Here is a 114,766-nt window from a genome sequence, read left to right as displayed (position 1 = left end):
AGGGCTCAGGCCCGAAGACATGGCTCAGGGCCGAAGGCATGGATCCGGGCCGAAGGCATGACTCAGGGGCGAGGCTCGGCTTCCCGTTCGGCCAGCATGTCCCGCATCAGCCCCAGCTCGGACTGCTGACCCTCGACCATGCCCCGGGCGAGCCGCTGCTCGGCCGGAACCGAGCACAGGGACGCACAGGCCTCGGCCATCGCGACGCCGCCCTTGTGGTGGTCCGTCATCAACTGGAGGAAGAACACCTCGGCCCGCTCACCGTCGAGGCGGTTGAGTCGCGCCAGCTCGGAGCGGCTCGCCATGCCCGCCATGAGCACCCCGTCCGCACCGGAACCCGCCTCCGAGCCGCCCGAGCCGTGCCCACCGTGCCCGGTCCCGCCCGTATCGGTCCCACCGTGCTCGTGCCCGCCCGTATCGGCCATCCACGCCATGGGCTGCTCCCCGCCCGGGGCGACCTTCGGCAGCTCCCACAGGCCGAGCCAGCCCAGCAGCATGCCGCGCTGGTTGGCCTGGGTGTTGGCGATGTCGTAGGCGAGACGGCGTACGTCCTCGTCGTCCGTGCGGTCGCGGACGATGAACGACATCTCGACGGCCTGCTGATGGTGGACGGCCATGTCCCGGGCGAACCCGGCGTCGGCGGACGAGGCCCCCGGAACACGGGCGTCCCCCGCTCCCGCCCCGTCCCCGTCGCCCCGCGCGGAGGCGACGGTGGCCGCCCCCGCGAAGAGCAGGGCGAGGGCCACGGCGGCACCGGCAGCCCGGCGGACACGCCGGGTCTTCCGCCGCTCCACGAGCGCGTGAGGATCCTCGTCCCCGACCGTGCGCCCACCGGCCGTGCGCTCCCCGGCCGTCACTGCGGCACCGTCGCCAGCCCGCCGGTGCAGGGCGCGCCGGGCTCGGGGGTCTGCGTGCCCTGGACGTACTGGGCGAAGAACTGGTCCACCCGCTTGTCGTCGGCCGAGTCGACGGCGACCTGCTTGCCCCAGGCGCTGAGCATGATCGCGCCCTCCTGACCGGTGTACGGGCTCATCAGCGTGAACGGGGTCTTCTCGACCCGTGCGGCCAGCTCGGCGACATCGGCGTCGGCGGCCTTTCCGTTGTAGGTGACCCAGACCGCGCCGTGCTCCAGGGAGTGCACGGCGTTCACGTCCGGGAGGGCCTTTTCGTATACGTCGCCGTCGCAGTTCATCCAGGACTGGTTGTGGTCGCCGCCGACCGGAGGCTTCATCGGATAGTCCACCGAGCCCGCGACGTGGTTGCGGCCGAGCTTCGCCGCGTCCCAGGACTTCAGCCCCTCGATGGCCCCGCCCGAGGCGTCGCCATGGGAGTCGCCGTGCCCGCCCGGGTGCTTGCCGTCCTGGGCCGCCGAGGCCTCGTCGGACTTCTCGTTCGCCTCGGAGTTCTCCAGCAGCAGGTAGGAGCCGAAGGCGACGAGACCGGCCACGACGGCAGCGCTCAGCCCTATGGCGATGGCCCGGTTACGGGTGGCGTGGGCGCGCGGGTCGGGGGCCTGCGGCTGGGGGTACCGGGGGTCGAAGCTCATGTCGTCGAGTCCTTCTGCGAAGGGGCCGGGAGGAGGGAGGACGGTCCGTGAACCGATGCGCGCGGACGGGCGGAAAGCCGGTCGGGAGGCCGGGCGGAAAGCCGGCCACCGCTCGGCCGCTGCCCCCGTGCGCCACGGTCGCCGATCGTAGTGGGTGGCCGAGTGCTCTCTCTCACACCGTGTGCGTAATCTGGGGGAAATCCCGGGTCGCGATACTGAAGTGTCCCCCTACCCCGGGCGGTGGTGCACGGACCGTCTGAACTGCAAGGATGTGGCAATGGACAAGCAGCAGGAATTCGTCCTCAGGACCCTTGAGGAGCGCGACATCCGCTTCGTGCGGCTGTGGTTCACCGACGTCCTCGGGTTCCTCAAGTCCGTCGCCGTGGCTCCGGCCGAGCTGGAGCAGGCCTTCGACGAGGGCATCGGCTTCGACGGCTCGGCGATCGAGGGCTTCGCCCGAGTGTACGAATCGGACATGATCGCCAAGCCGGACCCGGGCACCTTCCAGATCCTGCCCTGGCGCGCGGAGGCCCCCGGCACCGCGCGGATGTTCTGCGACATCCTGATGCCGGACGGCTCCCCGTCCTTCGCCGACCCCCGCTACGTACTGAAGCGGATCCTCGCGAAGACGTCCGACCTCGGCTTCACCTTCTACACCCACCCCGAGATCGAGTTCTTCCTGCTGAAGAACAAGCCGGTCGACGGCACGCGCCCGACCCCGGCGGACAGCTCGGGCTACTTCGACCACACGCCGCAGAACGTCGGCATGGACTTCCGCCGCCAGGCGATCACCATGCTCGAATCGATGGGCATCTCGGTCGAGTTCAGCCACCACGAGGGCGCCCCCGGCCAGCAGGAGATCGACCTGCGGTACGCGGACGCGCTCTCCACGGCGGACAACATCATGACGTTCCGTCTGGTGATGAAGCAGGTGGCGCTGGAGCAGGGCGTGCAGGCCACGTTCATGCCGAAGCCGTTCTCGGAGTACCCGGGTTCGGGCATGCACACCCACCTCTCCCTCTTCGAGGGCGACCGCAACGCCTTCTACGAGTCGGGCGCGGAGTACCAGCTCTCCAAGGTCGGCCGCTCCTTCATCGCGGGCCTGCTGACGCACGCGGCGGAGATCTCCGCCGTCACCAACCAGTGGGTCAACTCCTACAAGCGCATCTGGGGCGGCTCCTCCCGCGCGGCCGGCGCGGGCGGCGAGGCCCCCTCGTACATCTGCTGGGGCCACAACAACCGCTCCGCCCTCATCCGCGTCCCGATGTACAAGCCCGGCAAGACCGGCTCGGCCCGCGTCGAGGTCCGCTCCATCGACTCCGGCGCCAACCCCTACCTCACCTACGCGGTCCTGCTCGCCGCGGGCCTCAAGGGCATCGAGGAGGGCTACGAACTCCCGGCCGGCGCGGACGACGACGTCTGGGCCCTCTCCGACGCCGAACGCCGCGCGATGGGCATCGAGCCGCTCCCGCAGAACCTGGGCGAGGCGATCTCGCTGATGGAGAAGAGCGAACTGGTCGCCGAGACGCTGGGCGAGCACGTCTTCGACTTCTTCCTCCGCAACAAGAAGCAGGAGTGGGAGGAGTACCGCAGCGAGGTCACGGCCTTCGAGCTGAAGAACCTGCTGCCGGTGCTGTAACCGCAGACGGGCGGTTCAGGAAACGCACTGCGGGCGGGTCGTCCCGGTTCAACCGGGCGGCCCGCCCGCAGCCATGACCAACGCTGGGCCCTCCAGGGGCCGTGAGGCCCCGACGGGCGGCCCCCGTACATGGAGGATGAGGGGGGCGGGGATCCACGGCTTGCGACATAGTCCCGAGGTGGCTCCCGGGGACCTTTATGCCCGCCCCCCTTGACCGCGGACCTCGAAGGTTCTCTGACCGGTCTCTATCCACCGCGCAACTTATCAAGTGGCACTGACAACGGTCCTTGGTCCAGGAGGAGCGACGGTATCCCTGTAAGGTCTGGGGCCGCGTCCGCAGGACGTGCGGAGAAGCGGGTTCGCTGAGTGGACGGGGTGGGCGCATAGAGCGCATCGGTGGATTGTTGACGGGCTGCGGGCCCTCGGTGCTGGAAGCGCTCGGGGCTGCGGGGTGGAGTGCGGGACGGCGGGTCGACACCGGGACCTGGACGCGGAAACTCGTGGCGGCGGGGTTCGAGTTCAACGACGTGGCGACAGCGGCCTGGGCGGAGTTCGGCGAGCTGACGATCAAGAGTTCTCCGGCTCGTGTCCCTTCCTCGTCGCTGCGTCTGGATCCCGTTGACGCCTGTATCGACGCGTCCGAGGAGGCTCGGAAGCTGATGTGCCGATACGGGGAGAACTACAGCCCTCTGGGCATGTGGTCGATCCAGTACAGGTCATACGTGGCGGCGAGCGGGCGTGTCATCGCCGTGGGAGCGGGCTTCATGTGGCAGCTGGGCACCAGCTTCGCAGAAGCACTGACCTACGTGGTGGAGGGCGATGGCGGTGCCGACCGTACCGAGCGGGCGGCCTGGCTGTGACTCCTTCACCTGCCCTCGCGGGATCTTGCGAGGGCAGGTGTGATCACGGTGCCGGAGTCCCGGCGCCATCAGGGTGTTGCGGCCCAGACGTAGAGGGGACCGCTGACCGAGACGTCGTCCACCGCGTCGCCTGAGATGTGCTCGATCACCGCCATGGCCACGGTGCCCTTGTCCGTGACGGAGCACAGCGCGGCGCCCTCGACGAATCCGCGGTCCTCGCGGTCATTGCGCTCCGACAGCGCCAGCGCGCCGAAGCCGGTGCCCGCTGCGGCCCGGCAGGAATCGAACGACTTCGGGGCGTCGACCCGGAGGAGTCCGACCCGGGTGTTGGGCAGCGCACGCAGTTGGTAGTCGCCCAGGCCGGTGCAGGTATCGGGCCAGTACAACAGCTCAGCCCCGCCGGGCTCCTGGACCGCGCCGTTGTTCTCGTCCTCGGTCCGGCTGGTGCCGTCGTCGAGGTCGATGAGCTGCTGTTCGTGCTGCGTGCACGGGACAGGTGCGAGGCCCCACATCGTGCTGAGGGCCTTCGCGTATCCGTCCGGCGCGGTGAGATCGGCTGCCGGCGAAGCGGATGCGGATGCGGATGCGGACGGTGCCTCGTCCGACGGGGCGGGCGGTTCCGGCTCCGGTTCCTTGGACGAAGGCATGCCGGACGGGCTGGGGGAGGCGGGCTGCGTGGCGCTGTCGACGGTGCCCGGGGCGGGCGCGGCGACAGGTCCGGAGTCCTTGCCCCCGAAAGCGACGGTCACCAGGATTCCGACCAGAGGGATGGCGATGCCTCCGACCCACCAGGCCCAGCGCGGAGGGTCGGTGCGCGGGGGCGAGGGAGGGTACGGCGGTGGTGGAGGTGGCGTCCCCGGACCTGCTGGTGTACTCATGTCCCCCTCCGATGAACCGACTTCGCGCTGCGTTTCAGCCTATCGATCACGCGGGTCGCCGCACTCGGGTTTTGTACCGTCGCCGGCCTCGAACGTTCGGAGGCGGAGGCCGGTTCAGTAGCGGTGGCCCGGCCAGTGCGGGTCCTCCCAGCGGGCCGGGCCGGTGAGGCCGATCAGGCGTACGCGGTGCAGCAGTGTCGCGGAGCCCTTCCGGAGGTGCAGCCGCCTCGGCACGTGGCGGACCAGCCAGGCGGTCAGCTCGCCGCGCATGCCGCTCTCGTCGTCGTAGTCCTGGGCGTCCCAGGGGAGTTGGTCGCCCAGGAGGTCGTACTCCCACGCGGCGGCCGCTTCGGCCAGGTGACGGTCGGACATCTCGTGGTCGAGGGCCTCCCAGACGGTGAGCCACGGGCCGAGCGTGGTGGAGGCCTCGCCGCAGAGGGCCAGGATCTCGTGGACGGGCACGGCGGGGGCCGGGTCCACGAGGCTCCGGGCCCACCAGGCGTGCAGGAACTCCCACACCGCCGAGCTCTGGTGCGCGGGCCACTGCTGCCAGTGCCCGCGGGCGAACGAGCGCCCGACCTCGTACATCCCGAACATGGGCTCCACGCGGCCACCCACCAGCGCCCGGGCGAACTGGGGCAGGATCCGGCGCAACACCGCGCCGTGGTCGGCCCAGTCGGGGGCGTCCCAGGTCCGCCGGAGGAGGTCCGGGGAGAGGCCGACGTCCGGGGTCTTCAGCAGCGCCAGCTCCTCCGGGCTGCCCCAGTGGCAGTCGCACTGGACCTCGTCGGCGCGCGCGGTCATACCGCGGAAGGTGTCGTCCAGGCCGTCCAGGGCGCGGTCGAGCCGGAGCCGGGCGGGGGTGGTGGGATTCATCGTGATCGGCACAGCCTCAGGGACTCCAGCAGATCTCCGCCTGCCGAAGATCGCCACCTTACGCAGTGGGGCCGGCCGTGTCGCCAGGATTGTCACGAGCGGCCCGCGACCCGGCCCCACCCGTACGCCTCGTACGGCTCCGTACGCGAGCGACGGGCAGGGGCCAGGCCGTGACCGGACACGGGCTGGCTACACCGGCGGCGTCCCCGGCGGTGACGGTGCGGGGGGCGGGTTGGGCAGCGGAGGGCCCGGGTCGGGCGGGGATTTCGGGGGGCCGCTGCCGTGTCTGCCGTCGTTCCGGACCTTGCGGGTCGTCAGGCCGTAGACGCCGAACGGCGGGAAGAGGTCGACGCGGCGCGGGTAGTCGCCCTCCGTGCACTCCTCGCAGAGCAGGTCACGGCCGGCGGGGGTATGGCGGGCGGCGGTGACCGGGGCGTTCCAGCACGCCTCGCAGACGCGGACGTCCGTCGCGGAGAGGGCGATCATCCGGGCCTCCCCGGTGGTGCCGGCAAGGCGCGGTGGGTGCTGCGCATCAGGTGCCTCCGTCGCTGGTTGGTGGGTGGCGACCCGGCCCGGCCGCTGTCCTGCCGAGGAATCGGCGGCCGGGGCGGGAGTTCAGGGGGCGTCAGGCCGTACGCCGTCGGGTCGCCGCGGCCGCCGCCTCCAGGAGTGCGGACACCCCGCACCGCGCCTCATCGGCGGGTCTCCCGCCAGACGCGGACGAGCTTCGTGGCGTCGGGGCAGATCGCGCCGGTCCGGCAGGCGGTGCACGTCATCGTGTGGCCGAGCAGGGCGCGGTACGCCGCGTCGGGGGAGTCGGTCGTGGTCACGTTCGCCTCTCTGCTGATCTCGGCCCAGACGAATTCGGAGGTGCGGTTGAGCGTGTGTCCGTAGAGGTCCGCCGTGGCCAGGGCGGCGAGGACGGCCGAGTGCGCGGTGGCGCTCAGCCCGGCGGGGAGATCGGCCTCGACGCGGAAGACGTCCGGGCCGGTGGTCATACGCGGTTCGGTGCCTGTGGCGGCGGCGAGCATGCCGGTCAGCGCCGCGACCCGCGCTTGTGCAGAGCGCACACTTCTCCCCTGGTCACCAAATGTCACTCCAAGTAATGCTGAGTACTCAGCTTCAACCTGATGGGTTAGCTTTGTCAACAGCGACGCCCATATCGACGCCGAACACACGGAGCTGCTCAAATGCCACGCGATACGCCGTACTTGCAGGTGGCGGATGCGCTGCGGGCTCGCGTGCGGGCCGGTGAATGGGCGGTCGGGGACAAGCTGCCGTCCCGGGCGCGGTTTGCCGAGGAGTACGGCGTCGGCCAGTCCGTGGCGCAGCGGGCCATGGAGCGCCTGATCATCGAGGGCATCCTCGAAGGCCGGGCCGGCTCCGGCACCTACGTCCGCCGGGCCCGCGAGCGTCGGCGCATGGTCCGCTCACGCCACCGGGAGCAGCGCAACAACAGCCCGTTCGCCTCGGACATGAGCGAGCTGGACCACGAGGCCGACTGGGAATGCACCAGCACGGCGCGGGTCCCCGCGCCGGAGGGCATCGCCGAACGGCTGGCGATCGAGCCCGGCGACCTCTGCGTCGTGACGGACTACGAGTTCCTCGCCGACGGCTTGCCCGTACAGCTCGCCAAGAGCTGGGAGCCGATGGCCATCACCGACGGGACGCCGGTCCTCCTTCCGGAGATGGGCCCGCACGGCAGGATCGGCGTCGTCGAGCGCATGCGGTCCATCGGCGTGCACATCGCCACCGGCCTCGAACTGCCCCGCCCGGCCCGCGCGACGCGGGAGCAGGCGAATCTGCTCGGGATCTCCGTCGGTGACCTGGTCATCGAAGTGGAGCGCACGTACTTCGACCGTGACGGCCGCCCCGTGGAGACGGCCGACATCGTCGTGCCGGACATCCGCTGGGAGATCGCCTACGAGATCCGCGTCGACCAGCCGGATTCCTGAGCGGAGGGGTCGGGGCTGGGGGTGGTGGGTCGGGGCTGAGGTCCGGGCGCCCGGGTGGCTTCCTGCGCGAGGCGTCGGTGAGCCGCTGAGCCCCCGTTGAGCTGTGGGGGAGGGGCGAGGCCCTCGTTCACGCGAACCCGCGCCCCATCTCGTCCAGGATCTCGTCGATCACCGCCGCAGGCTCGCGGGTCAGGTCCTCCTCGATCCACATGCGCATCGCGATCCGGAGCGAGGAGAGGAAGCCCGCCGCCAGGACGATCGGGCGGACCGGGGCCGAGGCCGGGCCGGGGCGGGCGGCCACCGCTTCGGCCAGGTCGCGTTCCAGGGTGGCGTGGTTGGCCAACTGGCGTGCCAGCAGCGACGGGTGACGCATCGCCAGGCGGGTGCGAACCGCCCACTCGCGCTCCGGTGGCGCCACCCGTTCCGCGAACTGGGCCACCGCCGCGCGCAGGGCCGGCCAGGCGGGTTCGTCGGCGGGGCGGTCCCTCACTGTCCGGACCAGGGCCCTGATCTGCTGCTCCTCGCCGTAGAGGAGGGCGTCCTCCTTGTTGGTGAAGTAGTTGGAGAACGTCCTGCGGGAGATTCCGGCCGCGTCCGCCACCGCCTCGACCGTCACCTGGTCGAAGCCGTGCTCCACCGTCAGGCGCAGGGTCGCCTCGTGCACGGCCTGCCGGGTGGCTTCCTTCTTGCGTTCCCGGAGTCCCGGTCCCGCGGTGCTGCTTTCCATGGGGGCATTATCCCCCGGGCGCGAGATTGTTGCGCAGTGGGCAAAATTGCCCAGTGTGCATGTATGGTGAAGTCTTCTCCCTCCCGTACCCGGCGCGCGCGGAAACCGTGACGACCGCCCCGTACGGGCTCTCGTACGAACTTTCCGGAGGTTGCGCGTGAGCGCAGCAGACACCGCCACCGCCCCGGCCGGGGCCCCCGCCGCCGCACCCATGGACCACCGGCACGTCCTGCGGGCCCTGAGCGGACTGCTCATCGTGCTGTTCGTGGCGATGATCAGCAGCACCGTGGTCTCGGTCGCGCTCCCGCAGATCATCGGGTCCCTCGACGGCACGCAGTCGCAGTACACCTGGGTCGTCACCGCGACCCTGCTCGCCTCCACGGCCTCCACCCCGATCTGGGGCAAGCTCGCCGATCTGTTCAGCAAGAAGCTGCTGCTCCAGATAGCCATCGGGCTCTTCGTCGTCTCGTCGATCGCCTGCGGATTCGCCCAGTCCACCGAGCAGTTGATCGCCTTCCGCGCCGTCCAGGGGCTCGGCATGGGCGCGCTCCAGGTGCTCGTCCAGGTGATCATCGCCGCGATGATCAGCCCGAAGGAGCGCGGCCGCTACAACGGCTACCTCGGCGGCGTCATGGCCGTCGCCACCGTCGGCGGGCCGCTGCTCGGCGGGTTCATCACCGACGCCTCCTGGCTCGGCTGGCGCTGGTGCTTCTTCATCGCCGTGCCCTTCACGCTGCTCGCCTCCGTGATCCTCGCCCGCACCCTGCACCTCGCCGAGGTCCGCAGGCCCGACACCAAGGTCGACTACCTCGGGGCCTCGCTGATCGCCGCCGGGGTCAGCCTTCTGCTCCTCTGGGTCACCTTCGTCGGCACCGACTTTGACTGGATCTCCTGGCAGAGCGGCCTCATGGTCGGCGGAAGCGTGCTCATCCTCGGCGCTGCCGTTCTCGTCGAGACCCGGGTCAAGGAGCCCGTCGTCCCGATGCACGTCGTCCGCCGCCGGGACCCCGCCCTCGCCATCGTCGCCAGCCTCGCGGTCGGCATGGCCATGTTCGGCGGCGCGGTCTTCCTCGGCCAGTACTTCCAGATCGGCCGGGGCTACTCGCCCACCGAGGCCGGACTGCTCACCATCCCGCTGATGGCGGGCGTACTCGTCTCCTCGACCGTCGCCGGACGCCTCGTGTCGAAGACCGGCAAGGTCAAGCCGTTCATCGTCGCGGGCGTGATCGTTCTCGCCCTCGGCTTCCTCGGACTGTCCTTCATCGACCACCGGACCTCGCTCGTCCTGGTGTCGCTGGGGATGCTGGGCGTGGGCGTCGGGGTCGGCATGTCGATGCAGAACCTGGTGCTCGTCCTCCAGAACACCGTCCCGCTCAGCGAGATCGGCGCGGCCAGCGGGGCGATCACCTTCTTCCGCTCCCTCGGCGGCACCATGGGCGTCTCGGTGCTCGGCGCGGTCCTCGCCCACCAGGTCGCCACCAGGATCACCGACGGGCTGACGAAGCTCGGCATCGACCCGGCCGCGTCCGGCTCCAGCGGCTCCACCCTCAACGTCGCCGCCATGCCGCCCCAGGTCCAGGACATCGTCCGGGGCGCGTACGGGGAGGCGACCGGCCACATCTTCCTCATCTCGGCCGGTATCGCCGTGATCGGTGTGATCGCCTCCCTGTTCCTGACGCCCACCAAGCTGCGGGACAGCGTCGATCTGTAGGCGGCCGTTGCCTGATGCGGCTGAGTGGGCGAGTGGTGCCCGTTCCGGTCGAGTGGGCGAGCGACGCCCGATGCAGTAGAAAGCAGCCCGTTTCCACGCCCCGCACGGGCGCGGGAACGGGCTGTTGTAGGGTTACGACCCCCGTACGCCACGGGACCGACGAGATCGACCGAGGAGGTGAGACCCATTACCGCTGGATCAGGCTGGGTGCTCACCCCGCGCGATCGCGTCGTACGACCGGCAGTAGCCGACCGGACGGCATAGGACGATCGCGGAGCGCCCATCGGTTTTCCCGAAAGGCTTCGCTCGTATGCCGGTTCACCCCTTCAGTTCCTTCTCCACCTCCTCCGGGTCGCTCTCCTCCACCGTCGTCGCCCTCCGCCGCGCCGGCTGTGTCTTCGCCGAGGACGAGGCCCGTCTCCTCCACGAGGCCGCCGCCTCCGCCGACGAACTGTCCCTTCTCGTTGAGCGCCGCGCCGCCGGACTGCCGCTCGAACACGTCCTGGGCTGGGCGGACTTCCACGGTCGCCGCTTCGCCGTGGACGCGGGCGTCTTCGTGCCCCGCCGCCGTACGGAGTTCCTGGTCGCGCAAGCCGCGGCCCTCGCACCCCGCCGGGCCGTCGTCGTCGACCTCTGCTGCGGCTCCGGCGCGCTCGGCGTCGCCCTCGCCGCCGCGTCGGACGCGGCCGAACTGCACGCCTGCGACGTCGAACCCGCCGCCGTGCGCTGCGCCCGGCGCAACGTCGGCGACCTGGGGCAGGTCTACGAGGGCGACCTGTTCGCCCCGCTGCCCGCCGCCCTGCGCGGCCGGGTCGACGTGCTGCTCGCCAACGTCCCCTACGTCCCCACCGGCGACGTCGAACTGCTGCCCGCCGAGGCCCGCATCCACGAACCCCGCGTCGCCCTGGACGGGGGCGGCGACGGGCTCGACGTCATGCGCCGGGTCGCCGCCGAAGCGCCCCAGTGGCTCGCGCCCGGCGGCAGCCTGCTCGTGGAGGCGAGCGAGCGGCAGCGGGACGCGGCGGTCGAGGTCCTGCGCGCCGCCGGGCTGAGCCCCCGGGTCCTGGTCTCCGAGGAGTTGTACGCCACCGTCCTCGTCGGGACGGCCCCCGCCGGAGCAGCGCAACACCTGGGGTTCTCTCTGTGGGGGGACCCGGTCACCGCCCCGGATCCGGCTCCACGCGACTAGGCTCGAAGGGTCCCGGGGCGGCGACGGAGCCGCACCGGGGCGACGCACGGGGACACGGTTCGGTTCGGCTGGCGGGAGAGCACGGAATGACGACGGTGCCGGGGCGCAGAAGCAGTACGTTCACCAGGCTGCTGCGGCACGGATTCATCGACCCGTCCGCCGCGGAGCAGCTCCTCGACCTGAACGCTCTCGCCTCCGTACGGTCCGATCCCGTCCTCCTGGAGGCGCTCGGGGCCACCGCCGACCCGGATCTGGCCCTGCGCGGCCTGGTCCGGATCGTCGAGGCCGAGGCGGAGGGCGAGCGCCAGGTGCTGCTCGACACCCTCGTCACCGCCAAACCCCTGCGCGACCGGCTCCTCGGGGTCCTCGGCGCCTCGGAGGCGCTCGGGGACCACCTGGCCCGGCACCCGCGCGACTGGCAGGCGCTCGTCACGTACGAGGCGGTCGACCTGCACCCCGGGGTCGCCGAGTTCGAGCGCGGGCTCGCCGAGGCCGTCGACCCGGACTCGCTGCGGGTCGCCTACCGCAGGTGTCTGCTCACCCTCGCGGCCCGGGACGTGTGCGGGACGACCGACCTCGCGCAGACCGCCGCCGAACTGGCTGACCTCGCCACCGCCACCCTGCGCGCCGCTCTCGCCATCGCCCGGACGGCCGCACCCGAGGACGCGGCGCAGTGCCGGCTCGCCGTCGTCGCGATGGGCAAGTGCGGCGGGCGGGAGCTGAACTACGTCTCCGACGTCGACGTGATCTTCGTCGGGGAGGCGCGCGACGGGGTCGACGAGACCAAGGCCATGCAGGCCGCCACCCGGCTGGCCGCACACATGATGAGGATCTGCTCCGAGAACACCGTCGAGGGCACCATCTGGGAGGTCGACGCCAACCTCCGCCCCGAGGGCCGCAACGGGCCGCTGGTGCGCACCCTCAGCTCCCACCTCGCCTACTACCAGCGCTGGGCCAAGACCTGGGAGTTCCAGGCCCTGCTGAAGGCCCGCGCGGTGGCCGGCGACCCCGAGCTGGGCGCGGAGTACGTCGAGGCGGTGTCGCCGCTCGTCTGGGGGGCCGCCGACCGGGAGAACTTCGTCCCCGACGTGCAGAAGATGCGCCGCCGGGTCGTCGACAACATCCCCGCCGACCGGATCGAGCGGGAGCTGAAACTCGGCCCCGGCGGACTGCGGGACGTCGAATTCGCGGTGCAGCTCCTCCAGTTGGTGCACGGACGCAGCGACGCCTCCCTGCACAGCGGCTCCACCCTCAAGGCACTGCGGGCGCTCGCCGAGGGCGGGTACGTGGGGCGCGCGGACGCCGCCCAGCTCGACGAGGCGTACCGCTTCCTGCGCTCCATGGAGCACCGCATCCAGCTGTACCGGCTGCGCCGCACCCACCTCGTCCCCGAGGACGAGGCGGACCTGCGGCGGCTCGGCCGGTCGCTCGGGATGCGCACCGATCCGGTGACCGAGCTGAACAAGGCCTGGAAGCGGCACGCCTCCGTCGTACGGCGGCTGCACGAGAAGATCTTCTACCGGCCGCTGCTGGACGCCGTCGCCCAGCTGGCCCCCGCCGAGTCCCGGCTCAGCGCGAAGGCCGCCGCGATCCGCCTGGAGGCCCTCGGGTACGCCGACCCGGCGGCCGCCCTGCGGCACCTGGAGGCCCTCTCCTCCGGGGTGACCCGCAAGGCCGCCATCCAGCGCACCCTGCTGCCGGTGCTGCTCGGCTGGTTCGCGGACTCCGCCGACCCGGACGCCGGGCTCCTCGGCTTCCGCAAGGTGTCCGACGCGCTCGGCAAGACCCCGTGGTACCTGCGGCTCCTGCGCGACGAGGGCGCCGCCGCGGAGAACCTCGCCCGGGTCCTCTCCGCCGGCCGCCTCGCCCCGGACCTGCTGATGAGGGCCCCGGAGGCGGTGACGATCCTCGGCGATCCGGAGGGGCTCACGCCCCGCACCCGGGCCCACCTGGAGCAGGAGATACTGGCCGCGGTGGGGCGTGCCGGGGACGCGGAGTCGGCCGTCGCGGTGGTGCGCGGGGTGCGCCGCCGCGAGCTGTTCCGCACGACGGCCGCCGACCTCATCGACTCGTACGGCACCGAGGACAACCCCGCCGAACAGGATCACGGGGCCCTCGTCGACCGTGTGGGCTCGGCCGTCAGCGACCTCAACGCCGCCACCGTCGCGGGCGCGCTGCGGGCCGCCGTCCGCGCGCGGTGGGGCGACACCCTGCCGACCCGGTTCGCCGTCATCGGCATGGGCCGGTTCGGTGGGCACGAGCTGGGCTACGGCTCCGACGCCGACGTCCTCTTCGTCCACCGGCCGCGCGAGGGCGTGAGCGACGAGGAGGCGGCCAGGGCCGCCGGCACGGTCGTCGGAGAGATGCGGCGGCTGCTTCAGCTGCCGACCGCCGATCCGCCGCTGCTGATCGACGCCGACCTGCGCCCGGAGGGCAAGAGCGGGCCGCTGGTCCGCACGCTGAGGTCGTACGAGGCCTACTACCGGCGCTGGTCGCTGGTCTGGGAGAGCCAGGCGCTGCTGCGGGCCGAACCGGTCGCCGGCGACGAGGATCTGGGGCGCGACTTCATCGAGCTGATCGATCCGCTGCGGTATCCGATGGAAGGGCTCGGCGAGGACGCCGTACGGGAGATCCGCCGGCTCAAGGCGCGGATGGAGTCCGAGCGGATGCCGCGCGGCGCGGACCCCACGCTCCACACGAAGCTGGGGCGGGGCGGGCTGAGCGATGTCGAGTGGACCGTGCAGCTGATGCAGATGCAGCACGGGTGGGCGGAGCCGGGGCTGCGTACGACGCGTACGCGCGAGGCGCTGGCCGCCGCGTGTGCGGCGGGGCTGATTCCGGCGGAGGACGCGCAGACGCTGGACGAGGCGTGGGTCCTGGCGACGCGGGTCCGCAACGCGGTGATGCTGGTTCGGGGGCGGCCTGGCGACACGTTTCCGTCCGACCCGCGCGAGGTGGCGGCGGTCGGGCGGTATCTGGGGTACGAGCCGGGGCATGTCGGGGACATGCTGGACGACTACCGGCGGATCACGCGGCGGGCGCGGGCGGTGGTGGAGGAGCGGTTCTACGGGGCGGCGTCCTAGAGACGTGCTCCCGGGGCCCGGCCCCGGGCCCCCTCGGGGCTCCGCCCCGGACCCCGCTCCTCAAGCGCCGGAGGGGCTGGATTCGGGGCTCTGCCCCGGCCCCGCTCCTCAAGCGCCGGAGGGGCTGGAAAGACGTCCTCAAGCGCCGGACGGGCTGGGTTCGGCGAGGGAAAGCTGGAAAGACGTCCTCAAGCGCCGGACGGGCTAGGTTCGGGGAGGGGCTGGGAAGACGTCCTCATAGCGCCGGACGGGATGGGTTCGGGGACGGGCTGGAAGTGGTGCGGTGGTGCTACGGCCTCCGTGACCCCGCGGACTCGGGGTCCGGGTCCCGCTGCGGGTCCGGCTCCGGTGCCGGGCGTGGCAGCCGGGTGGCTCGTAGGCCGGTCAGTCGTCCTCGGCGGTCCGGTACCCACTTCGGCAGCCGGTGCGGGAGCGAGCCGTACCAGACGCGGGAGACCGCGTAGCCGAACGCGAGGCAGGCCATGCCGCCCACCGCGTCCAGCCAGAAGTGGTTGGCGGTGGCCACGATGACGACCAGGGTGAGCGTCGGGTAGAGCAGACCCAGGATGCGGGCCCAGGGCGCCGAGGCCAGGGCGAAGATCGTCAGGCCGCACCAGAGCGACCAGCCGATGTGCATCGACGGCATCGCCGCGTACTGGTTCGACATGTTCTTGAAGTTGCCCGAGGCCATCGAGCCCCACGTCTCGTGCAGGAGCACGGTGTCGATGAAGTTCGCGCCGTTCATCAGACGGGGTGGCGCCAGCGGGTAGAGGTAGTAGCCGAGCAGGGCCACGGCCGTCGTCGCGAAGAGCACCAGCCGTGTCGCCGCGTAACGGCCCGGGTGGCGGCGGAACAGCCAGACGAGGACGCCGATGGTCACGACGAAGTGCAGCGTCGCGTAGTAGTAGTTCATCGACACGATCAGCCATGTCACGGAATTGACCGCGTGATTGACCGTTTCCTCGAAGGCCAGGCCCAGGGACTTCTCCGCCGACCAGATCCAGTCCGCGTTGCGCAGCGCCTGGGCCTTCTGCTCCGGGACGGCATTGCGCACGAGCGAATACAGCCAGTAACTGACCGCGATGAGCAGGATCTCGAACCAGAGCCGGGGGCGGCGGGGCACCCGCAGGGAGCGGAGCCGGGCCAGTCGGCCGGTCTTCCCGGAAGCCGGGGGAGTGGTGGGCGCGGTGGCGGCTTCGGGGGCCGCCTGGGCCGCGATGGGTGAAGGATCGGCCGTCGACCGGCCTTCGTGCGTCGTCACCTGTGTTTCACCCATAGGCAGAGAGTCTTCCATAGTGGTTCCCCTGCCCCCGATCATCCTCCGGTCGGGTTCCGGTCGCACATTCTGCGTCTCAAGGACGAGGGGGCGACCCTGAGCCGCCTGCGGGGCCCGAGGCCGTCGAGCCGCGAACCACCAGCTCAGGCATGAAGACGAACTCACTGTGCGGGGCCGGGGTTCCGCCGATCTCCTCCAGGAGCGTGCGGACGGCGGCCTGGCCCATCGCCGTCACCGGCTGCCGGATCGTCGTCAGCGGCGGGTCCGTGAACGCTATGAGCGGCGAGTCGTCGTAGCCCACGACCGAGAGATCGCGCGGCACGTCCTTCGACATCCGGCGGGCCGCCCGGATCGCTCCGAGCGCCATCATGTCGCTCGCGCACACGACCGCCGTGCAGCCGCGCTCCATCAGGGCGGAGGCGGCGGCCTGACCGCCCTCCAGGGTGTACAGGGAGTGCTGGATCAACTCCTCCACCTCGTCCGGTGCGAGGCCCAGCTGCTCCCGCATCGTCGCGTGGAAGCCCTCGATCTTGCGGAGCACCGGCACGAAGCGCTTGGGGCCGACCGCGAGACCGATACGGGTGTGGCCCAGCGCCACCAGGTGCGTCACCGCGAGGCGCATCGCCGCCCGGTCGTCCGGCGAGATGAACGGCGCCTGCACCTTGGCGGAGAAGCCGTTCACCAGGACGAAGGGGACGCCCTGCCCGCGCAGTTGCTCGTAGCGCTGCATGTCGGCCGAGGTGTCCGCGTGCAGCCCGGAGACGAAGATGATGCCGGAAACGCCCCGGTCCACCAGCATTTCGGTGAGTTCGTCCTCGGTGGAGCCGCCGGGCGTCTGGGTCGCCAGCACCGGGGTGTAGCCCTGCCGGGTCAGCGCCTGGCCGATGACCTGCGCCAATGCCGGAAAGATCGGGTTCTCCAGCTCCGGGGTGATCAGGCCGACCAGTCCCGCGCTGCGCCTGCGCAGCCGTACCGGGCGTTCGTACCCCAGTACGTCGAGCGCCGCGAGGACGGATTCGCGGGTGGTCGCCGCGACTCCGGGCTTGCCGTTCAGGACCCGGCTGACCGTTGCTTCGCTGACCCCCGCCTGAGTTGCGATATCGGCAAGCCGTGCGGTCATGGGATGGGACTGTACCGGGCCGGTGTCGGATTGCCCACCGTGTGCGGGGTGGCGCGGGGGAGGGTGCCGGAGGGCTTTCCGGCAACACCTTGCAAGGACTTGCGGGCCCGGATCGCGGACTGCGGTCGGATCGTCGCACTGCGGATATGCCGTGTCCCGCCTGCCCCTGCCAGGGATGGGGGACTGTCGTCAAGGGGCTTGACGGCAACCTTGAGGACACGCGAATGTAACGATCACCAAGGCTTGCAGAAATCTTCCGCAAGGTCTTTCGGTCGTCTTTCATCCTTGTTACGTTCACGTCGACCCGGCGCCGCGACGGAGCGGTACGGCAGTTGAAGGAGTTCAGATGCGACGTGGCATAACGGCCACCGCCCTGGTCGCGGCCCTGGCGCTCGCGGCGACCGCCTGCGGCAGCGACGACGAGTCCGGCGGCGGCAAGAGCTCGGGCGAGCTCTCCGGCACGGTGACCTGGTGGGACACCTCCAGCGTCGGCAGCGAGGACAAGGTCTTCAAGAAGCTGGCCGAGGGCTTCGAGAAGAAGCACCCGAAGGTCGACGTCAAGTACGTCAACGTGCCCTTCGGTGACGCGCAGAACAAGTTCAAGAACGCCGCCCAGGCCGGCGACGGCGCCCCCGACGTGATCCGCTCCGAGGTCGCCTGGACGCCGGACTTCGCGAACCTCGGCTACCTGGCCCCGCTGGACGGCACCCCCGCCCTGAAGAACCAGGACGACTTCCTCAAGCAGGCCGTCGCGTCCACCAAGTACGAGGACAAGACCTACGCGGTCCCGCAGGTCATCGACTCCATGGGCATCTTCTACAACAAGAAGCTGCTCAAGGAGGCCGGCGTCGAGGCGCCCGCCAACCTGGACGACCTCAAGACCGCCGCGAAGAAGATCAAGGACAAGACCGGCAAGACCGGCCTCTACCTGCGCGGCGACGACCCGTACTACTTCCTCTCCTTCCTGTACGGAGAGGGCGGCGACCTCGTCGACGCCGGCTCCAAGTCCATCACCGTGGACCAGCCCGAGGGCGTCAAGGCGTTCAAGGCGGTCAAGGCCCTGGTCGACGACGGCACCGCGAAGACGGACGCCTCGGACGGCTGGGAGAACATGATGCAGTCGTTCAAGGGCGGCGACGTCGCGATGATGATCAACGGCCCCTGGGCCGTCGCCGACACCCTGACCGGCAAGGAGTTCACGGACAAGGACAACCTGGGCATCGCCCCGGTCCCGGCCGGCTCCGCCGCCCAGGGCGCCCCGCAGGGCGGCCACAACCTCGCCGTCTACGCGGGCTCCAAGAACCTCGACGCCTCCTACGCCTTCGTCGAGTACATGACCTCCGTGGACAGCCAGGCCACCGCCGCCGGCGAGCTGAACCTGCTGCCCACCCGCACCTCCGCGTACGCCAAGCAGGAGGCCGTGGACAGCGAGATCGTCGGCTTCTTCAAGCCGGTCGTCGAGACCGCCGTCGAGCGCCCCTGGATCCCCGAGGGCGGCAGCCTCTTCGCCCCGCTCGGCATCGAGTACACCAAGGTCCTCACCGGCCAGACGACACCGGAGAAGGCTGCCAAGGCCACCGGCGACGAGTACCGCAAGCTCCTGAAGGACTGGAAGTAACAGGAAGGTTGGCCGACTGATGGCTGTCCACACCAGCCAGTCGGTGGTGAAGGCCGCGGGCGAGAACACCGCCCGCGGCCGGAGCCGCGGTACTGGCACCCCACCACCGAAGCCCGGCCGGATCCGGCGGGCGCTGTCGGTCCACTGGTACGCCTGGGCCATGGTCGCCCCGGTCGTCGTCGTGATCGGCGTGATCATCGGCTACCCGCTGTTCCGAGGCATCTACCTCTCGATGACCGACGCGGACGAGCGCAACGTCGCACGCTCCATCGGGGTCAACGAGATCCCCGCCACCTACGAGTTCGTCGGCGCGGACAACTACATCGACGCGCTGACCGGCTCGCAGTTCCTCGACACGCTCGGCTGGACGCTGGTGTGGACCGTCTCCTGCGTGAGCGTCACGTTCGTCCTCGGCATGGCCCTGGCGAACATCCTCAACCGCCGCATCGCCGGACGCTCCGCCTACCGCATGGCCCTCATCCTGCCCTGGGCCATCCCCGGCTTCGTCTCCGTCTTCGCCTGGCGCTTCCTCTACAACGAGGACCGCGGGCTGCTCAACAAGATCCTGACCGGATCGGGCATGGACGGCATCCCGTGGTTGAACGACCCCACCTGGGCGAAGTTCTCCGTGATCGCCGTCAACGTCTGGCTCGGCATCCCGTTCATGATGGTCGCCCTCCTCGGCGGACTCCAGTCCATCCCCTCCGAGCAGTACGAGGCGGCCGAGATGGACGGCGCCACCGCCTGGCAGCGCTTCCGCCACATCACGCTGCCCGGACTGCGCCCGGTCTCCACCACGGTGGTCCTGCTCTCCACCATCTGGACCTTCAACATGTTCCCGGTGATCTTCCTGCTGACCCGCGGCGGACCCGGCGAGGCCACCCAGATCCTCGTGACCCAGGCGTACAAGTTCTCCTTCGAGATCAGCCCGCGCGACTACGCGCAGTCCTCCACCTGGGGCGTGCTGATCCTCGTACTCCTGATGCTCTTCGCCGTCGTCTACCGGCGGGTCCTGCGCTCCCAGGGAGACAACTGGTGACCACCGCGACCGACACCCCCGCCCGGCACGCCGTCCGCAAGGTCCGCCTGCGCGGCGAGCGCTCCCCGCTCGCCTCCGTCGCCCTGCACCTCACCCTGATCATCGCCTCGGTGATCGCGGTCTTCCCGGTGCTGTGGGTCCTGCTGACCTCGCTCAAGCCCGCCAAGTTCGCGACCACCACGGACTTCTTCCGCGAGACGACGTTCGTCAACTACACGAACCTGATCCGCGACACGGAGTTCCTCAACTGGTTCGCCAACTCCGTGATCATCTCCGCGCTCTCCACGGTGATCGGCGTCTTCGTCGCCGCCACCACCGGATACGCGGTGAGCCGCTTCCGCTTCCCCGGCAAGCGCGGGCTGATGTGGACGCTGCTGATCACCCAGATGTTCCCGGTCGCCGTCCTCATCGTGCCGATCTACAACATCATGTCGAGCCTGGGGCTGCTCAACCAGCCGGCCGGACTCGTCATCACCTACCTCACCATCTCGGTGCCGTTCTGCGCCTGGATGATGAAGGGCTTCTTCGACACCATCCCGCGCGAGATCGACGAGTCGGGCGAGGTCGACGGCCTCACCCCGTTCGGCACCTTCTTCCGGCTCATCCTGCCGCTGGCCAAGCCGGGCCTCGCGGTCACCGCGTTCTACTCCTTCATCACCGCCTGGGGCGAAGTGGCGTACGCCTCCGCCTTCCTGGTCGGCGACGAGAACCTCACGCTGGCCGGCGGACTCCAGAAGTTCGTCAACCAGTACGGAGCCCAGTGGGGCCCCATGACGGCGGCCTCCGTGCTCATCGCCATCCCGGCCGCCCTGGTGTTCCTCTTCGCCCAGAAGCACCTGGTCACCGGCATGTCCGCCGGAGCCGTCAAGGGCTGAGAGACCCCTGGCCACCCGCACCAGCACCCGCACCACCGCACCCGTCACGGCGGCGCCGGAAACCCCGACCCGGTCCCCGGCGCCGCTCCCCACCCAGACACCCCAGGGACGACATGACCCAGCACCTCGCTGCCCCCTCCACCGGCACGTCCGACGACGCCCCGGGCCACCGCACCGGCTGGTGGCAGGACGCGGTGATCTACCAGGTCTATCCGCGGAGCTTCGCCGACGGCAACGGCGACGGCATGGGCGACCTCGCCGGCGTCACCGCCCGCCTGCCCCACCTGAAGGATCTGGGCGTCGACGCGGTCTGGCTCAGCCCCTTCTACGCCTCCCCGCAGGCGGACGCGGGCTACGACGTCGCCGACTACCGGGCCATCGACCCGATGTTCGGCAACCTGCTGGACGCCGACGCGCTGATCCGCGAGGCGCACGGCCTGGGCCTGCGCGTCATCGTCGACCTGGTCCCCAACCACTCCTCCGACCAGCACGAGTGGTTCAAGCGCGCCCTGGCCGAGGGCCCCGGCTCCGCCCTGCGCGAGCGCTACCACTTCCGCCCCGGAAAGGGCACCGACGGCGAACTCCCGCCCAACGACTGGGAGTCCATTTTCGGCGGCCCCGCCTGGACCCGTACGGCGAACCCGGACGGCACCCCCGGCGACTGGTACCTCCACCTCTTCGCCCCCGAACAGCCCGACTTCAACTGGGAGCACCCGGCCGTCGCCGACGAGTTCCGCTCCATCCTGCGCTTCTGGCTCGACATGGGCGTCGACGGCTTCCGGGTCGACGTCGCCCACGGCCTCGTCAAGGCCGAGGGACTGCCCGACCTCGGCTCCCACGACCAGCTCAAGCTGCTCGGCAACGACGTCATGCCGTTCTTCGACCAGGACGGCGTGCACGCGATCTACCGCAGCTGGCGCACCATCCTCGACGAGTACCCGGGCGACCGGATCGCCGTCGCCGAGGCCTGGACCCCGACCGTCGAGCGCACCGCCAACTACGTGCGCCCCGACGAGATGCACCAGGCCTTCAACTTCCAGTACCTGGCCACCGCCTGGGACGCCGCCGAGCTGCGCAAGGTCATCGACACCTCGCTCGCCGCGATGCGCCCGGTCGGCGCGCCCACCACCTGGGTGCTCTCCAACCACGACGTCACCCGGCACGCCACCCGCTTCGCCAACCCGGCGGGCCTCGGCACCCAGATCCGCACCCCCGGCGACCGCGAGCTGGGTCTGCGCCGGGCCCGCGCCGCCTCCCTGCTGATGCTCGCCCTGCCCGGCTCCGCCTACGTCTACCAGGGCGAGGAGCTCGGCCTGCCCGACGTCACCGACCTGCCCGACGAGGCCCGCCAGGACCCCTCGTTCTTCCGCGCCGAGGGCCAGGACGGCTTCCGCGACGGCTGCCGCGTCCCGATCCCGTGGACCCGCGAGGGCAGTTCGTACGGCTTCGGCGACGGCGGCAGCTGGCTCCCGCAGCCCGCCGGCTGGGGCGAGCTGTCCGTCGAGGCGCAGACCGGCGTGGAGGGCTCCACCCTGGAGCTGTACCGGGCCGCCATCGCGGCCCGCAGGGAGCACCCGGGCCTCGGCGCGGGCACGGACGTCGAGTGGCTGGACGGCCCCGAAGGCGTCCTCGTCCTCGCCCGCCCCGGCTTCGTCTGCACCGTCAACACCACCGGCGCCCCCGTCCGCATCGCCGCCCGCGGCCGGGTGCTGCTCGCCAGCTCCCCGGTCACCGTGGACGGCGCCGAGGCCGAGCTGCCCGCCGACACCACGGTGTGGTGGACGGTGTGACACTGCCCGCGCCCAGGACCACGGCGGCGCCCCGCCTCTCCGACATCGCCGCACAGGCGGCGGTCAGCGAGGCGACGGTCAGCCGGGTCCTGAACGGGAAGCAGGGCGTCGTGGACTCCACGCGTCAGCGGGTGCTCGCGGCGCTCGACATCCTGGGCTACGAGCGGCCCGTACGGCTGCGGCAGCGCAGCGCCGGACTGATCGGCCTGGTGACGCCCGAACTCACCAACCCGATCTTCCCGGCGTTCGCGCAGTCCGTCGAACAGGTGCTGGCCGGGCACGGCTACACCCCCGTGCTCTGCACCCAACTGCCGGGCGGTGCGACGGAGGACGAACTCGTCGAGCAGCTCGTGGAGCGCGGTGTCGGCGGCATCGTCTTCCTGTCCGGGCTGCACGCGGACACCTCCGCAGACCCGGGCCGGTACGCCGCGCTCACCGAGCGCGGCGTGCCGTTCGTCCTGATCAACGGCTACAACGAGCGCATCAGCGCCCCGTTCGTCTCGCCCGACGACAACGCCGCCGTACGGATGGCCCTGGGGCACCTCGCCGACCTCGGCCACCGCCGGATCGGCCTGGCCATAGGCCCGCAGCGCTACGTCCCCTCCCGCCGCAAGCGCGACGGGTTCGTGGAGGCGGCCGTCTCGGTGCTCGGCATGGACCGGTCCGAGGCCGAACTGCTCGTCTGCTCCACGCTGTTCAGCGTCGAGGGCGGTCAGGTGGCGGCGGGCGCCCTGCTGGACGCGGGCTGCACGGGCATCGTCTGCGGCAGCGACCTGATGGCCCTCGGCGTGGTCCGCGCCGCCCGGGGGAGGGGCCTCGACGTGCCCCGCGACGTCTCGGTCGTCGGCTTCGACGACTCGCAGCTCATCGCGTTCACCGACCCGCCGCTGACCACGGTGCGGCAGCCCGTGCAGGCGATGGCGGCGGCCGCCGTGGGCGCGCTGCTGGAGGAGATCGGCGGGAGCCCGGTGCAGCGCACCGAGTACGTCTTCCAGCCGGAGCTGGTGGTACGGGGCTCGACGGCGGCGCTGCGCAACGGCTGAACCGCGGAGAGCGGCAGCGGGCCCGTGCGGGAACGGGCACGTACAGGAGAGGCACCAGGAGTCGGCCCAGGAAGGGCCGGCGGGGAGTTGTAGCGACTCCGGGTGCCTCTCTTGTCGTGACCGGCCCGGCCGGCCGGGCGCGTGGGGTCCGACGACGTGATGCGGCGCCGGAACCCCCGGCCGACCGGACCGGAGTCGGGATGAAACGTAACAGCCCCGCAATATCTTGCGAAAGACCTTGCAGCAAGAAATCGGGAAGAGGTCAGGAAGAAATCTCTGCTGTTACGCGGATGTGAGCGGGGGATGTCCAAAGGGTTGACCGGTGGCGGGAGGGCTCGTACGGTCTGCTCCGCGGCAAGGTTTGCATTCTTGCAGCAAGAACCTTCAGGAGCCTTGAGGGCACGGCGCGTTGCCGACTGAGGCTGCATCGTCATCCCCGCTTCCCCCACCCGCAGGAGGAAAGACATGGCACGCAGACCCCTGTCTGCCGCGCTCGCCCTCGTGGCCGGCGCCGCCGCCCTCGTCATCCCCACCGGATTCGGCGCCGCCGGCACCGCACAGGCCGCCGCCCCGGGCGACAAGGACGTCACCGCCGTGATGTTCGAGTGGAAGTTCGCCTCCATAGCCAAGGCCTGCACGGACACCCTCGGTCCGGCGGGCTACGGCTACGTCCAGGTCTCACCGCCCCAGGAGCACATCCAGGGCGGCCAGTGGTGGACGTCCTACCAGCCCGTCAGCTACAGGATCGCCGGCCGGCTCGGCGACCGGGCCGCCTTCTCCGCCATGGTGAACACGTGTCACTCGGCCGGGGTCAAGGTCATCGCCGACTCGGTCATCAACCACATGTCGGCGGGCAGCGGCACCGGCACCGGAGGCTCCACGTACACCAAGTACGAATACCCGGGCCTCTACTCCGGTGCCGACATGGACGACTGCCGGGCCCAGATCAGCAACTACAACGACCGGGGCAACGTCCAGAACTGCGAGCTGGTCGGCCTCGCCGACCTGGACACCGGCGAGGACTACGTACGCGGGAAGATCGCCGGCTATCTCAACGACCTGCTCTCGCTCGGCGTCGACGGCTTCCGGATCGACGCGGCCAAGCACATGCCCGCCGGTGACCTCGCCAACATCAAGTCCCGGCTGAGCAACCCGAACGTCTACTGGAAGCACGAGGCGATCTTCGGGGCCGGTGAGGCCGTCTCGCCCTCCGAGTACCTGGGCAGCGGAGACGTCCAGGAGTTCCGGTACGGGCGGAGCCTCAAGCAGGTCTTCCTCAACGAGAACCTCGCCCACCTGAAGAACTTCGGCGAGGGCTGGGGCTTCATGGAGTCCGGGAAGTCCGCCGTCTTCGTCGACAACCACGACACCGAGCGCGGCGGCGACACCCTCAACTACAGATACGGCTCCGCCTACACCCTGGCCAGTGTCTTCATGCTGGCCTGGCCCTACGGCTCCCCGGACGTCCACTCCGGCTACGAGTTCAGCGACCACGACGCCGGACCGCCGAACGGCGGCCAGGTGAACGCCTGCTACAGCGACGGCTGGAAGTGCCAGCACGCCTGGCGTGAGATCTCCTCCATGGTCGGCCTCCGCAACACCGCGCGCGGCCAGGCCGTCACCAACTGGTGGGACAACGGCGGGGACCAGATCGCCTTCGGCCGGGGCGCCAAGGCGTACGTGGCCATCAACCACGAGGGCTCCGCGCTCACCCGGACCTTCCAGACCTCGCTGCCCGCCGGCGACTACTGCGACGTCCAGTCCGGCAAGGGCGTCCATGTCAACGGCTCCGGCCAGTTCACCGCCACCGTCCCGGCCGGCACCGCCGTCGCCCTGCACGCCGGCGCCCGGACGTGCGGGGGCGGCGGCACGAACCCCGACCCGGACCCCGGCAACGGCACCTCCGGCGCCTCCTTCGGCGTCAACGCCACCACCCAGCCCGGCCAGAACATCCACGTCACCGGCGACCAGGCCGCCCTCGGCAACTGGAACCCGGCGAACGCGCCGAAGCTCGACCCGGCCGCGTACCCCGTCTGGAAGCTGGACGTGAACCTGCCCGCCGGGACCACGTTCGCGTACAAGTACGTCCGCAAGGACGGATCCGGCAACGTCACCTGGGAGAGCGGCGCGAACCGCACCGCCACCGTCCCGGCCTCCGGGAAGGTCACGCTGACCGCCGACGCCTGGCGTAGCTGAGCCGTACCTCTCGCCGGCGGGCCGGTGGCATCGCCACCGGCCCGCTTCCCCGCTGATCGACCCACCGCTCGACCGACCGATCAAGCCCCAAGGAGCACCCTCCGTGTCCCGAACCATCCTCGGACGATGGACGGTGGCCGCCCTGTGCGCGGCGCTGCTGCCCGTCGTCCCGGCGGCCACCGCCGCCGCGTCGCCCCGGCCGCCGGCCCCGCCGTCGGACGCCAAGCTGGCCCGTGAGGCGGACCGGCACGACCTCACGCGCGAGCAGTTCTACTTCGTGCTGCCCGACCGGTTCGCCAACGGCGACGCCTCCAACGACCGGGGCGGGCTGACCGGTTCGCGGCTGGAACACGGCTACGACCCCACCGACAAGGGGTTCTACCAGGGCGGCGACCTCAAGGGCCTGACCGGGAAGCTCGACTACATCAAGGGCCTCGGCACCACCGCCATCTGGATGGCGCCGATCTTCAAGAACCGGCCCGTGCAGGGGACCGGCAAGGACGCATCGGCGGGCTACCACGGTTACTGGATCACCGACTTCACCCAGGTCGACCCGCACTTCGGCACCAACGCCGACCTGGAGAAGCTGATCGACAAGGCCCACGCCAAGGGCATGAAGGTCTTCTTCGACGTCATCACCAACCACACCGCCGACACCGTCGACTACGCGGAGAAGGCCTACGGCTACAAGCCCAAGGGCGCCTTCCCCTACCTCGACGAGGACGGCCGGCCCTTCGACGACCGGTACGGCGTGGAGAAGGTGGACCGGGACTCCTTCCCGTACACCCCGGTCCAGGCCCCCGGCACCGGCGAGAAGGTCCCGTCCTGGCTCAACGACCCCACGATGTACCACAACCGGGGCGACTCGACGTGGGCCGGCGAGTCCAACGAGTACGGCGACTTCTCCGGGCTCGACGACCTCTGGACCGAACGTCCCGAGGTCGTGAAGGGCATGGCGAAGATCTACGAGAAGTGGGTCCGCGACTTCGACATCGACGGCTTCCGCATCGACACCGTCAAACACGTCGACCTGGACTTCTGGACCCAGTGGGCCACCGCGCTCGACGCGTACGCCGCGAAGCGCGGCCGGGACGACTTCTTCATGTTCGGCGAGGTGTACTCCGCCGACACCGAGGTGACCTCCCCCTACGTCACCCGGGGCCGCCTGGACTCGACCCTGGACTTCCCGTTCCAGGACGCGGCCCGGCAGTTCGCCTCCCAGGGCGCGCCCGCCGACAAGCTCGCCTCGGTGTACGGCAACGACTACCGCTACACCACCGACAAGGCGAACGCCTACGAGCAGGTCACCTTCCTCGGCAACCACGACATGGGCCGCATCGGGACCTTCCTGAAGCAGGACAACCCGAAGGCCGACGACGCCGAACTGCTGAAGCGGGCCCGGCTCGCCAACGAGCTGATGTTCCTCGGCCGGGGCAACCCGGTGATCTACTACGGCGACGAGCAGGGCTTCACCGGAGCCGGCGGCGACAAGGACTCCCGCCAGACGCTCTTCGCCTCGAAGACCGCCGACTACCTCGACGACGACCAGCTCGGCACCGACCGGACGCACGCCTCGGACGCGTACGACACGAAGCACCCGGTCTACCGCTCCGTCGCCGCGCTCTCCGAGCTCACCGAGGCTCACCCGGCGCTGCGCGACGGCACCCAGATCGAGCGGTTCGCGGAAGGCTCGGTGTACGCCACCTCCCGCATCGCGACCGAGCGCCCCTACGAATACCTCGTCGCCTCCAACAACGGCACGAGCCCGAGGGAAGTCCAGCTCGCCACCGAGTCGGCCGACATGAACTTCCGTACCCTGTACGGCGGTTCCGGCGCGGTCCGCAGCGGCAAGGACAAGAAGGTCACCGTCACCGTGCCCGCCCTCTCCAGCCTCGTGCTGAAGGCGGACCGGACCGTCGCCGCCCCCGCCGCCAAGCCCGCGATCTCGCTCAAGGCCCCGGCCGCCGGAGCCACCGGCACCGTCGAGATCACCGCCGACGTGGACGGCGGACAGCTCAACCGGGTCGTCTTCGCCGCCCAGGTGGGCAACGGCAAGTGGAAGACGCTCGGTTCGGCCGACCACGCCCCGTTCAAGGTCACCCAGTACCTCGACGAGACGGTGAAGGCCGGCACCCCGCTGCGCTACAAGGCCGTCGTCGTCGACCGGACCGGCCGCACCGCCGGCGCCCTCGCCTCGACGACGGCCGGGCAGACCCCGCCGAAGCCGAAGCCCGTCGCCGTCGAGCGCGACCGGGCGGTCGTCCACTACCAGCGCCCCGACGGCGACTACGAGGGCTGGCAGCTGAAGTCCGGCGAGAGGACCGCCGAGTTCATCGGGCGCGACGCCTACGGGGCGTTCGCCTGGATCGACCTGGAGAAGGGCGCCGAATCCGTCCCGTACACCGTCGAGAAGGACGGCACGGCCGACGGCCCGCAGCGGACGATCGACCTCGGTGCGACCGGTCAGGTCTGGATCGAGCAGGGCAAGGACGGGCAGACGGCCGAAGCCCCCGAGACCCCGCCGCAGGACACCACGAAGGCCGTCCTCAACTACCACCGCCCGGACGGGAACTACGACGGCTGGGGCCTGCACACCTGGGCCGGGGCCAAGGAGCCCACCGACTGGTCGAAGCCGCTGGCGCCCACGAAGAAGGACGCCTACGGAGTCACCTTCGAGGTACCGCTCGTCGACGGCGCCACCTCGCTCAGCTACATCCTGCACAAGGGCGACGAGAAGGACCTGCCCACCGACCAGTCCCTCGACCTCGCCACGTACGGCCACGAGGTCTGGATGCTCGGCGGCAAGCCCGGCTACCTGCTCCCGCAGACGGGCGGCGGCGTGGCCCCCGACCTCGGGAAGGCCGAGGCGCAGTGGCTCGACGCGGACACCGTCGTCTGGAAGGTGAGGGCCACCGACGCCACCAGCCAGCAGCTCGTGTACGCGGAGAACGGCGGCATCTCCGTCGTCGACGGCGCGCTCTCCGACGAGGGCCGGTGGCTGCGGCTCACCCCGGCCGCGCTCAGTGACGCGCAGAAGGCGAAGTACCCGCACCTCGAGGACTACCCGGCGTTCACCGTCGACGCCCGTGACCGGGACCGGGTCCGCGAGTCCCTGCGCGGCCAGATCATCGCCACCCAGCGCGCCGCCAACGGCGCTCTGCTCGCCGCCACCGGCGTACAGACCGCGGGCATCCTGGACGACCTGTACGGGAAGAAGGCGGCATCCGCCGAACTCGGCCCGGTCTTCCGCAAGTCGACGCCCACGCTCTCCGTGTGGGCCCCCACCGCCCGGACCGTCTCGCTCGAACTCGACGGCCGCACCCACCCGATGAAGCGCGACGATCGCACCGGCGTCTGGTCGGTCACCGGCAAGAAGAACTGGCGGGGCAAGCCCTACCGGTACGCCGTGACCGTCTGGGCCCCCACCGTCCAGAAGCTGGTCACCAACAAGGTCACCGACCCCTACTCCACCGCCCTGACCGCCGACTCCGCCCGCAGCCTCGTCGTCGACCTCACCGACCCGGAGCTGGCGCCGCGCGGCTGGTCCGGTCTGAAGAAGCCCGCCGCGACCCCGCTGCGGGACGCCCAGATCCAGGAACTGCACGTCCGCGACTTCTCCGTCACGGACCGCACGGCGAAACACCCCGGTGAGTACCTCGCCTTCACCGACACCCGCTCGAAGGGCATGAAGCACCTGGAGAAGCTCGCCGACTCCGGCACCAGCTACGTGCACCTGCTGCCCGTCTTCGACATCGGGACGGTCCCGGAGAAGAAGAAGGACCAGCAGAAGCCCGCCTGCGACCTGTCCGTCTACGCCCCCGACTCCGAGGAGCAGCAGGCCTGCGTGAGCAAGGCCGCCGCCGAGGACGGCTTCAACTGGGGCTACGACCCGCTGCACTACACCGTCCCCGAGGGCTCCTACGCCTCCGACCCGGACGGCACCCGGCGCACGGTCGAGTTCCGGCAGATGGTCCAGGGCCTCAACCGGGCCGGGCTGCGCACGGTCATGGACGTCGTCTACAACCACACCGTCGTCTCCGGCCAGGACGACAAGTCGGTCCTGGACCGCATCGTCCCCGGCTACTACCAGCGGCTCCTGGAGGACGGCGCCGTCGCCACCTCCACCTGCTGCGCCAACACCGCCCCCGAGAACACCATGATGGGCAAGCTCGTCGTCGACTCCATCGTCACCTGGGCGAAGGAGTACAAGGTCGACGGGTTCCGCTTCGACCTGATGGGCCACCACCCCAAGGACAACATCCTGGAGGTCCGCAAGGCGCTGGACCGGCTCACCCTCGCCAAGGACGGCGTCGACGGCAAGAAGATCATCCTGTACGGGGAGGGCTGGAACTTCGGCGAGATCGCGGACGACGCCCGCTTCGTCCAGGCCACCCAGAAGAACATGGCCGGCACCGGCATCGCCACCTTCTCCGACCGGGCCCGCGACGCCGTGCGCGGCGGCGGCCCCTTCGACGAGGACCCCGGCGTCCAGGGCTTCGCCACCGGCCTCTACACCGACCCCAACTCCTCCCCGGCCAACGGCACCCGCGCCGAGCAGAAGGCCCGGCTGCTGCACTACCAGGACCTGATCAAGGTCGGGCTCACCGGCAACCTCGCCGACTACACCTTCACCGACACCTCCGGCCGTACGGTCAAGGGCTCCGAGGTCGACTACAACGGGGCGCCCGCCGGATACGCGGCCGCACCCGGCGACGCGCTCGCCTACTCCGACGCCCACGACAACGAGACCCTCTTCGACACCCTCGCCTTCAAGCTCCCGGCCGACACCACGGCTGCCGAACGGGCCAGGGCCCAGGTGGTGGCCATGGCGGCCTCCGTCCTCTCCCAGGGCCCCTCGCTCTCCCAGGCGGGCACCGACCTGCTGCGCTCCAAGTCCCTGGACCGCAACTCCTACGACAGCGGCGACTGGTTCAACGCCCTGCACTGGGACTGCCGCGACGGCAACGGCTTCGGCCGGGGCCTGCCGCCCGCCGCCGACAACCAGGACAAGTGGGCGTATGCGAAGCCGCTCCTGGCCGCCACCGGCACCATCGCGCCGGACTGCGCGCAGATCGACGGGGCCTCGGCCGCCTACCGCGACCTGCTCACCATCCGTACCACCGAGAAGGAGTTCTCCCTCAGCACCGCCGACCAGGTGCGGTCCACCCTGTCCTTCCCGCTCTCCGGCACGGCCGAGACCCCCGGCGTGATCACCATGCGCCTCGGCGACCTGGTCGTCGTTCTCAACGCCGCGCCGACCACCGCCGACCAGCGGCTCGCCGCGCCGGCGGGGAAGACGTACGCACTGCACCCCGTCCAGGCCAAGGGTGCAGACCTTACTGTCAAACGAGCCAGGTACGACGGGGAATCGGCCACTTTCACCGTACCGGGACGCACGGTGGCCGTCTTCACTCTGCGCTGACCTCCGGCAGCACTACGGTGACGGCAGACGTCGGCAACGGAGCCGCGACAGCCGTCCTGGTTCACCCGGGCCGGTCCCGCTCTCCCCTCCCGGGGAGGCGGGGCCGGCCCGGTGCGTGCGGCAGGAGCCCCGCCCGGGGCGGTCGGCTCGCCGGCGCACCCTGCCCCAGCGTGCGGACGGTGATGATGACCAAGGTGGGATACCTTCCCGACGAGACGAGCAGCTTCGTCGGGAGGCGGGCCGAACTGGCCCGGCTGCACACCGCGTTGACCACCCGGCGGATGACCACCCTGATCGGCCCCGGCGGCGTCGGCAAGACCCGGCTCGCCGTCCGGGCCGCCCGCGCGGCCGCCGACCGCTACACGGACGGCGCCTGGTGGGCCGACCTCTCCCCGCTCCCCGACGACGGGCTGCTGCTCCCCACCGTCTCGGACGCGGTCGGACTCGCCGACCACACCCTGCGGATGCCCGTCGAGGCGCTCTGCGAATGGCTCGGCGACAAACACCTCCTGCTGGTCCTCGACTCCGCCGAACACCTCCGGGGCCCCTGCTCCCATCTGCTGGCCGAGATCCTGACCACCTCGACGGGCCTGACCGTCCTGGTCACCAGCAGGCAGCCGCTCGGCACCCGGGGCGAGTACGTCGTCGAGGTGCCGCCGCTCCCGGTCGACGGCGCGCCCGACGCCCTCCAGCTCTTCGCCGACCGGCTGCGCGCGGCCGACCCCCGGGCCGGTCTCGACGCCCCCGGCGACGAGGCGGCCGCCGCCGAGATCTGCCGCCGCCTCGAAGGCATCCCCCTCGCCATCGAACTGGCCGCCGCGGGCATCGGCCGGCACAGCGTGGCCCAGCTCGCCGCCCGGATCGGCACCCGCTTCGACGCCCGCGGCGCCGGCCTCGGAGCACCGGGCCGGAGCGGCGTCCTCGCCCTCGCCCCCGGCTTCGGGGCCCCCGGTCCCGGCGCACCCGGCGGGGACGGTACGGACGGAGAGGACGGGGACCCGGGCACGGCCCGCCTCGACCTCCTCGCCGACGCTACGGTGTGGCCCCGCCGCCACCGCACCCTGCGCACCGCCATCGGCTGGTCCCACGAGCTGTGCACCCCGCTGGAACGCCTCCTGTGGGCCCGCCTCACCCCGCTGCGGACCGACTTCGACGAGGAGGTCGCCCGCGAGGTCTGCGCGGGCGGCCCGCTCACCCCGGACGAGGTGGACCGGGCGCTCCAGGGCCTCGTCGCCCAGTCCGTCGTCCAGCGCGACGGCGACCGCTACCGGATGCTCGACACCCTCCGCGAGTACGGCCGGATGTGGCTCACCGAGCTGGGCGAGACCCGCGCCGCCGCCGACCGGCACGCGAGGAGCTTCCTCGACCTCGCCCGCCGCGCCCACGACGGCTGGACCGGACCGGACCAGGTGTCCTGGTACCACAAGGTGTCCGACACCCACCTCGACCTGTGCGCCGCCCTGGAACACCTGCTCGCCCACGACATCGACGGGGCCCAGGAGATGGCGGGCCGCGTCGGCTTCTTCTGGGCCTGCTGCGGCCACCTCTCCGAGGCCCGGAGCTATGCCCAGCGGGCCCTGGACGCGGGCCCCGTCGACGGCCCCCACCGCACCAGGCTGCAGTGGGTCCTCGGCGTCGCGGCCCTGCTCCAGGGCGACTTCGCGACCGCGGAGAAGCACGGCGCGCTCTGCACGGCCGGCGCCCTGTACGACCGGGACGACGAGGGCATGCTCGGCGCGGCCTATCTCTCCGGCCTCACCCAGCTGATGACCGGGGAGCCCGAGGCGGCGCTGGAAGCGTCCGGGCGGGTGCTGCGGATGACCGAGGGCGTCCCGGTGGACTCGGCCCACCGGCTGCGTTGCCACCTCATCACCGTCTTCGCGCTCACCGCGCTCGGCCGGCTCACCGAGTCCGAGGCGGCGGCCACCACGCTGCGCCGCGCCTGCGAACGCGGCGGCGAGTACTGGACCCGCTCCTACGCGGACTACCAGCTCGCCCTGATCGCCCTGTTCCAGGGCCGTCCGGCGGCCTCCGCGGCGCACGCCCGGTCGATGCTCGCGGGCAAGCACCGGCTCCGCGACAGCTTCGGCATCGCGCTGGGCCTGGACATCCTGGCCGCCGCCATCGCCGCCCAGGGCGCGGGCGCGCAGGCCGCCCGGGTCTACGGCACCGGACACGCGTACTGGCGCATGGTCGGCCATCCCCAGCGCGGCACGCCCGAGCTGGGGCCGGTCCGCGAGAGGTGCGAGCTCCAGGCGCGGGCGGCCGTCGGCGACGAGGCCTACCAGCGCGCCTTCGAGCGCGGCCAGTCGGACAACGCCGAGGTCGGTCTCGCCGCCGCACTGCGTACCGAGCTGCAGCTCTGACCGGGCGGGAGCGGGGACCGGCGCACGGGTGGAGTCCCCGGACTACCCACACCCCGGACCATGTGAGTAAGGTTAGGCATACCTAAGTAGCCACTTGGGTTCCGCTGACCTTCCTGGAGAACTCGGATGCGCCTTTCCCGCCCCCGCGCCACGCAGCCGACCCGCGCCGAGCGCGTCCGGTCGATCCTGACCGTCGCCCACTCCATGACCGTGGTCAGCGACGGCCTGCACACCGAAGTCCGCCGCCTCGACGGCACGGGCGCGATGGGCCACATCCACCTGCACGCCCCGAACGACGGCGGTCACGCGCCGAGCGCCGAACGCGTCCCGGCCCGCCTGGAGTTCACCGACATCGCCCCCACCCCCGTCCGCGACCGGCTGCGCGCCCGCGTCACGGTCACCGGGCTGCTGGCCGACCCGTACAGCACCGACATCGAGCAGAGCACCTGCATGGAGTTCGGGCAGGCCGTCCTGGAGGACGCCGAGGGACGCACCTTCGTCACCCTGGAGGAGCTGGAGGAGGCGGAGACCGACCCGATCGCCGCGTGCGAGGCGGGCATGCTCACCCATCTGGTGGACGACCACGCCGAACTCGTCCCGCTGCTCCTGCGCCTCGTCCACCCCCGCCCGGAGCGCGGCATGACCCGGGCCGTGCCACTGGCGATGGACCGCTTCGGGGTGACCCTCCGGCTCGAATACCCCACCACCCACGAGGACGTCAGGCTGCCGTTCCCCCGCCCGGTCACCGAGATCGACCAGGCGGGCCCGCAGATCCACGCCCTGCTGGCCGCCGCCCGCCGGGTCTCCCACCGCAACGGCCTGCCGGCCTGAGGGCCGTCCCGCAGTCGATATCGGGGATCAGCGCGGCGGCAGGCGCTGCGCGGGCACGGCGGGCACGTCCGGGGCGAACGCGGAGAGCCGGGCGAGCAGTTCCCCGAACGGCCCGTCCGCCGGCTCCTGGGTGAGCACCCGCAGCACGATGCCCGCCATCTCCTGGTCGTACGCGGCGCTGACCGCGGCGAGCGCCGCGAAGTCGTGCACCAGCTGCATCTCCAGCTCGGCGCGCGGGATGCGCCGCCCGTCCAGCCAGATCAGCGCCGTCGACTCGGCGAGCGAGACCCAGGAACGGACCACCAGCTCCAGCCGGGCCGGCGGTTCGGCCACCCCGAGGTGCGTGATGATCTGCTCGTACGCGGCCTGCCGCACCCCGTCGATCATGGCGTTCGCCGTCGAGGAACCGACCGCGGGACCGCCCCGCATCAGCGCCGAGAAACCGGGGCCGTGCTCGTCGACGAAGTCGAAGAACCGCCCCATCACCCGCAGCAGCCGCGCCCCCAGGGGTCCTTCGAGGGGCTCCAGGAAGCGCGCCGCCAGCTCGTCCGCGGCCCGCCGCAGCGCCGCCTCGTACAGGCTCTGCTTCCCGGGGAAGTAGTGGTACACCAGCGGACGGGAGATGCCCGCGGCCGCGGCGATCTCATCGATCGACACATCCTCGGGCGAGCGACGGCTGAACAAGTCCAGCGCGACGCCGATCAGTTGCTGTCTGCGCTCGTCGACGCCCATCCTGCGCCGCACCCCGGTCGTCATACGGACAGCCTATCCGGGGTGCGGTCCGGGCGTCGCGCGGCGGACGCCCGTCCGGCGAGGGGCCCTACAGATCCAGAACAAGACGTCCGCCGCGGCAGCGCGAGACGCAGATCAGCATCGATTCGCCCCGCTCGTCGTCGGTCAGCAGATCGTCCCGGTGATCGATCTCGCCCTCCAGGACCCGCTGTTGGCAGGTCCCGCAGAACCCCTGCTCGCAGGAGTACGCGACATGGGGCGCCGCCGCACGGACGGCGGCGAGCACCGACTGCCCGGCCGCGACCGGCACCGTGCGCCCGCTGCGCCGCAACTCCACCTCGAACGCCCCGGAACCGGGCCCCGCCGCGTCCCCCGTCGCGGCCGAGAACCGCTCCAGATGCAGGGGGTGCCCCTCCGGGAGCGCGGCGGCGACCGCGTCCATCAGCGGCTCGGGGCCGCAGCAGTAGACCGCCGTGCCCGGGGCGAGACCGGTCAGCGCCGCCGCGACGTCCGGGTGACCCGCCTCGTCCTGGGCGACGACCGTGACCCGGTCCCCGTCCGCGCCGAGCTTCTCGATCTCCTCCAGGAACGGCATCGATCCCCGCGACCGGCCCCCGTACAGCAGCCGCCAGTCGGCACCCGACGCGGCCAGCGAGCGCAGCATCGGCAGGACCGGGGTGATCCCGATGCCGCCGACGACGAAGACGTAACCCGGGGCGCCGGTCAGGGGGAACCGGTTGCGCGGCCCGCGCACCTCGACCTCCAGGCCCTCCTGGAGCTGTTCGTGCACCTCCCGTGAACCGCCCCGGCCGTCCTCCACCAGCCGGGTCGCCACGGTGTACGCACCGGAGTCCTCCGGGTCGCCGCACAGCGAGTACTGCCGGACCAGACCGGACGGCAGCACCAGGTCCAGATGGGCCCCCGGCTCCCAGCGCGGCAGGCCGGCGCCCTCCAGCCGGAGCTGGACGACACCGTCGGCGACCTCGCTCCGCCCGGTGATCAGCAACCGGCGGGCCGAGGTCGCGCGCCGCTTCGAGTGGCCCGATACCGGCTCGGGCAGGGCGGGCAGCGGCCACAGCGGTGACCGGGCGATCCGGCGCCTGAGGGCGCGCCGGGTGAGCAGGGCGGCGCCGGAGACGAGCACGACGGTACGCAGACGGGGCAGGGCCATGGTTCAGGACCTTCCCGTCGTGGCGGTCCCGGGGGTCTCGGCGGCGAGCGCGGCGGGGGAGTGGGCTAGGTAGTCGACGGCCTGGGCCGTACTGCCCTCCTGCGACGGGTGGTACGACCGGCTGAGATAGCTCGGCACGGACCGCAGGATCGCGCCGGTGCTGGGCAGCGTGCCCTGCTTCCCGCTCGCGTGGAACGCCTTGAAGGAGGCCTTGCCGCCCAGCAGCGTGGGGTCGTTCTCCATGAAGAAGCGGGTGCCGCGCTGCCAGAGGAATATCAGCGCGGAGAACGCCGCCGCCCAGGTGCGCACCCGCCGCCGGTAGCCGCCGTCCACGTGCATGAAGACGTCGAAGGCCACCGACCGGTGCTCGACCTCCTCCGCCCCGTGCCAGCGCAGCAGATCGAGCATCGTCGGATCCGCGCCCCGGCGGTCCAGTGCGTCGGCGTTGAGGATCCAGTCGCCGAGGAACGCGGTGTAGTGCTCGATCGCCGCGATCGTCGCCACCCGCTCCATCAGCCACCACTTCGAGGCCCGCCCCGGCGGCAGCGTCCGGTCCCCGAGCAGCTTCTCGAAGAACCAGTCGACCTGCGCGGTGTACGGGGTCGGGTCGAGGCCCAACTCCCGCAGATGCGGCAGCACATCGTCGTGCGCCTGCGAGTGCACGGCCTCCTGGCCGATGAACCCGATGACGTCCTCGCGCAGCTGGTCGTCGTGGATGTACGGGAGTATCTGCCGGTACACATGGATGAACCAGCGTTCCCCGGCGGGGAGCAGCAGGTGGAGCACATTGATGGTGTGCGTCGTGAACGGGTCGCCCGGCACCCAGTGCAGGGGCGTCTTCTCCCAGGCGAAGGACACCTTGCGGGCCTTGAGGGGCGTCCGCTCCGACGCGACCGCCGCTGGCTGCGTGTTAGACATGGTGTCAATGTACTGACGGGTATGCGGGGGGACCAGAGGCGTGCAGAGATTTCCGTGCCGTTCCCGAAGGCCCCGCGCGATGATTGCTTGTATGACGAAACCTGTGCAGGCCCGGTCCTTCGACGCCATCGCCGCCGACTACGACGCGCACCGACCCTCCTATCCGCCCGCCCTGTTCGACGCCGTCGAGGAGCTGGCCGGAGTGCCGCTCGCCGGAGCCCGGGTCGCGGACGTCGGAGCGGGTACGGGGCTCGGCACGGCACGGCTGCACGAGCGCGGGGCCCGGGTCACGGCGGTGGAGCCGGGCGACGGGATGGCCGAGCAGTTCCGAAGGAGCCTGCCGGACGTCTCCCTGGTCCGGGGCGACGGGAACAACCTGCCGCTGCAGACCGGCTCCATGGACCTCATCACGTACGCCCAGGCCTGGCACTGGACCGACCCCGCCCGCTCTATCCCCGAGGCCCGCCGGGTGCTGCGGCCGGGCGGCGCGCTGGCGCTGTGGTGGAACGACGGCGACCCGTCCGTGGAGTGGCTCGTCGACCAGGAGAACCGTATGCGGGTCTTCTTCGGGGTGGAGATCCCCGCCGTCCCGTCCCACCGGGCCCGCTTCCGGGCCGAACTGCCCGACGGTCTCGACTTCCGCACCCGGCAGGTCGCCTGGAGCCGCCGCGTGCCGATCGACGCCCATGTCGCCAACCTGGCCACCCACTCCGACTTCCTGATCGGCGACCCGGCGGCGGTCCGCGACTACTTCGACCGCGAACGGGCCCTGCTGACGGCCCTGTTCCCGGACGGCGAGGTCGAGGAGGCCTATCTCGTGAGTCTTGCCGTAGCCCACCCCTGAGCCCGGATCCGGGTGCAGGATGGGCCGATGGCGATACAACCGGAATGCCGAGGCGTGCGGAACGGCGGGGCCGGCGCGCTTGCCCTGGCGGGCCTTCTGCTCCTGGCCGGGTGCAACACGGAACCGGCCGACGGCGGCGGCGACGGGGAGCGGCCCACGCCGAAGCCGGCCGCGACGGGCACGTTGGAACAGCTCGCGAGGAAGGCGGGCTGCGACCCGAACGTGCAGACCGACGCGGCCGAGCTGCGGCAGGCCAACTGCACCACGGACGACGGACGTTACGTGCTGACCACCTTCGCCTCCGACCGGGGCCTGCGCGAGTGGATCAACGAGGCCAAGGACTACGGCGGCTCGTACCTCGTCGGACGGCAGTGGGTGGCCGTCGGCGATCCGGACGTGGTCGCGGCGCTGCGCGGCCGGCTCGGGGGGACGGTGGAGACCGCCTCGCCGCACCACTCGGGGGACAGTGGTGGAGGGGGGAGCGAGGACGGGCACTCCGGTCACCGCAAGAGCTGACCGCACAGGTTCACGGGGCCGCGCGCGCCGCGTCAGCGGCAGCGGCGGCCGTCGTTGATGCACCGCACCATGTTCCTCATCAGCCGTTCGTCGAAGACGTTGATGAAGTCACCGTGGTCGGTGACCGGCTTGTGCAGCTGCTCGGGGAAGGAGTCGACGGCGAAGCCCGGCCCCGGCGGAACGTCGTAGACGATGCGCTGCACCAGCTGCGGCACCGCCCGGAACCCGCTCGGGCACCGCCCGTCGTCCCGGGCGAACGCCACATGGGTGCGGTGGTTGGCGCTGTCGGTGTTCTGCCCGTCCCAGCAGTTCTGGAAGGCGAACGTACGCACCACCTGACTGCCCTCGGGACAGATCGGGTACTTGTCCTTCACCTGCCGGTCCTCGAAGCCGGTGCAGCTCCACGAGGCGTTGGCGTTGGCGTCGCCGTTGGTGAACGCCTTCGCGTCCCCGGTGATGATCCGCAGGAAACGCGGCATCGCGGTGACCCTGCCGACGGGCGAGCCGACGAATTTCAACGTCACCCGGGACGGGGTCTGGATCTCCCCGGTGTTCTGGTCCCGGCCGCCGCCGTCGGCGTCCACGTCGTCCTCGTCCTGCCCGTTCTGCAGGCGCAGGACGGGCCAGTAGTAGGTCGACCGGTCGCCCTGGTTGCGGCAGGTGGTCGCGCCGTCCGCCAGGTCGTCGTCGCTCGCGAAGGCGTCGTTGGCCTGGTTGCCGACGTAATCGTGCATATGGTGCGCGCCGTTGCTCACGCCGGGCGCGACGATGACGTTGTCCGGGTTGAACTTCCCGTTCTCGTTGCGGCCGCAGTCGGTGGTGAAGCTGCCCCGGGACGCGCCGCGGCGCTTGCGGGGCCGGTCGGCGTCGGGCCGGACGGACCGGATGTCGACGAAGTCGGCGGCCTCGGGCCCGTTGCCGCCCCGACCCTGACCGGGATCTTCGCCCTGGCCGGGGTCCTGCCCGCCCGGGTCCTGATCGCCCGGGTCCTGGCCAGGGTCTTCCTCCTGGCCGGGGTCCTGATCGCCGGGGTCCTGGCCCTGTCCTGCGTTCTGGCCCTGGTCGTCGTCGGCGCGCAGGCTGCACCCGGCGAGGCTCTCCAGTCCTTCCGGCCGTTCCGCCACGCGCCCGATCGCGATGCCGATGCGGTCGAGACTCGCGGCCCGCTTGCCGCGCAACGGGCCCAGGACGGCGTTCTCCGCCAGCCCGGGGTCCCGGGCTATCTGCTCCTTCCGGTCCGCGAACTGCCGGTAGGCGTCGGTGATCTGGGTATCCATCGCCGCGAGCTCGCGGTCGACCTCCCCGCGTGCCTGATCCGGCACCTCGGGCAGTCCGTTGACGGCTTCGGGGCAGTCGATGGTGGACAACTGGCGGCCGGCGTTCTGCGTCCGGGTGGGCGGAGAACCGGATGGTCCTTCTCCCGCGGAGGCGTAGACGTTGACCGCGACCAGCCCGCCCCCTCCCAGGATCAGGGCCGCGGAGGCGGCGATGGCCCGGTCGGCGAGCGTGGAACGTTTCTTGCGCGATGTGCGTCGCATGGGACTCCTCTGCTTCGAGGGAGAAGCGTGACGTCCCATACGGGAGGGCGGCGCGGCCCGTTCAGCCTCCCGGCCGATTCGTGGGAAGCCCGGCCGGAAAGCGGCCCTCCCCCCGACTATCAGGCGAAGGCGGCCAAGGGGGCGTCCACCGGGGCCCCGGTGAGCCGGTTGGCCAGGGTCGACAGGGTGTACGCGCCGATCCCCAGGACCACTTCGAGGGCGTTCTGCTCGGTGTAGCCGTACGCCTGGAAGTCCCGCAGGGCCGCGTCGTCCACCGCGCCCGCCGAGGCGAGCACCGCAAGGGTGAACCGCCGTACGGCTTCGAGGCGTTCGTCCGGGAGCGCGGCTCCGGAACGGTCGCGCAGGGCGGCGACGAGCGCCGGATCGGCGTCCAGGGCGGTCAGCTTCGCGGTGTGCATCGCGACGCAGAGGTGACAGTCGTTGCGGGTGGCCATCGTCATGATCAGGACCTCGCGGGAGAGCGGGTCCAGGGTGCAGGACTCGAAGATCGCGCTGATCTTCAGGAAGCCGTCCAGGGCATGGGGCGAGGCGGCGAGCCGGGCGATGGCGGCGGGCCGGTAGCCCAGCCGCTCGGTCACCGCCTCCATGGCGCGTCGTGAACCGGGCGGGGCGGTCTCGGGGGTGTGGTCGGGGAAGGGCATGGCGGACCTCTCGGAGCGGCTAGGGTCGACAATATGGTTGACGAAAAAAAGGTAAACCAGGTTGTCGAGTCCCGCAACGGCTTTGAGCTGCCGCTGCTCCTCTTCGCCGGCTTCCGCTCGATCATCGACGCCCTGCACCGGGACCTGGCCGAGCACGGACACCCCCGGGCCCGGCCCGCGTACGGCTTCGCCCTCCAGGCCGTGGGACGCGACGGCGCGGCCATCAGTGAGATCGGGCGGCGGCTCGGGGTCTCCAAGCAGGCCGCCGGAAAGACGGTCGAGAAGCTGGAGGCGCTCGGCTACGTGGAGCGCGCCCCGGACCCCGCCGACGGCCGGCGCACCCTGATCCGCCTCACCCCGCATGGCGAGGACCTGCTGACCCGGTCGGCCGAGGGCTTCGACCGGCTGCGGGCGGAATGGGCCCGGACGCTCGGCGAGGAGCGGCTGACCGCCCTGGAGCGGGACCTGCGCACGATGGCTCCCGGAGGCGCGTTCCGGCTCGACGCGGCGGGCTGGTTCACGGGCTGAAAAGAAGGTGAACCGGCTCAGCCCCGGTCCAGATACGCCAGCACCGCCAGCACCCGGCGGTTGTCGTCGTCCGACGGGGGCAGATCGAGCTTGCCGAAGATGTTCGAGGTGTGCTTGGCCACCGCCCGCTCCGTGATCACCAGCTGCGAGGCGATGGCGGCGTTGGAGCGGCCCTGGGCCACCAGCTCCATCACCTCCCGCTCGCGCGGGGTGAGGCCGCCCATCGGCTTGTCCTGCGAACGGCGCGACAGGAGCTGGGAGATGACCTGCGGGTCCATCGCCGTGCCGCCCGCCGCCACCCGCCGTACCGCGTCGATGAACTGGTCCGCGTCGAAGACCCGGTCCTTCAGCAGGTAGCCGATGCCGCCGTTGCCGTCCGCCAGCAACTCCCGTGCGTACAACTGTTCCACGTGCTGCGAGAGCACCAGCACCGGAAGCCCCGGCCGCGCCCGGCGGGCGACCAGGGCGCACTGGAGGCCCTCGTCCGTGTGGGACGGCGGGAGCCGGACGTCGACGACGGCGACGTCCGGCTCCAACTCGGCCAGGGCCTTGGTCAGTTCGGGCCCGGTCTCCACAGCCGCGGCGATCTCGAAGTCGTACGCCTCCAGCATGCGCACCAGGCCGTCGCGCAACAGGAAGAGATCTTCGGCTAGGACAACTCGCAAGGAATCTCCATGGTCACCATGGTGGGACCGCCCGCGGGACTGCTGACGGCCAGGACGCCGTCGAATGTACCCAGTCGCCGTTCTATTCCGCTCAGACCCGAGCCCGATCCGACGGCCGCACCGCCCTTGCCGTCGTCCGTCACGGAGATCCGGAGCATCCCCTCCGAGTGGTGCAGGTCCACGTAGATCCGCTCCGCCTCCGCGTGCTTCACCGTGTTCGTCAGGGCCTCGCTGACCGCGAAGTACGCCGCCGACTCCACCGGCGCCTCCGCCCGCCCCGGCAGCTCCACCGTCACCTCGGAGGCGACCGGCAGCCGCAGGGCCAGCGCCCGGACCGCGTCGCCGAGGCCCCGCTCCGCGAGGACCGGCGGGTGGATGCCCCGGACCAGGTCCCGCAGTTCGGTCAGCGCCTCCGCCGACGACTCCCGGGCCATCGCCAGCATCTTCTTCGCCTGCGCCGGATCCTTCTCGATCAGCGCCTCGATCGTGCCCAGGTTCATGCCCATCGCGACCAGCCGGGCCTGCGCCCCGTCGTGCAGATCCCGCTCGATGCGGCGCAGCTCGGAGGCGGCGGTGTCCACGGCCTCGTGCCGGGTCTCGGTGAGCCGCTCGATGCGCTGCTCCAGCTCCTGGTCCTGGGTGGGCGCCAGCACCGTACGGGCGAGCACGAAGTGCAGGCGCAACAGCGGCCGGCTCGCCCACAGTCCGGCGTGGAAGAGCACGATCCCCAGCGCCAGGGCCGCGAACCCCGTCGCCTGGCTGTCCACCGGCACGAACCCGTACCAGTACGGATCGTCGCGGAACACCCGCCACAGGCCCGCCGCCAGAACCAGCCCCTCGACGGGGTAGATCATCAGGGCCGCCGCCAGGACCGCCACCACCGTGCCCGCCGTCATGTCGACCAGCAGCCACTGGAGGTCCCGCCAGGTCGCCGGGTCCTTCAGCATCAGCGTGGTGCGCTCGACCTGGCCGGTGACACCCGTCCGCAGATCCTTGGGGAAGCGCCGGTACGGGACCGGAATCCGTACGTCCGACCAGGTCACCGCCCACAGCCGCCGCTGGTTGGCGTGCTTGCGGACCGCCTCCAGCACCACCGGCGTGGTGAACACCCCGATGCCCAGCAGGATGAAGGAGATCGAGACCACCGCGAGCACGAACAGGGTGATGGACACCGCCAGTCCGACCACGGACAGGAACAGCCCCCGCCCCGCCGCCACCATCGACGGCCGCAGCCGTCCCGAGAACACCTTCATCGCGGTCTCTCCCCCTCACCGGAGCCGGGCAGGTCCCGTTCCGGGTGCCAGTCTCACCCGGCCCCGCCCCGCCGCGTCAGCCGGTCCGCCACCCGGAGGGGGTGTACCTGGCACCACCCCCGGACCCGCCCCCTACGCCTCCGCGACCGGGGGCTCCGACGGCTGGGGCGGACCGCGGCCGATTCCTAGATTCGAAGCGTCCCGATCACTTACCTGACGCTTACCTCCGGGGGAGAAACGCATGAGGCGCAATCTCGCCGCACGCATCGGCGTGTGGAGCACCCACCATCGCAAGACGGCCGTTCTCGGCTGGCTGCTCTTCGTCGTGCTCGCCACGGGCATCGGCGGGGCCACCGGCATGGTCGAGATGACCAACGCGGAGAACGGCGCGGGCGAGTCCGCCCGAGCCGAGCAGATCCTCCTCGACACCGGACTCGACAAGCCCGCGGGCGAACTCGTCATGGTCTCCGCCCCCGCCGCGGGGGACTGGAAGCCGGCCGCCGAAGCCCTCGCCGACGCCGTACGGAAGACCGGCGAAGCACAGAACATCGCCCCGCCCGTCGCCTCCGAGGACGGCAGGGACGCCCTGATCGCCTTCGAGATGAAGGGCGAGGCCGCCACCTCCTCCGACCGGATCCAACCCGTCCTGGACGCGGTCGCCGCTGTGGGCGAAGACCACCCGGACACCGAGATCCACCAGTTCGGCGAGGCCAGCGCGGGCAAGTGGCTCGGCGACCTGCTGGCCGAGGACTTCAAGAAGGCCGAGTTCACCGCCGTACCCCTGGCCCTCGGCATCCTCCTCGTCGCCTTCGGCGCGGTGGTCGCCGCCCTGCTCCCGGTCGGGCTCGCCCTCACCGCGTGCATGGCCGCCTTCGGCCTCCTGTCGATCGCCAGCCACCAACTGCACCTGTTCCAGACCACCTACTCGGTGATGTTCCTGATGGGCTTCGCCGTCGGCGTCGACTACTGCCTCTTCTACCTGCGCCGCGAACGCGACGAACGCGCCGCCGGACGGGACGCCGAGACCGCCCTGCGCATCGCGGCCGCCACCAGCGGCCGCGCGGTACTCGTCTCCGGCCTCACCGTGATGGTCGCGATGGGCGGCATGTTCCTCTCCGGGCTCCTGCTGTTCAAGGGCTTCGCGCTCGCCACGATCATCGTCGTGTTCATCGCGATGCTCGGCTCGGTCACCGTCCTGCCCGCCCTGCTCTCCTGGCTCGGCGACCGGATCGACGCCGGCCGCATCCCGCTGCTGAACCGCCGCGCCAAGCACGGCCACTCCGGCAGCGGCCGCATCGTCGGCCGGGTCCTCGGCCCCGTCCTCGCCCGGCCCCGCGCCTTCGCCGTCGCCGCCGTCGTCCTGCTGCTCGCCCTCGCCGCGCCCGCCCTCGGCATGAAGACCGAATCCCTCGGCCTGGAGAAGCAGTTCGGCTCCGACTCGCAGCTCTCCATCGCCCACAGCAGGATCACCGAGAGCTTCCCCGGCGGCCCCGCCCCCGCCCTCGTCGTCGTCACCGCACCCGACATCACCGCCCCGGAGGTCGGCAAGGCCCTCGACGGATTCGAGGACGTCACCGTCCACCGGGACCAGGACGTCGCCGAGATCGAGATCCCCCTCCCGGGCGGCACGGCCGACCTCACCGAACTCCGGGAGAAGCGCCTGCCCGCCGCGTTCGACGGCACCGGGGCGAAGACCCACGTCACGGGGGATACCGCCGGATCGGTCGACTTCAACGACCAGCTCCGACGCGGCATCGTCCCGGTCTTCGCCTTCATCACGGCGGTCACCTTCCTGCTGATGCTGTTCTGCTTCCGCAGCTACGTCATCGCGGTGACGTCCATCGCCCTCAACCTGCTCTCGGTGGCCGCCTCCTACGGCGTGATGACCGCCGTCTTCCAGCACGGCTGGGGCGCGTCGCTCATCGGCTCGGAGGGGGTCGGCGCGATCGAGGCGTGGATGCCGCTGTTCGTCCTCGTCGTCCTGTTCGGCCTGTCCATGGACTACCACGTGTTCGTCGTCTCCCGGATCCGGGAGGCACGCGGCGGCGGCCTGGACAACCGTGCGGCGATCGAGACCGGCATCCGCCGCACGGCCGGGGCGGTCACCGGGGCCGCGGCCATCATGGTGGCGGTGTTCGCGGTGTTCGGCACCCTGTCCATGCAGGACATGCAGCAGATGGGCGTCGGCCTCGCCGTCGCGGTGCTGCTGGACGCCACCGTCGTACGGATGGTGCTGCTGCCCTCCGTGATGCTGCTCCTGGGCGAGCGCAACTGGCGTACTCCGCGCGGCCTTTCACGCCTGCCGAGCCTGGAGGACGAGCGTCACGACGAGTACGGCGAGCCGGCCGGGCCGGTGGACGCGCCGGCTCCGGCGGCCCAGCAGGTCTGAGACGCCCGGACGGCCCCGGACCACGGTGAGGAGGAACCGTGGTCCGGGGCCGCCGGACGTACGCGGCGGACCGGGCGGGTCAGGGCGTGTACTTGTACCCCACCCGCCGGACCGTCTGGATCGAACGGCGGTACTCCGCACCGAGCTTGCGGCGCAGCCGGGCGACATGGACGTCGACGGTGCGCCCGTCGCCCACGTGCCCGTAACCCCACACCGTGGTCACCAGCTGGTCGCGGGTGTGCACCCGGTGCGGGTACGCCACCAGATGGGACAGCAGCTCGAACTCCAGGTACGTGAGGTCGAGGACGACGCCGTCGACCGAAGCCGTACGCCGGGTGGCGTCGATCCGGACCGGGCCCGCGGACGCTCCCGCGTCGGCGGCCGGGGCGGGCGTCGCGTCGGGCGCCGGCTGCTGGGGGAACGGCGAGCCGCCCGACTGGAGCCGGGAGGCGGCGGCGACGGCCCCCGCGAGCGCCGGCTGCTGGTCGGCCGGCACCAGCACCAGGTAGCCGATCATCGGCGGCTGGCCGGGCAGGGTGGGCAGCGTGTGCTGCGGGGCGGGGAGCCAGGTGGCCCCGGGCGGGAGGAAGTCCGTCACGTCGGCCGGCCCGGCGACCTCGTCGCTGTCGACCGCGCGCAGCCGGTGCCGGTTCGGGTGGGCGGGGAGGGAGCGGGAGGTGGGACGGGCCGCAGCGGGCGCCGGGGACGCCGCGGTGGCGGCGGACGCGGCGGAGAAAGTACGAGTGTTCGCCATGAGGGTCAGCTCTTTCGCGCGAGGAGTCGTCAGGGACGGACTTACGTCGTACGCGCGGACCGAAGGCCGGGGTGAGCGGCTTTAGTGGGCCTGCGCGTTCCACGCGCGGCAACACACCCGGTCGAAATCATGGTGCTGACGGGAAGGCCAGAACGGTTCGAGGTCACTGCGACCCGACGCGATGTGCTGGTAGCTGGCCATGTGCTCCATTGAAGCAGAAATCGCGGCGGCGCATCAGACTCCTCTCGCCCGTCGATACGGACCCTTGGCGTTACGTTCCTCACGCCCGGCCGTCACCGCCCACGCAGGAGGGGCCCGCCGGCGAACCGGCGGGCCCCTCCTGCGTGACGGGCGGCGGGATCAGACCTGGCCGGCCTTCTCCAGCGCGGTGCAGCACGTGTCGACGATCAGCCGTGTGACGACGTACGGGTCGACGTTGGCGTTGGGGCGGCGGTCCTCGATGTAACCCTTCTGGTCCTGCTCGACCTGCCACGGGATGCGGACCGAGGCGCCGCGGTTGGAGACGCCGTAGCTGTACTCGTTCCACGGGGCGGTCTCGTGCAGGCCGGTGAGCCGGTCGTCGATGCCCGCGCCGTAGTTCTTCACGTGGTCCATCGGCTTGGAGCCCTCTCCCAGCGACTCGCACGCGGTGATGATCGCGTCGTAGCCCTCGCGCATCGCCCGGGTGGAGAAGTTGGTGTGCGCGCCCGCACCGTTCCAGTCGCCCTTGACCGGCTTCGGGTCGAGGGTGGCGGAGACGTTGAAGTCCTCGGCGGTGCGGTAGAGCAGCCAACGGGCCACCCACAGCTGGTCGGAGACCTCCAGCGGGGACAGCGGGCCCACCTGGAACTCCCACTGGCCGGGCATGACCTCGGCGTTGATGCCGGAGATGCCGAGCCCCGCCGTCAGGCAGTTGTCGAGGTGCTTCTCCACGATGTCGCGGCCGAAGATCTCGTCCGCGCCGACACCGCAGTAGTAGCCGCCCTGCGCGGCCGGGAAGCCGCCCTCGGGGAAGCCGAGCGGCCGGTGGCCGTCGAAGAAGGTGTACTCCTGCTCGATGCCGAAGATCGGGGCCTGGCCCGCGAACTGCTCGGCGAGCGGACGCAGCGCGGCACGGGTGTTGGACTCGTGCGGCGTCATGTCGATGTTGAAGACCTCGCACAGGACGAGGATGTCCGCGCCGCCGCGGATCGGGTCCGGACAGGTGAAGACGGGCTTCAGCACCCGGTCGGACGCGTGGCCCTCGGCCTGGTTGGTGCTGGAGCCGTCGAATCCCCAGATGGGCAGATCCGCCACGTCACCCGACGGCGCGCCGTCCATGATCTTCGTCTTGGAACGAAGCTTGGCGGTCGGCTCGGTGCCGTCTATCCAGATGTACTCAGCCTTGAACGTCACGGACGCCATCCTTTGCGGGTGCAGCGGTCTATGCGTCGCAGCTTGGCAAGACGCGATTTCCCGTCCGTTGCCCGGATGTGAACCCCGTGTTACCGAGGTTTCCTGCGTTACGGGAGGCCCGCATCCGGACCGCTCACCCGTTGCCCGGGGGCTTCGGGGAGGTCATCAGGCACCGCCCTTGAGCAGGGCCGAGAACCCGGCCGCCCGCAGCCGGCGGATCAGCTCCTCCCGGCTCGACCCCAGCGCGGCGGCCGCCCGGTCCAGCTCCCAGTCAGCCCCGGCCAGGGTCCGCAGGAGATGTCCCCGGCGGATCTGGGGGTCGGAGAGCCGGAACGTCTTGAGGTAGGCGACCTGCCCCCGGTGATCGGTGATCGTCTCCCCGATGTGCTGCCCGCCCCGGTCCCGGACGAACGGCGGCAGGAACCGCCACAGGGTGAAGGACTTCATCCGGTACACCCGGTCGGGCGGCCGACGGACCGCCGAAGTGCAGTGCGAGATAGCCCTCCAGCGCCAGGTGCAACGGCAGGAACCGCAGCCGGTCGCCGGGCGGCCGCTTGGCCAGCCCGTGATGCGGCAGCGGCGGCAGCGGGACGGCCCGAGGCGCGCCGCCCCCGCTGCCGGCCACCGCACGCCGAAACCCTGCGCGTCGTATACGGGGTTGACGTGCGCCACGGTCGTCCGCCGCTCCGAATCCAGCCGGCGCCGCCACACCCGCAACACCTCGCCCGCCCGCCCCGCGTTGCCGTGGCGATGGGAACGTATGCACCCATGATCGCTGGTCGGGGTGGCGCTTGCGGCATGGAGGTGTTCTTGTGCTGCTGTCGTACGTATGGTTTCCCCGGGCCTTCGGGGCAGCGTGGTGTCCGGCCGGGCTACGAAGAGGGGCGAGATGGCGCAGGTGGCGCGGGCTGCTGAAGCCGGGCACGTCCGTTACACGTACCGGCTGCGTGTGTCGTCCACCGCCGGCACCTTGCTGGGGGCGGAGTGGGACCGGTGCCGCTGGGTGTGGAACGAGTGTGTCGCCAAGTCCAGGGCCGTACATCTGCACAGCAAGTCCGCGGGTGAGAAGGCCACGTGTGGCCCGGCTCAGCTCGACAGGATGCTGACCGAGGCGCGTGCCCGTTCGCCGTGGCTGCGTGAGGGGTCTTCGGTTGCCCAGCAGCAGGTCATCCGCGACTTCGGCCGTTCCCGCGCAAAGGCGCAGAGGGACATCACCGAGCGCTTGCCTGTTGGACGCCGGGCCGGGATGCCGAAGTGGAAGACGAAACGCGAGACGCTGCCGACTCTGAGCTACACGATGCGTGGGTTCCGGCTGAAGGACGGTCGCCTGCACTTGGCGGGCGGCATCGTCGTTACCGTGGTGTGGTCGCGGCAACTGCCGCACGAGCCGTCGTCGGTGCGCGTGTACCAGGACAGCCTTGAGCACTGGTACTGCTCCTTCGTTGTTCCCGCTCAGGTCGAGCCCTTGCCGGAGACCGGCCGCGTGCTCGGTGTCGACTGGGGTGTGAAAGCGACCGCGACCACGACGTCCGACGCGCACGACCTTCAGCATGCCGAGCACGGTGGCAAGGCCCGGGAGAAGGTGGCCCGGTACGACCGGATGATGGCTCGCCGGAGGCCGAAGAAGGGCCGCCCCGGATCCAAGGGCTACCGCAAGGCGATGAAGCTGCGTGCGAAGGAGTGCAAAAAGGTCGCTAGGCAGCGCGAGGACACCGGACGCAAATGGGCCAAGAAGGTCGTCCGCGACCATGACGCCATTGCTGTCGAGGACTTCCGCCCCAAGTTCCTCGCCAGGACCACCATGGCCCGCAAGGCCGCTGATGCTGCCATCGGCGCCACCAAAACCGTCCTGATGGAGATGGGACGTAAGCATGGGCGGGACATCCGTCTGGTGCATCCCGCGTACACCACGATGGACTGCGGTCGCTGCGATGCGAGAGCCAAACACGCGCTGCCGCTGGGTGAACGTACCTACACCTGTACCGCGTGCGGAGCCGTGTCCCCTCGGGACAAGAACTCCGCACGCGTGATGCTCGTCCGGGCTGGTCTCACCCCGGCTGGTACCGATGGCAGAAGACCTCCTGGAGCGCTGCTCCAGGAGGCAGCCTGAGCCAGGAATCCCCTCCCTGAAGGGTGGGGAGGATTCAAAGGCAAGTCTCGGAAGTCGCGCCCGCGCCGGAGTCCCGCATTCGGCGGCCCGGCGACGTCCCGCGCGAAGAGCGGCTCCCCGTGCAGGGGGGGCGACGGGCGTCCCGGTCCACTGCACGGGCGGCGGACGCCCGGCCCCCTGCACAACCGGTCGGCGCACCCGGCACACTGGCCCCATGGACTCAGCTGCCGGCACCACCGCCCCCCTGCGCATCGGCCTCCTCGGCACCGGCCCCTGGGCACGCAACACCCAGGCCCCCGCGCTCGCCGCCCATCCCGGCGTCGAACTCAGCGGGGTGTGGGGCCGCCGGGCCGAGGCGGCCGGCGCCCTCGCCGCCGCCCACGGCACCCGCGCGTACACGGGTGAGGAGGGCATCGTCGCACTCCTGGAGACGAGCGACGCGGTGGCCTTCGCGCTGCCGCCGGACGTCCAGGCCCCACTCGCGGTCCGGGCCGCGGAGGCGGGCTGCCACATCCTGATGGACAAGCCGGTCGCCACGACGGTGGAGGGGGCCCGCGCGGTCGCCGACGCCGCGGAGCGGGCCGGGGTGGCGTCGGTCGTCTTCTGCACGCTCCGGTTCGCGCCCGAGACCTCCGCGTGGATCGCCGAACAGGCCGCGGTGGACGGCTGGTTCACGGCTCGCGCCCAGTGGCTGGGCTCGCTCTACGCCGAGGGCTCGACCAGCGAGTACGCGGACTCCCCGTGGCGGCGCGAGAAGGGCGGCCTGTGGGACGTGGGCCCGCACGCGCTCTCCGTGCTGATTCCGGTCCTGGGCGACGTCGAGCACCTGACCGCCGCCCGGGGGCCGTCCGACACCACGCACCTCATCCTGCGCCACACCTCCGGCGCGTCCAGCACGGTGACGCTCGGGCTGAGCGCCCCGCCCGGCGCGGCAGGCGTCGAGATCGAGTTCCGGGGTGAGCGGGGCACGGCGTCGATCCCCGGCTGGGACGGCGCGGAGACCGCGTTCCGGGGCGCGGTGGACGCCCTGGCCGAAGCGGTACGCACAGGGGTTCCGCACGCCTGCGACGCGCGCTTCGGCCTCCACCTCACGGAGCTGCTGGTGGCGGCGGAGACGCAGGCGCAGGCGGACTGACCGGCGGGCGGGAGCGGCACAGGACGGCTACCGACTCCACCGATTCCAGGGCCTCCGGGCAGGCGGGCCCCGCGGCTCCCCGCCGGCTCATCCCGGCGGCAAGGCCCGGCACAGGGCCTCCAACGCCTCCGGGTAGGCGGATTCGGCGGGTGTCGCGTACCCGACGACGAGCCCGTCCCGCGGGGCGTCCGCCTGCCCCGCACCCTCCGACCCCGGGTGCAGGTAGTCGGCGAGGCACTCCACCGCCAGCCCCTGCCAGGCTGCCGCCCGGACCGCCGAACGCTCGGTGCCGGGCGGCAGTTCCAGCACCGCGTGCAGACCGGCCGCGATCCCGGTGACCCGGATGTGCGGGGCCCGCCGCTCCAGGGCCGCCACCAACTGGTCCCGGCGGCGGCGGTGGCGCTGCCGCATCCGCCGGACCTGCCGGTCGTACGCGCCCGACCCGACGAAGTCCGCGAGCGTCAACTGCTCGGTGGCGCTGGAGAACTGCTCGCGCTCGCCCTTCGCCGTGACGACGGGGCCCACGAGCCGCTGGGGCAGCACCATCCACCCGATCCGCAGGGTGGGGGAGAGACTCTTGCTCACCGACCCCAACAGCACCACATGCTCGGGATCGAGCCCTTGAACAGCACCGACGGGCTGCCGGTCGTAGCGGAACTCCCCGTCGTAGTCGTCCTCGACGACGAGCCCGCCGGTGGCCCGGGCCCAGTCGACGACGGCCGCCCGGCGCCCCGGGTGCAGCGGCCCGCCGGTGGGGAACTGGTGGGCGGGCGTGAGGAGTACGGCACGGTCGCGACGGGTGAGCCCGTCGACCCGGGCGCCGTCCGCGTCCACGCCGAGCGGCCGGGTGCCGACCCCGTGGGAGGCGAGCAGCGCGCGGTGGAAGGGCAGGCCGTACTCCTCCGCCGCCCAGGGGCCGCCCACCACCTCCGCCAACAGCCGCAGCCCGTGCGCGGCCCCCGAGCACAGCACGATCCGCTCCGGCGCGGCCCGCACCCCGCGCACCCGGGCCAGATAGCCGGCCAGGGCCCGCCGCAGCTCGGGCCGCCCGTGCGGATCGCCGGGCCCGAACGCGTCGTCGGGGGCGGCGGCGAGCGCACGCCGCGCCGAGGCCAGCCAGGCGGTGCGCGGGAAGACCGAGGGGTCCGGCTGCCCCTGGACCAGGTCATGGACCGGGCGGGCGGCGCGCTCGGGGGTGCGCGGCCGGTGCACGGGGGTGACCGGGACGGCCCGCTCGGCGACCCGGGTCCCCGAGCCCTGGCGGGCGGCGAGCCATCCTTCCGCGACCAGCTCGGCGTACGCGTCGGCGACGGTGTTGCGGGCGAGGCCGAGATCGGCGGCGAGGGAACGGTAGGGCGGCAGCCGGGTGCCGGGCGCGAGCCGCCCGCTGCGCACGGCCTCGCGCAGCGCGTCCATCAGCAGGGCCCGGCGGTTACCGGTCCCGGAGAGCTCCAGCGGCAGATCGCTGCCCAGGATCTCCGCCGAATTGACCCATGAATTCATCACAGAAATGCACCCCACGCCCAGTCGCTTGTCGCCCTAGATTCGTACCCATGACGACGACGGAGATCAAGACGAACGACCGCAGGACCGCCCCCGCCACCACCGTCCGGAGCAACACGACCACCTCCCGGCTGGACTTCGCGAAGACCGCTCCGAAGGTCTTCCGGGCCGTGATCGGCCTGGACGCGGCGGCCCGCGCGGGCCTGGACCCGACGCTGGTCGAACTGGTCCAGATCCGCGCCTCGCACCTGAACCGGTGCGCGTACTGCCTGCACATGCACACCACGGACGCACGGAAGGCGGGCGAGAGCGAGGACCGCCTGCACATGGTCGCGGTGTGGCAGGAGGCGGAGCACTTCTTCACGGAGCGGGAACAGGCCGCCCTGGCCCTCACGGACGCGGTCACCCGGATCGGGGACGCCGGCGTACCGGACGGGGTCTACGACCGGGCGGCGGCCCACTTCGACGAGGAGGAGCTGGCCCATCTGCTGGCCCTGATCCTCACGATCAACACCTGGAACCGCATAGCGCTGTCCACCGCCAAGCGCGCGGGCACGGACGAACGCTGACGACCCCGCCCGGCCGCTCCCCCCGCCCACCCACCGGCCCGTCCCATTCGGTCCGGGCCGGGTGTGGGGGGCCACTACCGCCCCAACGCGTCCCGTACCGCTTCCTCGCTCCGCGCCACCACGGCCGTACCGTCCTCGGCGGTGATGATCGGCCGCTGGATCAGCTTCGGGTGCTCGGACAGGGCGGCGATCCACCGCTCCCGGGAACCGGCCTCCCGCGGCCACTCCTTCAGCCCGAGCTCCTTCGCCGCCGCCTCCTGCGTCCGCGTGATGTCCCACGGCTCCAGCCCGAGCCGGTCCAGCACGGCCCGGATCTCCTCGGGCGAGGGCACGTCCTCCAGGTAGCGGCGGACGGTGTAGTCGGCCCCTTCCGCGTCGAGCAGGGTGAGCGCGCTGCGGCACTTCGAACAGGCCGGATTGATCCAGATCTCCATGGGGCCAAGGTTACGCGAGGGACTGCCGAAATGGCCTCTGGCCAGGGGCGATTGTCAGTGGGGGGCAGTAAAATGGAGGGAGTTCGTGAGGGTTCCACCACGCTGCCAGGAGGATGCCGAATGGCTGTTGCCACAGTCACGACCGAGCCGCTCGACCGACAGCTCCCGATGCCCTTCAACCCGCCGCTTCCCACCCCCCTGCCGAAGAAGCGACTGCCCGCGGGCCGCCCCCGCGAGTGGTACGTCTCCCACAACCGCCGCCTCAAGGCCATGCGCCTGGCCATCGCCCTGCTCGACAGCGGGGTCTACCAGCCCTCCAGCGCCGGCAACCACCGGATACGGATCACCGCCGAGCGCCTGGGCATCCACCCGCCGTCCGACACCACCTGCCGCATGGTCCGCGCCCTGATCCGCTACGGCCGCTGACGTGAACTGACCCGACCCGACTGCCGATCGCCCTGTGCCCCCTGCCGTTCCGTCCGGCCGGGGGCACCGGGCTGCCCGGCAAGCCCCTGCGGGACCATGGACCCGACCGCACACGGATACGGGTGAAAGGGCGTCACCATGGCAGCCGATCTGTGGACTTCGGCCGTTTCGCTCGCCGGAGTCGCGCTGGGAGGCGGCCTGACGGCTCTCGCCCAGCGCGCCACCCAGCGCTCGGCGGAACGCGTCGAGGAACGCCGCCAGGCCGTGGCCACCACGGAGAGCCGCAGGGCCGAACAGATCGAGGTGCTCAAGGAGTTCGTCGCCTGCACCCTGGCAGCGGAACGGGCCGCCTACAGCCGACCCGATCCGTGGGGCGACGACGAGGACGGCTGGATGACGCGGACGGGCCCGGTCATGACCGCGCTGTGGACCGCGTCCGGCAATGTCACGCTCCTGTGCGACGAGGCCTTGCGCGAGCCCGTGACGACGTACGGCCACGCCCTCAACGCGGCGGTGTGGCGTGACATCGGGGGCATCGAGGTCAACGAGCACCTGGAGGCGGCCAAGACCGCGTTCATGGACGCGGCACGGGGGAGTCTCGCCGGCTCCTGACCGGCCGCGCGTACGCGAGGTAGGCTCCGGACCCCATGAAGCTACTGATCTCGGTCGACATGGAAGGCGTCTCGGGAATCGTCCACTCCTCCGAGACGAACCCCGAGCGTTACGACTACCAGCGCGGCCGGGAGCTGATGACGGCCGACGCGAACGCGGTGATCGCGGGCGTCCTGGACGCCGACCCCACGGCCGAGGTGCTGGTCGCCGACGCGCACGGCACCTTCCGGAACCTCCTGCCGGAACAGCTGGACCGCCGGGCCCGCCTCGTCCGGGGCAAGCCGCGCTCGCTGAACATGCTCGCCGGGCTCGACGAGGAGACCGATGCCGCGCTGTTCGTCGGCTACCACGTCCGCGCGGGCGAGGGGCCGGGCGTGCTGGCGCACACCATGAACGGCGAGATCCTCGACGTACGGGTGGCCGGCCGTTCCCTGGGCGAGATCGGGCTCAACGCGGCCATGGCCGGCCACCTCGGCGTACCGGTCGTCCTGCTCAGCGGCGACGACGCGGCCTGCGCCGAGCTGAACGACCTGGTCCCCGCGGCGGTCACCGTCCCGGTCAAGGAGGCCCTGGGCATGGCGGCCGCCGTGACCCTCCACCCGGAGGAAGCCCGGGACCGGCTGCGCCGGGCGGCGGCGGACGCGGTCACCCGCCGCGCGGAGATCCAGCCCCTGGCTCTTACGGGGACGTTGAACGTGGAGGTCGACCTCGCGAGCCCGCACACCATCGACCTGGCGACCCTCGTTCCGGGCGTCTCACGCACCGGGGGTGCCCGTACGGTCGCCTTCACGTCCCCCGACTACGCGACGGCGTACCGGTTGATCCTGCTCCTCGCGCAACTGGCCAGGATCAAGCCCACCTGAGGGGTGTCCCGTAATAGCGTCGAACACCGTACCGGTTCCCTCTACTGTGACCGGGTGACAATCCAGGTGATCGTGCTGAACGGCGGGTCCAGCTCCGGCAAGTCCGGCATCGTCCGCTGCCTCCAGGCGGAACTGCCGGAACCGTGGCTCGCCGCCGCGATCGACACCTTCGTCGATGCGCTGCCCGCATCCCTGAGATCGGCCGGTGAGGGCATCGAGTTCGCGGAGGACGGCGGCGTGGCCGTCGGACCGGAGTTCCGCAGGCTGGAGGCGGCCTGGCGCGAGGGCGTCGCGGCGATGGTCCGCGCAGGCGCCAAGGTGATCGTCGACGACGTGTTCCTCGGCGGCCCCGCCTCCCAGGAACCGTGGCAGAAGGCTCTGACCGGACTGAACGTGCTGTGGGTGGGGGTCCGTTGCGAGGGCGCGGTCGCGGAGGCCCGCGAGATCGCCCGGGGTGACCGCCCGAGGGGCATGGCCGCGGCACAGGCGGAGACGGTCCACCGGGGCGTGACGTACGACCTGGAGGTGGACACCACGCACGCGGAGTCCCTGACCTGCGCGAGAACCATCGCCGCCAGGCTCACGTAACCGTCCCGGACCGCCCGAGCAACGGGCCGGCCCCAACCGCCCCGCCCCCCAGCACCGCACCACACCCGTACACATCACACCCGTACACACCGGCCCCGCACGGGCCGCCCGAACAGTGGAGAGCGATGACCGACCTGTGGACCGGCGAGAGGATACGCCTGCGGGGCGTCGAACCGCAGGACTGGGAGGGCTTCCGGGCCCTGGCCCTGCACACCGTGGACGCCCGCAACGCCGACGTGGTGGAGCCGCCCCGCTCGGACGAGAGCTTCCGCGCCTGGGCCACCGAGCGCGCCGGCCGCACCCCGAACCCGGCCGCGTACCAACTGGTCATCGAGACCCGCTTCGAGCATGCCTTCGTCGGCGCGGTGTCGGTCGGCGAGACGGACGCCCGGGCAGGCCGCTTCCGTACGGGCATCGAGGTCACCCGGGAACACCGCCGCCAGGGCTACGCGGCCGAGGCCTCCGAGCTGGTCCTCACCTACATGTTCGCCGAACAGCGCTGCCACAAGTGCGAGGTGGAGGTCTACGCCTTCAACGACGCCTCCCTGGCCCTCTACCGCAAACTCGGCTTCGTGGAGGAGGGCCGCCTGCGCCAGCACGAGTTCTTCGCGGGCGCGTACCACGACGTGGTCCTGCTGGGCATCACGGCGGACGAGTACTGGGCGGGACGGGCCCGGCCTTCGCTGCGGTGACGACACCGGTCGTCAGTTCCCGTCCGTCGACGAGCGAGGGCCGCCACCTCCCGGAGGAGATGGCGGCCCTCGGCCTCCCGGGCGCGGGTGAGCCGGCCCGTGGTGTTCCTAGATGTCGAAGTACAGCTCGAACTCGTGCGGGTGCGGCCGCAGCTGGATCGGGGCGATCTCGTTCGTGCGCTTGTAGTCGATCCACGTCTCGATCAGGTCCGACGTGAAGACGCCGCCCGCCTGGAGGTACTCGTTGTCCGCCTCCAGGGCGTCGAGCACGGCCGGGAGGGACGTCGGGACCTGCTGGACGTTGGCGTGCTCCTCGGGAGCCAGCTCGTAGAGGTCCTTGTCGATCGGCTCGGCCGGCTCGATCTTGTTCTTCACGCCGTCCAGGCCCGCCATCAGCAGTGCCGAGAACGCGAGGTACGGGTTCGAGGACGGGTCCGGGGCGCGGAACTCGACGCGCTTGGCCTTCGGGTTCGAGCCGGTGATCGGGATGCGCATCGCGGCGGAGCGGTTGCGCTGCGAGTACACCATGTTGACCGGGGCCTCGAAGCCGGGGACCAGGCGGTGGTAGGAGTTCACCGTCGGGTTGGTGAAGGCCAGCAGCGACGGGGCGTGCTTCAGGATGCCGCCGATGTAGTAGCGGGCCATGTCCGAGAGGCCGGCGTAACCCTGCTCGTCGTAGAAGAGCGGGACGCCGCCCTGCCACAGCGACTGGTGCACGTGCATGCCCGAGCCGTTGTCGCCGAAGATCGGCTTCGGCATGAAGGTCGCGGTCTTGCCGTTGCGCCAGGCGACGTTCTTCACGATGTACTTGAAGAGCATCAGGTCGTCGGCCGCGGCGAGCAGCGTGTTGAACTTGTAGTTGATCTCGGCCTGGCCGGCCGTGCCGACCTCGTGGTGCTGGCGCTCGACCTGAAGGCCGTTCTTGTCCAGCTCCAGGGAGATCTCGGCACGCAGGTCGGCGAAGTGGTCGACCGGCGGGGTCGGGAAGTAGCCGCCCTTGTAGCGGACCTTGTAGCCGCGGTTGTTCTCCTCCGACCCGGTGTTCCAGGCGCCGGCCTCGGAGTCGATGTGGTAGAAGCTCTCGTTCGCCGACGTCTGGAAGCGGACGTTGTCGAAGACGTAGAACTCGGCCTCCGGGCCGAAGTACGCGGTGTCCGCGAAGCCGGTCGAGGCGAGGTAGGCCTCGGCCTTCTTGGCGATGTTGCGCGGGTCACGGCTGTACTGCTCGCCCGTGATCGGGTCGTGGATGAAGAAGTTGATGTTGACGGTCTTGTCACGGCGGAAGGGGTCCACCCGAGCCGTCGACAGGTCCGCGCGCAGCGCCATGTCCGACTCGTGGATGGCCTGGAAGCCGCGGATCGACGAACCGTCGAAGGCCAGTTCCTCGGCCGGGTCGAAGGTCGCTGCCGGGATCGTGAAGTGCTGCATCACCCCGGGCAGGTCGCAGAACCGGACATCGATGAACTTGACGTCGTTGTCCGCTACGTACTTCTGCACTTCGTCGGCGTTCTGGAACATCCAACTCCTCCTACTCCCGGCCCGGGAGGGACGGGGTTGTAGCTCGTGGTGCGGCCAGTGCGGTGGCACACGCTGGACCCGACCATAGGCAGGCGTGATTTCTCAAGCGTGACCCATTTGTTTCGCCCAAGTTAACCGGGGCGGTGGCGGGCGGCATCTCCGCGACTGTTTCCGGTGCCCCGCCCGCCCGGGGGCAAACATGGGCGCAGTACCGTGGACGGGTGGACAACAGGCAAGCAATCGGATCGTGGCTCTCGGGGCCCCGCGCGGCCGCCGAGGAGATGGGCGCCGACTTCGGCTACCGGGGCAAGGGGCTCGGGCTGCCCGAGGAGGGGCCCGGCTCGGTCGCTCCGCTCGGACGGCGCTTCGGGGCCCTCTTCATCGACTGGTCGCTCTGCATGGTGATCGCATACGGGCTGCTCGCTCGTGGTGACCAGCAGGCGGCGGGGAACTGGGCGCTCGGGGTCTTCCTCGTGATGAGCCTGCTGACCGTCGGCACCATCGGCTGCACGCCCGGGAAGCGCATCCTGGGCGTCCGGGTGGTCGCCGACGACGGTGGGCGGCTCGGGTTCGTGCGGGTCGTCGTGCGGACCGTGCTGCTCCTGCTCCTCATCCCCGCGCTGGTCTGGGACCGCGACGGGCGCGGACTGCACGACCGGCTGTCCCGCGCCGTGCAGGTCCGGATGTGACCTCCGCGTACGCGAGGTGAGGGATGCGGCCTCCCCCTACGTGACATGAGAAACGGGGCGGCCCCGGGACCGTTATCGGTCCGGGGCCGCCCCGTTTCACGTATGTCCCGGTCAGCGCATCTTTCCGCCGCGCGGCATCCGCATGCCCTTGGGCATCGGGCCCTTCGGCAGCGGCATGTTGCTCATCAGGTCGCCCATCGCGCGCAGGCGGTCGTTGGTGGAGGTGACCTGCGGGCCGGTCAGGACGCGGGGGAGCTTCAGCATCTTGGTGCGGACCTTCTTCAGGGGCACCTGGCCCTCGTCGTTGCCGACGATGATGTCGTGCACCGGCACGTCCACCACGATGCGGGCCATCTTCTTCTTCTCGGCCGCCAGCAGGCTCTTCACCCGGTTCGGGTTGCCCTCGGCCACCAGGACGATGCCGGCCTTGCCGACCGCCCGGTGGACGACGTCCTGGCTGCGGTTCATCGCCACCGCGGGGGTGGTGGTCCAGCCGCGTCCGATCCGGTCCAGGACGGCGGCCGCCGCTCCGGGCTGGCCCTCCATCTGTCCGAAGGCCGCCCGCTCGGCGCGCCGGCCGAAGACGATCGCCATCGCGAGGACGGCCAGGACGAAGCCCAGGATGCCCAGATAGACGGGGTGACCGATCGCGAAGCCGATGCCGAGGAGGACACCGAACGTGACGATTCCGACACCCGCGACGACAAGACCGATCTTGCTGTCGGTCCGCCTGGTCATCTTGTAGGTCAGGGCGATCTGCTTGAGCCGCCCTGCGTTCTCGGCGCTGTCCGCGCCTTCAGTTTTTGCCTTCCTCGCCATGTTCTGAAGTTTACGTGGCGGGGGAGCGACCTAGGAACGTGGGAGTGACCCGGGAACGGGGGAGCGACCTAGGAACGGTGGTCGGCCACGGCGTCCAGCACGTGCTGGGCCTCCACCCGGTCCTTGGCGCGGCGGCGGTCCTCCAGGACGGCCGTCCAGGCGTTGCGGCGGGCGGTGCGCTGGCCGCTGCTCAGCAGCAGCGACTCGACGGCGCGCAGGGCGGTGGTGACGGACGGAAGGGCGTGGGCGCGGACCGGTGCGGCCTGCATCGTGGTGTTCCCCCTCGGAATGGATGCGCCTGCGGGGCGCGGATGAGTGTGGGAAGCCGTGACGGCGGTGGCTGCTGGAGTCGCTGCCGTACGTGTACCCAGGGTCACTGCTCGGTGTTACCAGCGCATGACCGGGCGGTCAAACACCAATGAAGCCTTGATTCCGGTGCCGCGCACGCCGAGGCGGTCCGTACGCGTCCCCGACCTGCGGGGAGCGTCCGGACCGCCTCGGTGATGCGGTTACTGCTCGGTAATGATTCGTGAGCGGATTCACACGGCCTGTGCGGCCTGGGTGCTCCCGGCGGCGGCGACGCCGCGCGCCTCCATCGCCTGCTGGAAGAGGCGCCCCGCGCGGTACGAAGACCGCACCAGCGGGCCCGACATCACGCCGGAGTAGCCGATCGCGTCGGCCTCGTCCTTCAGCTCGACGAACTCGTGCGGCTTCACCCAGCGCTCGACCGGGTGGTGCCGTACGGAGGGGCGCAGGTACTGCGTAATCGTGATGAGCTCGCAACCTGCGTCGTACAGGTCCTGGAGCGCCTCGCTGACTTCCTCGCGGGTCTCGCCCATGCCGAGGATCAGGTTCGACTTGGTGATCAGACCGGCCTCGCGGGCCCGCGTGATGACCTCCAGGGAACGCTCGTAACGGAAGCCGGGGCGGATCCGCTTGAAGATCCGCGGCACCGTCTCCACGTTGTGCGCGAGCACCTCGGGGCGCGAGGAGAAGACCTCGGCGAGCTGCTCGGGCTCGGCGTTGAAGTCGGGGATCAGCAGCTCGACCTTGGTCGCGCCCGCCTCCCGCTCCGCGGTGAGCGTGTGGATCTGGCGGACGGTCTCGGCGTACAGCCAGGCGCCGCCGTCCTCCAGGTCGTCGCGGGCGACGCCGGTGATGGTGGCGTAGTTCAGGTCCATCGTGACGACCGACTCGCCGACGCGGCGGGGCTCGTCGCGGTCCAGCGCCTGCGGCTTGCCCGTGTCGATCTGGCAGAAGTCGCAGCGCCGGGTGCACTGGTCGCCGCCGATGAGGAAGGTGGCCTCGCGGTCCTCCCAGCATTCGAAGATGTTGGGGCAGCCCGCCTCCTGGCAGACCGTGTGCAGCCCTTCGCCCTTCACCAGCTGCTGCAGCTGCTTGTACTCGGGGCCCATCTTCGCCCGCGTTTTGATCCACTCGGGCTTGCGCTCGATGGGGGTCTGGCTGTTCCGGACCTCCAGGCGCAGCATCTTGCGCCCGTCGGGTGCGACAGCGGACACTCCGGCTCCCCTTTGCTCTCTGCTGCGTTGGATTCGCGTCGGGTTCGCGTGGGATGCGCGAGCGTTTCGCGAGGGACTCGCTTTGGATTCTTTGGCGAACACCAGGGTACGCCCGTACATCAAACGGCCTTACGCCTGCCCAACCTGCGGCCGACGGGGCCTATTCCCCGGCCGATGGCGGCGGTCGGGCTACTGGTCGGTACGGCCGTGCGGCCGGTTCGGCGGGTAGGGCAGGTTCGGACCCCTAGGCCGGGGCCGGGGCCGGGGCCGGGGCGGCCGCGGCCTTCGGCTGCTCGACCGCGCGCGGCGCGAGCTCCGCGTTCTCCAGGATGTCCCGCAGGTGCCTCTCGGCGACCGGCAGCACCTCCTCGATGGTGATCTCCCGGCCCAGCTCGTTGGAGAGGGACGTGACACCCGCGTCGCGGATGCCGCACGGCACGATCCGGTCGAACCAGGTGTTGTCCGGGTTCACGTTGAGTGCGAAGCCGTGCATCGTGACGCCCTTGGCGACCCGGATCCCGATCGCGGCCAGCTTGCGGTCCTCGCGGCGCTGGCCGGCGTTGGACGGGGCGTACTCGGGGCCGTTCAGCCGAGGGTCGAACTCCTCGTCCTGGAGCCTCGGGTCGAAGTCCAGCGAGAGCCCGCCCAGCGCCTGGCGCTGCTCGACCGGGTCGCCGAGCACCCAGACGCCGCTGCGGCCCTCGACCCGGGAGGTCTCCACGCCGAAGTCGGCGGCCGTGCGGATCAGCGCGTCCTCCAGCCGGCGGACGTGCGCGACGACGTCGACCGGGCGCGGCAGCTTCTGGATCGGGTAGCCCACGAGCTGCCCGGGGCCGTGCCAGGTGATCTTCCCGCCTCGGTCCACATCGATGACCGGGGTGCCGTCCAGCGGGCGCTCGCTCTCCGCCGTGCGGCGCCCCGCGGTGTAGACGGGCGGGTGCTCCAGGAGCAGACAGGTGTCCGGGACCCGGTCCTCGAACCGGTCCGCGTGCACCTCGCGCTGCTTCTGCCAAGCCTCCGTGTATTCGACGGCCTGTTCGCCGAAGCCCAGACGGACGAACCGCAGTTCGCTCACCGATGCCTCCCTACGTGGGCCCCGCGTGCCCGGAGGGGTGTCCCCGGGGTGACGGAACCCTGCACTGATCGCGCCCGCATCCACTGTACGACCGTCGCCCGAACAGGCCCCCGGCAGGTGCGGGCGCCGGTCCCGGGCCCGTCCGCGGCCCGGGACCGGACCGTCCACAGGTCGGGCGTTTCCGTCAGCTCTGTCCGGAATCCTCACACGATCGGATGAACGTGGAGCAAAGGTGGACTGAGACGGCTCCGGTGGCCGCTAAATTCGCGCCGTTCCCATGAGGGCTGCCCGTCCGGCCCCGAAGGCAGGAGACCGTACAGCTGATGTCGGAACGACCCCCGCAGCGCACCCCCAACCGTCGACTCGCCTCACTCATCGCGGAAGCCGGCTTCTCGCACGCCGGCCTGGCCCGCCGGGTCGATCAGCTCGGCCTCGAACACGGCCTCGACCTGCGGTACGACAAGACCTCGGTCACCCGCTGGCTGCGGGGGCAGCAGCCGCGCGGCACCACGCCCGCGCTGATCGCCGAGGTCTTCACCCGGCGGCTGGGGCGGCGGCTCTCCGCGCAGGACCTCGGGCTCGACGCCTGCGCACCCGTCTACGCGGGCCTGGAGTTCGCGGCCACCCCCGCCGAGGCGGTCGACATCGTCAGCGGACTCTGGCGCAAGGACTCCGGCACCCACGTCGAGCTGCGCAAGATCGCCTTCACCCCGGCCGGACTCGTCGTCCCCAGCCGGGACTGGCTGATCGGCCGGGCCGACGAATGGGTGGCCCGGGACGGCGCCGCCGCCCGCCGGGCCGGGGGAGAGGCCGGGTCCCCCTCGCCCGGCCGCCCGGACGGGGCGCCGCGCACCGAGGTCCGGGGACTGCCGCGCCCGGCCGCCGGACCGCTGCGGCCCACGCCCCCGGGCCCGGCCGCCACGCACCCCGCCGCCACGCATCCGCCCGCCGGGGCGCCGCCCGGGACCGGGGCGCTGCCCGTGGTCCCGCGCCAGCGCCAGACGGACCGCGGGCCCGGCCAGCGGGTCGGCGGCGGGGACGTCGCCGCCCTGCGTTCGGTCGGCGAGCTGTTCCGCACCCTCGACCACGCCTACGGCGGCGGCCACGCCCGGCAGGCCCTCGTGCGGTATCTGGAGCACGAGGCCGAACCGATGCTCCGGGGCACGTACGGCGAGGCCACCGGACGCCGGCTGTTCGCCGCGGTCGCCGACCTGACCCGGCTGGCCGGCTGGACCTCGTACGACATCGCCGCCCACGGCCTGGCCCAGCGGTACTTCGTCCAGGCGCTGCGGCTCGCCCAGGCCGCCGGGGATCGCGGGTACGGCGCCTACGTGCTGATCACGATGAGCCGTCAGGCGGTCTACCTCGGGCACGGCAGGGAGGCCGTCCAGCTCGCCCGCGTGGCCCAGCAGGGCGTCGGCTCGGCCGCCCCGCCCCTCGTCCAGGCGCTGCTGCACGCGGTCGAGGCGCGCGGGCACGGCGTGCTCGGCGAGGCACGCTCCTGCACCGCCGCCCTGACCCGGGCCGAACACGCCCTGGAGACCGCACGTCCCGGCGACGAGGTGCCGCACTGGGCCCGCACCTTCGACGAGGCGCAGCTCGCCGACGAGCTGGGCCACTGCCACCGGGACCTCCAGCAGTACCGGGCCGCCGCCCAGCACGCCGAGCGGTCGCTCCAGCTGCGCGCACCGGCGTACGCCCGCAGCAGGCTGTTCTGCCGGGTGGTCCTCGCCTCGGCCCGGCTGGGCCTGGGCGAGTTGGACCAGGCCTGCCTGCTGGGCGCGGAGGCGGCCCAGCAGGCGGCCGAGATGCGCTCGGTGCGCGCCACGGAGTACGTACGCGCCTTCGAGCGCAGCCTGGAGCCCTACCGGGACGCGGTCGCCGTACGCGGCTACCGCGACCGGGTCGCCGCCCTCGGCTGACCTCCGCAGACACGGGGCCGGCCCCTGCGGGACCCGGGCCGGGGCTCACGCCGCCTCCGGCAGCCGCGGACTCCCCTCGTGGGTGCCCGGGACGGCGAGGTCGGTGAGGATCGCCTCCGCCGCCCGCCGGCCCGACTGCAGCGCGCCCTGGACCGTGCTCGTGTCGCGGTGGTCGCCGCACACGTACAGCCCGGCCAGCACCCGCACCGGGCGGCGCGGATCGTGCGGGGCCTCCATCGCGGGCACCGCCTCCGGGTCGTGATGGGTCGCCAGCAGCTCCCAGCCGTCCGTCGGCACGCCGTACAGCGCCGCCAGATGCGCCCGCACCGAGCGGTCCAGGTCCGGCGGCGGGGCCCCGAGCACCGTCGAGGTGATCAGCGTCCGGCCCTCCGGCGCCCGCGAGGGGTCGACCTCGCTCATCACCGCGGTGTACGCCACCGGGCCCGACCGGTCGCCGTCCAGCACCAGCGACCTGCCCGTCGGCGGCGGGGCGGGCGCGGTGTGGTGAAGGACCGTCACCGGGTGGAAGGACGGCACCCGCAGACCGGGCAGCAGCTCGGCCGCGGCCCCCGCTCCGGTCGCCAGCAGCAGGGAGCGGCACCCCAGTTCACCGTGCTCCTTGGTGCGTACGGAGGTGATGTCGGCGGCCGTCACATGCACCCCGGTCCGGACCGTGCCCGGCGGCAGCGAGGCCGCCAGCAGCTCCGGCAGCGCGGACGACCCGCCCGCCGGTACGCACAGGCCGCCGCGCGCGTAGTCCCGCAGGGCGAGATCGGCGCACCGGCTCGACGTGGTGAGGGCGGGGTCGCTGAGCAGGGCCGTGAGCAGGGGGCGCAGGACGCCGTCCACCGTACGGCCGGGCAGGCCGACGCCGGGCAGGGAGCCGACGACGGTCCGCTCCGGGCGGGCCAGGAGCCGGGCCTGCGGGGTGGCCGCCAGCCGGGACAGCGCAGCGCCCAGCCGGGCCCGGTCGATCGCCCCGGTCACCACGCCGCCCCGGCCGCCCCCGCGCGCCGGGGCGCCGTGCTCGTGCCCGTACGCGCTCTGCGCCGCCCGGGGAGCGCGGGGAGCCCAGGGAGCTCGGGGGGCGCTCGATCGGGTGCGTACTGCCTTGAGTGCGCCCCTCGCGCTCCGTATGTCGCCGGTGAGATGGCGGCGGCCCTCGCTGTGGACCAGGACGCCCGGCGCGAACTCCCGCAGTTCCGGAGCGCCGAGCCCCGGGGTGCCGGTCAGCTCGGGCCAGGACGTGCAGAGGAGCGGGCCGAGCCGGTCGAGCCGGAAGCCGTCCACCTCGTCGGTGGCGAGCCGGCCGCCCACCCGGGGCTCGGCCTCCAGGACACTGACGCCGAGCCCCGCCCCGATGAGCAGGTGGGCCGCTGACAGGCCGGCGATTCCGGCCCCGATGATGACCACGTCTGCGTGGTGTGCCGTGCTGCGCACGTGCCCCTCCCCGAGTCGGTGCGACTGGTGGGAGGCTCATGCCCCCAACAGGCCCCCGGAATGCCGGAGTTCGCAACGAGGCTAGGAGGATGGCTGATACTGCGTCAGACGCGCGCGCCGGGGAGCACCGGGGCACGGGGTCGCACACGCGGCCCCGGCGCGACCGGTCGGGTCTCGCGGGGGACCGGCGGGCCCCGCGCGGGCGGCTCAGCGCAGCGCGGCGCGGATCGCCCCGTCGATGCCGGGGAAGGCGAACGAGAAGCCGGAGTCCAGCAGCTTCGCCGGGATCACCCGCTGGCTGCCCAGCACATCCTCAGCGAACTCCCCGAGCGCGATCCGCAACGCGGGCGCCGGCGCGGGGAACAGCGTCGGGCGGCGCAGCACCCGGCCCATCGCGGCGGTCACCTCGGCGTTGGTGACCGGCTTCGGACCGGTCAGGTTCACCGGCCCGGTCAACGACTCGGTGTCCAGGATGTGGCGCAGCGCCGCGACATGGTCGTGCAGCGCGATGAAGCTCCAGTACTGGCGGCCGTTGCCCAGCCGCCCGCCCAGCCCCGCCTTGAACAGCGGGAAGAGCCGCCCCCACGCCCCACCCTCGCGGCCGACGACCAGCCCGGTCCGCGCGTGCACCGTGCGGATGCCCGCTTCCTCGGCGGCGGCGGTGGCCGCCTCCCACTCCTCGCAGACCGAGGGCAGGAACCCGTCCCCGGGCGGCGCGCTCTCGTCCACCGGGCGGTCCCCGGTGTCGCCGTAGAAGCCGATGGCGGACCCGGCGAGCAGCACGCGGGGCGGGGCGTCGAGCGAGGCGACGGCCTCGGCGACGGCGGCGGTCCCCAGGACCCGGCTGTCCCGGATCTCCCGCTTGTAGGCGTCGGTCCAGCGATGGTCGCCCACCCCGGCACCGGCCAGGTGCACGACGGCGTCGCAGCCGACGAGGCCGGCCACGTCCACGTAACCGCGCTGGGGGTCCCACTCGACCTCGTCGCCGGTTCTGGCGGGGCGGCGCACCAGGCGGGCCACCTCGTGCCCGTCGGCGCGCAGCGAGCGCACCAGCGCCGCTCCGATGAGTCCGGACGATCCGCTGACGGCGATACGGGAGCTCGGCATGGGCCCATCCTGCCCCATGAAACGCCTCGAACACCGGGAGCACCGCGTGACAAAGTGGCCCCATGGCCGCACTCACCCTCCGCCCCGTCCGCACCGCCGTGCAAGCCGACGACGACCGGCTCGCCGAGCTCGACCGGTCCACCTGGTCGACGCTGCACGCGGTCCTGCCGAAGCCCGTGCCCCCGTTCGACCCCTTCTTCGGGGAGCGGTATCCCCCGCAGGACGTCCTCGTGGTGGAGGCGGACGCGGAGACGGAGGGCGGCGCGGCCCGGATCGCCGGGTACATACGTCTCGTCCCGCCCACCCCGCTCGCCGCCAACGCCCATGTCCGCCAGATACGGGGCCTCGCCGTGGCGAACTGGGCGCGCGGGGCCGGCGTGGGACGGATCCTGGTGCGGGCCTCGTTGGCCGAGGCCCGCCGCCAGGGCGCCAACCGGATCACGCTGCGGGTGCTCGCGCACAACGACCCCGCCCGCGCCCTGTACGCCTCCGAGGGCTTCGCCGTCGAAGGGGTGTTTCCCGGGGAGTTCTTCCTGAACGGGCGTTACGTCGACGACGTCTGCATGGGACGCTCGCTCGGCCCCGCCTGAGCGCCGGGGGTCACCGGGGCCCGAAGCGGTCCCACAGCTCGGGGAAGCGGGCGGCGAGCGCCTCGTCGTCCTCGAAGTCGACCGGGGAGCCCAGCGGCTCCCCGGCCTGCGGCGGCAGCCCCAGGTCCGGCGCGACCACGCCGGTGAGCTGCTCGTACGCCTCGTCGGCCGCGTAGCCCAGCTCCTCGCCGTCCCCGTCGATCCGCTCGTCGAAGTCCTCCAGCAGTTCCGCCAGGCCGTCCGGATCGTGCAGCGCCCCCTCGAAGACCTCCCGGCCCTGGCCGATCAGCCAGCAGCGGAAGTAGTCGAACGCGTCGTCGCTCGCCCCGCCCAGCAGCACGGTGGCCGCACCCCACAGATCCCAGTGGTAGGCGCGGTTGTAGCGGGCCTCGAAGTGCCGGGCGAAGTCCAGCACGGAATCGGGATCGAGCTGCACCAGCCGTTCCACCAGCAGGTCGGCGTGGTCCTCGGGGTCGCCCTCGGCGGCCTCGCGGGTGCTGTCGATGATCTCCCAGAATTCCGTTTCGTCCATCACGGGTCCAGCATCCAGCCTGCCGGGGGCTCCCGCACGCGCAGACACCGAATTGAAGCCTTTCAGCGATACATCTCGCGCAGGCGTTCGGCGGCGTCCGCGAACCGGATCCGCAGCGACTCGGGCGCCAGGACCTCCAACTCGGGCCCCAGCGCCAGCAGCTGGCCGTAGGCCACGTCCAGCGATTCCACCGGCAGCGTGAGGGTGCGCAGGCCGTCCGGACCCGGCTCGGGGGCCTCCGCGAGCGCGGTGGCGGCCGCCGCCCGGTCACCGGTGTACGCCAGCATCCGCGCCCCGCGCCCGGACACCCGTACGGTCACCTCGGTACGCAGCAGGGACCGGGCGAACCCGGCGGCCCGCTCCTCCCAGAACCCGGGCAGGTCGAAGCTCTCGTCCCGGTCGAAGCGTGTCTCGGCGGGCTCCACGGCGGTGAAGCGGTCGATCCGGTAGACCCGGAAGTCCTCTCCCGCCCTGGCGCAGAGGTACCAGACCCCGGCCTTGAGGACGAGACCGTACGGAGCCAGCTCCCGCGCCACCTCCGTCCCCTCCTGCTCGCGGCCCCCGCCCCTGCGGTAGCGGGCCCGCAGCAGCCGGTCGTCCCAGACCGCGTCGGCGATCACGGGCAGCAGCTCGGGGGTCTCCGGCTCGTGGTACCAGGAGGGCGCGTCCAGGTGGAAGCGCCGGGCGGCGGAGGAGGAGGCGTCGCGCAGGGAGGGCAGCAGCGCCGCCGACACCTTGAGGCGGGCGGCCGACGCCGCGTCCTCCAGGCCCATCTCGCGCAGCGCGGCGGGCAGACCGGAGAGGAACAGCGCCTCCGCCTCGTCCCGGGCGAGGCCGGTCAGCCGGGTGCGGTAGCCGCCGACGAGCCGGTAGCCGCCGGCCCGGCCGCGCTCCGCGTACACCGGGACGCCCGCGTCGGAGAGCGCCTGCGCGTCCCGGGTGACCGTACGCTCCGACACCTCCAGCTCGGCCGCCAGCTCCGCGGCGGTCATCGCGGGGCGGGACTGCAGGAGCAGCACCATCTTGATCAGCCGGGCAGCGCGCATGGGCCCATTGTGGCGGCACCGGCACGGTGGACCACGCCGGAACCCCCGGCCGCCGTCCGCCCGCGCCACGCAGGAACCCCCGGCCGCCGGGGCGGGCGCGTTGTCGGACGCGTCCGCTCCGGTGACCGGGGGTTTCGGCTCTGTACGGGAGTGGGCTCAGAGCCCGTAGCGCTCCCGGGCCTCCTTGACCGCGGAGGCCGGGACCTCGCCGCGCCTGGCGAGCTGGGCCAGCGAGGCCACCACGATCGACTGGGCGTCGACGCCGAAGTGGCGGCGGGCCGCGGCGCGGGTGTCGGAGAGACCGAAGCCGTCCGTGCCGAGCGAGGACCAGTCCTGCTCCACCCACTGGCTGATCTGGTCCGGGACCTGGCGCATCCAGTCGCTGACCGCGAGCACCGGGCCCGGCGCACCGGAGAGCGCCTGCGTCACGTACGGGACCTGCTGCTCACCGCGGAGCAGCGCCTCGTCGGCCTCCAGCGCGTCGCGGCGCAGCTCGCCCCACGAGGTGGCGGACCAGACGTCGGCCGTGACACCCCAGTCGGCGGCCAGCAACTCCTGGGCCTCCAGGGCCCAGTGGATCGCCGTACCGGAGGCCAGCAGCTGCAGGCGCGGCGCGTCCGCCTTCGCGGGCGTGCCCTCCTTGAAGCGGTACAGGCCCTTGACGATGCCCTCCTCGACGCCCTCGGGCATCGCGGGCTGGGGCTTCGGCTCGTTGTAGACCGTCAGGTAGTAGAAGACGTTCTCGGCCTCGGGGCCGTACATCCGGCGCAGACCGTCCTTGACGATCACCGCGACCTCGTACGCGAACGCCGGGTCGTAGTTGAGCGAGGCCGGGTTGGTGGCCGCGATCAGGTGCGAGTGGCCGTCCGCGTGCTGGAGGCCCTCACCCGTCAGGGTCGTACGGCCCGCCGTGGCGCCGACGATGAAGCCCTTGCCGAGCTGGTCGGCGAGCTGCCACATCTGGTCGCCGGTCCGCTGCCAGCCGAACATCGAGTAGAAGATGTAGAACGGGATCATCGTCTCGCCGTGCGTCGCGTACGACGTCGAGGCGGCGATGAAGTCGGCCATGGCCCCGGCCTCGGTGATCCCCTCGTTGAGGATCTGGCCGTCCTTGGCTTCCTTGTAGTACATCAGCTGGTCGCGGTCGACCGGATCGTACGTCTGGCCCAGCGGCGAGTAGATGCCGGCGGACGGGAAGAGGGACTCCATACCGAAGGTACGGGCCTCGTCCGGGACGATCGGCACCCAGCGCTTGCCGGTCTCCTTGTCCCGCATCAGGTCCTTCACCAGGCGGACGAACGCCATGGTGGTGGCCATCTCCTGCTTGCCGGACCCCTTGTAGAGGGCCTTGAACGCGCGCTCCTCCGGCTGCGGAAGCGCCACCGCGTGCACCCGGCGGGCGGGGGCGGGGCCGCCGAGGGCGGCACGGCGCTCCTGGAGGTAGCGGACCTCGGGGGAGTCGGCGCCGGGGTGGCCGTAGGGGACGAGACCGTCCTCGAAGGCGCTGTCGGGGATCGGGAGGCCGAGCAGCTCGCGCATGCCCTTGAACTCGTCGATCGACAGCTTCTTCATCTGGTGGTTGGCGTTCTTGGACTCGAAGCCCTTGCCGAGCGTGTAGCCCTTGACCGTCTGGGCCAGGATCACGGTCGGCGCGCCCTTGTGCTCGACGGCCGCCTTGTACGCCGCGTACACCTTGCGGGCCTCGTGGCCGCCGCGCGAGGTGTAGAAACACTCGCCGATCTTCGCGTCGGTGAGCAGCTTCGCCAGCTCGGCGAGCGCGGGCTCGGCGCCGAAGAAGTGCTCGCGGATGTAGGCGACGTCGCGGGTGGCGTACGTCTGGAACTGCGCGTCCGGGACCTCGCGCAGGCGGCGCAGCAGCGCGCCCGTGGTGTCCAGCTGGAACAGCTCGTCCCAGGCGTTGCCCCAGAGCGTCTTGACGACGTTCCAGCCGGCCCCGCGGAACTGCGCCTCCAGCTCCTGGACCACGCGGAAGTTGGCGCGGACCGGGCCGTCGAGGCGCTGCAGGTTGCAGTTGATGACGAAGGTCAGGTTGTCGAGCTGCTCACGGGAGGCCAGCGCGAGGGCCGCGGTCGACTCGGGCTCGTCCATCTCGCCGTCGCCCAGGAAGGCCCAGACGTGCGAGTTGGCCGTGTCCTTGATGTTGCGGTTGGCCAGATAGCGGTTGAAGCGCGCCTGGTAGATGGCCGAGAGCGGGCCGAGGCCCATCGACACGGTGGGGAACTCCCACAGCCAGGGCAGCCGCCGGGGGTGCGGGTAGGAGGGCAGACCCTCGCCGCCCGCCTCCTGGCGGAAGTTGTCGAGCTGCTGCTCGCTGAGCCGGCCGTCGAGGAAGGCGCGGGCGTAGATGCCGGGGGAGGCGTGGCCCTGGATGTAGAGCTGGTCGCCGGAGCCGTCCCCCTCCTTGCCGCGGAAGAAGTGGTTGAAGCCGGTCTCGTAGAGCCAGGCCGCCGAGGCGAAGGTGGCGATGTGGCCGCCGACCCCGTACCGGGCGCCCCGGGTGACCATCGCGGCCGCGTTCCAGCGGTTCCACGCGGTGATCCTCGACTCCATCTCCAGGTCGCCGTCGAACGCGGGCTCGGCGGCGGTCGGGATGGAGTTGACGTAATCGGTCTCCAGCAGCTTGGGCAGCGCGAGACCGGCGCCCTCGGCGTGCTGCAGCGAGCGGCGCATCAGGTACGCGGCACGGTGCGGGCCGGCGGCCTGGGTGACGGCGTCCAGGGAGGCCGCCCATTCGGCGGTCTCCTCGGGGTCACGGTCCGGGAGCTGGTCGAGCTCGCTCGGAAGCTTTCCTACGGGGTCGGTCATGATCGCCGCCTTCCGGAGAGGAGGGGGGTGGAGAAGGCTCTATCTGGCAGGACAGAGCGATGGGGCCGGTGGGCCCGCGAGATGAACTGTAAGGCGCTGATCGATGATCGATCAAAGGATTGAAGGCAAAACTTCTCGATACGAAGAAAAGTGGCATGGGGTGCCTCGAAATGGGGCACGGAGTGACGCGAAATAGCGCACAAAATGGGCGCTGACCTGCACGGAAGAGCAGACGGGGCGCCAGATGATCGGGTCCGGGGGACGCCTACGCGCGGGGTGCGCAGCCCAGCACGTGCGCCTTCACCAGGGCCCCGATCCCCGGGTCCTCGGCGAGGAACGCGTCGATGAGCGCCTGGTGCTCCTCCGCGTACGACTTCTGCACCGTGCCCAGCCAGCGGATCGACAGAGCCGTGAACACCTCGATGCCCAGCCCCTCCCAGGTGTGCAGCAGCACCGCGTTCCCGGCCGCCCGCACCATCTCCCGGTGGAAGCCGACCGTGTGCCGCACCTGCGCCTCGCCGTCGGCCAGCCGGTCCGCCTCGTACAGCGCCGCCACGTGCGGCTCCAGCGCCGAGCAGTCCCGGCCCAGCCGGGGGGCCGCCAGCTCCGCGGCGATCTGCTCCAGCCCGGCCCGGACCGGGTAGCTCTCCTCCAGATCGGCCGCCGTGAGGTTGCGGACCCGGACGCCCTTGTTGGGGGCCGACTCGATCAGCCGCAGCGTCTCCAGCTCGCGCAGCGCCTCGCGCACGGGCGTCTGGCTGGCCTCCAGCTCGGTGGCGATGCGGCGCTCCACGATCCGCTCACCCGGCTTCCAGCGCCCGCTGACGATCCCCTCCACGATGTGCTCGCGGATCTGTTCGCGCAGCGAGTGGACGACGGGCGGGGTCATGGAGGGCTCCTTCAGGGCAGACCGGTGCTGCCTACATCATCACGGTGGCGGTAGGTCTCCCGTGGTGCTTAGACAATACGGCGGCGCCCCCGCCCGGATGAGTTCCGGACGGGGGCGCCGCTGGTGAGGCTGGTTACAGCAGGGGTGTTCAGAGGCCGAGCTCGACCTCGAACTCACCGGCCTCCAGGATCGCCTTGACCGACGTCAGGTAGCGGGCGGCGTCCGCGCCGTCCACCAGACGGTGGTCGTAGGAGAGCGAGAGGTACGTCATGTCGCGCACCGCGATGGTCTCGCCGAGGTCCGGGTGGTCGATGACCACCGGGCGGCGGACCGTGGCGCCGATGCCCAGGATGGCGGCCTGGTTCGGCGGCACGATGACCGTGTCGAACAGGGCGCCGCGCGAACCGGTGTTGCTGATGGTGAAGGTGGCGCCGGACATGTCGTCCGGCGTCAGGCCGCCACCGCGCGCCTTGCCCGCGAGCTCCGCGGTCTTCTTGGAGATGCCGGCGATGTTCAGGTCGCCCGCACCCTTGATGACCGGGGTCATCAGACCCTTCTCGGCGTCCACGGCGATGCCGATGTTCTCCGAGTCGAAGTACGTGATGGTGCCCTCGTCCTCGTTGATCCGGGCGTTGACGACCGGGTGGGCCTTCAGTGCCTGGGCCGCCGCCTTCACGAAGAACGGCATCGGGGACAGCTTGACGCCCTCACGGGCGGCGAAGGCGGCCTTCGCCTGGTTGCGCAGCTTCATCAGCTTGGTGATGTCGACCTCGAGGACCGAGGTCAGCTGGGCCTGCGAGTGCAGCGCCTTCATCATGTTCTCGCCGATGACCTTGCGCATGCGGGTCATCTTGACCGTCTGACCGCGCAGCGGGGACGCCTCCAGCTTCGGCGCCTTGGCGGCTGCCTGGGCAGCTGCCGGGGCCGGAGCGGCTGCGGCGGCCTTGGCGGCCTCCGCGGCGGCGACGACGTCCTGCTTGCGGATCCGGCCACCGACGCCGGTGCCCTTGACCGCGCTCAGGTCCACGTTGTTCTCGGACGCGAGCTTGCGGACCAGCGGCGTGACGTACGCGCCGTCGTCACCGGAGGGCGCGGCCGGGGCGGCCGGCGCCTGGGCGACGGGGGCGGGCTGCGCCGGAGCGGGGGCCGGGGCGGCGGGAGCCGCCGGGGCCTGGACCGGAGCCGGAGCCGCGGGGGCGGCCGGAGCGGCGGGGGCCGGGGCGGCGGGGGCCGGGGCGGGAGCCGCGGGGGCCTCCTGCTTCGGGGCCTCCTGGGCCGGGGCGGCGGGCTGCGCCGGAGCGGCGGCCGGGGCCGCGCCCGGGGCGCCGATGACGGCGAGCTTCGCGCCGACCTCGGCGGTCTCGTCCTCGCCGACCACGATCTCCAGCAGCACACCGGCGACCGGGGCGGGGATCTCGGTGTCGACCTTGTCCGTGGAGACCTCCAGCAGCGGCTCGTCCTCGGCCACCTCCTCGCCGACCTCCTTGAGCCAGCGGGTGACGGTGCCCTCGGTGACGCTCTCGCCGAGCGCCGGAAGGGTGACGTCGGTGCCGGACGCGCCACCGGCGGGGGCGGCGGCCGGAGCCGCCGCCTCGGGAGCCGGAGCGGCGGCGGGGGCCTCGGCGACCGGGGCCGGAGCCTCGGCCGGGGCGGCGGGGGCCTCGGCGGCGGGGGCCGCGGCCTCGGCCGGCGCGCCCGAGCCGTCGTCGATGACGGCCAGCTCGGCGCCGACCTCGACGGTCTCGTCCTCGGCGACCTTGATGGAGGCCAGAACACCGGACGCGGGGGCCGGGATCTCGGTGTCGACCTTGTCGGTCGAGACCTCGAGCAACGGCTCGTCGGCCTCGACGCGCTCGCCCTCGGCCTTCAGCCAACGGGTGACAGTGCCCTCGGTGACGCTCTCGCCGAGCGCCGGAAGGGTTACGGAAACCGACATGGTTTCAGTTGCTCCTTACGAAATTGCGGAAGTGGTCGGTCGTCGCGCCCGGGACCGGGGGATCAGTCGTGGGCGTGGAGAGGCTTGCCGGCCAGCGCCAGGTGAGCCTCGCCCATCGCCTCGTTCTGCGTCGGGTGTGCGTGGATGAGCTGGGCGACCTCGGAGGGCAGCGCCTCCCAGTTGTAGATCAGCTGGGCTTCGCCGACCTGCTCGCCCATACGGTCGCCGACCATGTGGACGCCGACCACGGCACCGTCCTTGACCTGGACGAGCTTGATCTCGCCCGCGGTCTTGAGGATCTTGCTCTTGCCGTTGCCCGCGAGGTTGTACTTGAGGGCGACGACCTTGTCCGCGCCGTAGATCTCCTTGGCCTTGGCCTCGGTGATGCCGACGGAGGCGACCTCGGGGTGGCAGTACGTCACCTTGGGAACGCCGTCGTAGTCGATCGGAACGGTCTTCAGACCGGCCAGACGCTCCGCGACCAGGATGCCCTCGGCGAAGCCGACGTGGGCGAGCTGGAGGGTCGGGACGAGGTCGCCCACGGCCGAGATCGTCGGGACGTTGGTCTGCATGTACTCGTCGACCAGGACATAGCCGCGGTCCATCGCGACGCCCTGCTCCTCGTAGCCCAGGCCCTGCGAGACCGGGCCGCGGCCGATGGCGACGAGCAGCAGCTCCGCCTCGAAGGTCTTGCCGTCGGCGAGCGTCACGCGGACGCCGTCCTCGGTGTACTCGGCCTTGTCGAAGAAGGTGCCGAGGTTGAACTTGATGCCGCGCTTGCGGAACGCGCGCTCAAGAAGCTTGGAGCTGTTCTCGTCCTCGACCGGGACGAGGTGCTTGAGGCCCTCGACGATGGTGATCTCGGTGCCGAAGGACTTCCACGCCGAGGCGAACTCGACGCCGATGACGCCGCCGCCCAGCACGATCGCCGACTTCGGGACGCGGTCCATCTTCAGCGCGTGGTCCGAGGAGATGATCCGGTTGCCGTCGATCTCCAGGCCGGGCAGCGACTTCGGCACGGAGCCGGTCGCCAGCAGCACGTGGCGGCCCTGGATGCGCTGGCCGTTCACGTCCACGGAGGTGGGGGAGGAGAGCTTGCCCTCACCCTCGATGTAGTGGACCTTGCGCGAGGCGATGAGTCCCTGGAGACCCTTGTACAGGCCCGAGATCACCTCGTCCTTGTACTTGTTGACGGCCTCCATGTCGATGCCCTCGAAGGTCGCCTTCACGCCGAACTGGGCCGACTCGCGGGCCTGGTCCGCGATCTCGCCCGCGTGCAGCAGTGCCTTCGTGGGAATGCAGCCGTTGTGCAGGCAGGTGCCGCCGACCTTGCCCTTCTCGATCAGGGCGACGTCCAGGCCCAGCTGCGCTCCGCGCAGGGCCGCGGCGTAACCGCCACTGCCACCGCCGAGGATCACTAGGTCGAAAACGGTGCTGGCGTCGTTCGCCACGTCACGTCCTCCATGCATGTGCGCCGTACGCCGGGCCCCGTCGCTGGGGTGTGACCGGCCGGTCGGCTGGTGTGCGGCCGCTTTTGTCTTCGGCCCTGTGGTGGGGGCCCTGTCCTGCCGAGAACCCATCTTCGCACTTGTCGACGGTGGGCGGGACGCGGGGCCCGGGTCCGGGACGGATGATCGTCCGTTCCGGAGGGTTACTGCTGCGTAGATACCTACGGATTCGGCCGGTGTTCGTCGAGAGCGAAACCCGTTCGCCCTCCGTCGCCCATCCGTCCTCCGCCGCTCATCCTTGCCGCTTCCGTTCCGAGAACACGTACGGCCCCGGACCTATGCCCGGGGCCGTACGCGACGGAAGGCGGGAACTCAGCCGAGGTCGCCGGCCGCGGTGCGCTCGGCGAGCCGCACCAGGGTGCGGACCGCGGAGCCGGTGCCGCCCTTGGGCGTGTAGCCGTACGGCGCGCCCTCGTGGAAGGCCGGGCCCGCGATGTCCAGGTGCGCCCAGGCGATGCCCTCGCCCACGAACTCCTTCAGGAACAGGCCGGCCACCAGGCCGCCGCCCATCCGCTCGCCCATGTTGGCGATGTCGGCGGTGGGGGAGTCCATGCCCTTGCGCAGGTCGGCCGGGAGCGGCATCGGCCAGGACGGCTCGCCGACCTCCTCGGCGATCTCGTGGATCGACGTGCGGAAGGCGTCGTCGTTGGCCATCACACCGAAGGTGCGGTTGCCGAGCGCCAGCACCATCGCGCCGGTCAGGGTCGCCACGTCGACGATCGCGTCCGGCTTCTCCTCCGAGGCGCGGGTCAGCGCGTCGGCCAGGACGAGCCGGCCCTCGGCGTCGGTGTTGAGGACCTCGACGGTCTTGCCGCTGTACATGCGCAGCACGTCACCGGGGCGGGTGGCGTTGCCGGAGGGCATGTTCTCGGCCAGCGCCAGCCAGCCGGTGACGTTGACCTTCAGGCCCAGGCGGGCGGCCGAGACGACGGCGGCGAACACGGCGGCGGCGCCGGCCATGTCGCACTTCATCGTCTCGTTGTGGCCGGCCGGCTTGAGCGAGATGCCGCCCGAGTCGTAGGTGATGCCCTTGCCGACAAGGGCCAGGGTCTTATCCGCCTTCGGGTGCGTGTAGGCGAGCTTCACCAGGCGCGGGCCGCGCTCGGCGCCCTGGCCGACGCCGAGGATGCCGCCGAAGCCGCCCTTGACGAGGGCCTTCTCGTCCAGGACCTGGACCTTGATGCCGTGCTCCTTGCCCGCGGCGGTGGCCACGGCGGCGAAGGACTCCGGGTACAGGTCGTTCGGCGGGGTGTTGATCAGGTCGCGGGCGCGGTTGATCTCCTCGACCAGGGCCAGGGCGCGCTCGACGGCCGCCTTGTAGGCCTTGTCGCGCGGCTTGGCGCCGAGCAGGGCCACCTCGGCGAGCGGCAGCTTCGGGCCGTTGTCCTTGGACTTCGCGTCCTTGGGGGCCAGCTTGTTCTCGCCGCCCTGGTAGGCGGTGAAGGCGTACGCGCCCAGGAGCGCACCCTCGGCGACGGCGGCCGCGTCCTCGACGGAAGCGGCGGGCAGCGCGAAGCCGGCCTTCTTGGAGCCGTGCAGCGCACGGGCCGCGGTGCCCGCCGCGCGGCGCAGCGCCTCGGCGTCGTAGGCGTCCTCCTTGTCCGGGACCGGACCGAGGCCGACCGCGACGACGACCGGGGCCTTGAGGCCGGACGCGGCGGGCAGCTTGGTCAGTTCGCCCTCGGCACCGGTGGCGCCCAGGGTCGCGAGGACGGCGGCGAGCTTTCCGTCGAACGCCTTGTCCACGGCCTCGGCGCCGGGCGCGAGGACCGGGCCCTTGACGCCCTTGGCGACGCCGACGACGAGTGCGTCGGCGCGCAGCGTCGCCGCACCGGCAGTGCTGAGAGTGAGAGCAGTCACGGTGGTGAAATCTCGCTTCCGTTGAGTTCGAGTTCGGTCGAGGGGTGGGCCGACCGTGCCCGGCGCATCGTAGACGCCCCGACGATGTGCCGGGAATGAGCCTACGCGCGCGGTTCCTGCTCCATGACGGCGGCGGGCCGTTCCCGACTGTTACGGCGGTCTGTTCCGGCCGGTGCGACGGGCTGTCGGGCGGCCGTCGCGGCGGTCGCCCCGATGTGCCGCGCCGTCAGGTCCCGAGCGCCAGCACCACCAGGGCAGCTGTCGCCGCCGTCTCCTCGACGCCCCCGAAGACGTCCCCGGTCACCCCGCCGAACCGCCGTACGCAGTGCCGCAGCAGCAGTTCGGCGGCGGCGAGCGCGCCGAGTACCGCGAGCGCGTGGTGCAGCGCCCCGTACGGGCCGAGCAGTGCGCCCGCCGCCGCGCACAGCGCCACCGTCACCACCGCCGCGAGCAGCGCCCGCCCGCCCGGGACCGTGGACGCCACCACCGCGCCGAGCCCCTCCGGCCGGGCCGCCGGGACGCCCTGACGGGACGCCAGGGTCAGCGCGAGACGGGCGGCGGCGCCCGCGACGACGGCCCCGAGAGCCCCGTGCGCCCAGCCCTCCCCGTACAGCTCGAAGAGGACCGCGACCTGGGCCAGCAGGACCAGGAGCAGCGTGATGACACCGAACGGCCCAATGTCGGACTGCTTCATGATCCGCAGCGCGTCCTCCGCCGGTTTCCCGCTGCCGAGACCGTCGGCCGTGTCTGCCAGGCCGTCCAGGTGCAGCCCCCGGGTGAGGGCGGCGGGCACCGCGACGGAGGCGACCGCCGCGAGCAGCGGCCCCGAGCCGGCCAGCAGCGACAGTGAGCCGAGGGCCCCGGCGAGCAGTCCCACGACGAGCCCGGCGAGCGGGGCGCAGAGCATTCCTGAGCGGGCGGTCGCGCGGTCCCAGCGGGTCACGCGGACGGGCAGCACGGTCAGGGTGCCGAAGGCGAAACGTATGCCGTGGCTGTTCAGGGAGGTCACCGCGCGCAGGCTAGCCGCTGGGCCCCACCGATAGATTGGGCAAAACGCGCCAATCGCCGCGAAACCTGACGTAACGGGAGTGGGTGGCATGGGTCACTGGTGGCACGACAACATCACGGAGCCGGGCAAGCTGCCGCTGCTCCTCGCGCTGGCCGCGTTCGTCCTGACCTTCGCGATCACCCGCACCATCACCCGCATGATCCGGGCAGGGAAGGGCCCGTTCCGCAACATCACCCCGGGCGGGGTGCACATCCACCATGTGGTGCCCGGGGTCGTGCTGTCGGTGATCGGCGGATTCGGCGCGGTGGCCAGCGGGCGGCACGGCGTGACCGCCGGGATCTGCGCGGTGATCTTCGGAGTGGGGGCCGGTCTGGTGCTGGACGAGTTCGCCCTGATCCTGCATCTGGACGACGTGTACTGGACCGAGGAGGGCCGCCAGAGCGTGGAGGTGGTCGTGCTGACCGTCTCGCTGGTGGTGCTGGTTCTGGCGGGCTTCTCGCCGCTCGGCGTCGACGACGTCACCGACGAGGAGCAGCAGGGGAGACTCGGCGTCATCACGACGTACGTGATCAACTTCTGCTTCGTCCTGATCGCCCTGTTCAAGGGCAAGGCGCGGATGGCGGTGCTCGGCACTCTCGTCCCCTTCGTCGCGCTGGTCGGCGCGATCCGACTGGCCCGCCCCACCTCACCCTGGGCCAGGCGCTTCTACCGCAACCGCCACCGGGCCCGCTCCAGGGCACTGTTGCGGGCCTACCACCACGACGTGCGCTGGGCCGGGCCGCGCCGGAAGTTCCAGGACCTCATCGGCGGCGCCCCGGACCGCGTCCCGCCGCCGCCCGCGCCCAGGTCCTGAACGCGCCGCCGCCCGCGCCACTCCCGTACGCGGCACACCACCAGGACGGCGGCGACGGCGGCCAGATGCTCGCGGCCCGCCAGGTTGTCCTTGACGAGGACCTCCACCACCATCGCGAGGACCACCAGCGCCCCGGTCAACCGGGCCCGCCGCTGACGGCAGACGTACACCGCGAGTCCCACGACGGCCGCCGAAGGGCCGGTGTCCACCACCTGCGCGTCGGAGGCGGGCAGCCCGAGGAGGACCTCCGGCCCGAGCGCGATGCCGATCCGCGCGTACAGCGTCCCGGCCAGCGTCGCCAGATACGCCACCGCGAGCGTGCGCCACCGCCCCAGACACAGCTCCGCGAGGCCGAACACCAGCAGGATCTGGGCCAGCGCACCCCACACCGGCAGATCGAGCGCGGGCACGAACAGGGACAGCGGCGTACGCAGGAGGGCGAGCCAGAGCGGGTCCTCGGCCCGTACGGCTCCGAGGTTCTGCACCGGCCGGTAGCCCCACGCCTGGTTCTGCGTCAGCTGAACGGTCGCGGTCAGCGCCACCGCGCCCGCCGTCAGCGCGAGCGCCCGCACCCCGCGTCCGGCGAGCCCCCGCCGTACGGCCGCGACCAGCGGGCCCCACTCCCGTACCGCCGCCCGGCGCAGGGCCGGAAGACGGCTCATCCGCTCTTCTCGAACAGCATGGAACGGGCCCCCGGGTCGATCTGACGGACGGTACGCGGTATCGGCGAGGACGCACGCCGGCGCCGCGATCCCCTCTCGAAGACGGACCGGGACATGGCGAAGTTGAGCGACACCCGAGTGATGCCGATCTCGTCCGCGCGATGGGGAGCCGGGGCCTCAGGCTCCGTCGAGGGCCGCTCCCGCCGACTCCGACTCCAGCGCCGACTCCGCGTCCTCGTCGTCCACGGCCTTCTCCGGTTCACGCTCCGGCAGTTCGGCGGCCAGCGCCGCCGCCGCCTGCACCAGCGGCAGGGCCAGCAGCGCGCCGCTGCCCTCGCCCACCGTCACACCGTGGTCCAGCAGCGGGGTCAGCGCCATCCGGTCCAGCGCCTTCGTCTGCGCGGGCTCCCCGCTGACCTGCCCGGCCAGCCACCAGTCCGGCGCCCGGAAGGCCGCCCGCTGCGCCACCAGCGCGCAGGCCGCCGAGACGACCCCGTCCAGGATCACCGGCATCCGGCGCACCGCGCTCTGCAACAGGAAGCCCGTCATCGCCGCCAGATCCGCGCCGCCCGACGTGGCCAGCAGCTCCAGCTGGTCGCCGAGCACCGGCCGGGCCCGGCGCAGCGCGTCCCGGACCGCCGCGCACTTGACCATCCACGCCAGGTCGTCGATGCCCGCACCGCCGCGCCCGGTCACCACGGAGGCGTCCGTCCCGCAGAGCGCCGCGACGAGGGTGGCCGCGGCGGTGGTCCCGCCCACGCTGAGGTCGCCGAGCACCACCAGATCGGTGCCGGAGTCCGCCTCCTCGTCGGCGATGGCCATGCCCAGACGGACCGCCTGCTCGGCCTCCTCCGCGCTGATCGCGTCCTCGACGTCGATCCGCCCCGAACCCCGACGCACCCGGTGGCGCACCACGGACTCGGGCAGCAGCTCCGGATCGCAGTCCAGGGAGACGTCCACGATCCGCATCGGCACCGAGAAGCGCCGGGCCAGCACCGAGACCGGGCTCGCCCCGTCGAGGGCGGCCCGCACCAGCTCGTGCGCGCTTCCCGCCGGTCGGCCCGAGACACCCAGCTCCGCCACCCCGTGGTCACCGGCGAAGAGGACCAGGCGCGGTTGCTCGACGGCCCTGACCGGCACGGACTGCTGCGCGGCGCTGAGCCATTCGCCCAGCTCGTCGAGGCGTCCGAGCGCCCCCGGGGGGACGGTCAGCCGCTCGCGCCGCTCCTCGGCGTCGCGCCGCACACCCCCGTCGGGGCGTTGGATCAGGTCGGAGAAATCGTCCAGGTTCACGGAGGTCTGCCTCGCGGGTCGTCACGTCGGGTCCGGTCCGGGAACCCGACGGCGGGCCCCTGCCGGAACAGTACCGGTCGGCCTGCCCCGGGAACCGTGCCGTAACCGTGAGAGGGGGCGGGAGGCCGGCGGCCCGCGGCGGCCCCCGGCGGAGGCCTCACCCCCGCAGCACCAGCACCTGCCCCGCGACCACCAGCAGCACCTGCTCGCACTCGGCCGCCACCGCCGCGTTCAGCCGCCCCAGCTCGTCCCGGAACCGCCGCCCCGCCGACGTCGCCGGCACCACCCCCGACCCCACCTCGTTGGTCACCAGGACCACCTGCCGCCGGGTCCCGCGCACGGCGGCGACCAGCTCCACGACCCGCTCCCGCAACGCCGCCTCGCCGCCGCCGTGCCAGCGCTCGTCCTCCCAGGCGTCCACCCGGTCCATCGCATCGGTCAGCCACAGCGACAGGCAGTCGATCAGCAGCGGCGGCCCGTCCGCCCCCAGCAGCTCCGCGATCCGACAGGTCTCCTCGGTCCGCCAGGCGCCGGGCCTGCGCTCCCGGTGCAGTCCGATCCGGGCCGCCCACTCGGGGTCCCCGTCGCGGCGGCCGCCGGTCGCCACGTACACCACCTCCGGGAACGTCTCCATGCGCTGCTCCGCCTCCAGGGACTTCCCCGACCGCGCGCCCCCCGTCACCAGCACCCGGCGCGGTACGTCCGGCACCGCGTGGTACTCGCCCACCACCAGCGTCGTCCCGTCCGGCACCGCCCGCGCACCGGCCGCCGCCAGCCGCCGGTCCAGCGCCGGGCCCGGCGGGGCGTCGTGGTCCAGGTGGACCGCGATCACCTCGGTGGCCGGCCCGACCGCTCCGGCCGACCGTAGCCGGGCCACCGCGTCGGGCCGCCCGATCACATCGCAGACGACCATGTCCAGGGGCCGGTCCAGCTGTTCGGGCAGGCCGGAGGGGGCGGCCCCCGGCGGCAGGTACAGCAGCCGCTCGCCCTCCGGGCCGGTCACCTCGTACCCGGTCCCCGGGGCGTCCATCGCCATCGCCCGCACCCGGTGCCCGCTGATCAGCGTCAGGACCTGGCCGTCCGGCACCCGGCCCGCCGGGGGCAGCAGGGCGGGCAGTTCGACGGCGGGCCCGTCGTGCGGGTGCGTCAGCAGCACCTGCCGGACCGCGCCCAGCGAATGCCCCGCGCGGGCGGCGGCGAACTCCGCCCCGGGGGTGAGGTCCAGCAGCAGCGCGTCGTCGACCAGCAGCGCCGTCGCGGCCCGCGCCCACGGGCCGCGGGCCGAGGCGCAGGCCGCGCAGGGACAGGAGGGGCGCGGCAGCCCGTCGGGGGCTCCGGTGCCGAGCAGAGTCAGTTCCACACCTTGATCCTCCCGTGTCCCCGCGCGAGGTGCGCGTCCGGCTACGCTTCGGGAAGCAACGTGACCCAGGAGGCTGGCATGGCGTGGACGTGGCGGTTCGAGAAGTCCGACGGTACGGAGACGGAGCCGGCGCTGCAGCCGGAGGAGTTCACCACCCAGGGCGACGCGGAGTCCTGGATCGGTGAGTACTGGAAAGAGCTCCTGGAGGGCGGCGCCGCACAGGTGACGCTCTTCGAGGACACCACCAAGATCTACGGCCCGATGAGCCTGCAGGCCGACAGCGCCTGAGGTTCGGCCGACACGGAAAGGGCGGTACGGGAGACCCGTACCGCCCTTTCCACTGTCGGAGGAGGCTCAGATCTCCCCGAGCGTGACCTCCGCCGTCCGGCTGTCGCCGTCGCGCGTGTACGTGACGGTCACCTTCTGGCCCGGCTTGTCGCCGGCCAGCGCCTCGGAGAGCGAGGTGATCGTGGTGACCTCGCTGTCCCCGATCTTCGTGATGGTGTCCCCGGGCTTCAGCCCCGCGTCGTCCGCCGCGCCGCCCCGGTCCACGCTGACCAGCGCCACCCCGGCGGGGCGGTAGTTGTCGTCGACGACCGTGCGGCCCGTGATGTTCAGCGCGGCCCGGCCCGAATCGGTGACCTTGCCGTCCTTGATGATCTGGTCGGCGACCGTCTTCACCATCGAGACGGGGATCGCGAAGCCGATGCCCGGCGCCGCGCTGTCGCCCATCTGCGGGTCGGTCGCCGCGAGGGTCGGAATGCCGATCACCTGGCTGTCGAGGTTGACCAGCGCCCCGCCGCTGTTGCCCGGGTTGATCGCCGCGGACGTCTGCACCATGTTGGCGATCGTCGCCCCCGTGCCGCCGCCCGCCCTGCTCTCGCTCACGGTCCGGCCGAGCGCCGAGACGATGCCCTGGGTGACGCTGCTGGACAGGCCGAGCGGCGAGCCCATCGCCAGCACGATCTGCCCCACCTCGACCTTCTCCGCGTCGCCGAACTCCGCGGGCTTCAGCCCGTCCGGCACCTCGTCGAGCTTGATGACGGCCAGGTCCTGCTCCGGGTAGGAGGAGACCAGCGAGGCGCTCAGCACCGCTTCCCCGGTGGCGACGCTGACCTTGAACGTCTTCTCGTCGCCGACCACATGGGCGTTGGTGACGATGTGCCCCTTGTCGTCGTAGACGATCCCGGAACCGAGGCCCTCCGAGGCGTCGATCTGCACCACCGACGGCAGTACGTCGTTGATGACGGCCTGGTAGGCGTTCTCCAGGTCGTCGGGGGCGCGTTTCACCGAACCCTGCGCCGTACCGGACGCACTGGCCTCGGGGGCCGGAGCCGCCGGACCCGTACCGGAGCAGCCACCCGCCAGGGCGATGGCGCAGACGGCGGCGGACAGGGGGAGCAGCAGCCTGCGCGCGCGGCTGCGGGAGGGGGATACGTCCATATCCGGAGTCTGGGGTCCGCCCCGTTCGGGTGCCCGAACTGATGGGCCGAACGGGCCCGCTCCCCGTGACGCCCGTACTAGCCGCGCACGCCGCACAGATGCAGCAGCGCCGCCACACCCCGGTAGGGGTCGGTCCGCCCGGCCCGGTCCTCCAGGGTCAGGACCCGCTCCAGCTCCTCGGCCGGCAGCTCCGTCCCGTCCGCCACGTTGTCCGTGAAGACCCGCACCCCGTACCAGGCGTGCAGCGGCGCGGCGATCCCCGCGAGGGTGGCCCGCAGCGCGTCGAGCCGGTCGGCCCGCACGGTGAGGCCGAGGCGGTTGGTGTACGTGGCGGTGTCGAAGGCGGTCAGGGCCGCGCCGAAGTCACCGGCGAGCCCCGGGCGCATCGCGAGCGCGTCCGCGTTCCGTACGAGCAGGGAGAGCAGCCCGCCGGGCGCCAGCATCCGGGCGAGCCCGGCCAGCATCGGGTCCGGCTCCTCGACGTACATCAGGACGCCGTGGCACAGCACCACGTCGAAACTGCCGGGCAGGAAGTGCACGCCGGTGTCCCGGCCGTCGCCCTCGATGAGCCTGACCCGCTCCCGGATGCCCTCGGGCTCGGTCGCCAGCGACTCACGGGCCGCCGTCAGCATCTCGGCGTCCGACTCCAGGCCGGTCACCGAGTGACCGGCCCGCGCCAGCCGCAGCGCCTGGGTGCCCTGGCCCATGCCGACGTCCAGGACGCGCAGCCGCTGCCCCACCGGGAACCGCCCGGCTATCTGCTCGTCCAGCTGCCGCGCGACGAGCTCCTGGCGGACCCTGTTGCGTACGCCGCCGAGACCTGCCAGCCACGCCGAGGAGACCCCGGTGAAGCCGGAGGCCTCCGTGCTCAGGGCCGCTCTCCGCGCTTGACCTGCGGCTTCGGAAGCCGCAGTCGACGCATCTGGAGCGTGCGCATCAGGCCGTACGCCACGGCTCCGCGCTTCGGCGTGTCCGGGAAGCGCTCACGCAGCTGCTTCTTCAGGCGCATCGACAGACCGATCGAGTCGATCACGATCAGGATGATCACGCCGAGCCAGAGCAGCAGGGAGATGCTCTGGATGTTCTGCACCTGGATCACGCTGAGGATCAGGATGATCACGGCGAGCGGCAGGAACCACTCGGCGATGCAGAAGCGCGAGTCCACGTAATCGCGGACGAAGCGCCTGACCGGGCCCTTGTCGCGGACCGGGAGGTAGCGCTCGTCGCCCGACGCGAGCGCCTCACGCTGCCTGGCCAGGTCGGTGCGGCGTGCTTCGCGCTGGCGCTTCATGGCCGCTTTGCGGTCGGTCGGCGCGCTGGACGCGGCACGGCGGCGCTGCGTCTGGGCCTCGCTGCGCTTGGGGGTGGGGCGACCCTTGGGAGCCTGCGGGTCGCGGGGCTGCTGGGAGAGGTCCGCCGTCACCTTGTCGGTGGGGGCCTTCTCTGTCTTGGCACGGCTACGGAACACAAAACCCAAGGGTACGGGGTCGGCGCGCGGACCCGGAGACCCGGGCGGGAACGATCCGGCAACGGACGGCGTCCCCACATGTGTCCCGACGGGGCGATACGGGTGTCAACCGCCCGTTCCCGTGCCCGTCACAAGAATGTTCCGGGGCCTCACCTACACCCTGGGCGGGAGTGTTCCCGGGGTGCAGTCGTCCTTGGGGAGGAGCACATCGACGTCCGAACAGTGCGGTAATAGAGACAGGGCCCGTACTGTGGGTTCTATCGGGAGTGCTGGAGCTCAGTCCGTCAGAAGGGGGCGCGCGAAGCCCATGAGCGGTGTCATGAAGCGTATGGGGATGATCTTCCGCGCGAAGGCAAACAAGGCCCTTGACCGGGCCGAGGATCCGCGCGAGACCCTCGATTACTCGTACCAGAAGCAGCTGGAGCTGCTTCAGAAGGTGCGCCGCGGCGTCGCCGACGTGGCGACGTCCCGCAAGCGCCTGGAGCTGCAACTGAACCAGCTGCAGGGCCAGTCGTCCAAGCTGGAGGACCAGGGCCGCAAGGCGCTGGCGCTGGGCCGCGAGGACCTGGCGCGCGAAGCGCTGTCCCGGCGCGCCGCCCTCCAGCAGCAGGTCACCGACCTGGAGACGCAGCACACGACGCTGCAGGGCGAGGAGGAGAAGCTCACCCTCGCGGCCCAGCGGCTGCAGGCCAAGGTCGACGCCTTCCGCACGAAGAAGGAGACCATCAAGGCCACCTACACGGCGGCCCAGGCCCAGACCCGGATCGGCGAGGCCTTCTCCGGCATCTCCGAGGAGATGGGCGATGTCGGCCTCGCGATCCAGCGGGCCGAGGACAAGACGCAGCAGCTCCAGGCGCGGGCCGGCGCCATCGACGAGCTGCTCGCATCCGGCGCCCTGGACGACCCGACCGGCACGGCGAAGGACGACATCGCCGCCGAGCTGGACCGGATCTCCGGCGGCACCGATGTGGAGCTGGAGCTGCAGCGCATGAAGGCCGAGCTGGCCGGCGGCTCCTCGTCCTCGCAGCAGGCCATCGAGGGCGGCGCGCAGGATGGTGCGTCGCCGTCGCAGCAGTCGTCCCCGCACAAGTTCGACAAGCAGTAAGGCAGCGTCATGATCGTACGGATCATGGGGGAGGGCCAGGTCAAGCTGGCCGACAGTCACGTCGTCGAACTGAACGAGCTCGACGACGTCCTGCTCAAGGAGATGGAGAGCGGCGACGGCCCCGGCTTTCGCACGACCCTCCACGCGCTCCTGGACAAGGTGCGCGAGCTCGGCACTCCGCTGCCGGACGACTCCCTGGAGCCGTCCGAGCTGATCCTGCCGGCGCCCGACGCCACCCTCGAGGACGTACGGGCCATGCTCAGCGACGGCGGGCTCATCCCCAACTGAATCCACGGGCCGGCCCCGGCGGGCCCGTGGATCGCCGCACCAGCATCCCGAGCACCCCTGCCCCGCGCCCGGTCCGCCGGACGCGGGGCAGGGCTGCTCCCGGCCCTCCCCGGGGAAGAGGTACGCCCGCGAGGACCTGCCGCGTACCGTAGCTGGACGTGACCACCCTCTCGTCCGGCTTCGCGCGCGCCCGCCGCTGGCTCCGGGACCATCCCCTCGCGTTCGACGCGGCCCTCGCCCTCGGCTCCCTCGTCGCGATGATCTGCGGCTCGTTCGCGGACCCGGGCACCGGACACGGGCCGACCTTCGGCACCCGCACCCCCGAGCCGTTCAGCGTGCTCCTTATGGTCCTCGCCTCCGTGGCCCTGGTCCTGCGGCGACGGCGTCCGATGGCGGTGCTCGCCGCCACCGGGGCCCTCTCGGCCACCGAGTACATCCTGATGGACCCGCCCGCCCCGGTCGTCATGGGCACGGTCATCGCCCTCTACACCGTCGCCTCGCGCACCGACCGTCCCACCACCTGGCGGGTCGGGCTGCTGACGATGGGGGCGCTCACGGCGGCCTCCATGTTCTTCGGCTCGACCCCCTGGTACAGCCAGGAGAACCTCGGCGTGTTCGCCTGGACCGGGATGGCCGGGGCCGCCGGGGACGCCGTACGCAGCAGACGCGCGTTCGTCGACGCCATCCGGGAACGCGCCGAGCGTGCCGAGCGCACCCGCGAGGAGGAGGCCCGCCGCCGGGTCGCCGAGGAGCGGCTGCGGATCGCCCGGGACCTCCACGACGTCGTCGCCCACCACATCGCCCTGGTCAACGTCCAGGCCGGGGTCGCCGCCCACGTCATGGACAAGCGCCCGGACCAGGCCAAGGAGGCGCTCGGCCACGTCCGCGACGCCAGCCGCTCCGCGCTCAACGAACTCCGGGTCACCGTCGGTCTCCTGCGTCAGCAGGGCGACCCCGAGGCGCCCACCGAGCCGGCCCCCGGGCTCGCCGTGCTCGGCGAGCTGGTCGGCACCTTCCGCAACGCCGGGCTCCCCGTCGAGGTGGCCTGCTCCGACCACGGGAACCGGCTGCCCGCCGCCGTCGACCTGGCCGCGTACCGGGTCATCCAGGAGGCCCTGACCAACGTCCGCAAGCACGCGGGCGCCGGGGCCAAGGCCGAGGTGAGCGTCGTACGGGTGGGCGCCACCGCCGAGGTCACCGTGCTCGACAACGGCCGGGGGAGCACCGGCCGGCGCCCCGGCTCCGCGGCCGACGAGGACCTGGACAGCGGAGGCCACGGCCTGGTCGGCATGCGCGAACGCGTCACCGCCCTCGGCGGCGCCCTCACCGCGGGGCCTCGGTACGGCGGCGGATTCCGGGTCCATGCGATCCTTCCCGTCGAGGCCCGCACGGGTGAACCGGAGCGGCCGGGCACAGCGGGCGGGACGGGGCTCCGCCGATGACCCAGCCGACACCGAAGCCCGCACCGCAGGAGGCGCCGGCGCAGGCGTCCGTGCCGCAGCCGACGCCCCGGGCGCCGATCAAGGTGCTGCTCGCCGACGACCAGGCGCTGCTGCGCAGCGCGTTCCGGGTGCTGGTGGACTCCGAGCCCGACATGGAAGTGGTCGGCGAGGCCGCGGACGGGGCCCAGGCCGTCGAGCTGGCCCGTGCCACGGGCGCGGACGTGGTGCTCATGGACATCCGGATGCCGGGCACCGACGGACTCGCCGCCACCCGCATGATCAGCGCCGACCCGGAGCTGTCCGCGGTGCGGGTGGTCATGCTCACCACCTTCGAGGTCGACGAGTACGTGGTCCAGTCGCTGCGCGCCGGGGCCTCCGGCTTCCTCGGCAAGGGTGCGGAGCCGGAGGAACTCCTCAACGCCGTCCGGATCGCCGCGGCCGGCGAGGCGCTGCTCTCCCCGGCGGCGACCAAGGGGCTCATCGCCACGTTCCTGGCCCAGGGCGGCAGCTCGGGGGAAGGGCCGGACAGCGCGGAGTACGCGGAGCGGCTGGCGGCGCTCACCGGCCGCGAACGCGAGGTGCTGGTGCTGGTCGCGGGCGGCCACTCCAACGACCAGATCGCCGAGCGGCTCGCGGTCAGCCCGCTCACCGTCAAGACCCATGTGAACCGGGCGATGGCCAAGCTGGGAGCCCGGGACCGGGCCCAATTGGTGGTAATCGCCTACGAATCGGGCCTGGTGCGTCCCCGGGCGGACTGACCGGATGGCGTTCCGGCGTACTGCGGCGTACTCCACCTGCGGTATGCGCGGCATAAGAAAGCAGCCCGGGGGGCGACGTTTCGGCGGCGCGGAGCGGAGATCGTAGGACTGGGCTGGAGGTGTAGGTCCCTGACGTTTTCCCCCTCCCCGCCCCCTGCCGCGTACGCCACAGAAGAGAGACCCACCCATGTCCTGGCTGTCCAGATTCAGCCTCGCGCAAAGGGCCCTGATCGGGCTGATCTCGATTGTCGCGCTGGTCTTCGGCGCGATAGCGATCCCGCAGCTCAAACAGCAGCTGCTGCCCACCATCGAACTGCCGATGGTCTCGGTGCTGGCGCCCTACCAGGGTGCGTCTCCCGATGTGGTCGAGAAGCAGGTCGTCGAGCCGCTGGAGAACTCCCTCAAGGCCGTCGACGGCGTCGAGGGCATCACCTCCACCGCCAGTGAGGGCAACGCCCTCATCATGGCGACCTTCGACTTCGGCGACGAGGGCACCAAGCAGCTCGTCGCCGACATCCAGCAGGCGGTGAACCGGGCCCGCGCCCAGCTGCCCGACGGCGTCGACCCGCAGGTCGTCGCCGGTTCCACGGACGACATCCCGACCGTGGTCCTCGCCGTCACCTCCGACAAGGACCAGCAGGTCCTGGCCGACCAGCTCGACCGCACGGTCGTCCCGGCCCTCCAGGACATCGAAGGCGTCGGCCAGGTCACGGTGGACGGCGTGCGGGACCTCCAGGTCTCCGTCGTCCCCGACGACAAGAAGCTCGCCGCGGCCGGCCTGAACGCGGGCACGCTCGCCCAGGCCCTCCAGGCGGGCGGCGCCACCGTGCCGGCCGGTTCCTTCTCCGAGTCCGGCAAGAGCCGCACCATCCAGGTCGGCGGCGCCTACACCTCGCTGAAGCAGATCGAGGACCTCCAGGTCGTCGCCAAGGACCCGGCGGGCGGTGCGCCCGGAAAGCCGGTGCGCCTCGGCGACGTCGCCGAGGTGAAGCAGGAGCCGTCCACGGCGGTCTCCATCACCCGCACCAACGGCAAGCCGAGCCTCGCCGTGATGGCGACGATGGACAAGGACGGCAGCGCCGTCACCATCTCGGACGCCGTCAAGGACAAGCTCCCCGACCTCCGCAAGGACCTCGGCGAGGGCGCGGAGGTGACGGTCGTCTCCGACCAGGGCCCCGCCGTCTCCAAGTCGATCTCGGGCCTGACCACGGAGGGCGCGCTCGGCCTGGTCTTCGCGGTCGTCGTGATCCTGGTCTTCCTGGCCTCGATCCGTTCGACGCTGGTCACCGCGGTCTCCATCCCGCTCTCGATCGTCCTCGCGCTGATCGTGCTCTGGACCCGCGACCTGTCGCTCAACATGCTCACGCTCGGCGCGCTCACCATCGCCATCGGCCGGGTCGTCGACGACTCGATCGTGGTCCTGGAGAACATCAAGCGTCACCTCGGCTACGGCGAGGAGCGCCACGCGGCGATCATCACCGCGGTCAAGGAGGTCGCCGGAGCGGTCACCTCCGCCACCCTCACCACCGTCGCCGTCTTCCTGCCCATCGGTCTGGTCGGCGGCATGGTCGGCCAGCTCTTCGGCTCGTTCTCGCTGACCATCACCGCGGCGCTGCTGGCCTCACTGCTGGTCTCGCTCACCGTGGTGCCGGTGCTGTCGTACTGGTTCCTGCGCGCCCCCAAGGGCACCCCCGAGGACGCGGCGGAGGCCCGCCGCCTCGCGGAGGAGAAGGAGGAGGCCAGCAAGCTCCAGCGGATCTACGTCCCGGTCCTGCGCTTCGCGACCCGCCGCCGGGTCACCAGCCTCGTCATCGCCGTCGCCGTGCTCCTCGGCACCTTCGGGATGGTCCCGCTGCTGAAGACGAACTTCTTCGACGCCGGTGAGCAGGAGGTCCTGACCGTCAAGCAGGAGCTCACCCCCGGCACCAGCCTGGAAGCCGCCGACGAGGCGGCCCGCAAGGTCGAGAAGGTCATCGAGCAGGACAAGGGCGTCAAGGACTACCAGGTCACCGTCGGCTCCTCCGGCTTCATGGCCGCCTTCGGCGGCGGCACGGGCGCCAACCAGGCCTCCTACCAGGTCACCCTGAAGGACGCCGCGGACTACGAGGACGCCCAGGACCGCATCGACGAGGCCCTCGGCAAGCTCGACGGCATCGGTGACACCACCATCGCCGCGGGCGACGGCTTCGGCTCCCAGGACCTGAGCGTCGTGGTCAAGGCCGCCGACGGCGACATCCTGAAGAAGGCGGCCGAGGCGGTCCGCACCGAGGTCGCCACCATCAAGGACGTCACCGACGTCCAGAGCGACCTGGCGCAGAGCGTCCCGCGCATCTCGGTCACCGCCAACGACAAGGCGGCAGCCGCCGGATTCGACTCCGCCGCCCTCGGCGGGATCGTCGCCGGAGCCGTACGCGGCACCCCGGCCGGCACGGCGACGCTGGACGACACCGAGCGCGACGTCGTCATCCGCTCGTCCACCCCGGCCGCCACCGTGGCCGAGCTGAAGGCCCTGCCGCTCGGCCCGGTCAAGCTCGGCGACATCGCCGACGTGAAGGTGGTCCCCGGCCCGGTCTCGATGACCCGGATCGACGGACAGCGTTCGGCGACGATCACCGCCAAGCCCGTCGGCGACAACACCGGCGCGGTCAGCACCGATCTCGCCACGAAGATCGACGCCCTGGACCTCCCGGAGGGCGCCACCGCCACCATCGGCGGCGTCACCGAGGACCAGAACGAAGCGTTCGCGCAGCTCGGCCTCGCCATGCTGGCGGCCATCGCGATCGTCTTCATGCTGCTGGTGGCCACGTTCCGGTCGCTCGTCCAGCCGCTGATCCTGCTGGTCTCCGTCCCGTTCGCGGCGACCGGCGCCCTGGCCCTCCTGCTCATCACGGGCACCCCGCTGGGCGTTCCCGCGATGATCGGCATGCTGATGCTCATCGGCATCGTGGTCACCAACGCGATCGTGCTGATCGACCTGATCAACCAGTACCGCGCCCAGGGCCTCGGCATCGTGGAAGCCGTCATCGAGGGCGGCCGCCACCGCTTCCGCCCGATCCTGATGACGGCGCTCGCGACCATCTTCGCCCTGCTCCCGATGGCGCTCGGCGTCACCGGCGAGGGCGGCTTCATCTCGCAGCCGCTGGGCGTCGTGGTGATCGGCGGTCTGATCAGCTCCACGCTGCTGACCCTGCTGCTGGTGCCGACGCTGTACGCGATGGTCGAGCTCCGCAAGGAGCGCCGCGCCAAGAAGAAGGCGGCCAAGCGCGCCGCGAAGGCGGGCGTCCCGGACCGGCCGGAGCCGGAGGAGGCCCGCGAGGCCGAACCCGCGCAGGCCTGACCCGCAAGCCGAAGGGGCCTGTCCCACGCATCCGCGTGGGGCAGGCCCCTTCCGGTTTCCCCGCGCGGTTCTCAGCCGTCCCCGCCGAGCGCCCGGACGATCCGCAGCCATGTCTCCCCGTGCGGCTCGGGACGGCGGACGCTCAGGGCGACCGTTTCCCGCACCAGCCGGGCACGGGTCTCCTCGGGGGCCCTGTGCAGGAGCGCGGTCAGGTCGTCCGGGTCGAAGCCCTCGGTGGCCCCCGCGAGCACCAGGGCCACCTGCGCGTGGGTGAGCGAGGAGAGGCGGTCGCCGAAGACCTGGCCCTCGATGCCCCCGCCGTGCATCAGCGCTGTGCCGTCCCCGTCCGCCAACGCCCGGTCCACGTACGCCTGGAGGGCCTCGCGGTCCTCGACGAGGCGGTACGCGGCGTCCAGGCCCTCGGTGCGGCCGATGTCCAGCATCGCGACGTGGGCCAGCGGGGTGGCGTCGGGCGGCCGCACGGTCAGGAGGCGCGGGTGCTCCTCCAGATAGGCCCGCGACTCCTTCCAGTCCACGCACTCCAGCCACTGGGCCAACTGCTCCCGCAGGATCAGCGGATCGTAGGCGGCGGTCACCCCGTGGGCGAGGACGGCCTCCCGGAGCAGGGCGTGCCGCTGCGCACCGCCCGGGTCCAGGACCGCCAGCTCATCGAGGGCCGACGCCGCACCCACGCTGCCGAGGACATCGGCGTTGCGGGACCAGAAGTCGCGTGACCGGGGCCAGTCGGGCGCGAACATCCAGGCGCTGACGAGCTCCAGCGTCTCCGGCGCCAGGGCGAGCCAGTCCGGCACGGACGTGAAGGTCTCCTCCTCCCAGGCCGTGTGCACCGCCGCGATGTCCCCGTACGTGCGCAGCGCCTGCCGGGCCCGTACGGTCACGGTGTCCGGGCTGCCGGTCCTCTCCGCGTCCTCGTCGAGCCAGTTCACCAGCTCGGCCACCCCGGTCGCGGGCAGGGGGGCCGGGCAGCGGAGCAGGAAGGCGCTCCGCTCCACGCCCAGCCGCCGGGCGGTCGCCTGGTCCACCCCGGCGAACTCCTCGACGGTCCCGTCGAACTCCTCGATCGCCGCCGCGTGTTCGCCGGTACGGGCGAGCGCCCGGGCCAGGCCGTCCAGGGCGGAGACCAGGGGGGCGTCGGGAGCGCCGGGGGCCTCCAGCGCCAGGGACCGGTGGAGGGCCACCGCTTCCCGGAAGGCCTCCACCGCCCCCTCGGCGTCCCCGTTCAGCTCCACGTACGTGCCGAGCACCTGGAGGGAGTCGGCCAGATCGGCCAGGACCGCGTCCCCCTCCTCGCGCAGGAGGCCGACGGCCTCCCGCGCCGGGGCCAGTGCCTCCTGCGGGTCGCCGGTGCCGGCCAGACTCCGGGCGAGGGTGCGCAGCGCGGCGGCGAGGCCGGTGCGGAAGGCCTCGGGGCGCTGCGCGGCCGACTCCCGGCACAGGGCGACGGCTTCCTCCGCCGCCCGGAGCCCCGCCCCCGCGTCACCGGCCTTGTCGAGGTGACCGGCCAGGCCGTCGAGCGCCGCGGCCGACTCCGGGCGGAAGGCGTCCGGCCGCTGTGCGGCGAGCGCGCGGAAGCGGCCGCACGCCTCCTGGGCCGCTTCGATCGCCCCGGAGGTGTCGCTCACGGCCGCGCGGTGGTTCCCGAGGGCGTGAAGAGCCGAGGCGATCCGGGGGAGGAAGACCTCCGGATCCTCCTCGGCGAGGCCCCGGAGGAGGCCGACCGCCTCCTCCGCACGGGGCACGGCCTCCACGGCCTCCCCGGCGCCCGCCAGGCGCGTGGCGTAGTTCAGGAGGTACGCGGCGAGCGCCGGGACGGACGCGCCCGGCCGCTCCTCCTCGACCAGCTCGCGCTGGAGCCGCACGGACTGCTTCGCGAACGGCACGGCGGCCGCCCGGTCCCCGGTGCCGGCGACGCGGTCGCCCAGAGCGCCCATGGCCAGAGCCAGCTCCGCCTGGAAGGCCCCGGGGTGCTGCATGCCGAGTTCGGCGTAGATCCGCGCGGCCTCCTTCGCCGGGGGCAGCGCGCCGGTGCGGTCCCCGGCGGCGGAGAGCAGGTTCGACAGCCGGTGCAGGGCTCCGGCCAGCGCGGGCAGACCGGTGTCGGGGTCCTGCTCGGCGGCGGCCCGCAGCCTGCCCGCCTCTTCCTCCGCACGGGCCAGCTCCGCACGCCCCGACGCGTCGGCGGCGGCATCCCCCTGCCGCACGTCGTCCCCCGCGCCCGCTCCCCGCGCCTCGTCGCCGGCGCCCGTCCCACGGTCCTCGTAACCCATGCCCGCCCCACCGTTCTCGCCGTACGTTCCGCTCAGCTCATCGGGCCTCGGCGGGCCCGCCCGCGCGAGGGTTCACTGCGGTGAGTAGCAGCCTAGTTACGCGGTGGTGTCATCGGTCGGCGTATGCGAGAACCGGCCCGACCGGAACGTTCCTGCATCCCCGGCGTACGCGGAAGCCCCGGTACGCCGACCTGCGGCATACCGGGGCTTCCGGGGGCTTCCGGGATCTGTGCGGCCTACGGCAGCGCCAGCATCCGCTCCAGCGCGAGCTTCGCGTACTTCTCCGTCTCCGGGTCGACCTCGATCCGGTTGACCAGCTTGCCCTCGGCCAGCGACTCCAGGGTCCAGACCAGGTGCGGCAGGTCGATGCGGTTCATCGTCGAGCAGAAGCAGACCGTCTTGTCGAGGAAGACGATCTCCTTGTCCTCCGCGGCGAAACGGTTCGCCAGACGGCGGACCAGGTTCAGCTCCGTGCCGATGGCCCACTTCGAGCCGGCCGGGGCCGCTTCCAGGGCCTTGATGATGTACTCCGTCGAGCCCACGTAGTCCGCTGCGGCGACGACCTCGTGCTTGCACTCCGGGTGCACCAGCACGTTGACCCCGGGCATCCGCGCCCGGACGTCCTCGACCGACTCGACCGAGAAGCGGCCGTGGACCGAGCAGTGCCCCCGCCACAGGATCATCTTCGCGTCGCGCAGCTGCTCGGCGGTGAGGCCGCCGCCCGGCTTGTGCGGGTTGTAGAGGACGCAGTCCTCCAGGCTCAGCCCCATGTCCCGCACGGCCGTGTTGCGGCCCAGGTGCTGGTCGGGGAGGAAGAGGATCTTCTCGCCCTGCTCGAAGGCCCACTCCAGGGCCCGCTTCGCGTTCGAGGACGTACAGATCGTGCCGCCGTGCTTGCCGGTGAAGGCCTTGATGTCGGCGGAGGAGTTCATGTACGAGACGGGCACCACCTGGTCGGCGACCCCGGCCTCCGTCAGCACGTCCCAGCACTCGGCGACCTGCTCGGCGGTGGCCATGTCGGCCATCGAGCAGCCGGCCGCCAGGTCGGGCAGCACGACCGCCTGGGCGTCCGTGGTCAGGATGTCCGCGGACTCCGCCATGAAGTGGACGCCGCAGAAGACGATGTACTCGGCCTCCGGACGCGCGGCCGCGTCGCGGGCCAGCTTGAACGAGTCGCCGGTGACGTCCGCGAACTGGATGACCTCGTCGCGCTGGTAGTGGTGGCCGAGGACGAACACCTTGTCCCCGAGCTTCTCCTTCGCGGCGCGGGCGCGCTCCACCAGGTCCGGGTCGGACGGGGAGGGCAGGTCGCCGGGGCATTCGACGCCGCGCTCGCTCCTCGGGTCGGCCTCGCGGCCGAGCAGCAGCAGCGCGAGCGGGGTCGGCTGTACGTCCAGGGGCTGGGCCGTGGTCACGTCACGCACCCTTTCTAGTCTGCGAACTCTGTGAACCCCGCGAGCTTCCGCGGGGAACTTCGGCGTACTCGCCTTTTCGTCTATTTGACGCTATCTATCATAGCCGCTTCGTGTCACGTTGACGATGCCGATAGCGTCGATGTGACGCATCCCCCGGGCGGCCCGGTGTGCGAGCATGAAAAGGAACAGACAAGCGCTTGGCCCGGAATGTTTCCGAGGCTGAGACGGTTGAACCGTCGGCAAGCAGTCCGTACAACCCGGGAGAGAAGCAGATGTCCGTATCGGACGAGACCACCACCGTGAGCGACGGCATCCTCCTGTCCGACGCCGCCGCCGCCAAGGTCAAGGGCCTGCTGGAGCAGGAAGGCCGCGAGGACCTGGCGCTGCGCGTCGCCGTTCAGCCCGGCGGCTGCTCGGGCCTGCGCTACCAGCTCTTCTTCGACGAGCGTTCGCTCGACGGTGATGTCGTGAAGGACTTCGACGGTGTCAAGGTCGTCACCGACCGGATGAGCGCCCCGTACCTGGGCGGCGCCTCCATCGACTTCGTCGACACCATCGAGAAGCAGGGCTTCACGATCGACAACCCGAACGCCAGCGGCTCCTGCGCCTGCGGCGACTCGTTCAGCTAAGCGCCGCGCGTACGGCACACGGAGGCGGCCCCGGGATCAGTCCCGGGGCCGCCTCCCTGCGTCTGCCGTCGGCGCTCGCGCCTCCGCCGTCAGGTGCGCGGCACCGCACCGCCCGACGCCGCGTCGATCACCGTACGGTCGCCCAGCGGCTTCTCCAGCGTCACCGTCCGCGTCAGCTCCTTGGCGATCATGATGCAGGCCTTCTTGCCCTCCTGGGGCTTCTCCGTGACCGTGATCCGCACCTGGCCCGCGCTCTCCTTCGCGCTCGCCGTGTACGTACTGCACACGCCGCCCCAGAACGTCACCTCAAGGGTCCGTCCGTCCGCGCCGTACGACGTCACCTTCCGGTCCCCGGAGGGCGTCGGCGCATCCGGCTTCTCGATGAACTTCGGGTCCACCGCGACCTGCGTGACGGTGTGCTCCGGGCCGCCCGGGGCCTGGCGGACCGTGAACAGCCAGGACGGCACCAGCGTCTGCCGGCCGTCCACGTAGTTCAGCGCGAGACCGAACACCGCGTCCTCGACCGTCTGCTCCACCGGCGCCCGCTTGCCGTTCGACGGCACGCACTGCGGGTCCGATGGCTTCGGCTCGCCCTCCAGCGGTACGGGAGTGGCGCAGCCGCCGATGTCCCGGTCGGCGTCGCCCTTGCCCCTGCTCTCCGCGTTCAACTGCTTCAGCGCCTCGTCCGCGCCGACCGCCGGGTACGTGTCGCCCTTCTCCAGCGCCTTCAGGTGTCCGCTGCCGCCGGTCACCTCGCCGTCCGGGCCCACCTGGACACCGGTCGACCAGCCGTACGTCGGGAGCCCGTCGATCTTCGGGTCGGCGTTCACCACGCGGACGTCGCCCATCAACTGGCCCGCGTTCAGGGCCGCGTCGTCCTGCCCGGCAGCCTTGAGCACCGGGACCGCGGCCGCCTTCGCCGCCTTCTCGCTCACCGGGTCGCCGCCCGGCTCCGAGGCCCCGTTCGCGCACATCGTCCCCGGCTCGCAGGGCTTGGGCGGGGTGGTGCGGGCGAACGTCCAGGTGCCCGGTGCCTGCTTCGTCACCTTCAGGAGCGCGCCGGGGCCGTCGTCGTCGCCGACCACCCAGGACGTGCCCTCGGTGCGCGGCGTGCCCGGGATGCCCAGCGCCTTCGCCAGCCGGGCGACGTCGGCCGACGCGACCGTGCCCCTCGCGTGGTGGACCGCCGCCTCGTCCGGGCCGTCCGGGAGTTCGCCCGAGGCCCGGTAGATCACGGGCGGACCGCCCGGGTCCGGTTCGCCCGGTGCGATGCCGGGGGGAGGGGAGTCCGGGGACGTACGGGAGTCCGGGGACGTACCGCCCGGGCTGTCCGCCGAGGCGTCCAGGGCCAGCAGGGGTGCCGACTTCTCGGCCGCCCCGCTGTCCGCCGCGCCGCCGTCGCCCGCGGCGGTCGAGGCCCAGTACGCCCCGCCGCCCCCGGCCAGCAGCACGGCCGCGGCCACCGAGGCCACCGCGAGCGGCGGACGCCGCCGCCGGGGGCCGGTCACGTCGTTGTCGGGTCGCTCGGTGCTCACCGGATCGCTCCTTCGACTGCGTTGCCGTCGCGGTGCCTACCGCGTGTCCCCGGACGGGGACACCGGTGGGACGGAGCGGAGGAGCGTGCGGTTCCCGCGACCGGGGCCGACCGGACACGGGCGCCGTACGATTCCCGCCGGAACCCGCACGGAAAAGGCCGAAACGCGGTGCCGTCCGGCCCGGTCCGCCGGTTCCTCAGTCGCCGTACTCGGACATCGCGTCGATCAGCCGCGCCGACGAGGGCGGGACCGTCACCCCGTTGATCAGGGACGGCTTCACCGGGACCGGGTCGCTCTTCACGGACGCCGTCCAGTGCGGCGCCATCCGCGCGCAGTCACCGCGCAGTGCGGCCAGGCTCAATTCCGACTCGGGCAATGCGGTGTGCTTCGACATATCCGCACCGTAACCACGGTCGAGCTCAGGTAGAAAGCCCTACTATCGGGTAGTTTTCCCTTTTCCTGGCCGTCGACTCACCCGGTAGCGTGAACTGTCACGTCGTCCCGGAGGGCGCACTCACGGCCCTTCGCCTTCCGCAGGAGAAACCTCCCCGTGCGTATTGCAGTCACCGGCTCGATCGCCACTGACCACCTCATGACCTTCCCCGGCCGCTTCGCCGACCAGCTGGTCGCGGATCAGCTGCACACGGTCTCCCTGTCCTTCCTGGTCGACAACCTCGATGTGCGCCGGGGCGGTGTCGCCGCCAACATCTGCTTCGGGATGGGCCTGCTCGGCACCAAGCCGATCCTGGTCGGCGCCGCCGGGGCGGACTTCGACGAGTACCGCGCCTGGCTCGACCGGCACGGCGTCGAGACCGGATCGGTCCGCATCTCCGAGGTACTGCACACCGCCCGCTTCGTCTGCACCACCGACGCCGACCACAACCAGATCGGCTCCTTCTACACGGGCGCGATGAGCGAGGCCCGCCTCATCGAGCTGAAGAACGTCGCCGACCGCGTCGGCGGCCTCGATCTCGTCTCCATCGGAGCCGACGACCCCGAGGCGATGCTCCGCCACACGGAGGAGTGCCGCTCCCGGAACATCCCGTTCGCCGCGGACTTCTCGCAGCAGATCGCGCGGATGGACGGCGAGGAGATCCGCATCCTCCTCGACGGCGCCACCTACCTCTTCTCCAACGAGTACGAGAAGGGGCTCATCGAGTCCAAGACCGGCTGGAGCGACGAGGAGATCCTCGCCAAGGTCGGCCACCGCGTCACCACCCTCGGCGCCCGCGGTGTCCGGATCGAGCGGGTCGGCGAGCCGGTCATCGAGGTCGGCTGCCCCGAGGAGGACACCAAGGCCGACCCCACCGGCGTCGGCGACGCCTTCCGGGCCGGCTTCCTCTCCGGCCTCGCCTGGGGCGTCGGCCTGGAGCGCGCCGCCCAGGTCGGCTGCATGCTCGCCACCCTGGTCATCGAGACGGTCGGCACCCAGGAGTACACCCTGCGCCGCACCCACTTCATGGACCGCTTCACCAAGGCGTACGGCCACGAGGCCGCCGCCGAGGTCCGCCAGCACCTGGCCTGATCAGCTGAGCCGGCGGACCACATAGGCCGAGCCGAGGTCCGCCGGCTCCTCGCCCACGTACTCCTGGCCCCGCATCTCGCACCAGGCCGGGATGTCCAGGCGCGCCGCCTCGTCGTCGGCGAGCACCGTCACCGTGGCGCCCACCGCTACCTCCCCGATCACCTTTGCGAGCTCGATCACCGGGATCGGGCAGCGGCGGCCCAGCGCGTCCACCACCAGGGAGGCGGCGGGCCCGGGGGAGCGGGGCGCCGAGAGGGGGGCGACCGGGGCGCCGAGCCGCTCGCGCACCTCGGCGACGACCCCGGGCAGGACCTCCAGGAAGCGGTCCACGTCCGCCCCGGCCGTGCCCGTGGGCAGTGACACCCGCACGTTCCCCTCCGAGAGCACCCCCATCGCCTTGAGCACATGGCTCGGAATCAGGGTGCTGCTCGTGCAGGACGAGCCGGACGACACGGAGAATTCCCTCCGGTCCAGCTCGTGCAGCAGGGTCTCCCCGTCGACATAGAGACAGGAGAAGGTGACCAGATGCGGCAACCGCCGCTCCGGATCGCCCACCACCTCGACATCGGGCACCCGCTCGGCCACCACGGTCCGGATCCGGTCCACCAGGGCCCGCAGCCGCGCCGACTCCGCCGCCGCCTCGCTCCGCACCGCGCGCAACGAGGCCGCCGCCGCCACGATCGCCGGCAGGTTCTCGAACCCCGCCGCCCGCCCCGACTCCCGCTCCCCGGCCGGGCCTTGGGGCGCGAAGCGCACCCCCTTGCGGACCGCGAGCAGCCCGACCCCGGCCGGTCCGCCCCACTTGTGCGCGCTCGCCGTCAGCAGCGACCAGCGCCCCGGGACCGGCCCCCAGCCGAGCGACTGGGCCGCGTCCACCAGCAGCGGCACCCCGGCCTCCGCGCAGAGCGCGGCGACCTCCGCCACCGGCTGCTCGGTGCCCACCTCGTGGTTGGCCGACTGGAGACAGGCGAGCGCGGTGTCCGCCCGCAGCGCCCCGCCGTACCCCGCCGGATCCACCGCCCCCGTGCGGTCCACCGGGACCTCGGTGAACGAGCCGCCCGCCGCCTCGTGGGCCGCCGCCGAATGGAGCACCGACGAGTGTTCGACCGCCGACAGGGCCAGATGGCGGCCGACACGCCGACGCCCCGAAAGAGCCCCGGCAATTCCCGCGTGCACCGCCGTCGTCCCGGACGACGTGAAGACCAGCTCGTCGGGGCGGCATCCGACGGCCTCCGCGGCGGCCTCCCGGGCCGCGTCCAGGAGCAGCCGGGCCCGCCGCCCCTCCCGGTACAGGCGGGCGGGATCGGCCCAGCCCTCGTCCAGCGCGGCAAGCAGGGCCTGACGTGCGACGGGGTGCAGGGGGGCGGCGGAGGCGGCATCGAAGTAGGGCACCCCGCCACGCTAGCCCGCACCCGGCCCCACCTCGCCGGGGGCCGTTCCTCCCGGCCGGGCGAGTGGGCGTCAGATGGGGTCCGGAGGCCCGGATTCCACCCCATGGGCGTGTCGGGCGGCGCGTTGGGCACCCTCCCCGCGCGACCCCAAATAGCGTCCAGTAGGGTTTGGTCCGCATAAACATCCAAACCCCTGCCCGCGTCAGGGCCGGCGACCGACCAGAGACATACGGGCGCGCCGACCGTGCGGGCGAGACTCTCGGGAAGGCGCTACGTGAGTCCCAACGGCTCCGACCGCTCGTCGCGGCGCCCGATGCGGCGGAAGCTGCCGCAGGTGCTGACTGCGGGCCTGGTCCTGGCGACGGCCTCCGGTTGTTCATACAACTGGGAGGATTTCCCCCGCCTCGGAATGCCCACTCCGGTTACGGAAGAGGCCCCTCGGATCCTCTCCCTCTGGCAAGGCTCGTGGGCGGCAGCGCTCGTCACGGGTGTCCTTGTCTGGGGGCTGATCCTCTGGAGCGTCTTCTTCCACCGGCGTAGCCGGACCAAGGTGGAGGTACCTCCGCAGACCAGGTACAACATGCCCATCGAGGCGTTGTACACAGTGGTTCCCCTCATCATCGTCTCGGTGCTCTTCTACTTCACCGCGCGAGATGAGTCGAAGCTCCTCGAGCTCTCCGAAAAGCCCGCCCACACCATCAACGTGGTCGGCTTCCAGTGGAGCTGGGGCTTCAACTACATCGAGAAGGTGGATGGCCAGCCCGCTGCGGGCCCCGAGATCCCCAAGGAACTCGACGCCATCCCCGACCGGTTCCGCGAGGACTTCCCCGAGGGCGCCGGCGGCGTCTACGACGTGGGCATCCCCGGGACCCGCAACCCGCAGAACGGCAACCCGGGTCCCACCCTGTGGCTGCCGAAGGGTGAGAAGGTCCGCTTCGTCCTCACTTCGCGTGACGTCATCCACTCCTTCTGGGTGGTGCCGTTCCTCATGAAGCAGGACGTCATCCCGGGCCACACCAACGCGTTCGAGGTCACTCCCAACCGGGAGGGCACCTTCATGGGCAAGTGCGCCGAGCTCTGTGGCGCCGACCACTCCCGGATGCTCTTCAACGTCAAGGTCGTCTCCCCGGAGCGTTACCAGCAGCACCTCAAGGAGCTGGCTGAGAAGGGTCAGACGGGCTACGTGCCGGCAGGGATCGCGCAGACGGACCCGGCCAGGAATGCGGAGAAGAACCAACTGTGAGCATCCTCAACGAACCTCAGGGTGCCGCTCCGGCAGACGACTCGTACGAGGACGAGCTGCCCGTGCGGCGCAAGCAGCCGGGAAACATCGTCGTGAAGTGGTTGACCACCACTGACCACAAGACGATCGGTACGCTCTACCTGGTCACGTCGTTCGTGTTCTTCTGCATCGGCGGACTCATGGCGCTCTTCATGCGCGCCGAGCTGGCCCGTCCGGGCACGCAGATCATGTCGAACGAGCAGTTCAACCAGGCGTTCACGATGCACGGCACGATCATGCTGCTGATGTTCGCGACGCCGCTGTTCGCCGGATTCGCGAACTGGATCATGCCGCTGCAGATCGGCGCGCCCGACGTGGCGTTCCCGCGGCTGAACATGTTCGCGTACTGGCTGTACCTCTTCGGCTCGCTCATCGCGGTGGCCGGCTTCCTCACCCCGCAGGGTGCGGCCGACTTCGGCTGGTTCGCCTACTCCCCGCTGTCGGACGCGGTCCGTTCGCCGGGCGTCGGCGCCGACATGTGGATCATGGGTCTGGCCTTCTCCGGCTTCGGCACCATCCTCGGATCGGTCAACTTCATCACCACGATCATCTGCATGCGCGCACCCGGCATGACGATGTTCCGCATGCCGATCTTCACCTGGAACGTCCTGCTGACCGGTGTTCTGGTCCTGCTGGCCTTCCCGGTCCTCGCCGCCGCGCTCTTCGCGCTGGAGGCGGACCGAAAATTCGGTGCGCATATCTTCGACGCGGCCAATGGCGGCGCATTGCTCTGGCAACACCTCTTCTGGTTCTTCGGCCATCCAGAGGTGTACATCATCGCGTTGCCATTCTTCGGAATCATTTCCGAGGTCATCCCGGTCTTCAGCCGCAAGCCGATGTTCGGCTACATCGGTCTGATCTCCGCGACGATCGCCATCGCCGGCCTTTCCGTGACGGTGTGGGCGCACCACATGTACGTCACGGGCGGTGTGCTGTTGCCGTTCTTCTCCTTCATGACGTTCCTCATCGCCGTGCCAACAGGCGTGAAGTTCTTCAACTGGATCGGCACGATGTGGAAGGGGTCGTTGTCCTTCGAGACACCGATGCTCTGGGCCGTCGGCTTCCTGATCACCTTCACCTTCGGTGGTCTGACCGGCGTCATCCTCGCCTCGCCCCCGATGGACTTCCACGTCTCGGACTCGTACTTCGTCGTCGCGCACTTCCACTACGTCATCTTCGGCACCGTGGTCTTCGCGATGTTCTCCGGATTCCACTTCTGGTGGCCGAAGTTCACCGGCAAGATGCTGGACGAGCGGCTCGGCAAGATCACGTTCTGGACGCTGTTCGTGGGCTTCCACGGCACGTTCCTGGTGCAGCACTGGCTCGGTGCCGAGGGCATGCCGCGTCGTTACGCGGACTATCTCGACGCCGACGGCTTCACCGCGCTGAACACGATCTCGACGATCTCCTCGTTCCTGCTCGGCCTGTCGATGCTCCCGTTCTTCTACAACGTCTGGAAGACCGCGAAGTACGGCAAGAAGATCGAGGTCGACGACCCGTGGGGTTACGGCCGTTCGCTGGAGTGGGCGACCTCCTGCCCGCCGCCGCGGCACAACTTCCTCACCCTGCCGCGGATCCGTTCCGAATCCCCGGCGTTCGACCTGCACCACCCGGAGATCACGGCGCTCGAACAGCTCGATCACCTCTCCGAGTCGGACAAGGCCCTCGCCGGCGGCAAGGAGGCAGGCAAGTGAAGATCCAGGGACAGATGTTCATCTGGCTGAGCGTCTTCATCCTCGCCATGGCCGTCGTGTACGGCGTGTGGTCGAAGGAGCCGGTCGGCACCACGGCCCTCTTCCTGGCCTTCGGGCTGTCCATCATGATCGGCTTCTACCTGGCCTTCACGGCCAACCGGGTCGACGCCATGGCCCAGGACAACAAGGAAGCGGACGTCGCCGACGAGGCGGGCGAGCTGGGGTTCTTCTCCCCGCACAGCTGGCAGCCGCTCTCCCTGGCGGTCGGCGGGGCCTTCGCCTTCATGGGCGTCGTCTTCGGCTGGTGGCTGCTGTACTTCTCCGCCCCCCTGCTCCTGATCGGCCTCTTCGGCTGGGTCTTCGAGTACTACCGGGGCGAGAACCGCACCCAGTGACACCGCACACCGTGACACCGCACCGCCGGTGACACGCGCTACACCACGAAGGGCCCGCATCGCCGACAGCGACGCGGGCCCTTCGCTCGTTTGCAGTCATTGAACGCGCTGGAACGGATGAATCTTCTTAGCGTGGACGGCATGAACCACACGCCGCGCATCCGCACCGTAGTGAGCTGCACCCTGCTGGTCGTGACCCTCGCCGCGGGTGCGACCGCCTGTGGCTCGCCCGACGGCCACCCGCTCTCCACGAAGCCTTACGACGCGGGCGACCAGGTCTCCTTCAACGGTCCCTCCAAGAAGGAGAAGGCCGACCCCGACAAGCCCCTGGAAGTCACCGTCAAGGGCGACGACGGGCGCATCACCGACGTCAGCGCCGTGGACACCGGCGGCCGTCACCTCGCCGGAGAGCTCTCCGCCGACGGGAAGCGCTGGCGTTCCACCGCCCCGCTCGCGGCCGGCACCGGATACACCGTCAGGGTCGCCACGGAGAACAGCGACGGCGCCCCAGGCGTCCGTACGCTCTCCTTCGACACCTCATCGCCCAAGAGGTTGCTGAAGGTCGCCTTCGGCCCGGAGGCGGGCACCTACGGCGTCGGACAGCCCATCACGGCGGAACTCAGCGCTCCGATCACCGACAAGGCGGCCAGGGCCACCGTCGAGCGCGCCCTGAAGGTCCGCTCCACCCCGGCGGTCACCGGCTCCTGGTACTGGGTCGACGACAAGAAGCTGCACTACCGCCCGAAGGAGTACTGGCCCGCGAACGCCACCATCGAGGTCCGTTCCAACCTGTCGGGCATCAAGGTGACCAACGCGCTCTACGGAGCCGAGGCCAAGCCCCTGAAGCTCGCCACCGGCGACCGGATCGAGGCCGTCACCGACGCCTCGGACCACTCCATGACGGTGCTCCGCAACGGAGAAGTGATCAATACCATTCCGGTCACCACCGGCAAGCCCGGCTTCTCCACCCGCAACGGGGTCAAGGTGGTGCTCGCCAAGGAGCAGTTCGTCCGGATGCGCGGGGAGAGCATCGGCATCGCCGCCGGCTCCTCGGAGTCGTACGACCTGCCGGTCTACTGGGCCACCCGGGTGACCTGGAGCGGCGAGTACGTCCACGCCGCCCCCTGGTCCACCGGCTCCCAGGGCAACGCCAACGTCAGCCACGGCTGCACCGGCATGAGCACCGGCAACGCCGAGTGGTTCTTCGACACGGTGCGCGAGGGCGACATCGTCAGGGTCGTCGGCAGCGAGGGCGAGGACATGGACCCGTTCGGCAACGGGTTCGGCGACTGGAACCTCTCCTGGGAGAAGTGGCAGAAGGGCAGCGCCCTCCACGAGGGGGCGCCGGACAGCCCACAGACGCTCCAGGCCGCCCGGCTGCGTCCCCACGTCTGACCCCGGGCCAGGAGTGCCCGGGCGCGCGGAACGCCCCTCAGCGGGCCACAGGGGCCCCTCAGGCCTCCACGGCGAGCCGGCGGCGCAGCAGCGCCGCCAGCGCGTCGGCGAACTCCACCGGGTCGACCGGGAGCGTCACGGCGGCCTCCGCCCGGCTCCAGGTGGCCAGCCACGCGTCCTGCGGGCGGCCGATCAGCAGGAGCACCGGCGGACAGCGGAAGATCTCGTCCTTGATCTGGCGGCAGACGCCCATGCCGCCGACGGGAGCCGTCTCCCCGTCCAGCACACAGACGTCGACGCCGCCGTCGTCCAGCGCCTTGAGGACGGCCGGGAGCGTCGCGCACTCCAGGAACTCCACCGGTGGGACGTCCGCGGCAGGCCTGCGACCGGCTGCCAGCCTCACCTGCTCGCGGATGTTGGCGTCGTCGCTGTAGACCAGGACCGTGGCGGTCGCCTGCATTGTTCCTCCGTGACATCGACGTCGTCGGGGCTCTCGGGGCATGAACCGATGCGCGGATCGTACTCCGCCCGACCGGCCGTCAGCACCGGTAATGACGACGTTCCGATGGGCCGTTCGGCGCAGGGTGCGACCCCTGCAGACGGTACGGACACACCGAACGGCACCCCCCGGGGTGAGGGCGGGATAAGCGACCGACATAATGTCGGTCGTGGCGACAGCAACGACAGTAGAAACCGGGCACGCGCACCCGTCGGTCAATCGGCCGAACCTCACCAGCGTCGGAACCATCATCTGGTTGAGTTCCGAGCTGATGTTCTTCGCGGCCCTCTTCGCGATGTACTTCACCCTGCGATCGGTGATGGGACCCGATTACTGGAAGGAGATGTCCGATCATCTGAACTTCCCGTTCTCGGCGACGAACACCACGATCCTGGTGCTCTCCTCACTCACCTGCCAGCTCGGCGTCTTCGCCGCCGAGCGGGGCGATGTGAAGAAGCTCCGCACCTGGTTCATCATCACGTTCGTGATGGGTGCGATCTTCATCGGCGGCCAGGTCCTGGAGTACACCGAGCTGGTCAAGGACGCGGGGCTCTCCCTGTCGTCCGACCCGTACGGCTCGGTGTTCTACCTGACCACCGGCTTCCACGGTCTGCACGTGACAGGCGGTCTCATCGCCTTCCTGCTGGTCCTCGGCAGAACGTACGCGGCCAAGAGGTTCACCCACGATCAGGCCACCGCCGCCATCGTCGTGTCCTACTACTGGCACTTCGTCGATGTCGTATGGATCGGCCTGTTCGCAACGATCTACATGATCAAGTAACCGGGCTCGCACCCGCCCACCATCGACGCAGAAGATCCTGACACCGGGGTAATCCGTGAAAAAGCTCTCCGCACGACGACGCCATCCGCTGGCGGCGGTCGTCGTACTACTCCTCGCGCTGGCGGCTACCGGGGGGCTGTACGCCGCGTTTGCGCCTGCGGGCAAGGCGCAGGCCGATGAAACCGCCCAGTCCCTCGCCATCGAAGAGGGCAAGAAGCTCTACTCCGTAGGCTGCGCCAGCTGCCACGGAACCGGCGGTCAGGGCACCACCGACGGGCCGTCCCTCGTGGGCGTGGGCTCCGCCGCCGTCGACTTCCAGGTCGGTACGGGCCGTATGCCCGCGCAGCAGCCGGGCGCCCAGGTACCGAAGAAGAAGGTCATCTACACCCAGGCGGAGATCGACCAGCTCGCGGCGTACGTCGCGTCGCTCGGCGCCGGTCCCATCACGCCGACCGACAAGCAGGTCGACCCCGCGGGCGCGGACGTCGCCAACGGCGGCGAACTGTTCCGCACCAACTGCGCCCAGTGCCACAACTTCACCGGTAAGGGCGGAGCCCTGACGGAGGGCAAGTACGCCCCCGACCTCGAAGGCGTGAGCCCGAAGCACATCTACGAGGCCATGCAGACCGGCCCGCAGAGCATGCCCTCCTTCCCCGACACGACGATGCCGGAGCAGGAGAAGAAGGACATCATCGCGTACATCGAGACCGTGAACGGTGACGAGTCGGAGAGCCCCGGCGGCCTGGCCCTCGGCGGTCTCGGCCCGGTCAGCGAAGGTCTGTTCGCGTGGATCTTCGGACTCGGCGCGCTCGTCGCAGTCGCCGTTTGGGTCGCGGCCCACACCGCTAAGGCCAAGAAGTCATGAGTAGCCAACAGATTCCAGAAGACAACCTGCCCGTGGTGCAGGAGACCGCGCAGGGCGCGGTGGAGCGTCACGACGACCCGTTCGCCGACCCGGGACTGCCGGCCCACAAGCCGCGCATCCAGGACCTCGACGAGCGCGCCGCGAACCGCTCGGAACGCGCCGTCGCGTTCATGTTCACCCTCTCGATGCTGGCGACGGTGGGCTTCATCGCCTCCTACGTCATCTTCCCGGTGGACAAGATCGTCTACATCTGGCCCTTCGGCCATGTGAGCGCGCTCAACTTCTCCCTGGGTCTCACCCTGGGCGCGGCGCTCTTCTTCATCGGCGCGGGAGCCGTCCACTGGGCGCGCACCCTGATGTCCGACGTCGAGGTCGCCGCCGACCGCCACCCGATCGAGGCCCCGCCCGAGGTCAAGGCGCAGGTCCTGGCCGACTTCAAGGCCGGTGCCGAGGAGTCCGCGATCGGTCGGCGCAAGCTGATCCGCAACACCATGTTCGGTGCGCTGGCCCTGGTGCCGCTCTCCGGAGTGGTCCTGCTGCGCGACCTCGGTCCGCTGCCGGAGAAGAAGCTCCGGACCACCCTGTGGGCGGAGGGCAAGCAGCTCATCAACATGAACACGATGACGCCGCTGCGCCCCGAGCACATCACCGTCGGGTCGCTGGCCTTCGCCATGCCCGAGGGGCTCGACCCGGAGTCGCACGACTTCCAGACGCAGATGGGCAAGGCCGCCCTGATGATCGTCCGCATCGAGCCGGACGACATCAAGGACAAGCGCCAGCGTGACTGGGCCCACGAGGGCATCGTCGCGTTCTCCAAGATCTGCACCCACGTCGGCTGCCCGATCAGCCTGTACGAGCAGCAGACGCACCACGTGCTCTGCCCGTGCCACCAGTCCACCTTCGACCTCTCCGACGGCGCTCGCGTCATCTTCGGTCCGGCCGGCCACCCGCTTCCGCAGCTGCGGATCGGTGTCAACAGCGAGGGCAACCTCGAGGCGCTCGGCGACTTCGACGAGCCCGTCGGTGCTGCCTTCTGGGAGCGCGGATGAGTACTGCGACAAAGAACCCCTCCGCCGCCGGACCGGCGAGCGGGCGCAAGGCTCCGGCCGGCGAGCGGGTGGCCGACTGGGCGGACGGCCGGCTGGGCATCTACGGCCTCGCCAAGGCCAACATGCGCAAGATCTTCCCGGACCACTGGTCCTTCATGCTCGGTGAGGTCGCGCTCTACAGCTTCATCATCATCATCCTCACGGGTGTGTATCTGACGCTGTTCTTCCAGCCGAGCATGGGCGAGATCGTTTACCACGGTCCGTACGAGCCCATGCAGGGCATCCGGATGTCCGAGGCCTACGCCTCGACGCTGAAGATCAGCTTCGAGGTCCGCGGTGGTCTGCTCGTGCGGCAGATCCACCACTGGGCCGCGCTGATCTTCCTGGCCGCCATGTTCGTGCACATGATGCGCGTCTTCTTCACGGGCGCGTTCCGCAAGCCGCGCGAGATCAACTGGCTCTTCGGCTTCCTGCTGTTCGTGCTCGGCATGTTCACCGGGTTCACCGGCTACTCCCTCCCGGACGACCTGCTCTCCGGTACGGGTGTCCGCTTCACCCAGGGCGCGATCCTGTCCGTGCCGATCGTCGGCACGTACATCTCGATGTTCCTGTTCGGCGGCGAGTTCCCCGGTCACGACTTCGTGGCCCGGTTCTACTCGATCCACATCCTGCTGCTGCCGGGCATCATGCTCGGCCTGCTGGTGGCGCACCTGATCCTGGTCTTCTACCACAAGCACACGCAGTTCGCGGGCCCCGGCCGGACCAACAAGAACGTCGTCGGCATGCCGCTGCTGCCCGTGTACATGGCGAAGGCCGGAGGGTTCTTCTTCCTCGTCTTCGGCGTCATCGCGGCCATCTCGGCCATCGCCACGATCAACCCGATCTGGGCCATCGGCCCGTACCGGGTCGACCAGGTGTCCACCGGCGCCCAGCCCGACTGGTACATGGGCTTCGCCGAGGGTCTGGTGCGTGTGATGCCGGGCTGGGAGATCAACCTGTGGGGCCACACGCTCGCCCTGGGCGTGTTCATCCCGCTGGTCGGCTTCGGCGTGGTTCTCACCGCGATCGCGGTGTACCCCTTCATCGAGTCCTGGGGCACCGGCGACAAGCGCGAGCACCACATCCTGGACCGCCCGCGCAACGTCCCGACCCGTACGGGCTTCGGCGTCGCCTGGATCACGGCGTACTTCATCGGCCTCGTCGGCGGTGGAAACGACCTGTGGGCCACGCACTTCCACCTGTCGATCAACTCGATCACCTGGTTCGTCCGGATCTTCTTCTTCGTCGGACCGGTCATCGCGTTCATCGTCACCAAGCGGATCTGCCTCGGCCTCCAGCGCCGCGACCGGGAGAAGGTGCTGCACGGTCGCGAGACCGGCATCATCAAGCGCCTGCCGCACGGTGAGTTCGTCGAGATCCACGAGCCGCTCAGCCCCGAGCAGCTGCACACGCTCACGGCGCACGAGCAGTACAAGCCGCTCGAACTCGGCCCCGAGGTCGACGAGAACGGCGTCAAGCGCAGGATCTCCCCGGTACAGAAGCTGCGCGCCAAGCTCAGCAAGGGGTACTTCGCCGACGGGAACCAGATCCCCAAGGCCACCCCCGAGGAGTACAAGGAGATCAGCGAGGGCCACGGCCACCACTGATCACCTGAACTGATCGCCACCGTGAGAGCCCCGTCCATTCGATGGACGGGGCTCTTCGCGGTCCCCCCGGCTGGATAGGGTGGAGCCATCTTTCCTGACCGGCTGTGGACCCTGGAGCGGACCATGAACGTTGTGACCCCGAACGGCGGCGACAGCGTGGCGGACCGTTCCTGGCCCGGCCTCCTGAACCCCCTCCTGCGTGGCGAGAACCTCAGCTCCGACGAGACCGCCTGGGCCATGGACCGCATCATGAGCGGCGAGGCCACCGACGCGCAGATCGCCGGGTTCGCCGTCGCGCTGCGGGCCAAGGGCGAGACCGTCGACGAGGTCACCGGACTGGTCCGCGCGATGTACGCCCACGCCAACACCATCCAGGTGCCGGGCCGGACCGTCGACATCGTCGGCACCGGCGGCGACCTCGCCAAGACGGTCAACATCTCGACCATGTCCGCGATCGTCATCGCCGGCACCGGCGCCAAGGTCGTCAAGCACGGCAACCGGGCCGCCTCGTCCGCCAGCGGCTCCTCCGACGTACTGGAGAAGCTCGGCGTCAACCTGGAACTGACCCCGCAGCGGGTCGTCGAGGTCGCCGAACAGGCGGGCATCACCTTCTGCTTCGCCGTGAAGTTCCACCCCGCCCTGCGGTACGCCGCCAAGGCCCGCAAGGAACTCGGCGCGCAGACCACGTTCAACATCCTGGGCCCCCTCACGAACCCGGCCCAGGTCCGCGCCCAGGCGGTCGGCGTCGCCGACGCCCGGATGGCGCCCATCGTCGCGGGCGTGCTGGCCGACCGGGGCAACTCGGCCCTGGTCTTCCGCGGTGACGACGGCCTCGACGAGCTGACCACCACCGCCACCTCCCGGGTCTGGGTGGTGCGCGACGGCGCGGTCCGCGAGGAGGCCTTCGACCCGCGCGACGTCGGGCTGCCCATCGTCCCCGTCGAGGCGCTGCGCGGCGCCGACGCCTCGTACAACGCCGATGTGGCCCGCCGGCTGCTGGACGGCGAGGGCGGCGCGGTACGGGAGGCGGTGCTGCTCAACTCGGCGGCGGCCCTGGTCGCGCTGGACCCGGGCCCCGGCACGCTGACCGAACAGCTCGCGGCGAAGATGCTCGTCGCGGCCGGGGCCATCGACTCCGGGGCCGCCAAGCGGGCCCTGGAGCGCTGGGTGGCGGCCAGCAACGCCTGAGCGCGCCCCGGAGCCACCTCCGGGGCACACGGTGTGACACAGGGCGCAGTCCGGATGCCGGACTGCGCCCTTGCGCGTGTACACACGTATGGCAAGATGCTGCGCAGGTCATGAGTGACAGCGACTACGGCCCCGGCCCGCTGTCCGGCAACCCTCCGTCCGTGGCGGGGTGCCCCGGGTGAAGACCAGGCCGCAGGCAGCGAGGTCTGCGGCAAGCGCGGGCCCCTCGGCATCCAGCGGATGCCAGCCCCCGGGGTCCTGGTCCCTAGGGAGTCTTCTGTGAGCAAGCGAATGCGCTAGGGCTTATCGCCCTCTTTCCGCGCACCCTTTTCTCTTCCCCCTCCCTGCGCTGCCGCGTACTGCCGGCGCATGGATTTCGCCTGCCTGTTACGGGAGTTCGCCATGTCTGTCCCCACCGCTGCCCTCGAATCGTCGATTTGTGACCCGCTGCCCGTTCTGGGGCAGAACGTCACGGTCCCGCTCGTCACCGGCGGTGAGGTCGTCTACGCCGCGCTCGACTACGCCGCGAGCGCCCCGGCCCTCCAGCGCGTCTGGGACGACGTCGCCGCGTACGCCCCGTACTACGGCAGCGTCCACCGCGGCGCCGGCTACCTCTCGCAGCTCTCCACCGACCTCTTCGAGAACAGCCGTCGCACGGTCGCGGAGTTCCTCGGCTGCCGCGCGGACGACCAGGTGGTCTTCACCCGCTCCACGACCGACTCCCTCAACCTGCTGGCCGCGGCGATCCCCGCCGACTGCCAGGTGTTCGTGTACGAGACCGAGCACCACGCGTCCCTGCTGCCCTGGCGCGACGCCCAGGTCACCTACCTCAACGCGCCCCGCACCCCCGCCCAGGCGGTCGAGAGCCTGGAGCGCGCGCTCGCCGACCGCGACCCCTACGGCCCCGCCCTGGTCTGCGTCACCGGCGCGTCCAACGTGACCGGCGAGCTGTGGCCGGTGAAGGAACTGGCCGCCGCCGCCCACGCGCACGGCGCCCGCATCGTCCTCGACGCCGCCCAGCTGGCCCCGCACCACCCCGTGGACATCGCCGAACTGGACGTCGACTGGGTCGCGTTCTCGGGCCACAAGCTGTACGCGCCCTTCGGCTCCGGGGTCCTGGCCGGCCGCGCCGACTGGCTCCAGGCAGCCGAGCCGTACCTCGCGGGCGGCGGCGCCTCCCGCAAGGTCGCCCGGCGCGCCGACGGCGGCGTGGACGTCGACTGGCACACCACGGCCGCCCGCCACGAGGCCGGTTCGCCCAACGTCATCGGCGTCTACTCCATCGCCTCCGCCTGCAAGGCCCTGACCGAGGCGGGCTTCGACGGCCTGGTCGCCCGGGAGCAGGAGCTCGTGGGCCGGGTCCGCGAGGGTCTCGCCGAGGTGCCCGAGGTGCAGGTGCTCTCGCTGTTCGGCGACGACGCCCCCCGGGTCGGCGTCATCTCCTTCGTGGTGCGCGGCTGGAACAGCTCGCACTTCGCCGCCGCCCTCTCCGCCGAGTACGGCATCGGCGTGCGCGACGGCCTCTTCTGCGCCCACCCGCTGGTGCGCACCCTGCTCGGCAGCGACCCGCAGGACCCGGGCGAGTGCGGCGCGCCGGAGGCCGAGCCGGGCGAGCGCTCGCTCAACGCGATCCGCGTCAGCTTCGGCGCCGGTACGCCCGACGAGCACATCGACCGGTTCCTGCGCGCGGTCTCCGAGCTGGTCCGCGAGGGCGCCCGGTGGAACTACCGCACCGAGGACGGCCGCTGCGTCCCGGACCGCGGCGAGGCCGCCCGGATCTGAGACACGTTCTGATGAAACACCTCGGCCGGGGACGGGCAGCGCTGCCCGTCCCCGGCCGAGGTGCGTCGCCGGTGTGTCCCTGGCCCGTTGCCAGGCCCTACGCGTCGAGGCCGATGGCGAAGGCCGCTTCCAGGTCGTGCTGGGAGTACGTACGGAACGCCACGTGGGTGTCGGTGCCCTCGACGCCCGGGATCTTGCTGATCCGGCCGGGGATGACATCGGCGAGGTCGTCGTGCTTGGCGACCCGGACCATGGCGATCAGGTCGTAGGTGCCGGTGACGGAGAAGACCTCGCTGACGCTGTCCAGCGCGGCGATGGCCTCGGCGATCTCCGGAATCCGGTCCACGCTGGTCTTGATGAGCACGATCGCGGTGATCACGGCTGGCTGTCTCCCTCGGTGGCTGGAACCTTCACTCTAGTCCTACGCCCATGGAGCACCCAGGCGCAGAGGAACCCGGCCGCGAAGCCCGCCACATGCGCCAGGTACGCCACTCCCGGGCCGCTGCCCGCCCCCTGCGCCGCCGCCCACTGGAGCCCGAACCAGAAGACCAGCACCATCCAGGCGGGGAAGCGCAGCGGCAGGAAGAAGAGAAACGGGAACAGGCTGGTCACCCGGGTCCTGGGGAACAGGTAGAGGAACGCGCCGAGTACCGCGGAGATCGCCCCCGACGCCCCGACCAGCGTCTGCCCGGAGTCCGCGTGCGCCGCCGCGTAGCAGACCAGGGCCGCATAGCCGCAGCCCACGTAGAACAGGGCGAACCGCACCCGGCCCATG

At 71.5% G+C, this 114,766-nt stretch carries 98 protein-coding genes, 1 pseudogene and 1 riboswitch (1 of these 100 cut by a window edge); of the genes and pseudogenes, 49 read left to right on the top strand and 50 right to left on the bottom strand.

Annotation, left to right across the window (positions count from 1 at the left end; genetic code table 11):
- Positions 1-62: 62 nt before the first annotated feature.
- Entirely contained in the window at positions 63-794 is a 732-nt protein-coding gene (locus IE272_RS02275) for a DUF305 domain-containing protein (protein ID WP_190006315.1), read from the bottom strand.
- A gap of 59 nt (positions 795-853) precedes the next feature.
- Positions 854-1,546, bottom strand: coding sequence for a thioredoxin-like domain-containing protein (locus IE272_RS02270; protein ID WP_050357947.1), 693 nt, complete (start codon positions 1,544-1,546; stop codon positions 854-856).
- Positions 1,547-1,823: 277 nt separating this feature from the next.
- Here IE272_RS02270 and glnA2 point away from each other — a divergent pair, with 277 nt between their 5' ends.
- A complete protein-coding gene (gene glnA2, locus IE272_RS02265; RefSeq protein ID WP_003969536.1) occupies positions 1,824-3,185 on the top strand; it encodes a gamma-glutamylpolyamine synthetase GlnA2 in 1,362 nt (453 codons plus the stop codon).
- Positions 3,186-3,610: 425 nt separating this feature from the next.
- Positions 3,611-4,045 (top strand): SUKH-3 domain-containing protein, encoded by a 435-nt coding sequence (locus IE272_RS02260; RefSeq protein ID WP_157875705.1) that lies wholly within the window; start codon positions 3,611-3,613, stop codon positions 4,043-4,045.
- A 68-nt stretch (positions 4,046-4,113) separates the two neighbouring features.
- Here the strand turns inward: IE272_RS02260 and IE272_RS02255 are convergent, their stop codons facing one another.
- From IE272_RS02255 to IE272_RS02240, 4 genes are all read right to left on the bottom strand, one after another.
- Positions 4,114-4,794 carry a hypothetical protein gene (locus IE272_RS02255; RefSeq protein ID WP_229897182.1) on the bottom strand — a complete coding sequence of 227 codons (681 nt, stop codon included), beginning with the start codon at positions 4,792-4,794 and terminating at the stop codon, positions 4,114-4,116.
- A 243-nt stretch (positions 4,795-5,037) separates the two neighbouring features.
- Positions 5,038-5,799 carry a hypothetical protein gene (locus IE272_RS02250; protein ID WP_057668190.1) on the bottom strand — a complete coding sequence of 254 codons (762 nt, stop codon included), beginning with the start codon at positions 5,797-5,799 and terminating at the stop codon, positions 5,038-5,040.
- Positions 5,800-5,988: 189 nt separating this feature from the next.
- Positions 5,989-6,285 (bottom strand): hypothetical protein, encoded by a 297-nt coding sequence (locus tag IE272_RS02245; RefSeq protein ID WP_190006132.1) that lies wholly within the window; start codon positions 6,283-6,285, stop codon positions 5,989-5,991.
- Positions 6,286-6,491: 206 nt separating this feature from the next.
- Positions 6,492-6,830 carry a hypothetical protein gene (locus tag IE272_RS02240; protein WP_050357951.1) on the bottom strand — a complete coding sequence of 113 codons (339 nt, stop codon included), beginning with the start codon at positions 6,828-6,830 and terminating at the stop codon, positions 6,492-6,494.
- A 159-nt stretch (positions 6,831-6,989) separates the two neighbouring features.
- On the opposite strand from IE272_RS02240, the gene IE272_RS02235 reads away from it, so the two are divergent.
- Positions 6,990-7,754: a GntR family transcriptional regulator gene (locus tag IE272_RS02235; RefSeq protein WP_057662247.1), complete on the top strand. Its 765-nt coding sequence runs from the start codon at positions 6,990-6,992 to the stop codon at positions 7,752-7,754.
- A 127-nt stretch (positions 7,755-7,881) separates the two neighbouring features.
- On the opposite strand, the gene IE272_RS02230 is transcribed toward IE272_RS02235, so the two are convergent.
- Positions 7,882-8,481 carry an acyl-CoA-like ligand-binding transcription factor gene (locus tag IE272_RS02230; RefSeq protein ID WP_056706545.1) on the bottom strand — a complete coding sequence of 200 codons (600 nt, stop codon included), beginning with the start codon at positions 8,479-8,481 and terminating at the stop codon, positions 7,882-7,884.
- 211 nt (positions 8,482-8,692) lie between these two features.
- On the opposite strand from IE272_RS02230, the gene IE272_RS02225 reads away from it, so the two are divergent.
- The 3 genes from IE272_RS02225 (at position 8,693) to IE272_RS02215 (ending at position 14,464) form a co-directional block, all read left to right on the top strand.
- Entirely contained in the window at positions 8,693-10,192 is a 1,500-nt protein-coding gene (locus tag IE272_RS02225; RefSeq protein ID WP_050358278.1) for an MFS transporter, read from the top strand.
- A 310-nt stretch (positions 10,193-10,502) separates the two neighbouring features.
- The gene (locus tag IE272_RS02220; RefSeq protein WP_190006131.1) at positions 10,503-11,381 is read left to right on the top strand and encodes a putative protein N(5)-glutamine methyltransferase; all 879 of its coding nucleotides are present in this window, start codon (positions 10,503-10,505) and stop codon (positions 11,379-11,381) included.
- 86 nt (positions 11,382-11,467) lie between these two features.
- A complete protein-coding gene (locus IE272_RS02215) occupies positions 11,468-14,464 on the top strand; it encodes a bifunctional [glutamine synthetase] adenylyltransferase/[glutamine synthetase]-adenylyl-L-tyrosine phosphorylase (protein WP_057662243.1) in 2,997 nt (998 codons plus the stop codon).
- Positions 14,465-14,753: 289 nt separating this feature from the next.
- Here IE272_RS02215 and IE272_RS02210 read toward each other — a convergent pair whose 3' ends face one another.
- Positions 14,754-15,740, bottom strand: a complete 987-nt coding sequence (locus tag IE272_RS02210; RefSeq protein ID WP_190006130.1) for a phosphatase PAP2 family protein — start codon at positions 15,738-15,740, stop codon at positions 14,754-14,756.
- A gap of 76 nt (positions 15,741-15,816) precedes the next feature.
- Positions 15,817-16,860: a LacI family DNA-binding transcriptional regulator gene (locus IE272_RS02205; RefSeq protein WP_056706536.1), complete on the bottom strand. Its 1,044-nt coding sequence runs from the start codon at positions 16,858-16,860 to the stop codon at positions 15,817-15,819.
- A 346-nt stretch (positions 16,861-17,206) separates the two neighbouring features.
- On the opposite strand from IE272_RS02205, the gene IE272_RS02200 reads away from it, so the two are divergent.
- The 9 genes from IE272_RS02200 to IE272_RS02160 all read left to right on the top strand — a co-directional run bounded on the left by IE272_RS02200 (position 17,207) and on the right by IE272_RS02160 (position 34,040).
- Complete coding sequence (locus IE272_RS02200) at positions 17,207-18,478, top strand: extracellular solute-binding protein (RefSeq protein ID WP_050357956.1); 1,272 nt, start codon at positions 17,207-17,209, stop codon at positions 18,476-18,478.
- Positions 18,479-18,497: 19 nt separating this feature from the next.
- Positions 18,498-19,517, top strand: coding sequence for a carbohydrate ABC transporter permease (locus IE272_RS02195; RefSeq protein ID WP_050357957.1), 1,020 nt, complete (start codon positions 18,498-18,500; stop codon positions 19,515-19,517).
- On the top strand, positions 19,514-20,392 hold the full coding sequence (locus IE272_RS02190) for a sugar ABC transporter permease (RefSeq protein ID WP_056706533.1): 879 nt from the start codon (positions 19,514-19,516) through the stop codon (positions 20,390-20,392). The genes IE272_RS02195 and IE272_RS02190 overlap by 4 nt, the downstream gene beginning before the upstream one ends.
- A 113-nt stretch (positions 20,393-20,505) precedes the next feature.
- Entirely contained in the window at positions 20,506-22,182 is a 1,677-nt protein-coding gene (locus tag IE272_RS02185) for a glycoside hydrolase family 13 protein (RefSeq protein ID WP_050357959.1), read from the top strand.
- Positions 22,167-23,225, top strand: coding sequence for a LacI family DNA-binding transcriptional regulator (locus IE272_RS02180; protein ID WP_190006129.1), 1,059 nt, complete (start codon positions 22,167-22,169; stop codon positions 23,223-23,225). Before IE272_RS02185 ends, IE272_RS02180 begins: the two co-directional genes overlap by 16 nt.
- Positions 23,226-23,690: 465 nt before the next feature.
- Positions 23,691-25,421, top strand: a complete 1,731-nt coding sequence (locus IE272_RS02175; RefSeq protein ID WP_190006128.1) for a carbohydrate-binding module family 20 domain-containing protein — start codon at positions 23,691-23,693, stop codon at positions 25,419-25,421.
- 103 nt (positions 25,422-25,524) lie between these two features.
- On the top strand, positions 25,525-30,843 hold the full coding sequence (pulA, locus tag IE272_RS02170; protein ID WP_190006127.1) for a pullulanase-type alpha-1,6-glucosidase: 5,319 nt from the start codon (positions 25,525-25,527) through the stop codon (positions 30,841-30,843).
- A gap of 182 nt (positions 30,844-31,025) precedes the next feature.
- The gene (locus tag IE272_RS02165; RefSeq protein ID WP_056706530.1) at positions 31,026-33,209 is read left to right on the top strand and encodes an ATP-binding protein; all 2,184 of its coding nucleotides are present in this window, start codon (positions 31,026-31,028) and stop codon (positions 33,207-33,209) included.
- Positions 33,210-33,335: 126 nt separating this feature from the next.
- Positions 33,336-34,040 carry a DUF2470 domain-containing protein gene (locus IE272_RS02160; RefSeq protein ID WP_190006126.1) on the top strand — a complete coding sequence of 235 codons (705 nt, stop codon included), beginning with the start codon at positions 33,336-33,338 and terminating at the stop codon, positions 34,038-34,040.
- Positions 34,041-34,067: 27 nt separating this feature from the next.
- Here IE272_RS02160 and IE272_RS02155 read toward each other — a convergent pair whose 3' ends face one another.
- From IE272_RS02155 to IE272_RS02145, 3 genes are all read right to left on the bottom strand, one after another.
- Positions 34,068-34,796: a TetR/AcrR family transcriptional regulator gene (locus IE272_RS02155; protein ID WP_050357964.1), complete on the bottom strand. Its 729-nt coding sequence runs from the start codon at positions 34,794-34,796 to the stop codon at positions 34,068-34,070.
- A 64-nt stretch (positions 34,797-34,860) separates the two neighbouring features.
- Positions 34,861-35,943: a PDR/VanB family oxidoreductase gene (locus tag IE272_RS02150; RefSeq protein WP_056706528.1), complete on the bottom strand. Its 1,083-nt coding sequence runs from the start codon at positions 35,941-35,943 to the stop codon at positions 34,861-34,863.
- A gap of 3 nt (positions 35,944-35,946) precedes the next feature.
- A complete protein-coding gene (locus tag IE272_RS02145) occupies positions 35,947-36,861 on the bottom strand; it encodes a metal-dependent hydrolase (RefSeq protein WP_098892181.1) in 915 nt (304 codons plus the stop codon).
- 91 nt (positions 36,862-36,952) lie between these two features.
- Here IE272_RS02145 and IE272_RS02140 point away from each other — a divergent pair, with 91 nt between their 5' ends.
- Together IE272_RS02140 and IE272_RS02135 are read left to right on the top strand one after the other, a co-directional pair.
- Positions 36,953-37,705, top strand: coding sequence for a class I SAM-dependent methyltransferase (locus IE272_RS02140; RefSeq protein WP_190006125.1), 753 nt, complete (start codon positions 36,953-36,955; stop codon positions 37,703-37,705).
- A gap of 27 nt (positions 37,706-37,732) precedes the next feature.
- On the top strand, positions 37,733-38,221 hold the full coding sequence (locus IE272_RS02135; protein ID WP_190006124.1) for a hypothetical protein: 489 nt from the start codon (positions 37,733-37,735) through the stop codon (positions 38,219-38,221).
- A 32-nt stretch (positions 38,222-38,253) separates the two neighbouring features.
- Here IE272_RS02135 and IE272_RS02130 read toward each other — a convergent pair whose 3' ends face one another.
- Positions 38,254-39,759, bottom strand: a complete 1,506-nt coding sequence (locus IE272_RS02130; protein WP_190006123.1) for a DUF1996 domain-containing protein — start codon at positions 39,757-39,759, stop codon at positions 38,254-38,256.
- Between the two features lie 119 nt (positions 39,760-39,878).
- Positions 39,879-40,421, bottom strand: coding sequence for a carboxymuconolactone decarboxylase family protein (locus IE272_RS02125; protein WP_190006122.1), 543 nt, complete (start codon positions 40,419-40,421; stop codon positions 39,879-39,881).
- Positions 40,422-40,454: 33 nt separating this feature from the next.
- Here IE272_RS02125 and IE272_RS02120 point away from each other — a divergent pair, with 33 nt between their 5' ends.
- Positions 40,455-40,949 (top strand): MarR family winged helix-turn-helix transcriptional regulator, encoded by a 495-nt coding sequence (locus IE272_RS02120; RefSeq protein WP_056706522.1) that lies wholly within the window; start codon positions 40,455-40,457, stop codon positions 40,947-40,949.
- A gap of 17 nt (positions 40,950-40,966) precedes the next feature.
- Here IE272_RS02120 and IE272_RS02115 read toward each other — a convergent pair whose 3' ends face one another.
- Together IE272_RS02115 and IE272_RS02110 are read right to left on the bottom strand one after the other, a co-directional pair.
- Positions 40,967-41,614 carry a LuxR C-terminal-related transcriptional regulator gene (locus tag IE272_RS02115; RefSeq protein WP_056706521.1) on the bottom strand — a complete coding sequence of 216 codons (648 nt, stop codon included), beginning with the start codon at positions 41,612-41,614 and terminating at the stop codon, positions 40,967-40,969.
- Complete coding sequence (locus tag IE272_RS02110; protein WP_190006121.1) at positions 41,599-42,867, bottom strand: sensor histidine kinase; 1,269 nt, start codon at positions 42,865-42,867, stop codon at positions 41,599-41,601. Before IE272_RS02110 ends, IE272_RS02115 begins: the two co-directional genes overlap by 16 nt.
- Positions 42,868-43,108: 241 nt before the next feature.
- Between IE272_RS02110 and IE272_RS02105 the strand changes: the two genes are divergently transcribed.
- The gene (locus IE272_RS02105; protein ID WP_190006120.1) at positions 43,109-45,256 is read left to right on the top strand and encodes an MMPL family transporter; all 2,148 of its coding nucleotides are present in this window, start codon (positions 43,109-43,111) and stop codon (positions 45,254-45,256) included.
- A 79-nt stretch (positions 45,257-45,335) separates the two neighbouring features.
- Here IE272_RS02105 and IE272_RS02100 read toward each other — a convergent pair whose 3' ends face one another.
- The 3 genes and pseudogenes from IE272_RS02100 to IE272_RS02090 all read right to left on the bottom strand — a co-directional run.
- Positions 45,336-46,010 carry a winged helix-turn-helix domain-containing protein gene (locus IE272_RS02100; protein WP_050357973.1) on the bottom strand — a complete coding sequence of 225 codons (675 nt, stop codon included), beginning with the start codon at positions 46,008-46,010 and terminating at the stop codon, positions 45,336-45,338.
- Between the two features lie 360 nt (positions 46,011-46,370).
- Complete coding sequence (gene glnII / locus IE272_RS02095; protein ID WP_057662228.1) at positions 46,371-47,405, bottom strand: glutamine synthetase; 1,035 nt, start codon at positions 47,403-47,405, stop codon at positions 46,371-46,373.
- A 165-nt stretch (positions 47,406-47,570) separates the two neighbouring features.
- A pseudogene (locus IE272_RS02090) lies at positions 47,571-48,087 on the bottom strand (ARPP-2 domain-containing protein); the annotation flags it as partial.
- 207 nt (positions 48,088-48,294) lie between these two features.
- Here IE272_RS02090 and IE272_RS02085 point away from each other — a divergent pair.
- Positions 48,295-49,515: an RNA-guided endonuclease InsQ/TnpB family protein gene (locus IE272_RS02085; protein WP_056707514.1), complete on the top strand. Its 1,221-nt coding sequence runs from the start codon at positions 48,295-48,297 to the stop codon at positions 49,513-49,515.
- Between the two features lie 214 nt (positions 49,516-49,729).
- A complete protein-coding gene (locus tag IE272_RS02080) occupies positions 49,730-50,650 on the top strand; it encodes a Gfo/Idh/MocA family protein (protein WP_190006119.1) in 921 nt (306 codons plus the stop codon).
- An 87-nt stretch (positions 50,651-50,737) separates the two neighbouring features.
- Here the strand turns inward: IE272_RS02080 and pdxR are convergent, their stop codons facing one another.
- Positions 50,738-52,153, bottom strand: coding sequence for a MocR-like pyridoxine biosynthesis transcription factor PdxR (gene pdxR, locus IE272_RS02075; protein ID WP_190006118.1), 1,416 nt, complete (start codon positions 52,151-52,153; stop codon positions 50,738-50,740).
- Positions 52,154-52,203: 50 nt separating this feature from the next.
- On the opposite strand from pdxR, the gene IE272_RS02070 reads away from it, so the two are divergent.
- A complete protein-coding gene (locus tag IE272_RS02070; RefSeq protein WP_050357978.1) occupies positions 52,204-52,722 on the top strand; it encodes a carboxymuconolactone decarboxylase family protein in 519 nt (172 codons plus the stop codon).
- A gap of 74 nt (positions 52,723-52,796) precedes the next feature.
- Here the strand turns inward: IE272_RS02070 and IE272_RS02065 are convergent, their stop codons facing one another.
- The gene (locus tag IE272_RS02065; protein ID WP_050357979.1) at positions 52,797-53,156 is read right to left on the bottom strand and encodes an arsenate reductase family protein; all 360 of its coding nucleotides are present in this window, start codon (positions 53,154-53,156) and stop codon (positions 52,797-52,799) included.
- Between the two features lie 120 nt (positions 53,157-53,276).
- On the opposite strand from IE272_RS02065, the gene IE272_RS02060 reads away from it, so the two are divergent.
- The 5 genes from IE272_RS02060 (at position 53,277) to IE272_RS02040 (ending at position 56,337) form a co-directional block, all read left to right on the top strand.
- On the top strand, positions 53,277-53,582 hold the full coding sequence (locus tag IE272_RS02060; RefSeq protein WP_056706499.1) for a hypothetical protein: 306 nt from the start codon (positions 53,277-53,279) through the stop codon (positions 53,580-53,582).
- 138 nt (positions 53,583-53,720) lie between these two features.
- A complete protein-coding gene (locus tag IE272_RS02055) occupies positions 53,721-54,194 on the top strand; it encodes a hypothetical protein (protein WP_057662213.1) in 474 nt (157 codons plus the stop codon).
- 35 nt (positions 54,195-54,229) lie between these two features.
- Complete coding sequence (locus tag IE272_RS02050; protein ID WP_190006117.1) at positions 54,230-55,057, top strand: M55 family metallopeptidase; 828 nt, start codon at positions 54,230-54,232, stop codon at positions 55,055-55,057.
- 54 nt (positions 55,058-55,111) lie between these two features.
- Complete coding sequence (cpt, locus tag IE272_RS02045) at positions 55,112-55,645, top strand: chloramphenicol phosphotransferase CPT (protein ID WP_190006116.1); 534 nt, start codon at positions 55,112-55,114, stop codon at positions 55,643-55,645.
- A gap of 125 nt (positions 55,646-55,770) precedes the next feature.
- Entirely contained in the window at positions 55,771-56,337 is a 567-nt protein-coding gene (locus tag IE272_RS02040) for a GNAT family N-acetyltransferase (protein ID WP_056706492.1), read from the top strand.
- 108 nt (positions 56,338-56,445) lie between these two features.
- Here IE272_RS02040 and glnA read toward each other — a convergent pair whose 3' ends face one another.
- Complete coding sequence (glnA, locus tag IE272_RS02035; protein ID WP_007450202.1) at positions 56,446-57,855, bottom strand: type I glutamate--ammonia ligase; 1,410 nt, start codon at positions 57,853-57,855, stop codon at positions 56,446-56,448.
- A 281-nt stretch (positions 57,856-58,136) separates the two neighbouring features.
- On the opposite strand from glnA, the gene IE272_RS02030 reads away from it, so the two are divergent.
- Positions 58,137-58,544: an RDD family protein gene (locus tag IE272_RS02030; protein WP_190006314.1), complete on the top strand. Its 408-nt coding sequence runs from the start codon at positions 58,137-58,139 to the stop codon at positions 58,542-58,544.
- A 111-nt stretch (positions 58,545-58,655) separates the two neighbouring features.
- Here the strand turns inward: IE272_RS02030 and IE272_RS02025 are convergent, their stop codons facing one another.
- The 4 genes from IE272_RS02025 to lipB form a co-directional block, all read right to left on the bottom strand.
- Positions 58,656-59,363, bottom strand: coding sequence for a DUF4191 domain-containing protein (locus tag IE272_RS02025; protein ID WP_007450204.1), 708 nt, complete (start codon positions 59,361-59,363; stop codon positions 58,656-58,658).
- A 68-nt stretch (positions 59,364-59,431) separates the two neighbouring features.
- A complete protein-coding gene (locus tag IE272_RS02020) occupies positions 59,432-59,632 on the bottom strand; it encodes an SCO2195 family GlnR-regulated protein (RefSeq protein WP_007450205.1) in 201 nt (66 codons plus the stop codon).
- A gap of 270 nt (positions 59,633-59,902) precedes the next feature.
- A complete protein-coding gene (lipA, locus tag IE272_RS02015) occupies positions 59,903-60,883 on the bottom strand; it encodes a lipoyl synthase (RefSeq protein WP_007450206.1) in 981 nt (326 codons plus the stop codon).
- Positions 60,884-61,127: 244 nt separating this feature from the next.
- On the bottom strand, positions 61,128-61,958 hold the full coding sequence (gene lipB, locus IE272_RS02010; RefSeq protein WP_190006115.1) for a lipoyl(octanoyl) transferase LipB: 831 nt from the start codon (positions 61,956-61,958) through the stop codon (positions 61,128-61,130).
- Positions 61,959-62,281: 323 nt separating this feature from the next.
- Here lipB and IE272_RS02005 point away from each other — a divergent pair, with 323 nt between their 5' ends.
- A complete protein-coding gene (locus IE272_RS02005; protein ID WP_056706486.1) occupies positions 62,282-63,880 on the top strand; it encodes an NsdA family TPR-like regulatory protein in 1,599 nt (532 codons plus the stop codon).
- 45 nt (positions 63,881-63,925) lie between these two features.
- Here IE272_RS02005 and IE272_RS02000 read toward each other — a convergent pair whose 3' ends face one another.
- Both IE272_RS02000 and IE272_RS01995 read right to left on the bottom strand, forming a co-directional pair.
- Positions 63,926-65,320 (bottom strand): NAD(P)/FAD-dependent oxidoreductase, encoded by a 1,395-nt coding sequence (locus IE272_RS02000; protein ID WP_190006114.1) that lies wholly within the window; start codon positions 65,318-65,320, stop codon positions 63,926-63,928.
- 207 nt (positions 65,321-65,527) lie between these two features.
- Positions 65,528-66,427: a TIGR01777 family oxidoreductase gene (locus IE272_RS01995; protein WP_050357988.1), complete on the bottom strand. Its 900-nt coding sequence runs from the start codon at positions 66,425-66,427 to the stop codon at positions 65,528-65,530.
- A 62-nt stretch (positions 66,428-66,489) separates the two neighbouring features.
- On the opposite strand from IE272_RS01995, the gene IE272_RS01990 reads away from it, so the two are divergent.
- Positions 66,490-67,017, top strand: a complete 528-nt coding sequence (locus tag IE272_RS01990) for a GNAT family N-acetyltransferase (RefSeq protein WP_190006113.1) — start codon at positions 66,490-66,492, stop codon at positions 67,015-67,017.
- A 10-nt stretch (positions 67,018-67,027) separates the two neighbouring features.
- Here the strand turns inward: IE272_RS01990 and IE272_RS01985 are convergent, their stop codons facing one another.
- The 8 genes from IE272_RS01985 to IE272_RS01950 all read right to left on the bottom strand — a co-directional run bounded on the left by IE272_RS01985 (position 67,028) and on the right by IE272_RS01950 (position 78,623).
- Complete coding sequence (locus tag IE272_RS01985; RefSeq protein ID WP_050357990.1) at positions 67,028-67,549, bottom strand: DUF4240 domain-containing protein; 522 nt, start codon at positions 67,547-67,549, stop codon at positions 67,028-67,030.
- A 62-nt stretch (positions 67,550-67,611) separates the two neighbouring features.
- Positions 67,612-68,595 (bottom strand): helix-turn-helix transcriptional regulator, encoded by a 984-nt coding sequence (locus tag IE272_RS01980; RefSeq protein ID WP_050357991.1) that lies wholly within the window; start codon positions 68,593-68,595, stop codon positions 67,612-67,614.
- A 156-nt stretch (positions 68,596-68,751) separates the two neighbouring features.
- Positions 68,752-71,421, bottom strand: coding sequence for a pyruvate dehydrogenase (acetyl-transferring), homodimeric type (gene aceE, locus IE272_RS01975; RefSeq protein ID WP_056706481.1), 2,670 nt, complete (start codon positions 71,419-71,421; stop codon positions 68,752-68,754).
- Between the two features lie 265 nt (positions 71,422-71,686).
- Entirely contained in the window at positions 71,687-72,310 is a 624-nt protein-coding gene (locus IE272_RS01970) for a GntR family transcriptional regulator (RefSeq protein ID WP_190006112.1), read from the bottom strand.
- A gap of 148 nt (positions 72,311-72,458) precedes the next feature.
- Positions 72,459-74,246 (bottom strand): 2-oxoglutarate dehydrogenase, E2 component, dihydrolipoamide succinyltransferase, encoded by a 1,788-nt coding sequence (gene sucB, locus IE272_RS01965; protein ID WP_190006111.1) that lies wholly within the window; start codon positions 74,244-74,246, stop codon positions 72,459-72,461.
- Between the two features lie 62 nt (positions 74,247-74,308).
- Positions 74,309-75,697 carry a dihydrolipoyl dehydrogenase gene (gene lpdA, locus IE272_RS01960; protein ID WP_050357995.1) on the bottom strand — a complete coding sequence of 463 codons (1,389 nt, stop codon included), beginning with the start codon at positions 75,695-75,697 and terminating at the stop codon, positions 74,309-74,311.
- A gap of 369 nt (positions 75,698-76,066) precedes the next feature.
- On the bottom strand, positions 76,067-77,614 hold the full coding sequence (locus IE272_RS01955; protein WP_050357996.1) for a leucyl aminopeptidase: 1,548 nt from the start codon (positions 77,612-77,614) through the stop codon (positions 76,067-76,069).
- A gap of 226 nt (positions 77,615-77,840) precedes the next feature.
- Positions 77,841-78,623 (bottom strand): adenosylcobinamide-GDP ribazoletransferase, encoded by a 783-nt coding sequence (locus IE272_RS01950; RefSeq protein WP_190006110.1) that lies wholly within the window; start codon positions 78,621-78,623, stop codon positions 77,841-77,843.
- Between the two features lie 88 nt (positions 78,624-78,711).
- Between IE272_RS01950 and IE272_RS01945 the strand changes: the two genes are divergently transcribed.
- Positions 78,712-79,476 carry a hypothetical protein gene (locus tag IE272_RS01945; protein WP_057662186.1) on the top strand — a complete coding sequence of 255 codons (765 nt, stop codon included), beginning with the start codon at positions 78,712-78,714 and terminating at the stop codon, positions 79,474-79,476.
- Here IE272_RS01945 and IE272_RS01940 read toward each other — a convergent pair.
- From IE272_RS01940 to IE272_RS01930, 3 genes are all read right to left on the bottom strand, one after another.
- Positions 79,374-80,138: a hypothetical protein gene (locus tag IE272_RS01940; RefSeq protein WP_057662183.1), complete on the bottom strand. Its 765-nt coding sequence runs from the start codon at positions 80,136-80,138 to the stop codon at positions 79,374-79,376. The two genes, IE272_RS01945 and IE272_RS01940, sit on opposite strands and share 103 nt — an antisense overlap.
- A 177-nt stretch (positions 80,139-80,315) precedes the next feature.
- The gene (gene cobT, locus IE272_RS01935) at positions 80,316-81,431 is read right to left on the bottom strand and encodes a nicotinate-nucleotide--dimethylbenzimidazole phosphoribosyltransferase (protein WP_190006109.1); all 1,116 of its coding nucleotides are present in this window, start codon (positions 81,429-81,431) and stop codon (positions 80,316-80,318) included.
- Positions 81,432-81,588: 157 nt separating this feature from the next.
- On the bottom strand, positions 81,589-82,791 hold the full coding sequence (locus tag IE272_RS01930) for a bifunctional adenosylcobinamide kinase/adenosylcobinamide-phosphate guanylyltransferase (RefSeq protein ID WP_190006108.1): 1,203 nt from the start codon (positions 82,789-82,791) through the stop codon (positions 81,589-81,591).
- A gap of 78 nt (positions 82,792-82,869) precedes the next feature.
- Here IE272_RS01930 and IE272_RS01925 point away from each other — a divergent pair, with 78 nt between their 5' ends.
- Positions 82,870-83,079, top strand: coding sequence for a hypothetical protein (locus tag IE272_RS01925; protein ID WP_030080718.1), 210 nt, complete (start codon positions 82,870-82,872; stop codon positions 83,077-83,079).
- Positions 83,080-83,145: 66 nt separating this feature from the next.
- On the opposite strand, the gene IE272_RS01920 is transcribed toward IE272_RS01925, so the two are convergent.
- The 3 genes from IE272_RS01920 to IE272_RS01910 all read right to left on the bottom strand — a co-directional run bounded on the left by IE272_RS01920 (position 83,146) and on the right by IE272_RS01910 (position 85,702).
- Entirely contained in the window at positions 83,146-84,234 is a 1,089-nt protein-coding gene (locus IE272_RS01920; RefSeq protein ID WP_190006107.1) for a S1C family serine protease, read from the bottom strand.
- A gap of 77 nt (positions 84,235-84,311) precedes the next feature.
- Positions 84,312-84,974 (bottom strand): class I SAM-dependent methyltransferase, encoded by a 663-nt coding sequence (locus tag IE272_RS01915; protein WP_050358003.1) that lies wholly within the window; start codon positions 84,972-84,974, stop codon positions 84,312-84,314.
- Between the two features lie 128 nt (positions 84,975-85,102).
- The gene (locus IE272_RS01910; RefSeq protein WP_007451204.1) at positions 85,103-85,702 is read right to left on the bottom strand and encodes a DUF3043 domain-containing protein; all 600 of its coding nucleotides are present in this window, start codon (positions 85,700-85,702) and stop codon (positions 85,103-85,105) included.
- Positions 85,703-86,021: 319 nt separating this feature from the next.
- Between IE272_RS01910 and IE272_RS01905 the strand changes: the two genes are divergently transcribed.
- From IE272_RS01905 to IE272_RS01885, 5 genes are all read left to right on the top strand, one after another.
- Complete coding sequence (locus IE272_RS01905; protein ID WP_050358004.1) at positions 86,022-86,807, top strand: PspA/IM30 family protein; 786 nt, start codon at positions 86,022-86,024, stop codon at positions 86,805-86,807.
- A 9-nt stretch (positions 86,808-86,816) separates the two neighbouring features.
- Positions 86,817-87,095, top strand: a complete 279-nt coding sequence (pspAA, locus tag IE272_RS01900) for a PspA-associated protein PspAA (RefSeq protein ID WP_007451206.1) — start codon at positions 86,817-86,819, stop codon at positions 87,093-87,095.
- Positions 87,096-87,253: 158 nt separating this feature from the next.
- The gene (locus IE272_RS01895; RefSeq protein WP_050358005.1) at positions 87,254-88,537 is read left to right on the top strand and encodes a sensor histidine kinase; all 1,284 of its coding nucleotides are present in this window, start codon (positions 87,254-87,256) and stop codon (positions 88,535-88,537) included.
- Positions 88,534-89,295, top strand: a complete 762-nt coding sequence (locus IE272_RS01890; RefSeq protein ID WP_229897180.1) for a response regulator — start codon at positions 88,534-88,536, stop codon at positions 89,293-89,295. The genes IE272_RS01895 and IE272_RS01890 overlap by 4 nt, the downstream gene beginning before the upstream one ends.
- A 187-nt stretch (positions 89,296-89,482) precedes the next feature.
- Positions 89,483-92,632, top strand: a complete 3,150-nt coding sequence (locus IE272_RS01885; RefSeq protein ID WP_056706463.1) for an efflux RND transporter permease subunit — start codon at positions 89,483-89,485, stop codon at positions 92,630-92,632.
- A gap of 71 nt (positions 92,633-92,703) precedes the next feature.
- Here the strand turns inward: IE272_RS01885 and IE272_RS01880 are convergent, their stop codons facing one another.
- Positions 92,704-94,920 carry a tetratricopeptide repeat protein gene (locus IE272_RS01880; protein ID WP_190006106.1) on the bottom strand — a complete coding sequence of 739 codons (2,217 nt, stop codon included), beginning with the start codon at positions 94,918-94,920 and terminating at the stop codon, positions 92,704-92,706.
- 236 nt (positions 94,921-95,156) lie between these two features.
- Positions 95,157-96,344 carry a quinolinate synthase NadA gene (gene nadA / locus IE272_RS01875; RefSeq protein ID WP_073958919.1) on the bottom strand — a complete coding sequence of 396 codons (1,188 nt, stop codon included), beginning with the start codon at positions 96,342-96,344 and terminating at the stop codon, positions 95,157-95,159.
- Positions 96,345-96,607: 263 nt separating this feature from the next.
- Between nadA and IE272_RS01870 the strand changes: the two genes are divergently transcribed.
- Entirely contained in the window at positions 96,608-96,964 is a 357-nt protein-coding gene (locus IE272_RS01870; RefSeq protein WP_007451212.1) for a HesB/IscA family protein, read from the top strand.
- A gap of 89 nt (positions 96,965-97,053) precedes the next feature.
- Here IE272_RS01870 and IE272_RS01865 read toward each other — a convergent pair whose 3' ends face one another.
- Positions 97,054-98,499 (bottom strand): hypothetical protein, encoded by a 1,446-nt coding sequence (locus IE272_RS01865; protein WP_190006105.1) that lies wholly within the window; start codon positions 98,497-98,499, stop codon positions 97,054-97,056.
- 196 nt (positions 98,500-98,695) lie between these two features.
- Positions 98,696-98,893 carry a hypothetical protein gene (locus IE272_RS01860; protein WP_056706457.1) on the bottom strand — a complete coding sequence of 66 codons (198 nt, stop codon included), beginning with the start codon at positions 98,891-98,893 and terminating at the stop codon, positions 98,696-98,698.
- A gap of 156 nt (positions 98,894-99,049) precedes the next feature.
- Here IE272_RS01860 and IE272_RS01855 point away from each other — a divergent pair, with 156 nt between their 5' ends.
- Complete coding sequence (locus IE272_RS01855) at positions 99,050-100,024, top strand: carbohydrate kinase family protein (RefSeq protein ID WP_050358011.1); 975 nt, start codon at positions 99,050-99,052, stop codon at positions 100,022-100,024.
- On the opposite strand, the gene IE272_RS01850 is transcribed toward IE272_RS01855, so the two are convergent.
- Positions 100,025-101,416, bottom strand: coding sequence for a cysteine desulfurase/sulfurtransferase TusA family protein (locus IE272_RS01850; protein WP_190006104.1), 1,392 nt, complete (start codon positions 101,414-101,416; stop codon positions 100,025-100,027). It abuts the gene before it with no gap.
- 273 nt (positions 101,417-101,689) lie between these two features.
- Between IE272_RS01850 and ctaC the strand changes: the two genes are divergently transcribed.
- The 4 genes from ctaC (at position 101,690) to IE272_RS01830 (ending at position 106,181) form a co-directional block, all read left to right on the top strand.
- Positions 101,690-102,658, top strand: coding sequence for an aa3-type cytochrome oxidase subunit II (gene ctaC / locus IE272_RS01845; protein ID WP_007451221.1), 969 nt, complete (start codon positions 101,690-101,692; stop codon positions 102,656-102,658).
- A complete protein-coding gene (ctaD, locus tag IE272_RS01840) occupies positions 102,655-104,391 on the top strand; it encodes an aa3-type cytochrome oxidase subunit I (protein WP_050358013.1) in 1,737 nt (578 codons plus the stop codon). Before ctaC ends, ctaD begins: the two co-directional genes overlap by 4 nt.
- Positions 104,388-104,786, top strand: a complete 399-nt coding sequence (locus tag IE272_RS01835) for a cytochrome c oxidase subunit 4 (RefSeq protein ID WP_007451224.1) — start codon at positions 104,388-104,390, stop codon at positions 104,784-104,786. Before ctaD ends, IE272_RS01835 begins: the two co-directional genes overlap by 4 nt.
- Positions 104,787-104,927: 141 nt before the next feature.
- Positions 104,928-106,181: a L,D-transpeptidase gene (locus IE272_RS01830; protein WP_050358284.1), complete on the top strand. Its 1,254-nt coding sequence runs from the start codon at positions 104,928-104,930 to the stop codon at positions 106,179-106,181.
- Between the two features lie 58 nt (positions 106,182-106,239).
- On the opposite strand, the gene IE272_RS01825 is transcribed toward IE272_RS01830, so the two are convergent.
- Positions 106,240-106,641 (bottom strand): DNA-binding transcriptional response regulator, encoded by a 402-nt coding sequence (locus IE272_RS01825; RefSeq protein WP_050358014.1) that lies wholly within the window; start codon positions 106,639-106,641, stop codon positions 106,240-106,242.
- A 199-nt stretch (positions 106,642-106,840) separates the two neighbouring features.
- On the opposite strand from IE272_RS01825, the gene ctaE reads away from it, so the two are divergent.
- From ctaE to IE272_RS01795, 6 genes are all read left to right on the top strand, one after another.
- Positions 106,841-107,461 (top strand): aa3-type cytochrome oxidase subunit III, encoded by a 621-nt coding sequence (gene ctaE, locus IE272_RS01820; protein WP_003969635.1) that lies wholly within the window; start codon positions 106,841-106,843, stop codon positions 107,459-107,461.
- Between the two features lie 55 nt (positions 107,462-107,516).
- On the top strand, positions 107,517-108,326 hold the full coding sequence (gene qcrC / locus IE272_RS01815) for a cytochrome bc1 complex diheme cytochrome c subunit (RefSeq protein WP_007451233.1): 810 nt from the start codon (positions 107,517-107,519) through the stop codon (positions 108,324-108,326).
- Positions 108,323-109,375 (top strand): cytochrome bc1 complex Rieske iron-sulfur subunit, encoded by a 1,053-nt coding sequence (gene qcrA / locus IE272_RS01810; protein WP_050358015.1) that lies wholly within the window; start codon positions 108,323-108,325, stop codon positions 109,373-109,375. The genes qcrC and qcrA overlap by 4 nt, the downstream gene beginning before the upstream one ends.
- Positions 109,372-111,021, top strand: a complete 1,650-nt coding sequence (gene qcrB, locus IE272_RS01805) for a cytochrome bc1 complex cytochrome b subunit (RefSeq protein ID WP_190006103.1) — start codon at positions 109,372-109,374, stop codon at positions 111,019-111,021. Before qcrA ends, qcrB begins: the two co-directional genes overlap by 4 nt.
- A gap of 123 nt (positions 111,022-111,144) precedes the next feature.
- On the top strand, positions 111,145-112,209 hold the full coding sequence (trpD, locus tag IE272_RS01800; protein ID WP_050358017.1) for an anthranilate phosphoribosyltransferase: 1,065 nt from the start codon (positions 111,145-111,147) through the stop codon (positions 112,207-112,209).
- A 106-nt stretch (positions 112,210-112,315) separates the two neighbouring features.
- Positions 112,316-112,433: riboswitch (SAM riboswitch) on the top strand.
- 178 nt (positions 112,434-112,611) lie between these two features.
- Complete coding sequence (locus IE272_RS01795; protein ID WP_190006102.1) at positions 112,612-113,991, top strand: aminotransferase class V-fold PLP-dependent enzyme; 1,380 nt, start codon at positions 112,612-112,614, stop codon at positions 113,989-113,991.
- Positions 113,992-114,088: 97 nt separating this feature from the next.
- Here IE272_RS01795 and IE272_RS01790 read toward each other — a convergent pair whose 3' ends face one another.
- Positions 114,089-114,370, bottom strand: a complete 282-nt coding sequence (locus IE272_RS01790) for an Lrp/AsnC family transcriptional regulator (RefSeq protein ID WP_007451244.1) — start codon at positions 114,368-114,370, stop codon at positions 114,089-114,091.
- Positions 114,367-114,766, bottom strand: the 3' portion of a protein-coding gene (locus IE272_RS01785) for a rhomboid family intramembrane serine protease (protein WP_073958922.1). 350 nt of this gene lie beyond the right edge of the window; only the last 400 of its 750 coding nucleotides appear in the window; its start codon lies off the right edge, out of view; it ends in the stop codon at positions 114,367-114,369. Before IE272_RS01785 ends, IE272_RS01790 begins: the two co-directional genes overlap by 4 nt.

The organism is Streptomyces anulatus (genome assembly GCF_014650675.1).
In the GTDB taxonomy this organism is placed as follows: Bacteria; Actinomycetota; Actinomycetes; order Streptomycetales; family Streptomycetaceae; genus Streptomyces; species Streptomyces anulatus.
This window is presented reverse-complemented; position numbering and strand designations above follow the sequence as displayed.

Coding starts and splice junctions, on each gene's coding strand:
- IE272_RS02270 (WP_050357947.1), bottom strand. CDS start 1,546: ATGAGCTTCGACCCCCGGTACCCCCAGCCGCAGGCCCCCGACCCGCGC.
- glnA2 (WP_003969536.1), top strand. CDS start 1,824: ATGGACAAGCAGCAGGAATTCGTCCTCAGGACCCTTGAGGAGCGCGAC.
- IE272_RS02250 (WP_057668190.1), bottom strand. CDS start 5,799: ATGAATCCCACCACCCCCGCCCGGCTCCGGCTCGACCGCGCCCTGGAC.
- IE272_RS02245 (WP_190006132.1), bottom strand. CDS start 6,285: ATGATCGCCCTCTCCGCGACGGACGTCCGCGTCTGCGAGGCGTGCTGG.
- IE272_RS02240 (WP_050357951.1), bottom strand. CDS start 6,830: ATGCTCGCCGCCGCCACAGGCACCGAACCGCGTATGACCACCGGCCCG.
- IE272_RS02235 (WP_057662247.1), top strand. CDS start 6,990: ATGCCACGCGATACGCCGTACTTGCAGGTGGCGGATGCGCTGCGGGCT.
- IE272_RS02230 (WP_056706545.1), bottom strand. CDS start 8,481: ATGGAAAGCAGCACCGCGGGACCGGGACTCCGGGAACGCAAGAAGGAA.
- IE272_RS02225 (WP_050358278.1), top strand. CDS start 8,693: ATGGACCACCGGCACGTCCTGCGGGCCCTGAGCGGACTGCTCATCGTG.
- IE272_RS02220 (WP_190006131.1), top strand. CDS start 10,503: ATGCCGGTTCACCCCTTCAGTTCCTTCTCCACCTCCTCCGGGTCGCTC.
- IE272_RS02215 (WP_057662243.1), top strand. CDS start 11,468: ATGACGACGGTGCCGGGGCGCAGAAGCAGTACGTTCACCAGGCTGCTG.
- IE272_RS02210 (WP_190006130.1), bottom strand. CDS start 15,740: ATGGGTGAAACACAGGTGACGACGCACGAAGGCCGGTCGACGGCCGAT.
- IE272_RS02205 (WP_056706536.1), bottom strand. CDS start 16,860: ATGACCGCACGGCTTGCCGATATCGCAACTCAGGCGGGGGTCAGCGAA.
- IE272_RS02200 (WP_050357956.1), top strand. CDS start 17,207: ATGCGACGTGGCATAACGGCCACCGCCCTGGTCGCGGCCCTGGCGCTC.
- IE272_RS02195 (WP_050357957.1), top strand. CDS start 18,498: ATGGCTGTCCACACCAGCCAGTCGGTGGTGAAGGCCGCGGGCGAGAAC.
- IE272_RS02185 (WP_050357959.1), top strand. CDS start 20,506: ATGACCCAGCACCTCGCTGCCCCCTCCACCGGCACGTCCGACGACGCC.
- IE272_RS02175 (WP_190006128.1), top strand. CDS start 23,691: ATGGCACGCAGACCCCTGTCTGCCGCGCTCGCCCTCGTGGCCGGCGCC.
- IE272_RS02165 (WP_056706530.1), top strand. CDS start 31,026: ATGATGACCAAGGTGGGATACCTTCCCGACGAGACGAGCAGCTTCGTC.
- IE272_RS02160 (WP_190006126.1), top strand. CDS start 33,336: ATGCGCCTTTCCCGCCCCCGCGCCACGCAGCCGACCCGCGCCGAGCGC.
- IE272_RS02155 (WP_050357964.1), bottom strand. CDS start 34,796: ATGACGACCGGGGTGCGGCGCAGGATGGGCGTCGACGAGCGCAGACAG.
- IE272_RS02150 (WP_056706528.1), bottom strand. CDS start 35,943: ATGGCCCTGCCCCGTCTGCGTACCGTCGTGCTCGTCTCCGGCGCCGCC.
- IE272_RS02145 (WP_098892181.1), bottom strand. CDS start 36,861: ATGTCTAACACGCAGCCAGCGGCGGTCGCGTCGGAGCGGACGCCCCTC.
- IE272_RS02140 (WP_190006125.1), top strand. CDS start 36,953: ATGACGAAACCTGTGCAGGCCCGGTCCTTCGACGCCATCGCCGCCGAC.
- IE272_RS02135 (WP_190006124.1), top strand. CDS start 37,733: ATGGCGATACAACCGGAATGCCGAGGCGTGCGGAACGGCGGGGCCGGC.
- IE272_RS02130 (WP_190006123.1), bottom strand. CDS start 39,759: ATGCGACGCACATCGCGCAAGAAACGTTCCACGCTCGCCGACCGGGCC.
- IE272_RS02125 (WP_190006122.1), bottom strand. CDS start 40,421: ATGCCCTTCCCCGACCACACCCCCGAGACCGCCCCGCCCGGTTCACGA.
- IE272_RS02120 (WP_056706522.1), top strand. CDS start 40,455: ATGGTTGACGAAAAAAAGGTAAACCAGGTTGTCGAGTCCCGCAACGGC.
- IE272_RS02110 (WP_190006121.1), bottom strand. CDS start 42,867: ATGAAGGTGTTCTCGGGACGGCTGCGGCCGTCGATGGTGGCGGCGGGG.
- IE272_RS02105 (WP_190006120.1), top strand. CDS start 43,109: ATGAGGCGCAATCTCGCCGCACGCATCGGCGTGTGGAGCACCCACCAT.
- IE272_RS02100 (WP_050357973.1), bottom strand. CDS start 46,010: ATGGCGAACACTCGTACTTTCTCCGCCGCGTCCGCCGCCACCGCGGCG.
- IE272_RS02085 (WP_056707514.1), top strand. CDS start 48,295: ATGGCGCAGGTGGCGCGGGCTGCTGAAGCCGGGCACGTCCGTTACACG.
- IE272_RS02080 (WP_190006119.1), top strand. CDS start 49,730: ATGGACTCAGCTGCCGGCACCACCGCCCCCCTGCGCATCGGCCTCCTC.
- pdxR (WP_190006118.1), bottom strand. CDS start 52,153: ATGAATTCATGGGTCAATTCGGCGGAGATCCTGGGCAGCGATCTGCCG.
- IE272_RS02070 (WP_050357978.1), top strand. CDS start 52,204: ATGACGACGACGGAGATCAAGACGAACGACCGCAGGACCGCCCCCGCC.
- IE272_RS02065 (WP_050357979.1), bottom strand. CDS start 53,156: ATGGAGATCTGGATCAATCCGGCCTGTTCGAAGTGCCGCAGCGCGCTC.
- IE272_RS02060 (WP_056706499.1), top strand. CDS start 53,277: ATGGCTGTTGCCACAGTCACGACCGAGCCGCTCGACCGACAGCTCCCG.
- IE272_RS02055 (WP_057662213.1), top strand. CDS start 53,721: ATGGCAGCCGATCTGTGGACTTCGGCCGTTTCGCTCGCCGGAGTCGCG.
- IE272_RS02050 (WP_190006117.1), top strand. CDS start 54,230: ATGAAGCTACTGATCTCGGTCGACATGGAAGGCGTCTCGGGAATCGTC.
- IE272_RS02040 (WP_056706492.1), top strand. CDS start 55,771: ATGACCGACCTGTGGACCGGCGAGAGGATACGCCTGCGGGGCGTCGAA.
- glnA (WP_007450202.1), bottom strand. CDS start 57,855: ATGTTCCAGAACGCCGACGAAGTGCAGAAGTACGTAGCGGACAACGAC.
- IE272_RS02030 (WP_190006314.1), top strand. CDS start 58,137: ATGGGCGCCGACTTCGGCTACCGGGGCAAGGGGCTCGGGCTGCCCGAG.
- IE272_RS02025 (WP_007450204.1), bottom strand. CDS start 59,363: ATGGCGAGGAAGGCAAAAACTGAAGGCGCGGACAGCGCCGAGAACGCA.
- IE272_RS02020 (WP_007450205.1), bottom strand. CDS start 59,632: ATGCAGGCCGCACCGGTCCGCGCCCACGCCCTTCCGTCCGTCACCACC.
- IE272_RS02005 (WP_056706486.1), top strand. CDS start 62,282: ATGTCGGAACGACCCCCGCAGCGCACCCCCAACCGTCGACTCGCCTCA.
- IE272_RS01995 (WP_050357988.1), bottom strand. CDS start 66,427: ATGCCGAGCTCCCGTATCGCCGTCAGCGGATCGTCCGGACTCATCGGA.
- IE272_RS01990 (WP_190006113.1), top strand. CDS start 66,490: ATGGCCGCACTCACCCTCCGCCCCGTCCGCACCGCCGTGCAAGCCGAC.
- IE272_RS01985 (WP_050357990.1), bottom strand. CDS start 67,549: ATGGACGAAACGGAATTCTGGGAGATCATCGACAGCACCCGCGAGGCC.
- IE272_RS01980 (WP_050357991.1), bottom strand. CDS start 68,595: ATGCGCGCTGCCCGGCTGATCAAGATGGTGCTGCTCCTGCAGTCCCGC.
- aceE (WP_056706481.1), bottom strand. CDS start 71,421: ATGACCGACCCCGTAGGAAAGCTTCCGAGCGAGCTCGACCAGCTCCCG.
- IE272_RS01970 (WP_190006112.1), bottom strand. CDS start 72,310: ATGACCCCGCCCGTCGTCCACTCGCTGCGCGAACAGATCCGCGAGCAC.
- sucB (WP_190006111.1), bottom strand. CDS start 74,246: ATGTCGGTTTCCGTAACCCTTCCGGCGCTCGGCGAGAGCGTCACCGAG.
- IE272_RS01945 (WP_057662186.1), top strand. CDS start 78,712: ATGGGTCACTGGTGGCACGACAACATCACGGAGCCGGGCAAGCTGCCG.
- IE272_RS01940 (WP_057662183.1), bottom strand. CDS start 80,138: ATGAGCCGTCTTCCGGCCCTGCGCCGGGCGGCGGTACGGGAGTGGGGC.
- IE272_RS01925 (WP_030080718.1), top strand. CDS start 82,870: ATGGCGTGGACGTGGCGGTTCGAGAAGTCCGACGGTACGGAGACGGAG.
- IE272_RS01920 (WP_190006107.1), bottom strand. CDS start 84,234: ATGGACGTATCCCCCTCCCGCAGCCGCGCGCGCAGGCTGCTGCTCCCC.
- IE272_RS01905 (WP_050358004.1), top strand. CDS start 86,022: ATGAAGCGTATGGGGATGATCTTCCGCGCGAAGGCAAACAAGGCCCTT.
- pspAA (WP_007451206.1), top strand. CDS start 86,817: ATGATCGTACGGATCATGGGGGAGGGCCAGGTCAAGCTGGCCGACAGT.
- IE272_RS01890 (WP_229897180.1), top strand. CDS start 88,534: ATGACCCAGCCGACACCGAAGCCCGCACCGCAGGAGGCGCCGGCGCAG.
- IE272_RS01885 (WP_056706463.1), top strand. CDS start 89,483: ATGTCCTGGCTGTCCAGATTCAGCCTCGCGCAAAGGGCCCTGATCGGG.
- IE272_RS01880 (WP_190006106.1), bottom strand. CDS start 94,920: ATGGGTTACGAGGACCGTGGGACGGGCGCCGGCGACGAGGCGCGGGGA.
- IE272_RS01870 (WP_007451212.1), top strand. CDS start 96,608: ATGTCCGTATCGGACGAGACCACCACCGTGAGCGACGGCATCCTCCTG.
- IE272_RS01860 (WP_056706457.1), bottom strand. CDS start 98,893: ATGTCGAAGCACACCGCATTGCCCGAGTCGGAATTGAGCCTGGCCGCA.
- IE272_RS01830 (WP_050358284.1), top strand. CDS start 104,928: ATGAACCACACGCCGCGCATCCGCACCGTAGTGAGCTGCACCCTGCTG.
- IE272_RS01825 (WP_050358014.1), bottom strand. CDS start 106,641: ATGCAGGCGACCGCCACGGTCCTGGTCTACAGCGACGACGCCAACATC.
- ctaE (WP_003969635.1), top strand. CDS start 106,841: ATGTCGGTCGTGGCGACAGCAACGACAGTAGAAACCGGGCACGCGCAC.
- qcrA (WP_050358015.1), top strand. CDS start 108,323: ATGAGTAGCCAACAGATTCCAGAAGACAACCTGCCCGTGGTGCAGGAG.
- qcrB (WP_190006103.1), top strand. CDS start 109,372: ATGAGTACTGCGACAAAGAACCCCTCCGCCGCCGGACCGGCGAGCGGG.
- trpD (WP_050358017.1), top strand. CDS start 111,145: ATGAACGTTGTGACCCCGAACGGCGGCGACAGCGTGGCGGACCGTTCC.
- IE272_RS01795 (WP_190006102.1), top strand. CDS start 112,612: ATGTCTGTCCCCACCGCTGCCCTCGAATCGTCGATTTGTGACCCGCTG.